This is a genomic window from Idiomarina solivarensis (genome assembly GCF_033052755.1).
GTDB lineage: Bacteria > Pseudomonadota > Gammaproteobacteria > Enterobacterales > Alteromonadaceae > Idiomarina.
This window is the reverse complement of sequence record NZ_JAVFHZ010000006.1, coordinates 1-115,343: the sequence shown is the minus strand read 5'-3', so window position 1 is coordinate 115,343 and position 115,343 is coordinate 1. Positions and strand designations below refer to the sequence as shown.

102 protein-coding genes and 4 tRNA genes (1 of these 106 running past the window's edge) are annotated in these 115,343 nt (G+C 47.0%); 76 read left to right on the top strand and 30 right to left on the bottom strand.

What is annotated here, in order from left to right:
- Nucleotides 1-1,363: the 5' portion of a flagellar hook-length control protein FliK gene (locus tag RBK99_RS11100; RefSeq protein ID WP_317504672.1), read on the bottom strand. The gene continues 299 nt to the left of window position 1, outside the view; 1,363 of the gene's 1,662 nt are visible here — the first part of the coding sequence; it begins with the start codon at nt 1,361-1,363; the stop codon falls past the left edge of the window.
- A gap of 78 nt (nt 1,364-1,441) precedes the next feature.
- On the opposite strand from RBK99_RS11100, the gene ccmA reads away from it, so the two are divergent.
- The 11 genes from ccmA to RBK99_RS11045 are packed head-to-tail and all read left to right on the top strand — an operon-like array spanning nt 1,442 to nt 10,156.
- Complete coding sequence (ccmA, locus tag RBK99_RS11095) at nt 1,442-2,098, top strand: cytochrome c biogenesis heme-transporting ATPase CcmA (RefSeq protein WP_317504671.1); 657 nt, start codon at nt 1,442-1,444, stop codon at nt 2,096-2,098.
- Nucleotides 2,095-2,778, top strand: a complete 684-nt coding sequence (gene ccmB, locus RBK99_RS11090) for a heme exporter protein CcmB (RefSeq protein WP_317504670.1) — start codon at nt 2,095-2,097, stop codon at nt 2,776-2,778. The genes ccmA and ccmB overlap by 4 nt, the downstream gene beginning before the upstream one ends.
- A gap of 1 nt (nt 2,779) precedes the next feature.
- A complete protein-coding gene (locus RBK99_RS11085) occupies nt 2,780-3,517 on the top strand; it encodes a heme ABC transporter permease (protein WP_317504669.1) in 738 nt (245 codons plus the stop codon).
- Nucleotides 3,517-3,747, top strand: a complete 231-nt coding sequence (ccmD, locus tag RBK99_RS11080; protein WP_317504668.1) for a heme exporter protein CcmD — start codon at nt 3,517-3,519, stop codon at nt 3,745-3,747. Before RBK99_RS11085 ends, ccmD begins: the two co-directional genes overlap by 1 nt.
- The gene (ccmE, locus tag RBK99_RS11075; RefSeq protein ID WP_317504667.1) at nt 3,731-4,213 is read left to right on the top strand and encodes a cytochrome c maturation protein CcmE; all 483 of its coding nucleotides are present in this window, start codon (nt 3,731-3,733) and stop codon (nt 4,211-4,213) included. Before ccmD ends, ccmE begins: the two co-directional genes overlap by 17 nt.
- On the top strand, nt 4,210-6,165 hold the full coding sequence (locus RBK99_RS11070; RefSeq protein ID WP_317504666.1) for a heme lyase CcmF/NrfE family subunit: 1,956 nt from the start codon (nt 4,210-4,212) through the stop codon (nt 6,163-6,165). The genes ccmE and RBK99_RS11070 overlap by 4 nt, the downstream gene beginning before the upstream one ends.
- Nucleotides 6,158-6,706, top strand: a complete 549-nt coding sequence (locus RBK99_RS11065) for a DsbE family thiol:disulfide interchange protein (RefSeq protein WP_317504665.1) — start codon at nt 6,158-6,160, stop codon at nt 6,704-6,706. Before RBK99_RS11070 ends, RBK99_RS11065 begins: the two co-directional genes overlap by 8 nt.
- Entirely contained in the window at nt 6,706-7,164 is a 459-nt protein-coding gene (locus tag RBK99_RS11060) for a cytochrome c-type biogenesis protein (RefSeq protein ID WP_317504664.1), read from the top strand. Before RBK99_RS11065 ends, RBK99_RS11060 begins: the two co-directional genes overlap by 1 nt.
- Complete coding sequence (ccmI, locus tag RBK99_RS11055) at nt 7,157-8,362, top strand: c-type cytochrome biogenesis protein CcmI (protein ID WP_317504663.1); 1,206 nt, start codon at nt 7,157-7,159, stop codon at nt 8,360-8,362. The genes RBK99_RS11060 and ccmI overlap by 8 nt, the downstream gene beginning before the upstream one ends.
- Complete coding sequence (locus tag RBK99_RS11050) at nt 8,359-9,111, top strand: MlaA family lipoprotein (protein ID WP_317504662.1); 753 nt, start codon at nt 8,359-8,361, stop codon at nt 9,109-9,111. Before ccmI ends, RBK99_RS11050 begins: the two co-directional genes overlap by 4 nt.
- Nucleotides 9,112-9,166: 55 nt before the next feature.
- The gene (locus RBK99_RS11045) at nt 9,167-10,156 is read left to right on the top strand and encodes a response regulator (RefSeq protein WP_317504661.1); all 990 of its coding nucleotides are present in this window, start codon (nt 9,167-9,169) and stop codon (nt 10,154-10,156) included.
- On the opposite strand, the gene RBK99_RS11040 is transcribed toward RBK99_RS11045, so the two are convergent.
- Entirely contained in the window at nt 10,125-10,436 is a 312-nt protein-coding gene (locus tag RBK99_RS11040; RefSeq protein ID WP_317504660.1) for a DUF6170 family protein, read from the bottom strand. The two genes, RBK99_RS11045 and RBK99_RS11040, sit on opposite strands and share 32 nt — an antisense overlap.
- 103 nt (nt 10,437-10,539) lie before the next feature.
- Between RBK99_RS11040 and galU the strand changes: the two genes are divergently transcribed.
- Nucleotides 10,540-11,424, top strand: a complete 885-nt coding sequence (gene galU / locus RBK99_RS11035; RefSeq protein WP_317504659.1) for a UTP--glucose-1-phosphate uridylyltransferase GalU — start codon at nt 10,540-10,542, stop codon at nt 11,422-11,424.
- 5 nt (nt 11,425-11,429) lie between these two features.
- Here the strand turns inward: galU and RBK99_RS11030 are convergent, their stop codons facing one another.
- The 3 genes from RBK99_RS11030 to cmoA are packed head-to-tail and all read right to left on the bottom strand — an operon-like array spanning nt 11,430 to nt 14,058.
- Nucleotides 11,430-12,323, bottom strand: coding sequence for a LysR family transcriptional regulator (locus tag RBK99_RS11030; protein WP_317504658.1), 894 nt, complete (start codon nt 12,321-12,323; stop codon nt 11,430-11,432).
- A gap of 23 nt (nt 12,324-12,346) precedes the next feature.
- Nucleotides 12,347-13,318 (bottom strand): tRNA 5-methoxyuridine(34)/uridine 5-oxyacetic acid(34) synthase CmoB, encoded by a 972-nt coding sequence (gene cmoB, locus RBK99_RS11025; RefSeq protein WP_317504657.1) that lies wholly within the window; start codon nt 13,316-13,318, stop codon nt 12,347-12,349.
- Between the two features lie 8 nt (nt 13,319-13,326).
- Nucleotides 13,327-14,058 (bottom strand): carboxy-S-adenosyl-L-methionine synthase CmoA, encoded by a 732-nt coding sequence (cmoA, locus tag RBK99_RS11020; protein ID WP_317504656.1) that lies wholly within the window; start codon nt 14,056-14,058, stop codon nt 13,327-13,329.
- 118 nt (nt 14,059-14,176) lie between these two features.
- On the opposite strand from cmoA, the gene RBK99_RS11015 reads away from it, so the two are divergent.
- From RBK99_RS11015 to RBK99_RS10930, 18 genes are all read left to right on the top strand, one after another.
- Nucleotides 14,177-15,613 (top strand): diguanylate cyclase domain-containing protein, encoded by a 1,437-nt coding sequence (locus tag RBK99_RS11015; RefSeq protein WP_317504655.1) that lies wholly within the window; start codon nt 14,177-14,179, stop codon nt 15,611-15,613.
- A 74-nt stretch (nt 15,614-15,687) separates the two neighbouring features.
- Nucleotides 15,688-17,457, top strand: a complete 1,770-nt coding sequence (aspS, locus tag RBK99_RS11010; RefSeq protein ID WP_317504654.1) for an aspartate--tRNA ligase — start codon at nt 15,688-15,690, stop codon at nt 17,455-17,457.
- 16 nt (nt 17,458-17,473) lie between these two features.
- Complete coding sequence (locus RBK99_RS11005; protein WP_317504653.1) at nt 17,474-18,223, top strand: YebC/PmpR family DNA-binding transcriptional regulator; 750 nt, start codon at nt 17,474-17,476, stop codon at nt 18,221-18,223.
- The gene (gene ruvC / locus RBK99_RS11000; RefSeq protein WP_317504652.1) at nt 18,224-18,760 is read left to right on the top strand and encodes a crossover junction endodeoxyribonuclease RuvC; all 537 of its coding nucleotides are present in this window, start codon (nt 18,224-18,226) and stop codon (nt 18,758-18,760) included. It begins immediately after the preceding gene.
- A 12-nt stretch (nt 18,761-18,772) separates the two neighbouring features.
- Nucleotides 18,773-19,390: a Holliday junction branch migration protein RuvA gene (ruvA, locus tag RBK99_RS10995; protein WP_317504651.1), complete on the top strand. Its 618-nt coding sequence runs from the start codon at nt 18,773-18,775 to the stop codon at nt 19,388-19,390.
- Nucleotides 19,391-19,399: 9 nt separating this feature from the next.
- A complete protein-coding gene (gene ruvB / locus RBK99_RS10990; RefSeq protein ID WP_317504650.1) occupies nt 19,400-20,419 on the top strand; it encodes a Holliday junction branch migration DNA helicase RuvB in 1,020 nt (339 codons plus the stop codon).
- 397 nt (nt 20,420-20,816) lie between these two features.
- On the top strand, nt 20,817-21,227 hold the full coding sequence (ybgC, locus tag RBK99_RS10985; protein WP_317504649.1) for a tol-pal system-associated acyl-CoA thioesterase: 411 nt from the start codon (nt 20,817-20,819) through the stop codon (nt 21,225-21,227).
- A 3-nt stretch (nt 21,228-21,230) separates the two neighbouring features.
- Nucleotides 21,231-21,941, top strand: a complete 711-nt coding sequence (gene tolQ / locus RBK99_RS10980) for a protein TolQ (RefSeq protein ID WP_317504648.1) — start codon at nt 21,231-21,233, stop codon at nt 21,939-21,941.
- A gap of 2 nt (nt 21,942-21,943) precedes the next feature.
- Nucleotides 21,944-22,366 carry a protein TolR gene (tolR, locus tag RBK99_RS10975; RefSeq protein WP_317504752.1) on the top strand — a complete coding sequence of 141 codons (423 nt, stop codon included), beginning with the start codon at nt 21,944-21,946 and terminating at the stop codon, nt 22,364-22,366.
- A 2-nt stretch (nt 22,367-22,368) separates the two neighbouring features.
- Entirely contained in the window at nt 22,369-23,286 is a 918-nt protein-coding gene (gene tolA, locus RBK99_RS10970) for a cell envelope integrity protein TolA (protein WP_317504647.1), read from the top strand.
- A gap of 11 nt (nt 23,287-23,297) precedes the next feature.
- Nucleotides 23,298-24,647 carry a Tol-Pal system beta propeller repeat protein TolB gene (gene tolB, locus RBK99_RS10965; protein ID WP_317504646.1) on the top strand — a complete coding sequence of 450 codons (1,350 nt, stop codon included), beginning with the start codon at nt 23,298-23,300 and terminating at the stop codon, nt 24,645-24,647.
- A 51-nt stretch (nt 24,648-24,698) separates the two neighbouring features.
- Nucleotides 24,699-25,235: a peptidoglycan-associated lipoprotein Pal gene (gene pal / locus RBK99_RS10960; protein WP_317504645.1), complete on the top strand. Its 537-nt coding sequence runs from the start codon at nt 24,699-24,701 to the stop codon at nt 25,233-25,235.
- A 73-nt stretch (nt 25,236-25,308) separates the two neighbouring features.
- A complete protein-coding gene (gene ybgF, locus RBK99_RS10955) occupies nt 25,309-26,022 on the top strand; it encodes a tol-pal system protein YbgF (protein ID WP_317504644.1) in 714 nt (237 codons plus the stop codon).
- A gap of 128 nt (nt 26,023-26,150) precedes the next feature.
- Nucleotides 26,151-26,226: transfer RNA gene (locus tag RBK99_RS10950), tRNA-Lys, on the top strand.
- Nucleotides 26,227-26,257: 31 nt separating this feature from the next.
- Nucleotides 26,258-26,333, top strand: a tRNA-Lys gene (locus tag RBK99_RS10945).
- A gap of 89 nt (nt 26,334-26,422) precedes the next feature.
- A complete protein-coding gene (gene nadA / locus RBK99_RS10940; RefSeq protein ID WP_317504643.1) occupies nt 26,423-27,463 on the top strand; it encodes a quinolinate synthase NadA in 1,041 nt (346 codons plus the stop codon).
- A 139-nt stretch (nt 27,464-27,602) separates the two neighbouring features.
- Complete coding sequence (gene gltB, locus RBK99_RS10935; RefSeq protein ID WP_317504642.1) at nt 27,603-32,069, top strand: glutamate synthase large subunit; 4,467 nt, start codon at nt 27,603-27,605, stop codon at nt 32,067-32,069.
- Nucleotides 32,069-33,490: an FAD-dependent oxidoreductase gene (locus tag RBK99_RS10930; protein ID WP_317504641.1), complete on the top strand. Its 1,422-nt coding sequence runs from the start codon at nt 32,069-32,071 to the stop codon at nt 33,488-33,490. Before gltB ends, RBK99_RS10930 begins: the two co-directional genes overlap by 1 nt.
- A 33-nt stretch (nt 33,491-33,523) precedes the next feature.
- Here RBK99_RS10930 and RBK99_RS10925 read toward each other — a convergent pair whose 3' ends face one another.
- Nucleotides 33,524-34,366 (bottom strand): SDR family oxidoreductase, encoded by an 843-nt coding sequence (locus RBK99_RS10925; RefSeq protein ID WP_317504640.1) that lies wholly within the window; start codon nt 34,364-34,366, stop codon nt 33,524-33,526.
- Between the two features lie 68 nt (nt 34,367-34,434).
- Between RBK99_RS10925 and RBK99_RS10920 the strand changes: the two genes are divergently transcribed.
- The 6 genes from RBK99_RS10920 to RBK99_RS10895 all read left to right on the top strand — a co-directional run bounded on the left by RBK99_RS10920 (nt 34,435) and on the right by RBK99_RS10895 (nt 41,314).
- A complete protein-coding gene (locus tag RBK99_RS10920; protein WP_317504639.1) occupies nt 34,435-36,348 on the top strand; it encodes a PilZ domain-containing protein in 1,914 nt (637 codons plus the stop codon).
- 93 nt (nt 36,349-36,441) lie between these two features.
- Nucleotides 36,442-37,827, top strand: coding sequence for a M28 family metallopeptidase (locus RBK99_RS10915; RefSeq protein WP_317504638.1), 1,386 nt, complete (start codon nt 36,442-36,444; stop codon nt 37,825-37,827).
- Entirely contained in the window at nt 37,820-38,797 is a 978-nt protein-coding gene (locus tag RBK99_RS10910; RefSeq protein WP_317504637.1) for an amidoligase family protein, read from the top strand. The genes RBK99_RS10915 and RBK99_RS10910 overlap by 8 nt, the downstream gene beginning before the upstream one ends.
- Nucleotides 38,770-39,429, top strand: a complete 660-nt coding sequence (locus tag RBK99_RS10905) for a gamma-glutamyl-gamma-aminobutyrate hydrolase family protein (protein ID WP_317504636.1) — start codon at nt 38,770-38,772, stop codon at nt 39,427-39,429. The genes RBK99_RS10910 and RBK99_RS10905 overlap by 28 nt, the downstream gene beginning before the upstream one ends.
- A gap of 119 nt (nt 39,430-39,548) precedes the next feature.
- Complete coding sequence (locus tag RBK99_RS10900) at nt 39,549-41,180, top strand: methyl-accepting chemotaxis protein (RefSeq protein ID WP_317504635.1); 1,632 nt, start codon at nt 39,549-39,551, stop codon at nt 41,178-41,180.
- A 46-nt stretch (nt 41,181-41,226) separates the two neighbouring features.
- Nucleotides 41,227-41,314, top strand: a tRNA-Ser gene (locus tag RBK99_RS10895).
- Nucleotides 41,315-41,374: 60 nt separating this feature from the next.
- Here the strand turns inward: RBK99_RS10895 and bfr (RBK99_RS10890) are convergent.
- The 9 genes from bfr (RBK99_RS10890) to RBK99_RS10850 all read right to left on the bottom strand — a co-directional run bounded on the left by bfr (RBK99_RS10890) (nt 41,375) and on the right by RBK99_RS10850 (nt 50,388).
- Nucleotides 41,375-41,842: a bacterioferritin gene (gene bfr / locus RBK99_RS10890; protein WP_317504634.1), complete on the bottom strand. Its 468-nt coding sequence runs from the start codon at nt 41,840-41,842 to the stop codon at nt 41,375-41,377.
- A complete protein-coding gene (bfr, locus tag RBK99_RS10885) occupies nt 41,842-42,318 on the bottom strand; it encodes a bacterioferritin (protein ID WP_317504633.1) in 477 nt (158 codons plus the stop codon). The genes bfr (RBK99_RS10890) and bfr (RBK99_RS10885) overlap by 1 nt, the downstream gene beginning before the upstream one ends.
- Before the next feature lie 33 nt (nt 42,319-42,351).
- Nucleotides 42,352-42,576 (bottom strand): (2Fe-2S)-binding protein, encoded by a 225-nt coding sequence (locus RBK99_RS10880; RefSeq protein ID WP_317504632.1) that lies wholly within the window; start codon nt 42,574-42,576, stop codon nt 42,352-42,354.
- A 77-nt stretch (nt 42,577-42,653) separates the two neighbouring features.
- Nucleotides 42,654-43,628, bottom strand: a complete 975-nt coding sequence (locus RBK99_RS10875; RefSeq protein ID WP_317504631.1) for a calcium/sodium antiporter — start codon at nt 43,626-43,628, stop codon at nt 42,654-42,656.
- 36 nt (nt 43,629-43,664) lie between these two features.
- Nucleotides 43,665-45,536 (bottom strand): acetate--CoA ligase, encoded by a 1,872-nt coding sequence (locus RBK99_RS10870; RefSeq protein ID WP_317504630.1) that lies wholly within the window; start codon nt 45,534-45,536, stop codon nt 43,665-43,667.
- A gap of 101 nt (nt 45,537-45,637) precedes the next feature.
- On the bottom strand, nt 45,638-46,579 hold the full coding sequence (locus tag RBK99_RS10865) for a CorA family divalent cation transporter (RefSeq protein WP_317504629.1): 942 nt from the start codon (nt 46,577-46,579) through the stop codon (nt 45,638-45,640).
- Between the two features lie 74 nt (nt 46,580-46,653).
- A complete protein-coding gene (locus RBK99_RS10860) occupies nt 46,654-47,712 on the bottom strand; it encodes an ABC transporter ATP-binding protein (RefSeq protein ID WP_317504628.1) in 1,059 nt (352 codons plus the stop codon).
- Complete coding sequence (locus RBK99_RS10855; RefSeq protein ID WP_317504627.1) at nt 47,713-49,341, bottom strand: ABC transporter permease; 1,629 nt, start codon at nt 49,339-49,341, stop codon at nt 47,713-47,715.
- A 21-nt stretch (nt 49,342-49,362) separates the two neighbouring features.
- A complete protein-coding gene (locus RBK99_RS10850; RefSeq protein ID WP_317504626.1) occupies nt 49,363-50,388 on the bottom strand; it encodes a Fe(3+) ABC transporter substrate-binding protein in 1,026 nt (341 codons plus the stop codon).
- Between the two features lie 173 nt (nt 50,389-50,561).
- On the opposite strand from RBK99_RS10850, the gene RBK99_RS10845 reads away from it, so the two are divergent.
- Genes RBK99_RS10845 through RBK99_RS10830 form a run of 4 tightly spaced genes read left to right on the top strand, consistent with a single transcriptional unit; the run spans nt 50,562 to nt 55,788 of the window.
- Nucleotides 50,562-52,391 (top strand): cation:proton antiporter, encoded by a 1,830-nt coding sequence (locus RBK99_RS10845; RefSeq protein WP_317504625.1) that lies wholly within the window; start codon nt 50,562-50,564, stop codon nt 52,389-52,391.
- A 40-nt stretch (nt 52,392-52,431) separates the two neighbouring features.
- Nucleotides 52,432-53,607: a paraquat-inducible protein A gene (locus tag RBK99_RS10840; protein WP_317504624.1), complete on the top strand. Its 1,176-nt coding sequence runs from the start codon at nt 52,432-52,434 to the stop codon at nt 53,605-53,607.
- The gene (gene pqiB, locus RBK99_RS10835; protein ID WP_317504623.1) at nt 53,604-55,244 is read left to right on the top strand and encodes an intermembrane transport protein PqiB; all 1,641 of its coding nucleotides are present in this window, start codon (nt 53,604-53,606) and stop codon (nt 55,242-55,244) included. The genes RBK99_RS10840 and pqiB overlap by 4 nt, the downstream gene beginning before the upstream one ends.
- The gene (locus RBK99_RS10830; RefSeq protein ID WP_317504622.1) at nt 55,237-55,788 is read left to right on the top strand and encodes a PqiC family protein; all 552 of its coding nucleotides are present in this window, start codon (nt 55,237-55,239) and stop codon (nt 55,786-55,788) included. Before pqiB ends, RBK99_RS10830 begins: the two co-directional genes overlap by 8 nt.
- Here RBK99_RS10830 and RBK99_RS10825 read toward each other — a convergent pair.
- Nucleotides 55,785-57,095 (bottom strand): capsule assembly Wzi family protein, encoded by a 1,311-nt coding sequence (locus tag RBK99_RS10825; protein WP_317504621.1) that lies wholly within the window; start codon nt 57,093-57,095, stop codon nt 55,785-55,787. The two genes, RBK99_RS10830 and RBK99_RS10825, sit on opposite strands and share 4 nt — an antisense overlap.
- A 115-nt stretch (nt 57,096-57,210) precedes the next feature.
- On the opposite strand from RBK99_RS10825, the gene RBK99_RS10820 reads away from it, so the two are divergent.
- The 12 genes from RBK99_RS10820 (at nt 57,211) to RBK99_RS10765 (ending at nt 68,808) form a co-directional block, all read left to right on the top strand.
- Nucleotides 57,211-57,684 (top strand): hypothetical protein, encoded by a 474-nt coding sequence (locus RBK99_RS10820; protein WP_317504620.1) that lies wholly within the window; start codon nt 57,211-57,213, stop codon nt 57,682-57,684.
- Nucleotides 57,685-57,802: 118 nt separating this feature from the next.
- Entirely contained in the window at nt 57,803-58,123 is a 321-nt protein-coding gene (locus RBK99_RS10815) for a BolA family protein (RefSeq protein ID WP_317504619.1), read from the top strand.
- A gap of 84 nt (nt 58,124-58,207) precedes the next feature.
- Nucleotides 58,208-59,386, top strand: a complete 1,179-nt coding sequence (fabV, locus tag RBK99_RS10810) for an enoyl-ACP reductase FabV (RefSeq protein ID WP_317504618.1) — start codon at nt 58,208-58,210, stop codon at nt 59,384-59,386.
- A 176-nt stretch (nt 59,387-59,562) separates the two neighbouring features.
- Nucleotides 59,563-60,903: a Na(+)-translocating NADH-quinone reductase subunit A gene (locus tag RBK99_RS10805; protein ID WP_317504617.1), complete on the top strand. Its 1,341-nt coding sequence runs from the start codon at nt 59,563-59,565 to the stop codon at nt 60,901-60,903.
- Between the two features lie 2 nt (nt 60,904-60,905).
- Nucleotides 60,906-62,108 (top strand): NADH:ubiquinone reductase (Na(+)-transporting) subunit B, encoded by a 1,203-nt coding sequence (locus RBK99_RS10800; protein WP_317504616.1) that lies wholly within the window; start codon nt 60,906-60,908, stop codon nt 62,106-62,108.
- The gene (locus RBK99_RS10795) at nt 62,101-62,877 is read left to right on the top strand and encodes a Na(+)-translocating NADH-quinone reductase subunit C (protein WP_317504615.1); all 777 of its coding nucleotides are present in this window, start codon (nt 62,101-62,103) and stop codon (nt 62,875-62,877) included. The genes RBK99_RS10800 and RBK99_RS10795 overlap by 8 nt, the downstream gene beginning before the upstream one ends.
- Nucleotides 62,870-63,502: an NADH:ubiquinone reductase (Na(+)-transporting) subunit D gene (locus RBK99_RS10790; protein ID WP_317504614.1), complete on the top strand. Its 633-nt coding sequence runs from the start codon at nt 62,870-62,872 to the stop codon at nt 63,500-63,502. The genes RBK99_RS10795 and RBK99_RS10790 overlap by 8 nt, the downstream gene beginning before the upstream one ends.
- Before the next feature lie 5 nt (nt 63,503-63,507).
- Nucleotides 63,508-64,116: an NADH:ubiquinone reductase (Na(+)-transporting) subunit E gene (nqrE, locus tag RBK99_RS10785; RefSeq protein WP_317504613.1), complete on the top strand. Its 609-nt coding sequence runs from the start codon at nt 63,508-63,510 to the stop codon at nt 64,114-64,116.
- Between the two features lie 38 nt (nt 64,117-64,154).
- The gene (gene nqrF / locus RBK99_RS10780; RefSeq protein ID WP_317504612.1) at nt 64,155-65,381 is read left to right on the top strand and encodes an NADH:ubiquinone reductase (Na(+)-transporting) subunit F; all 1,227 of its coding nucleotides are present in this window, start codon (nt 64,155-64,157) and stop codon (nt 65,379-65,381) included.
- A 3-nt stretch (nt 65,382-65,384) separates the two neighbouring features.
- Nucleotides 65,385-66,416 carry an FAD:protein FMN transferase gene (locus RBK99_RS10775; protein WP_317504611.1) on the top strand — a complete coding sequence of 344 codons (1,032 nt, stop codon included), beginning with the start codon at nt 65,385-65,387 and terminating at the stop codon, nt 66,414-66,416.
- Between the two features lie 8 nt (nt 66,417-66,424).
- Nucleotides 66,425-66,637: a (Na+)-NQR maturation NqrM gene (gene nqrM / locus RBK99_RS10770; protein ID WP_317504610.1), complete on the top strand. Its 213-nt coding sequence runs from the start codon at nt 66,425-66,427 to the stop codon at nt 66,635-66,637.
- 56 nt (nt 66,638-66,693) lie between these two features.
- Nucleotides 66,694-68,808, top strand: a complete 2,115-nt coding sequence (locus tag RBK99_RS10765; protein WP_317504609.1) for an aminotransferase class V-fold PLP-dependent enzyme — start codon at nt 66,694-66,696, stop codon at nt 68,806-68,808.
- A gap of 8 nt (nt 68,809-68,816) precedes the next feature.
- Here RBK99_RS10765 and RBK99_RS10760 read toward each other — a convergent pair whose 3' ends face one another.
- Nucleotides 68,817-69,887 (bottom strand): WD40/YVTN/BNR-like repeat-containing protein, encoded by a 1,071-nt coding sequence (locus tag RBK99_RS10760; RefSeq protein WP_317504608.1) that lies wholly within the window; start codon nt 69,885-69,887, stop codon nt 68,817-68,819.
- A gap of 81 nt (nt 69,888-69,968) precedes the next feature.
- The gene (locus RBK99_RS10755; protein ID WP_317504607.1) at nt 69,969-70,721 is read right to left on the bottom strand and encodes a YciK family oxidoreductase; all 753 of its coding nucleotides are present in this window, start codon (nt 70,719-70,721) and stop codon (nt 69,969-69,971) included.
- 186 nt (nt 70,722-70,907) lie between these two features.
- On the opposite strand from RBK99_RS10755, the gene RBK99_RS10750 reads away from it, so the two are divergent.
- The 3 genes from RBK99_RS10750 (at nt 70,908) to RBK99_RS10740 (ending at nt 75,762) form a co-directional block, all read left to right on the top strand.
- Nucleotides 70,908-73,304 carry a VolA/Pla-1 family phospholipase gene (locus tag RBK99_RS10750; protein ID WP_317504606.1) on the top strand — a complete coding sequence of 799 codons (2,397 nt, stop codon included), beginning with the start codon at nt 70,908-70,910 and terminating at the stop codon, nt 73,302-73,304.
- Nucleotides 73,305-73,382: 78 nt separating this feature from the next.
- Entirely contained in the window at nt 73,383-74,381 is a 999-nt protein-coding gene (gene sohB / locus RBK99_RS10745) for a protease SohB (RefSeq protein ID WP_317504605.1), read from the top strand.
- Nucleotides 74,382-74,478: 97 nt separating this feature from the next.
- Nucleotides 74,479-75,762, top strand: a complete 1,284-nt coding sequence (locus RBK99_RS10740) for a dicarboxylate/amino acid:cation symporter (RefSeq protein ID WP_317504604.1) — start codon at nt 74,479-74,481, stop codon at nt 75,760-75,762.
- A 41-nt stretch (nt 75,763-75,803) separates the two neighbouring features.
- Here the strand turns inward: RBK99_RS10740 and miaE are convergent, their stop codons facing one another.
- Genes miaE through RBK99_RS10725 form a run of 3 tightly spaced genes read right to left on the bottom strand, consistent with a single transcriptional unit; the run spans nt 75,804 to nt 78,020 of the window.
- A complete protein-coding gene (gene miaE, locus RBK99_RS10735) occupies nt 75,804-76,589 on the bottom strand; it encodes a tRNA isopentenyl-2-thiomethyl-A-37 hydroxylase MiaE (protein WP_317504603.1) in 786 nt (261 codons plus the stop codon).
- An 18-nt stretch (nt 76,590-76,607) separates the two neighbouring features.
- Nucleotides 76,608-77,285 carry a TVP38/TMEM64 family protein gene (locus RBK99_RS10730; RefSeq protein WP_317504602.1) on the bottom strand — a complete coding sequence of 226 codons (678 nt, stop codon included), beginning with the start codon at nt 77,283-77,285 and terminating at the stop codon, nt 76,608-76,610.
- A 3-nt stretch (nt 77,286-77,288) separates the two neighbouring features.
- Entirely contained in the window at nt 77,289-78,020 is a 732-nt protein-coding gene (locus tag RBK99_RS10725) for an SDR family oxidoreductase (protein WP_317504601.1), read from the bottom strand.
- 127 nt (nt 78,021-78,147) lie between these two features.
- On the opposite strand from RBK99_RS10725, the gene RBK99_RS10720 reads away from it, so the two are divergent.
- Nucleotides 78,148-78,681, top strand: coding sequence for a Crp/Fnr family transcriptional regulator (locus RBK99_RS10720; protein WP_317504600.1), 534 nt, complete (start codon nt 78,148-78,150; stop codon nt 78,679-78,681).
- 122 nt (nt 78,682-78,803) lie between these two features.
- Complete coding sequence (locus tag RBK99_RS10715; RefSeq protein ID WP_317504599.1) at nt 78,804-79,403, top strand: Yip1 family protein; 600 nt, start codon at nt 78,804-78,806, stop codon at nt 79,401-79,403.
- Between the two features lie 82 nt (nt 79,404-79,485).
- On the opposite strand, the gene RBK99_RS10710 is transcribed toward RBK99_RS10715, so the two are convergent.
- Together RBK99_RS10710 and cysS are read right to left on the bottom strand one after the other, a co-directional pair.
- Nucleotides 79,486-81,030, bottom strand: a complete 1,545-nt coding sequence (locus tag RBK99_RS10710) for a M17 family metallopeptidase (RefSeq protein WP_317504598.1) — start codon at nt 81,028-81,030, stop codon at nt 79,486-79,488.
- A 27-nt stretch (nt 81,031-81,057) separates the two neighbouring features.
- Nucleotides 81,058-82,437 (bottom strand): cysteine--tRNA ligase, encoded by a 1,380-nt coding sequence (cysS, locus tag RBK99_RS10705; protein WP_317504597.1) that lies wholly within the window; start codon nt 82,435-82,437, stop codon nt 81,058-81,060.
- A gap of 117 nt (nt 82,438-82,554) precedes the next feature.
- Here cysS and RBK99_RS10700 point away from each other — a divergent pair, with 117 nt between their 5' ends.
- Nucleotides 82,555-83,052, top strand: a complete 498-nt coding sequence (locus tag RBK99_RS10700) for a peptidylprolyl isomerase (RefSeq protein ID WP_317504596.1) — start codon at nt 82,555-82,557, stop codon at nt 83,050-83,052.
- 4 nt (nt 83,053-83,056) lie between these two features.
- On the top strand, nt 83,057-83,758 hold the full coding sequence (locus RBK99_RS10695) for a UDP-2,3-diacylglucosamine diphosphatase (RefSeq protein ID WP_317504595.1): 702 nt from the start codon (nt 83,057-83,059) through the stop codon (nt 83,756-83,758).
- On the opposite strand, the gene olsF is transcribed toward RBK99_RS10695, so the two are convergent.
- Together olsF and RBK99_RS10685 are read right to left on the bottom strand one after the other, a co-directional pair.
- The gene (gene olsF, locus RBK99_RS10690) at nt 83,740-85,443 is read right to left on the bottom strand and encodes a bifunctional ornithine lipid synthase OlsF (protein WP_317504594.1); all 1,704 of its coding nucleotides are present in this window, start codon (nt 85,441-85,443) and stop codon (nt 83,740-83,742) included. The genes RBK99_RS10695 and olsF overlap by 19 nt on opposite strands.
- A 123-nt stretch (nt 85,444-85,566) precedes the next feature.
- Nucleotides 85,567-87,213: a M28 family metallopeptidase gene (locus RBK99_RS10685; RefSeq protein WP_317504593.1), complete on the bottom strand. Its 1,647-nt coding sequence runs from the start codon at nt 87,211-87,213 to the stop codon at nt 85,567-85,569.
- A 159-nt stretch (nt 87,214-87,372) separates the two neighbouring features.
- On the opposite strand from RBK99_RS10685, the gene RBK99_RS10680 reads away from it, so the two are divergent.
- The 3 genes from RBK99_RS10680 to RBK99_RS10670 all read left to right on the top strand — a co-directional run bounded on the left by RBK99_RS10680 (nt 87,373) and on the right by RBK99_RS10670 (nt 92,313).
- Nucleotides 87,373-89,517: a TonB-dependent receptor gene (locus tag RBK99_RS10680; protein ID WP_317504592.1), complete on the top strand. Its 2,145-nt coding sequence runs from the start codon at nt 87,373-87,375 to the stop codon at nt 89,515-89,517.
- Nucleotides 89,518-89,648: 131 nt separating this feature from the next.
- Nucleotides 89,649-91,880, top strand: coding sequence for a S9 family peptidase (locus RBK99_RS10675; protein ID WP_317504591.1), 2,232 nt, complete (start codon nt 89,649-89,651; stop codon nt 91,878-91,880).
- 40 nt (nt 91,881-91,920) lie between these two features.
- Nucleotides 91,921-92,313, top strand: a complete 393-nt coding sequence (locus tag RBK99_RS10670; protein ID WP_317504590.1) for an acyl-CoA thioesterase — start codon at nt 91,921-91,923, stop codon at nt 92,311-92,313.
- Between the two features lie 18 nt (nt 92,314-92,331).
- Here RBK99_RS10670 and RBK99_RS10665 read toward each other — a convergent pair whose 3' ends face one another.
- Both RBK99_RS10665 and fldB read right to left on the bottom strand, forming a co-directional pair.
- Entirely contained in the window at nt 92,332-94,734 is a 2,403-nt protein-coding gene (locus RBK99_RS10665) for a zinc-dependent metalloprotease (RefSeq protein WP_317504589.1), read from the bottom strand.
- A 5-nt stretch (nt 94,735-94,739) separates the two neighbouring features.
- The gene (fldB, locus tag RBK99_RS10660; protein ID WP_317504751.1) at nt 94,740-95,261 is read right to left on the bottom strand and encodes a flavodoxin FldB; all 522 of its coding nucleotides are present in this window, start codon (nt 95,259-95,261) and stop codon (nt 94,740-94,742) included.
- Nucleotides 95,262-95,364: 103 nt separating this feature from the next.
- Between fldB and RBK99_RS10655 the strand changes: the two genes are divergently transcribed.
- Complete coding sequence (locus tag RBK99_RS10655; protein ID WP_317504588.1) at nt 95,365-95,649, top strand: YfcL family protein; 285 nt, start codon at nt 95,365-95,367, stop codon at nt 95,647-95,649.
- Here RBK99_RS10655 and mnmC read toward each other — a convergent pair.
- Nucleotides 95,614-97,434: a bifunctional tRNA (5-methylaminomethyl-2-thiouridine)(34)-methyltransferase MnmC2/FAD-dependent 5-carboxymethylaminomethyl-2-thiouridine(34) oxidoreductase MnmC1 gene (mnmC, locus tag RBK99_RS10650; protein ID WP_317504587.1), complete on the bottom strand. Its 1,821-nt coding sequence runs from the start codon at nt 97,432-97,434 to the stop codon at nt 95,614-95,616. The genes RBK99_RS10655 and mnmC overlap by 36 nt on opposite strands.
- 134 nt (nt 97,435-97,568) lie before the next feature.
- Between mnmC and fabB the strand changes: the two genes are divergently transcribed.
- From fabB to purF, 10 genes are all read left to right on the top strand, one after another.
- A complete protein-coding gene (gene fabB / locus RBK99_RS10645; protein ID WP_317504586.1) occupies nt 97,569-98,783 on the top strand; it encodes a beta-ketoacyl-ACP synthase I in 1,215 nt (404 codons plus the stop codon).
- A 21-nt stretch (nt 98,784-98,804) separates the two neighbouring features.
- Complete coding sequence (locus tag RBK99_RS10640) at nt 98,805-99,950, top strand: 4-phosphoerythronate dehydrogenase (protein WP_317504585.1); 1,146 nt, start codon at nt 98,805-98,807, stop codon at nt 99,948-99,950.
- A gap of 9 nt (nt 99,951-99,959) precedes the next feature.
- The gene (locus RBK99_RS10635) at nt 99,960-100,976 is read left to right on the top strand and encodes an aspartate-semialdehyde dehydrogenase (protein ID WP_317504584.1); all 1,017 of its coding nucleotides are present in this window, start codon (nt 99,960-99,962) and stop codon (nt 100,974-100,976) included.
- Between the two features lie 79 nt (nt 100,977-101,055).
- Nucleotides 101,056-103,281, top strand: coding sequence for a FimV/HubP family polar landmark protein (locus RBK99_RS10630; protein WP_317504583.1), 2,226 nt, complete (start codon nt 101,056-101,058; stop codon nt 103,279-103,281).
- 11 nt (nt 103,282-103,292) lie between these two features.
- On the top strand, nt 103,293-104,078 hold the full coding sequence (truA, locus tag RBK99_RS10625) for a tRNA pseudouridine(38-40) synthase TruA (protein ID WP_317504582.1): 786 nt from the start codon (nt 103,293-103,295) through the stop codon (nt 104,076-104,078).
- Between the two features lie 91 nt (nt 104,079-104,169).
- The gene (accD, locus tag RBK99_RS10620; protein ID WP_317504581.1) at nt 104,170-105,048 is read left to right on the top strand and encodes an acetyl-CoA carboxylase, carboxyltransferase subunit beta; all 879 of its coding nucleotides are present in this window, start codon (nt 104,170-104,172) and stop codon (nt 105,046-105,048) included.
- Complete coding sequence (folC, locus tag RBK99_RS10615) at nt 105,048-106,340, top strand: bifunctional tetrahydrofolate synthase/dihydrofolate synthase (RefSeq protein WP_317504580.1); 1,293 nt, start codon at nt 105,048-105,050, stop codon at nt 106,338-106,340. Before accD ends, folC begins: the two co-directional genes overlap by 1 nt.
- 1 nt (nt 106,341) lies before the next feature.
- Nucleotides 106,342-106,890 carry an SPOR domain-containing protein gene (locus RBK99_RS10610; protein WP_317504579.1) on the top strand — a complete coding sequence of 183 codons (549 nt, stop codon included), beginning with the start codon at nt 106,342-106,344 and terminating at the stop codon, nt 106,888-106,890.
- Nucleotides 106,891-106,978: 88 nt separating this feature from the next.
- Nucleotides 106,979-107,473, top strand: a complete 495-nt coding sequence (locus RBK99_RS10605; RefSeq protein ID WP_317504578.1) for a CvpA family protein — start codon at nt 106,979-106,981, stop codon at nt 107,471-107,473.
- 14 nt (nt 107,474-107,487) lie between these two features.
- Nucleotides 107,488-109,005: an amidophosphoribosyltransferase gene (purF, locus tag RBK99_RS10600; protein ID WP_317504577.1), complete on the top strand. Its 1,518-nt coding sequence runs from the start codon at nt 107,488-107,490 to the stop codon at nt 109,003-109,005.
- A 54-nt stretch (nt 109,006-109,059) separates the two neighbouring features.
- Here purF and astB read toward each other — a convergent pair whose 3' ends face one another.
- Nucleotides 109,060-110,403, bottom strand: coding sequence for an N-succinylarginine dihydrolase (gene astB, locus RBK99_RS10595; RefSeq protein WP_317504750.1), 1,344 nt, complete (start codon nt 110,401-110,403; stop codon nt 109,060-109,062).
- Between the two features lie 296 nt (nt 110,404-110,699).
- On the opposite strand from astB, the gene topA reads away from it, so the two are divergent.
- Both topA and RBK99_RS10585 read left to right on the top strand, forming a co-directional pair.
- Nucleotides 110,700-113,318, top strand: coding sequence for a type I DNA topoisomerase (gene topA, locus RBK99_RS10590; protein WP_317504576.1), 2,619 nt, complete (start codon nt 110,700-110,702; stop codon nt 113,316-113,318).
- 110 nt (nt 113,319-113,428) lie between these two features.
- The gene (locus RBK99_RS10585; protein ID WP_317504575.1) at nt 113,429-114,160 is read left to right on the top strand and encodes a pilus assembly protein; all 732 of its coding nucleotides are present in this window, start codon (nt 113,429-113,431) and stop codon (nt 114,158-114,160) included.
- Nucleotides 114,161-114,166: 6 nt separating this feature from the next.
- On the opposite strand, the gene folD is transcribed toward RBK99_RS10585, so the two are convergent.
- Nucleotides 114,167-115,027, bottom strand: a complete 861-nt coding sequence (folD, locus tag RBK99_RS10580; RefSeq protein WP_317504574.1) for a bifunctional methylenetetrahydrofolate dehydrogenase/methenyltetrahydrofolate cyclohydrolase FolD — start codon at nt 115,025-115,027, stop codon at nt 114,167-114,169.
- A 239-nt stretch (nt 115,028-115,266) separates the two neighbouring features.
- On the opposite strand from folD, the gene RBK99_RS10575 reads away from it, so the two are divergent.
- Nucleotides 115,267-115,343, top strand: a tRNA-Pro gene (locus tag RBK99_RS10575).

The window sequence follows — 115,343 nt, the reverse complement described above, 5'->3', positions numbered from 1 at the left end:
CACTACGAATAAGCAGTTCGTGTTGCTGCGGCTTTTGGGCGTCTGAGGGCAACAGGATATAGTATTCTGGTTGCTGAGGAGGAGAGTCTTGTAGACGCGCCTGACTGCTTTGCGCCGAATTAAGAATGCCGGTAAAAAGCTGCAATAGCCGTTGTAACTGCTGCTGTGGCAATTGCTGCAATAAAGCGTTTATGCGCTCTCTGACCTCTCCGGCGTTTTCTGGTGCCGGGTTAAGCACTTGTTGGATCAACGCTTGTGTGAGCTGATTAGGCGATGTGCGGGCAGTTGAGCTACTGGCTGCTGTATCGGGTTGCTGTTGCATTGCTAAGCCTAATAGCGTCATTAGCATTTGCCCTAAGCCGCCCATTTGTTGGCCAGGATGGGCACTGACCGGACGCGCGGCAAACCAATCGCTGACCCAACTCTGTAACGCCTGTGGACGCTGCATAGACTCCGCCGTCGGCATCTGCTGCAATACCCGAAGTAAAACCTGTTGCAGGGCCTTAGGTGTCGACTGAAGCGCCTCGCGTGCTGCATCCGCTGAAAGGCGGATCGGTGCTTGCTGTTGCCCATCTGTTTGTGCTGTTGAAAGGGGTTTAGGGCGGATGTTTTCCGGAATCAGGCTATGCAAGGTTTGTTGAAATTGTTTCGGCGTTACCTGCTGAGCTTGCTTTATTGCCAGCCCACTGACTGCCGGAATGGATACTCTTTGCGCTTCCTTGGGGGCTGAGTTTGCGCCAGGCAAAGGCGACAGTCCAGGTTTAACCGCTGTCGAAGAGGTTAAGGACGATGGCGAGGCTAGTGATTGACGAGACACTGCTGCAGTTGCCACCTGTCCTTGCTCGACTAAGGCTTTCACTAGCTTTGCCGGTAATTGTGTCACCGGCAGATCCGTAACTGCAATTGACTTTGAATTACTTCCCGGGCTACTCAGAGTTAAACGAACTACCGGCAGCTTAGGGTCTGGCTGGGTAACCGTCAGCTGCAGTTTGGTTGGTGTTGTTAACTGAGGCAGCATGCCTTTGGGAGGATTTGGCCACTGCCAATTGTTACCTTGTATTCGCGGCGGCTGCTGGCCTTTAGCCGGTTCGTAAGTTACCGGCAAGCGGATTTGCACCAACAATGCTGACAGCAGCTTTGCCGTGTTTGGCTTAGTTATTGGGACGGAGTTCCCGGTACCACTGGTCGCCAGGGGCTGTTGGTTCGTTTGTTGAGTTCCAGTCAGCGTGCTATTGGTTTGGGATGGAGTAACCGAGCTATTAAAAATGCGCATGAGGCTGGACAATTGCTGTTGCTCGGCACGAGCTAACGTTCGTTCCGGTGACGCCATCATTTGTTGTAATAGTTGCTTAATATCAGCCATGCGCTTTACCTAAGTTTTATGGTAGAATCTTCGGCATTTGCGTCAGCTTACCAGTAAGGTTCCGGTTGTAAAATCCGCATGACACAGCTTGCTTCCACCAACAGCCCACTATTGCACGCAGAGCAGCTAAGCTCAATCCGTGGCGGGCGGGTATTGTTTGAAAATCTCAATTTTTCGGTTAGCGCTGGTCAGCTATGGCAAGTTAGTGGACCGAACGGGGCTGGTAAATCGTCATTGCTGCGCATTCTGACCGGGTTGCTGGAGCCGTCAAACGGAATTGTTTCTTTTAATAATCAGCCGTTAAAGCATAATTGGTCCGACTATTGTCAGCAACTCCTGTTTATTGGACACAAAGCCGCGGTAAAAGGCGAGTTAAGTGCTCTGGAAAATTTTCACTGGCAGCAAAAATTATCCGCTGTTGAAAATGTGAATGCCTGGGACTTATTGGAAAAACTCGGTTTGCTGGGTTTAGAAGATGAACTGACCGTAAAACTCTCAGCGGGGCAGCAGCGCCGAGTGGCATTGACTCGGCTGTGGGCGACCAGGGCCTCCCTTTGGATTCTGGATGAACCTTTTACTGCATTGGATGCTCAGGGCGTTGCTTTGTTACAGCAGCGGTTTGTTGAACATTTGCGAAGCGGTGGCACCATCATTTTCACCTCGCACCAGTCACTCACTCTGTCTGAATTAGCACCGGAGAAGCTGTCTCTTGAGTATCAGGGAGAGGTGTTATGAGTGTGGTATCCGGTCGTCAAATTTGGACCACGTTACTCAAGCGCGAGCTTCGCATCGCTGCCCGTCGTCGCAGTGATGCTTTAAACCCTTTACTTTTTCTGCTTATGGTCGTGACGTTATTTCCTTTAGGCATAGGCCCTGGTCCCGATATCCTCGCTCGCATTGCCCCGGGCATTATTTGGGTGACAGCGTTGTTAGCCGGCTTACTGGGCCTGGAACGACTGTTCCGCGATGATTTTCAGGACGGTACTCTGGAGCAGTTGTGTTTATTACCGCAGCCACTGGCGTTCACGGTAACGGCAAAAATGTTGGCCCACTGGTTGTTAACGGGGCTGCCGCTGGTTATTTTGTCACCTTTGCTGGCGCTACTATTGAGTTTACCCCTACAAGGCTGGTGGGCGCTGGCATTAACATTATTGTTAGGGACTCCTGCCTTAAGCGCATTGGGCGCTATTGGCGCGGCACTGACTTTGCAGGTGCAGCGCGGCAGCTCTTTAGTAAGCTTAATCCTTATTCCGCTGTTTATTCCGTTGCTAATATTTGCTACGGCTGCGGTGGAAAATGCGTCGATTGGGCTTGCAGTTCATGGTCAGTTAGCGATACTGGCGGCAATTTCTGTTTTAACTGTAACATTGGCTCCGCTTGCCGTGGCAGCTGGTATCAGAATGAGTGTAAATTAATATGTGGCAATGGTTACACCCTTACGCGAAACCCGAAGCAACTTATAACCTGTTGCAAAGACTTCTGCCCTGGTTTGTGGCTCTAACGCTAGTCACCTTGGTAACCGGCGTTATTTGGGGGCTGGCATTTGCGCCTGGCGACTACCAGCAAGGCGACAGCTATCGGATTATTTTTCTGCATGTGCCGGCGGCTATTTTTTCTATGGGCGCCTATATGGGCATGGCGATAATGGGCGCTATTGCGCTTGTCTGGCAAATTAAGACGGCAGAGTGGACCATTCCTGCTATAGCGCCGGTGGGGGCTGCGTTAACTGTGGTGGCTCTGTTAACCGGTGCTATCTGGGGTAAACCCATGTGGGGTACTTGGTGGGTCTGGGATGCACGGCTAACGTCAGAATTGATTCTGTTGTTCCTGTATGTTGGGGTGATGGCGCTGTACTTTGCTTTTGACAACGCCAGAACCGGAGCGAAAGCCGCGGCTATTTTGTCGCTGGTAGGCGTTATTAACTTACCTATTATCCACTTTTCGGTAGAGTGGTGGAACACTCTTCACCAAGGCGCAACAATTACCAAATTTGAGCGGCCATCAATTGCTACCAGTATGCTCATTCCATTATTAATTTGTTTGGCAGGCTTCGCCTTTTTGACGGTATCGCTAGTGATGATGCGACTAAAAAATGAGATAATCAGGCATGAATTACACCGCCCCTGGGCGCAGCAACGACTGGAGCAAGACTAATGGCTTTTGACAGTTTCACTGATTTCGTCGCTATGGGTGGTTATGGATTGTATGTTTGGTTGTCGTTCTTTTTGAGCTTTGTGGTTCTGGCCGGAGTGGCTCTGGAAACCTTAATAGCTAAACGACAACTGGTGAAGAAAAGCAGGCAATTACAAAAGCGTCAGCAGCGCTTAGCCCGACGCACCGAAAACCGTGCAGCAGTAGGAGACGGTAATGAATCCACGACGTAAACAACGCTTAACCTGGGTTGCTATATTAGTTATCGGGGTATCTGTTGCCACCGGGCTGATGCTGTACGCATTAAGTCAAAATATCGATTTATTCTATACGCCAAGCGAACTGGTAGAGGGCAAGGGTGAAGATAAGCAAAAGCCTGAAGTAGGGCAGCGCCTCAGAATTGGCGGAATGGTGGTTGAAGGCTCCGTTGAGCGTAACCCGAAAACCTTAGAAGTGTCGTTTAAAATTACTGACACCGGGCCGGAAGTGACTGTGCTTTATCAAGGCATTTTACCGGACTTATTCCGCGAAGGTCAGGGAATTGTCGCGCAGGGCGAGTTGATTGAGCCTACTGTTCTGCAGGCCAGTGAGGTATTGGCTAAGCATGACGAAGAATACATGCCGCCGGAACTGGCAGAACAAATGAAGGGTATTAAACACGTTAACCCAAATAAAGTTGAAAAGGATAGTGAGCAATGATTGCAGAAGCTGGTCACATTGCCATCACTATTGCGCTTGCCTTCTCGGTATTATTAGCGGTTTATCCCTTATGGGGAGCCTCAAAAGGTCATGGTGGCATGATGGCCTTAGCGCGGCCTTTCGCCTATGGTCAGTTTTTCTTTACGGCTATTGCGTTCGGTTTGTTAGTTTGGGGGTTTGTCGCCAATGACTTTAGCATTGCGTATGTTGCTGCTAACTCAAACAGTCAGTTACCTGTCGCTTATAGGGTGACGGCAGTTTGGGGTTCTCATGAAGGCTCTTTCTTATTATGGATGCTGATGCAAGCGGGTTGGATAGCGGCGGTAGCTTTGTTCTCCCGCTCAATGCCTTTACCTATGATAGCCAGAGTACTTGCCATTCTGGGTTTGGTGAGCATCGGTTTTTACTTATTTATGCTCACCGTCTCGAATCCATTTGATCGCAGCCTGCCGTTCATTCCGGTCGATGGTCAGGATTTAAACCCTCTCTTACAAGACCCCGGCATGATCATTCATCCGCCGTTGTTGTATATGGGCTATGTTGGCTTTTCCGTTGCCTTTGCTTTCGCTATTGCCGCTTTATTATCAGGTAAGCTTGATGCCGCCTGGGCCCGTTGGTCCCGCCCATGGACGTTGGCGGCGTGGATTTTCCTTACGCTGGGAATCGCTATCGGTAGTTGGTGGGCTTATTATGAGCTTGGCTGGGGCGGCTGGTGGTTCTGGGATCCGGTCGAGAATGCGAGCTTTATGCCTTGGCTGGTGGGAACCGCATTATTGCACTCTCTGGCGGTCACCGAAAAACGCGGTAGCTTTAAATCCTGGACCGTGTTGCTGGCGATCACCGCATTCAGTCTAAGCTTACTGGGCACTTTCCTGGTCCGTTCGGGCGTCTTGATATCTGTGCATGCTTTTGCAACCGATCCTACCCGTGGCTTGTTTATTCTGGTGTTATTGGGGCTGGTTGTGGGCGGCTCGCTGATTCTTTATGGTCTCCGGGCCGGCCAGATGCAAAGCTACAGTCGCTACGAACTGTTGTCCCGAGAAGTCATGTTACTTGGGAATAACGTCTTATTGATGGCGGCTATGGTGGTGGTATTCCTCGGCACCATGTTGCCTTTGGTGCATAAGGAAATTGGTCTGGGCACTATTTCCATTGGAGAACCATTCTTTAATCAGATTTATAGTTGGTTAGTTATTCCTTTTGCTTTGATGCTTGGTTTAGGGCCATTAATGCGTTGGCGCAGACAGGTAATGAAACCGCTTTTAAAACCCGTCGCACTGGCTTTGTCCCTGGCGATTATTCTAGCCTATGCGCTGCCGAAGATATGGGCTGAAGAGTTACCCGCTATGGTCGTTGCTGGCTTGTTCCTTGCGTTTTGGGTTGGCCTTGCAACTCTGACCGAAGTTCAGCAAACCGTTAAGCAGCGTAAACAGGGGTGGTCAGGACTGAGTAAAATTTCGGGCAGCCACTGGGGCATGGTTCTTGGCCATTTAGGCTTTGCGGTAACACTCATTGGTATTACGTTAGTGTCCCATTATGAGCAAGAGCGCGACGTGGCATTGATGCCCGGCCAGTCTGTCGAGGTATTGGACTATAACCTGGTATTTGAAAGCCTTAAGCATCGCGAAGGCCCTAATTATGATGCCGATGAAGGACTATTTACCGTTTATAAAGACGGAGAAAAAGTGGTTCAGTTAACCAGTGAAAAACGGTTCTACAAAGTTCAGAGAACCAGCATGACAGAAGTTGGGCTGGATGCGTCGCTACTACGCGATCTCTATATTGCTATGGGCGAACCGCTGGACAGCGGCGCCTGGGCTATCCGTTTTTATGTTAAGCCGTTTGTCCGCTGGATATGGCTGGGCGCCATTATTATGGCAATAGGCGGTGTATTGGCACTAGCTGACAAGCGTTACCGAAAAAGCGGTGGAAAGGAGGCAGTCAATGACTAAATTTCGTTGGCTAATTCTATTTGGGCCACTTGTTTTGTTCGCGGCGTTGGTGTTCTTCTTATTGAAAGGGCTGGGCAGTGATCCCTCCCGACTGGACTCCGCTTTGATTAATGACCCTGTGCCGGAGTTTGAAGTCAGTGACCTCTATAATACTGAAGTGACGTACGATGAGTCCGTATTGCATAACGGGCCGTTGCTGTTAAACGTATGGGCAACCTGGTGTCCTACCTGTCGTGCCGAACATGAGTTTCTAAACACTCTGGCCTCAAAGGGTGTTCCTATTGTTGGTCTTAATTATAAAGATGACTCTAGACAAAAAGCAGTCAATTGGCTGAATACACTGGGCGACCCCTACACAGTTAACTTATTTGATCCCAAAGGGGAAGTTGCTTTTGAGTTTGGTGTATACGGTGCGCCTGAAACCTATTTTATTGACCATAACGGCATTGTCCGGTACCGGCATGTTGGCGATGTTAACGCACGTAACTGGGACAATAATTTACAAGGCATCTATCAGCAAATGGTAGAGGAAGCGAAATAATGCGTACTGTGCTACTGGCTTTGGCAACCGTCTTGGTTATGGTCTCGGCGGTGTCAGCGAAAAATGAAAATAGTTATGAGTTTGACAGTGAACAACAGCGCGAAACTTACCAACAATTGGTTAAGGAACTGCGTTGTCCTAAGTGTCAGAATCAAAATATTGCGGATTCAAATGCACCTTTAGCTGAGGATATGCGTGACCGAACATATGAGATGCTAAGAGAAGGCCAGTCACGGGAAGACATTATTCGTTACATGGTCGCGCGCTATGGCAACTTTGTGCATTACCGTCCCCCAATAACGGCGGCTACCAGTATTTTGTGGTGGGCGCCCTTACTGGTCTTGTTTATGGGGATTGCAGTCGCCGTAATTTTAACGCGCAAAAAGAAAGCAGCGGTTGAATTAACTCAAGAAGAGCGTGCTCGTCTTGAGCAACTGAGGAAGTCGGGCGATGAGTAGTTTGTGGTTAATCATGTTGTTGATGCTGTTGGTTGCTGTGGTGTTTGTGCTGTTAGCTACAGGGCGGCAGCGTCGTTATCGAAAACGTCAGGACGAGAACCAACGCTGGTACGAACAACGCCTGGCTGAGTTAGAAGAAGAGCGGTCGCAATATGCTCTGCCGGAAGAAGAGTACCGGCATGCGAAACAAGAACTGGATAAAACCTTTTTGAAAGACAGCGAGAATGTGGAAGAGAGTATTCATTGGCATCGTACGCCGATTGTTACGCCTATTCTGCTGCTGGTGATTATTTCTTCGGTACTGTATTGGGCCTTTGGCAGTTGGCAGCTGCAGTTACAGGCAGAGAACGCACGTGAGCGGCTTCCGGAGTTGGGGAAAAGCTTATTGCAACAGAATCAGCAGGGCAGTCCAGAGGAGATCAATACCTTTGCTTTGGGGCTGCGTCAAAAATTGATGAATAATCCTGATGACCCTATTGCCTGGTGGATTTATGCCGGACTAATGGTTGATCTGGGGGCTGTAGACGATGCCAATGAAGCCTTTCAGAAATCATTGCAATTGGCACCTGACTCGGTAAATACCTTGGTCAGTTACAGCCGCTTTTTACTGATGTCCGGCGTAGAAAACGGACAATCGAAGGCAGCGCAACTGCTGGCTCGGGCGCTGCAACAGGAGCCGGGTAATATTGAGGCTTTGTCCCTGCTCGGATTTGTTGCTTTTGAGCGTCAGGACTGGGATCAGGCAATCAGCGCCTGGCAGCTGTTAAAAGAGCGTCTGGCCGATGGTTCTGAGCGATACCAGGCGGTTGCTAATGCATTGGAACGAGCCAAAGAACAAAAAAGAGAGGCTCAGATCCAGCTTCAGGTAACGGTTAAGTTGAGTGAAGATCTAAGAAATCAGTTACCTGCTAATGCCGTACTTTTTGTCTATGTAACCGGTAAAGAAAAGCCCATGCCAGCAGCCGTGGTTAGGCAGCCGGCAGGTGAGTTTCCGGTCACGATAACCTTGTCTAACCAAAATGCGATGTTGCCGGATTACCAAATGAGTGACTTGGATTATTGGCAGATACATGCGCGTGTTTCGCAAGATGAAAAAATTGAGCGCCAAGCCGGTGATCTTGAAGCCGACACTGTCACTATAAAAGCTGATAGTTCAACCGATTTAACCTTGACTTTATCAACTCGGATCGACGAATGAAAAAATATGGATTGTTACTGCTAGTTTCTCTTTTTATGGTTGGGTGTTCTTCGACTCCAGAAGACCCTTATGCCGATCCTCGCGACCCGTTCGAAGATTTTAACCGGGATATGTGGGAGTTTAACCGCGATGTTGATGAGGCGGTTATAGAGCCTGCAGCTGAAACCTATGAACATATACCGCAACCCATCCGAACCTCTTTATATCAGGCGGTAGAGAATCTCGAAGAACCGTCTTCTGTTGTGAATAATTTGCTGCAGTGGAAGATAGCGGACGCTGGTATTTCCTTAGGCCGTTTTGTGGTTAATTCGACGGTCGGCCTGGTGGGCTTATTTGACGTAGCAACACCTATGGGTTTGACGAAGCGTGAAGAGAGTTTTGGACAGACGTTGGCGGTATGGGGTGTACCAGAAGGTCCATATTTAATGTTGCCGTTGATGGGGCCAACGGTTGTGGTTGACCGTGGTGGCGACTATGCCGATGGCCAATACTTCCCATACCCATCGCTCAGTTGGCCTGTCGACATAGCCCGATACGTCATTAAAGGTCTGGAGTTACGCCTGCGCTTGCAAGATCAGGAACGCGTACTGGAGAACTCTCTCGATCCGTACTCGTTTGTGAAAAATGTTTATTATCAGCGCTGGCAAGACCAGGTATATGATGGTAATCCGCCTTTAGAAGAAGAAAACTTCGAGCAGTGGGATGACACCATCGATGATACGGACAATTCCGGCGACGAGTCTCATTGACGATTAGCCATTCCTGAACAATGCTTAGGGCATGAGTCATAGATAAGAACCGACCATGCCCAGAGCGCACATTACATTAATCGAAGATGACCCGGTATTCCAGTCTGTAGTTAATCAGTTTCTGGTCAACAGCGGGTACGATGTGCAGTGTGCGAGTAACGGTGGGCAAGGCATCGATATCTGCCGTCGGGAACGTCCTGATATTGTGCTTTGCGACCTGAAATTACCTGATATCGATGGTTTGCAGGTTATAGAAAAATTGCTGAAAGTTTGCACCAGCACCCCAATTATTGTTATTTCTGCATCTGAGAAAATGTCTGATATACGAGAGGCTGTTCGTCTCGGGGCCTGGGATTACCTGGTTAAACCCATTCAAAGTCTTAACGTGATTGAAAATGCGATAGAGCACTGTCTAAAACGCTATCAGCTTGAAGAAACTTATCTGCACGACGTATGGGAACTCGACGCACATCTTGACCTTTTATACCAGGATGATGTCATTGTTGGTCGGCTGGTGGAAGAGCTACTACCGGAGGGAGCCTTAAGTCTTAATGACTACCATTTTGGTTGTCGTGTAACTGATTTTGGACAGGCACCGGTCTGGGTTGATTACCGGCCTTTAACCCAAGGTAAAGTGCTGGTGGTTATGGCTGTAGCGCAAAATGCAACAGAACAGAACCTGCTTCCGTTATTAGTGTTAAAAACGCTTATTGATCCACTCATTCGACAGTATTTGTCTGGGCACGACAACACATTACTTTCCCCGGCAGCATTACTCAGCCACTTGAATCACGAACTTTGCCATTCACAGGTTAGAACCGCGTTTGATACCTTGGTTGGTGTGGTTGATACAAAAGAGCACAGTTGGCTTTGGGCTCAGGCTGGAGATAAGTTCCAACCAGAACCGGGGGCGAAACCTGATCTTGCCCTGGGAATTTGGCAACACGCGAACTTCCGCGAACATAAGATTGAGCACCTGCACCGCTTTTATTGTGCTTTTCAGGGCACCGAGCTTAGCGTGACCGCTGCGCCTCAAACTGCTTAATTGCTTTATCGAGGTAAGGCAGTGACATATTGAGGTTAATAGGCTGAGTGAACAATGGGTAACCAATACCTGCAGCCAGCAAAGCGGGAACTTTCCACCATCCTTCAACCTCTACAATGAAGAAGAAAATAAGACAGATAGGTACCAGTTTAGCCATATTACAAATGAGGCGGCGGGGTACCGGCATTCTTTCCTGTGCGATAGACAAAATCATAGCGCGTTCAGTAAAGCTATAATTGGATAACTGCGGAATGTGACGCGAAGAAAAATACAAAGCCATAGTGAGTCTTTCATTTGAATTTTGTTAATTGGGTTGCATTATAACATGGGAAAAGGTTATAAACTTGCGCTTCTGAAGTGAACAGAATTTAAGGACAGCTGTTATGGTCAAAAAAGTCGTTATTCCAGTAGCCGGGCTAGGAACTCGGATGTTACCCGCTACCAAAGCCATTCCAAAGGAAATGTTGCCGTTGGTGGATCGCCCTCTTATTCAGTACATTGTTGAAGAATGCGCCGCAGCGGGTTTGACCGATGTCATTCTGGTAACTCACTCAAGTAAAAACTCGATAGAAAATCACTTTGATACGAGCTTTGAGCTGGAAACGACTCTGGAACAGCGGGTAAAGCGCCAACTTTTGGCTGAAGTAAAAGCTATCTGTCCTGAAAAAACGACCATTATGCATGTTCGTCAAGGCGTTGCTAAAGGTCTTGGGCATGCGGTTTTATGTGCACGTCCTTTAATTGGCGATGAACCTTTTGCCGTGGTGTTACCTGACGTTCTGGTGGATGAGGCCAGCTGCCAATTAAATAGAGATAATTTGGCAGAAATGGTCAGAAATTTTGACGAGAGCGGCCATTCTCAGGTTATGGTTGAGAAAGTACCACAGCAAGATGTGAGTAGTTACGGTATTGCTGACATTAACGGCGTGGACTTGAGCCCCGGCGAGCAAGCCGGTATCACTCAGTTAGTTGAAAAGCCTTCAGTTAAAGACGCGCCGTCAGATTTGGCTGTGGTTGGGCGCTATGTGTTCTCAGCTGATTTATGGCCGCTTCTTGAAAAAACACCTGTTGGCGCTGGTAATGAGATCCAGCTGACAGACGCAATGGCTATGCTATTGGAAAAACAGCCGGTAAAAGCTTATTACATGAAAGGAAAAAGCCACGACTGCGGCAATAAGCTGGGGTATGCTCAGGCTTTTGTTGAGCATGCTTTGCGTCACCCGGACCTGGGCGCTGATATGAAAGCTTATATACAGTCGATTAAGTGACGCATTTAGTGGGGCTGGTGTTTCAGTATCAGCTCCGCTAAAGTTTTCGCGCAGGGGCCGGTTTGTTCTGCTTTAGGCAGAACCATGTACAGGCTACCTTTACGTGAGCTACTTCCCTCAACGGCTATGCGACTCAGCCGACCCGAACTTAAGTCGTCCTGAGCGATGTAGCCGGGCAGCCAGCTAAAACCTAACCCATTACGGATTAGCCGGAGAGCTTCGTCGAAGTGACTGACCGTCCAGCGTTGTTCTGCTTTTAGCCAACCTTCATCCTCGACAGGGCGACTGCCGGTATCCTGAATAACAATTTGTAAATGTTGAGAGAGTTCATTCTGGTCAATGGGTTGCTCTAATTGCGTTAACGGATGCTCTGGATGACAGACTAAGTCCATACTGTATTGGCTTATCGGTTCTCCGATAAAGCCCCGGGGAAGATGATGAGTAATGACAACATCGGCTGTTTGCTGCTGAATTTGTTCAACCGTGCCTGTTAATACGGTGTCATTGATAACTAAGCGGTTGCCACGACTCAGCTGTTGAAACTCATCTAAAACGGGAATTAACTGGCTGCGGTCAAAAACCATTTCCAGAGCGAGCTTTATTTCAGGCTCCCAACCTTGTTCTAAATTATCAGCCAATTGTTCAATTTCTTTGGTTAAATTGGTCAGTTGCCGGGAGCGACGAAGCAACACTTCACCGGCGGTCGTTAGGTGGGCTTTTCGTCCTCTAACTTCTAGTAATTGAACGCCAACTACCTGCTGAAGCTTAGCCACTGCATGGTTGAGCGACGATTGGCTTTTATTCAGGGCCTCAGCCGCGTGTGCGTAGCCACCACAGTCAACGACCGCTTGCAGGATACGCCATTGCTCAATGGTCGACTTGGGGCGATAAACGCTCATGTTGTTTCCACTCCGGTGGGTAATTAAACCCGAGCGGTGATAACAGCTCGAATTGGTGTTTGATAACCTTCAATAGTCTTTTTAGCGTCGTTTGGATCAAGAAAATCTGCGAGGGATTCTCCGGTCATCCACTCGGTTCGTCTTTGCTCTTTAGTCGATGTGGTATTGTGGTCAACAATAGAGATGTCCTTAAACCCGAGTCGCTCTAGCCAAACCGACAAGGCTTTGGCGCTTGGCAGGAACCAGACATTCCTCATTTGTGCGTAGCGTTCGCCGGGCATCATCACGGTGGTTTCGTCGCCGTCGACAACAATAGTTTCCAGTACCAGCTGGCCGCCAGGACGAATGAGTGATTTCAGCTGCTGTAAAAAATCGACCGGCGATCGCCGATGATAAAGCACTCCCATACTAAAAACGGTATCGAAGCTTTTAAGCTCCGGCATATGTTCAATTCCTACTGGGAAGAAGTGGGCCCGCTGTTGCCATGTTGTCGGCATTAGCTGGCGAACCGCTCGGAATTGCATGAGAAAAAGCTCGCCCGGATCAATCCCCCAAACCTTGTCAGCACCGGCTTCTAGCATACGCCACAAGTGGTATCCGCTGCCGCAACCAACATCAAGGACCTGTCGACCATTCAAATCATCTAGGTGTGGCGCGACACGCTGCCATTTCCAGTCTGAACGCCACTCGGTATCAATAGAAACACCAAATAAATTAAACGGGCCTTTACGCCAAGGCTGAAGCTGTTGTAACAGACCGGTTAAGCGAGCCCTGTCAGAGTCAGAGGCTTCGCCTGAATGGCCCACCTGAATAGTGTCTGATAACTCAAGATGCTCCGCGGTTAACCCTGGCAGTTGTTGTAAAACTCGCTGCCAGCGTTTTAAATTACCATGAGGATTGTTTTTAAATGCGGTAAGTTGAGGTGCCAAAGTATCCAGCCACTGCGCGTGAGGGCTGTCTAATAAAGCGGCGAGTTCTTTGCTGAAATCAACCATAATATCGCTCACTTAACGGCCAGCATGGCGGCAAAGTTAAAGCACTGAAACCATGTCGTGCTATGCTTAAAGCCCGCTTTTTGAAAACGGTGTTGATGGGCTTGCAAGGTATCAATTTTCATCACGTTCTCTATCGCTGCGCGTTTCTGGCTTATCTCAAGTTCACTGTAGCCATTAGCGCGTTTGAAGTTGTGGTGTAAGTCGATGAGTACATCATTCATCTGTTCATCGGGGTGGCGAATTTTTTCAGCAACGAGTAGGACAGCGTTATCATTCATACCATCAAATAGGCGTTGAATGACCGCATCTCGTTTTTCTTCTGGAATGAACTGCAGGGTAAAGTTTAGGACCACAACGGAGGCGTTCATTATCGGAACTTCCGTTAAGTCCTGACAGAGTAGCTGAACCGGGACTTGGCTTTTATAGCCGTCCAGGTGCAATTGAGCCCGTTCTATCATGGCTTGAGAGTTATCTACCCCGATAATCTTACAGTTGCTTGTTTGCTCGCAACCTTTACGCATTGCCAGAGTTGCTGCACCTAAAGAGCACCCCAAATCATACAAATGGGTGTCGGGTTGAACGTATCGGCTAACAAGCTGAGGCAGGGTCTGCAAAATACTCGAATACCCAGGAACCGAACGGTTGATCATGTCGGGGAAAACCTCCACCACTTGCTGATCAAAACAAAAGTCAGAAATACTGGGTAAAGGCTTTGAAAATATCGTGTCGTGTTGCGTCATAAAAGTTAACTTTGTTTAATAAACGACTCATCATTATTTGTATTTTACCGATAAATGGTACTGACGCACAGGCTATATTAGACTAATATCCGCATAACATAACTTGGAGGATAAAATATTGAACCGAGTTTTGGGCATCGTTAGCGCAACACTAGTCATTTTGACTGTTTTTTTTTCGAGCAGCCCTGCTGGCGCCGGCCAGTCAGAGGGGTGGCTGAAAGATTATGAAAATATTCGTGTTGGTGTGCCTGCGCAACTGGCACCTTTGGTTTCTATCGAAAACGGCCAGGCGGAAGGTCTCGATGTCGATTTAATGAAAAAGTTTACTCGTGGGTTGCCTGCAGAGATTGTATGGAAGCCTTGCGGGAGCTGGCTTAATTGCCTGCAAGCCATAAAAGATAAAGAAATTGACGTGCTGAGCAGTGTGTCCTATTCGGTTGAACGCAACCAGTTCATGGATTTCACTCAAAGTTACTGGTCAATGCCCTGGGCGGCAATTTCGCTTTCGAGCCCACAATCGAACAGTGGCAGCATCGGTTTAGCTCAATTAAAAAATAGTAAAGTTGGTGTCGTAAAAGGGTACAGCATTACATCGCAGCTCTCCCAGCTTAGCGGCATTCAGCTTGTTCAGGTCGATGGTATTCGCGAAGGGATGAGTCTGTTGCGCAGCAGTACGGTGGATTACTACGTCGATAGTTTACCTATGCTGGTTCACCAACTGCAGGAAAGGCCACTACCGGGGTCTGAACTTTCGGTTATCGATGACGCGAAAGGTGAAAAGCTCTATTTAGCGATAAGGGACGACTGGCAACCGCTGGTTATGGCGTTAAATCGCGGTATTGATTCGGTGACGGAGAATGAGCGTAGACAGCTCAGACAAAAGTGGTACGGTTTTCAGTTAGAGCAAGGCTGGAGCAACGAAGAGTTGCTTGATATTGCTATGAAGGTCGGTTCCATTGTGCTGTTGGTTATTGTCGGCTTTGTTATTTGGAATAGTCGTTTACGTAAAGAGATTAAGTTACGCAAAGCGGCAGAACGCAGAATTAGACATATAGCGACTCATGATGAGCTCACCGGTTTACCCAATCGTAATTTAATGCAGGATAGGCTAGAGCAAACGCTGAATCAAAATGAAAGAACGGGCAAACCCTTTGCTGTTTTGTTTCTGGATCTCGATGGCTTTAAAAAAATTAATGATGACTTTGGGCATAATTATGGTGATGAACTCCTGATTCATGCGGCACAAAGAATGAGCACGCTTTTACGGCGTTCTGATACGGTCTGTCGTCATGGTGGTGATGAGTTTGTCATTATTCTTCCTACCGCAAATACGACGGGGTCAGCTTTGGCGGTTTCGCGGAAATTAGTGGTTCAGCTCGCTAAACCTTACAAAGTGAAGAAAAAAACACTGGAAATCAGTGTGTCCATTGGCGTTGCTGTCTACCCTAAGCACGGTAAAAGCACTGACGACCTGCTCCGCTCTGCTGATAAAGCCATGTACCGGGCAAAAGCGGCGGGTAAAAATGATGTGCGTTTGGCCGGTGACGACGGATGACATTCGGCGTCAGTCCGCTATAATGTTGCGCTTCGTGAAAACATTCATTGCAACAGCTAGCAGGATAAACGCGCATGCGAACTCATTACTGTGGACAAGTTAATGCTGAACTGGCGGGACAAGAAGTCTCGCTGTGTGGTTGGGTTAATAAACGCCGGGATTTAGGCGGCTTAATTTTTATCGATTTGCGAGACCGAGAAGGGTTATTGCAAGTTGTTTTTGACCCGGACCAGAAAGCGTTATTTGAAACAGCAAACAGCCTGCGCCAGGAATTCTGCGTGCGCTTAAGTGGCAAAGTTAACCGTCGTCCGGAAAGCCAGGTCAACAAAAATATGGCGACTGGCGAAGTTGAACTAGTGGCAACGGACTTAGAGATTTTGAGCCGTTCTGAGCCTCTTCCTATCGACTTTAATCAGCAAGTGAGCGAAGAAGCCCGTCTGCGTTATCGTTACCTTGATTTACGTCGCCCTGAAATGAATGAAAAACTGCAGTTTCGCGCAAAAGTCACGAGTGCTGTACGTCGTTTCTTCGATGACAACGGGTTTCTTGATATCGAAACGCCTATGCTGACGCGGGCGACCCCGGAAGGAGCACGTGATTATCTGGTGCCAAGCCGAACTCACAAAGGCCGCTTCTTCGCATTGCCGCAAAGCCCTCAGTTGTTTAAGCAGCTGCTGATGATGTCCGGCTTTGACCGTTACTATCAAATTGTGAAGTGTTTCCGCGATGAAGACTTGCGCGCTGACCGCCAGCCTGAATTTACGCAAATAGATATTGAGACTTCATTCATGACCGCAGAACAGGTTATGGAAATTACCGAGCAAATGGCGCGCGATTTATTTAAGCAGCTGCTTGGTGTCGATTTGGGGCAATTTCCAAGCATGACCTGGCATGAGGCGATGCGTCGTTTTGGTAGTGACAAACCAGACCTACGTAACCCGTTAGAACTGGTTGATGTTGCGGATGTTTTAAAAGACGTTGAATTCAAAGTCTTCTCTGGTCCGGCTAACGACGACGATGGCCGTGTCGCTGCTATTCGTTTACCAGGGCAAGCGGAGAATGTTTCGCGAAAAATGATCGATGAATACACGCAGTTTGTCGGCATCTATGGTGCTAAAGGTTTAGCCTGGATTAAAGTGAATGACCGCAGTGCGGGTCGTGATGGGCTGCAGTCGCCGATCCTTAAGTTTCTGCCGGATGACGTTATTGAACCTTTACTGGAACGCCTGCAGGTAGAAACCGGCGATGTGTTGTTCTTTGGTTCAGACAAATCGCATGTTGTTGCCGAGGCTTTGGGCGCTTTACGACTGAAACTGGGTAAAGATTTTGAGCTGGTTAGCAATGAGTGGAAGCCATTGTGGGTTGTTGACTTTCCTATGTTTGAAGTTGCCGATGACGGTAGCCTGGCCGCATTACACCATCCGTTCACCGCGCCGGTTAATGTGACCCCGGAAGAGTTAAAAGCTAACCCCGCAGCCGCAATTTCTAATGCTTATGACATGGTTTTAAACGGTGTTGAACTTGGCGGTGGTTCGGTTCGTATCCACGAAAATGCCATGCAGCAAGCGGTGTTCGAGGTGTTGGGTATTGAAAAAGATGAAGCTCAGGAAAAATTTGGTTTCTTGCTGGAAGCTTTGAAGTATGGCACACCACCGCATGCCGGCCTGGCTTTTGGTTTAGACCGCCTGGTTATGTTAATGGTTGGGGCAAGCTCAATTCGTGACGTGATTGCCTTCCCGAAAACAACCACTGCAGCCTGCGTTCTTACCGATGCTCCTGGCGCAGCAAACCCTGCTGCATTGCAAGAACTGGGCGTAAAAAGTATTGTTAAGGAAGACGAGTAATCAACAGAGGTGAGATATGGCTGGTCATTCTAAATGGTCTAATATTAAGCACCGAAAAGCCGCGCAAGACGCTAAGCGCGGCAAGATTTTCACCAAATTAATTCGTGAAATTACGGTCTCTGCCCGCGAAGGCGGCGGAGACCCTGAAACGAATCCGCGTTTGCGCGCAGCGATTGATAAAGCCTTATCGAATAATATGAAACGAGACACCATCGACACTGCGGTTAAACGCGGCTCAGGTGATCTTGAAGGCGACAACGTTGATGAGCTGACCTACGAAGGTTATGGCCCTAATGGCGTAGCGGTGCTGCTGGAATGTATGACAGATAACCGAAACCGAACGGTTTCAGATGTTCGTCATGCTTTCAGTAAAATGGGCGGTAATCTGGGGACGGACGGTTCGGTTGCCTACTTATTTAATAAAAGAGGGGTTATCAGTTACCCGCAGAGCGTAACCGAAGAGCAGATTATGGAACCCGCTCTAGAAGCCGGAGCCGAAGACATCATCACTTACGAAGACGGCAGTATTGATGTGATGACATCGCCGGAAAACTTTGGTGCTGTTAAAGACGCTCTGGATGCCAAAGAATTAGAGGCTAGTAATGCTGAGGTGACTCAAGTGCCTGATACGCGGGTGGATTTGGATGAAGAATCTGCGCGGACTTTCTTAAAGTTACTGGATGCACTGGAAGATTTAGATGATGTGCAGAACGTCTACCATAATGCCGATATCTCTGATGAGATTATTGCGCGACTGGACGATTAAGTGGCGATTATTCTGGGTATTGATCCGGGCTCAAGAATAACCGGTTATGGCGTTATCGAGCAACGAGGGCGGCAAATCAATTACCTGGGCAGTGGTTGTATAAAGGCAATTGGTACAGCTAAAGAGCCTTTAACACTGGCTGAAAAACTGCGGCGCATACACGACAGCGTTAGCGAATTAATTACTCAGTTCAAACCCAATGAGTTTGCGATAGAGCAGGTTTTTATAGCGAAAAACCCTGATTCAGCGTTGAAGCTGGGACAGGCTCGGGGGGCTGCAATTGTCGCTGCTGCTTGTGCAGAGCTTCCAGTTGCTGAATACTCGGCGCGGCAAATTAAGCAGGCTGTGGTGGGAAATGGTGGTGCGGAAAAGTCGCAGGTACAACATATGGTGATGTCCTTACTGAGTTTACAGCGCTGCCCGCAAGAAGACGCGGCCGATGCGTTGGCCGTTGCTTTATGCCACGCTCATAGTTCACAGAATCTAATTAAAATGGCAGGCGCTGCGCGTAAAACTGTTCGCGGACGCTTGCGTTAACGGAGTATAAAAGTGATAGGTCATATTCAGGGAGTTCTCACCAGTAAACAGCCGCCCGAAGTCGTACTCGATGTGCAAGGCGTTGGTTATGAAATTCAGTTGCCAATGACGTGCTTCTATCAGTTGCCAGCGGTAGGTGAAACCATAAAACTGATCACCCATTTTGTGGTGCGTGAAGATGCCCAGCTACTGTACGGTTTTATCTCCTCGTCTGAGCGTTCACTGTTCCGGTTGTTGATTAAAACTCAGGGCGTTGGGCCTAAGCTGGCTCTGGCTATTTTATCTGGTATGTCAGCCGACGAATTCGTTGTTGCGGTGAACCAAAATGACGTGACCCGTCTGGTAAAATTACCCGGCGTAGGTAAAAAGACGGCTGAGCGACTGGTAATTGAAATGCGCGATCGCCTAAAAGATTGGCAACCAGCAACGCCATTTACCGATCGTACCCCTGTCGACAACCAGGGGACGGACGCAAGAGAACATCCAGCTGATGCACGAGCCGACGCTATTAGCGCTTTACAATCACTTGGGTATAAAGAAAATCAAGCTGAAAAAGCTCTGCAAAAAGTGTACTCTGCAGAGCATAACAGTGAGACTTTGATTCGACTGGCGCTTAAGCAGCTGTCGTAAGGAAGCCCGATGATTGAAGCCGATCAAATAGCAACGCAGCGACTTATTGAGCCCGAAGTACAGGGAGAAGATGAAGCTGTTGATCGCGCGATACGACCCAAGACCCTGAAAGATTATACCGGTCAGAAGCACGTTGTAGAGCAAATGGGGATTTTCATTGAGGCGGCACGGAAACGACAAGAGGCACTGGATCACCTGTTAATATTTGGTCCTCCCGGGTTGGGTAAAACCACTCTGGCGAACATTGTCGCTAACGAACTGGACGTTAGTATTAAGACGACCTCAGGACCGGTTCTAGAAAAAGCCGGGGACCTGGCTGCTTTGTTGACCAACCTCGAAGCACACGACGTGTTGTTCATTGATGAAATTCACCGTTTAAGCCCGGTTGTCGAAGAAATTCTATACCCGGCAATGGAAGATTATCAGTTGGATATTATGATAGGTGAGGGGCCGGCCGCTCGCTCTATTAAGCTCGATTTACCCCCTTTCACATTAATTGGTGCAACCACCAGGGCCGGAGCACTGACGTCACCGCTTCGCGATCGTTTTGGCATTGTTCAGCGGCTTGAGTTCTACGACGTTAATGAATTGACCGATATTGTGGCGCGTTCCGCGCATTTCATGAATGTCAAAATGCTTGACGGTGGGGCTCGGGAAATAGCGCGTCGATCACGAGGTACGCCCCGTATTGCTAACCGTTTATTACGTCGTGTCCGGGATTACGCTGAAGTTAGAGGTAATGGTGACGTTGATGAAGCAATTGCGAATGCGGCGCTGACAATGGTCGATGTCGATCAGGCGGGTTTTGATTATATGGATAGGAAGTTGCTGCTGGCCATAATGGAAAAATTTATGGGCGGTCCCGTTGGTCTGGATAACCTTGCAGCTGCAATTGGTGAAGAAAAAGATACGATAGAAGACGTGCTTGAGCCTTATCTTATTCAGCAAGGTTTCTTACAACGTACGCCTCGTGGGCGAATTGCCACACCTCGAGCCTATCAGCACTTTGGCCTAACACCGGAAAAGTAAAAAAAAGCCCGCACAATGTGCGGGCAAACAGAACAACAAGAAGGAAGTTAAATCCAGGGAACAATCTATTCATAAACAATCTAAGAAGAAGTGACAACCAATCTCTTCGCCTCTGATATGCTGGGTATTATAAGGCCAAACTGATTCTGATCAAACAAGAAAAATTAGATGTTCGCATTACTAAAACTAATCCGCAAGATTGATGATTCGATTAAAAAAAGCACAACATATTTATAACAAAACAAAAAAGCATTTAAAAAACAGAATGTTAATATTTTAGCTACTTAATTCTGACATAAAAAAAATTCTGCTGATAAAGTAACCAGTAACAGTTTTAAAGGCTTCTTTACAAAATATTACACAAAGGTAACTTTTCGGAACTTTACTTGAGGTGCTAATGTCTCATTGTGACTTTGAATGGCCGATCCGGGTTTATTACGAGGATACGGATGCAGGTGGTATTGTTTATTATGCGAACTATCTCAAGTTTATTGAAAGAGCCCGAACAGAATGGTTACGATCGTTAGGGATTGAACAGGATACTTGGTTGGCTCACAATAGAGCCTTTGTCGTTCGCAAAGTAGAATTGGACTTACGGCAGGCCGCTAAGTTTAACGCTGAGTTAACGGTAACGGTCAAAGTGATAAAAATAAAGAAAGCGTCATTAGTTTTTGAACAACAAGTTTTGGCGAAGGATGGCAGTGTGCACTGTCGGGCGATAGTTTTAGCCGCTTGCGTAGATAATAAGGCTATGCGGGCTGTCGCAATTCCAGAACCAATAATTTTGCGTATTCAGTCAGGGGTTTAAAGCGTGCAAGCAGAATTATCGTTTATTGATTTATTCATGCAAGCCAGCTTATTGGTTAAGCTGGTTATGGTAATGTTACTGGCGATGTCGGTATGGGGCTGGGTGCTGATTTTCCAACGCAGGAAAGTGCTGAAACAGGCACAAACCGATGCGTTTAAGTTTGAAGACCGTTTTTGGTCTGGTGTCGATCTTGCTCGGCTTTACCAGGAAATTTCGGCTCGGGCAAAGAATGCCCGGGGTATGGAGCTGCTGTTTCATGCTGGTTTTAAAGAGTATGCGCGACTTCGGAACCATTCTGCGGCAAATACCGAGGTTATGCTCGAAGGTGCTTTTAGGGCGATGCGCGTGGCTCACGCCAGAGAAACTGAAAAGCTGGATAATCATTTAGGCATTCTTGCGACTATTGGCTCGATAAGCCCCTACATAGGGTTATTCGGGACGGTGTGGGGAATAATGAATGCCTTTATTGCCTTAGGGGCCGTTCAACAGGCTACTTTAGCTATGGTCGCCCCAGGTATTGCAGAAGCGCTTATCGCAACGGCAATGGGCTTGTTCGCTGCAATACCCGCAGTTATTGCTTACAACCGTTTTACAACGAAAGTTGAAAAAGTAGATAATCAATACATGAACTTTATTGATGAATTCATTTCAATTTTGCAAAGACAGTCTGCAGCTCAGGCGAGTAAAAATAAAGCAGAGGGTGAAACGGTATGATGGTGATGCCACGCAAACGTCGTAAGCCGGTTGCGGAAATCAATGTCGTTCCGTACATCGATGTGATGTTGGTTCTGTTAATTATTTTTATGGTGACAGCACCGTTAATCACGCAAGGTGTAAAAGTTGACCTGCCGAAAGCTTCAGCAGAACCGCTTTCTGAAGAGAGTAAACCGCCTTTAATCGCATCCGTTGATGCGGAAGGGCGTTATTATTTGAACCAAGGCGATAGCAAGGATACGCCAATGAAGGCGGATGAGTTAGCGACATTGGTTGCTGCCCACTTGCAAGTTGAACCCGGTACTCCCGTAATGGTCAACGGCGACGGTTCGGTATCTTATAATCAAATTGTCCAGTTGATGGTGCTACTACAAAAAGCCGGTGTGCCATCAGTTGGTTTAATGACAGACTCTTCGGATAATTAGTTGTGGCAAAAACAGAGAGCTTAACTTTACCGCTGATATATTCGATTGCAATACACGCTGTAATAGCGGTGGTATTGTTAATCAGCTTTGAGTTTACACCTTCAACACCCGAAGCCGTAGAAATCAACTTAGAACAAAGTGATCTCGACGTGTCCGAGGAAGTCGTCAGTGCGGTAACCGTCGACAAAGCGAAAATTCAGCAGCAAGCCGAAAAAATCCGCGAAAGGAAAGCGGAAGAAAAAGCAGCGGAGCAGCGCCGGATGCAAGCGTTGGAAAAGCGTGCTGCAGAAGTTCGCAGGGCACGTGAGCGTGAGGAGCAACGCTTAGCGGAAATTGAGCGTCAACAAGAACTGGAAAAAAAGGAAGCCGCAGAAGCGCGCAAACAGGCGGCCCAAGAAAAGAAAGAAGCGGAACGTTTGGCTCAGGAGCGAGCAGAGGCCGAAGCGGCTGCGAAAGCTGCGGAAAAACGCAAACGTGAAGCTGAAGAAGCTGAGCGTAAAGCGGCAGAAGAGCGGCGCAAACGTGAGGAAGAGAGACGTAAAAGAGAACAGCAACAGAGAGAAGCGGCTGAGCGCGAGGCGCAGTTACAAGAAGAAATGGAAGCCGAAAGAGCCCGTCGGCAAGCCGCGCGGCAGCGACAGATATTAACAGAATTAGAAAAGTATCAAGCACTCATTCAACAGACGATTCAGAGAAACTGGAACGTTGACGAGTCAATGAAAGGTAAATCCTGTGAATTGACTATTCAAGTTGCGGCTAGCGGATTCGTGAAGTCGGTAACGACCGGTAATGGCGATCCTAATGTCTGTCGCTCAGCACAGAATGCGGTGTTAAAAGCGACAACATTACCCGTTTCTGATAATCCTGAAGTTTATGAACAGATGAGTACCATTAAATTGACTGTAAAACCCCAGTTGTAACAAGGTGACCGATGAAAAAAATATTAATTAACAGCATATTACTCTTTATCGCGCTCAGCTCTTTTGCTCGAGCGGGGGTACTCGAAATCGTCATCACGGAAGGTATTGATACAGCACGCCCGATTGCGGTAGTTCCTTTTCAATGGAAGGGTGAAGGAGAAGCCCCAGGCGGACTGACTGACGTTATCTCGGCGGACCTGATGCGTAGTGGTAAGTTTAATCCTATTCCTTTAAGCGCCATGCCACAGCGTCCTGTAAAAGGTGCGGATATTGATTATTCGACTTGGGCAAAACTGGGTGTTGAAGCAATTTTGGTGGGTTCGATAGAGCCTTATTCGGTCGATCGATACATGGTCAAATTTGAGCTTATCGATGTACTGAGAGGTCAGATTACCGGCGGTGACTCACAAATGTTACGCAATGGTGATCTTGTGCAAAGTAATGATCATATTTTAGATTCGCGCTCCAGCGTAATTGATGGCGATCAATTTCGTACGTACGCCCACCGAATTTCCGATGTGGTTTATGAAGCGTTGACCGGCGAGCCGGGCGCTTTCATGACCAAAATTGCCTATGTCACGGTTAATTATGATGACCGTTATCCTTATAAATTAGCGGTAGCTGATTACGACGGGGCCAATGAGAAAATTCTGCTTCGTAGTCCCGAGCCTTTGATGTCACCATCGTGGTCTCCGGATGGGACTCAGCTTGCGTACGTTAGTTTTGAAAATAAAACGGCAGAAATTTTTCTACAAAACATTTACACCACTGAGCGTGAAAAGCTCACCTCGTATCCAGGCATTAACGGCAACCCGGTTTTCTCGCCTAATGGTGATAAATTAGCTATGGTGCTATCAAAAGATGGTAATCCTGAACTTTATGTAATGGATATTAATACTAAGGACTTGCAACGTATTACTCGGAGTCGTACGATTGATACAGAACCTAATTGGACACCTGATGGTGAATCTTTGGTATTTACCTCAGAAAGAGGTGGCAGACCACAACTATATAGCGTAAATTTATCTTCGGGTCAGGTTCGACGGTTAACGTTTGAAGGTGAACAAAACTTAGGTGGTACAGTATCGCCATCAGGCAATGATATGATTTTGGTTAACCGCACGAGGGGCAACTATCATATTGCTAAGCAAGAGTTCCCGCGTGGACCGATGCAAGTTTTGACAAAGACGTCGCTGGATGAGTCACCGAGTATGGCGCCAAATGGCAGTATGGTCATTTACAGTACAACGCATAACAATAAGCAAGTACTGGCGTTGGTTTCTACCGATGGACGCTTTAAAGCACGATTACCGGCAACCGACGGTGAGGTTAAATCACCGGCTTGGTCGCCATTTATGTAAAACAAAGCCTGAATGGTTGAATTGTTCGATAAAACGATAAGGACGAAAAGGATGCAGCTTACTAAACTTTTTAAAGCTCTGGCAATCGTTGTACCAATGGCGACTCTGGCCGCTTGTAGCTCAAACCAAGAAACCGATTCAGGTGCGGGCACAAGCCAAGAGACAAATCAACAAGCAGAGCAAGACTCTGGTGTTGAAGTTGGTGCAGCAGAACGAGCAGAAAAACTTGAAGAACAGCGTCAGGAAAAAATGGAAGCGTTGCGTAAAGAGCACATGATCTTCTTCGCTTTCGACAAGTCTAATATTCAATCTGAATACACTGACCTGTTAGCCGCGCATGCTGACTACTTAGTTAAAAACCCATCAGTGAAAGTTGTTATCGAAGGACACACCGATGAACGCGGTACTCCAGAGTACAACATTGCACTGGGTGAGCGTCGTGCTCAGGCCGTTGAAGACTACCTGCAAAACTTAGGTGTTCAGGATTCTCAAACCTCTACGGTTTCATATGGTGAAGAGAAGCCGTTGATTAACGAATCGAATCCAAGCGCATACGCGAAAAACCGTCGCGCTGTATTAGTTTATTAATCTAAGATAAACGAACGGGTAGTTCATGAGAAAAACGCTGTTAGCTGTATGTTTCTGTGTGCCTGGGGCTGTTATGGCCCAGGCACCTGTTTCTGGATTGTCATCGTCGAGTGGTGTTGAGCAACGACTATCGCAAATTGAGCGCATGCTCGAAGCGCGTTCAGGTGCTCAGCTAGAGATGCTTAATCAGTTAAACTCTTTGCAGCAAGATGTTGCTGAGTTAAGAGGAATAACTGAAGAACATGAGTACCGTCTCGAGCAGTTATTACAACGTCAGCGCGAGCTGTATCAGGAAATTGATCGTCGTTTTAGTAATTTAAAAGACACCAATAGCCAAGTTGATAATGCTGGTAGTAATTACAATAACCTTAAGCAGGTTCCAACAGAAACTGACGGCAGCGGCTATTCTCAGAACTTGAGTGAGAATGACGCTTATGATGAAGCTATCGCTTTAGTGCTTGAAGATAAGCGCTACGATGCTGCGATACCTGCATTTGAATCCTTTCTGAAGAACTTTCCAAATTCGACCTATGTTCCTAATGCTCACTATTGGCTAGGGCAATTGTTTTTTGCCGAACGCCAATATGATAAAGCAAAACAGCATTTCGAAACTGTGGTTAATAAATACCCCGACAGTAATAAACGAGGCGACTGCTTATTGAAGCTGGGAGCAATTGCTAGTGAGCAGGGTAAAACGGCAGATGCGAAGGCGTATTACAAGCAAGTGATTGAACAATACCCAGATAGCACTGAAGCAAATTTAGCCAAACAACGACTAAATAAATAACAAGTCTGCAACATGTGTTCGTGAATTAAGCAGTTGCACGGTTTTTTTCAATTTTCAGTTGCATAACCGCACTATTTCAGTAAACTATGCCGCCGTTGCCAAGCAGAATTGGTAACATTATTGGCGTTGGGTTGTTAGCTCAGTTGGTAGAGCAGTTGACTTTTAATCAATTGGTCGCAGGTTCGAATCCTGCACAACCCACCACGTCGCCAATAAAAAATATCTATCCAAGTACGGGTTGTTAGCTCAGTTGGTAGAGCAGTTGACTTTTAATCAATTGGTCGCAGGTTCGAATCCTGCACAACCCACCACTTCCAATGACATAGCTACAAGCCTCTCTTGAATTCAGTTATAATAATCCCAATATATCAAGAACACTTGGAAATTAAGCCGTAGTATCATGACCGAAATTCAAACACTGGACAGCCTCGACTATACTTTCCCGCCAAAGCCTAAACCGCTAAGCGCAGAAGATAAGTCAAAAACAATCAGTCGTATTAAGCAGCTTTTGATTGAAGAAGATGCTGTGTTGGTAGCTCATTACTATACCGACCCCGATATTCAAGCGTTAGCTGAAGAAACTGGCGGTTGTGTTGCTGACTCGCTAGAGATGGCGCGATTCGGTCGTGACCACTCTGCTCAGAAGTTGATTGTGGCTGGTGTTCGCTTTATGGGGGAAACCGCAAAAATATTAACACCTCATAAGCAAGTGCTCATGCCGACGTTAAAAGCGGAATGCTCGCTCGATCTGGGCTGTCCTCCGGAAAAATTCGCTGAATTTTGTGACCAGCACCCTGATAGAACTGTTGTGGTTTACGCTAATACTTCTGCAGCGGTTAAAGCGCGGGCCGATTGGGTTGTAACCTCGAGCATGGCGCTTGAGCTTGTTGACTATCTGGATGCCAAAGGTGAGAAAATACTGTGGGCTCCCGATCGCCACTTAGGCGGCTATATTGCGCGTGAGACAGGCGCAGACATGCTGTTATGGCAAGGCGCCTGCGTGGTGCACGACGAGTTTAAAGCAAAAGCTCTGCTGGACATGAAGAAACTTCATCCGGAAGCCGCTGTTCTTGTTCACCCTGAATCACCTGAAAATATTGTAGCGCTTGCGGACGCTGTGGGTTCCACCTCCCAATTGATAAAAGCCAGTCAGGAACTGCCTAACGAGACGTTTATTGTGGCGACGGACAAAGGCATTTTTTACAAAATGCAGCAGCTGCAACCGAACAAGACGTTTATCGAAGCCCCGACCGCTGGAAATGGCGCAACCTGTCGTAGTTGTGCACACTGTCCATGGATGGCAATGAATGGTCTGAAAGCGATAGAAGAAGCTCTGGCAGAAGGTGGTGAGGCTCACGAAATACAGGTGGACGAAGCCTTAGGCAAAAAGGCCATGGTGCCACTGGATCGAATGCTCGAATTTGCGGCAAGCTTAAAATAATGAAACAGGCTCCTTCGGGAGCCTTTTTAATTCCTGCCTTATACAAGGTATTTATAATCGGCATAAATACATCACCTACCGAAGTAAACAAGTGCATGCTAATCTAAGTTTATTGAATAATTATTCGGACGGTGTAGGCATGGGACTTTATGATCCAGCTGAAGTGCGCGACAACTGCGGTTTTGGCCTTATTGTTAATATTAATGGGCAAGCGCAACAAGGGTTAATTTCTACCGCTGTTAAGGCGTTGGACCGTATGCAGCATCGGGGTGGCATTGGTGCCGATGGAAAAACCGGTGATGGCTGCGGTTTGCTGTTACAGATGCCGGAGCAATTTTTCCGTCAGTTTGCAGAAAAGCAAGGCCTGCAGCTGAGCAAGAAATTTGCCGTTGGTATGGTTTTTTTCAGCCGCGATAAAGACAAACGAGAGGCGGCACGTCAGCTGATTGAACAAGAACTCCAACAAGAGACCTTAGCCGTGACTGGCTGGCGTAAAGTGCCGGTGAACAATGATGTATTAGGGGAGGGAGCAAAGTCCTCTGAGCCGATGATAGAGCAAGTGTTGGTCTCCGCGCCTCCGGGCTGGCGAAAGAAAGATTTAGAAAGACGCTTGTACATGGCAAGACGACGTATTGAAAAGCACATTCCCAATCAGGATGAACTGTATATATCCTCGTTGTCGAGCTTGGTGCTGGTCTATAAAGGGTTGATGATGGCGGCGGATTTACCAGCCTATTATGCCGATTTAGCAGATTCTGAGATGAAAACCTCTATTTGTGTTTTCCATCAACGGTTTTCGACCAATACTGAGCCTCGGTGGCCTCTGGCCCAGCCTTTTCGTTTTCTCGCACATAACGGGGAAATAAATACCATACGGGGAAACCGGCAATGGGCTCAGGCCAGGGCTTACAAATTTCAGACTCCTTTACTGCCTGATCTGCAAGAAGCTAAACCGTTAGTGGGTTTGTCGGGCTCAGACTCTGCATCGCTGGATAATATGCTGGAGCTTTTATTAGCCGGAGGGATGGACTTATTTCGGGCTATGCGATTGTTAATTCCTCCAGCCTGGCAGGGTGACGCAACCATGTCAGATGAAATGCGTGCTTTTTACGAATTTAATTCTCTGCATATGGAACCCTGGGACGGACCTGCTGGTGTTGTGATGAGCAACGGGCGTCACGTAGCTTGCAGTCTGGACCGAAATGGTTTGCGTCCGGCTCGGTATATTTTGACTCGTTCCGGCATTTTGACGGTAGCCTCCGAAGTTGGAATCTGGGACTACGATGAGCAGGAAGTGATTGAAAAAGGGCGCTTAGGTCCGGGTCAAATGATGGCGGTAGATACCTACACCGGAAAGATTTGGTACAACGATCAGATTGAAGAGGAGTTGAAGCAACGTCACCCTTATAAGCAATGGTTGGAGCAACATCGCCGTCATTTGATACCCTTTGAGCGGAGTCATGCCGATAAGCTGGGTAAGCGTTTGTATGACGATGAAACTATGCTGATTCTTCACAAAGCTTATTTGTATTCTGAAGAAGAATTACAGCAAATTATCAGTGTGTTGGCTAAAGATGGTCAGGAAGCGGTCGGATCAATGGGAGACGATACGCCAACCGCTGTGCTGTCAAAGCAGCCTCGTTTGCTGTACGACTATTTCCGACAGCAGTTTGCACAAGTAACAAACCCGGCCATTGACCCGATACGTGAGCGTCACGTGATGTCGCTTTCCACTATTATTGGCCGGGAGCACAACGTGTTTAATGAGGCTTCCGGTGACGCTGACCGAGTCGTGTTCGAGTCTCCAATTTTAATGTACACCGATTTAAAGCAGCTGCGCGAACTGGATGCACAACACTACCGGGCAACAACCTTGTCGCTGGCCTTTAGACCTGAACAGTGCAATTTAAAACAAGCGATTGAGAACCTGGTTGAACGCGCGAAAAGTGCGGTTAAGGATGAGCAAACGGTCATTCTGATACTGAGTGACAGAAATTTGCAGCCGGAAGAATTGATGATACCTGCAGCGATGGCTGTGGGGGCAACTCAGCAGGCTTTAATTGCAGATGATTTACGCTGTGATTCGAACATTATTATTGAAACAGCGTCAGCACGCGACCCCCATCATATCGCGGTCCTGATTGGTCTGGGAGCCACGGCAGTATACCCTTACCTGGCTTATGAATCAGTCGAGCAACTTGTTGCCCGAGGAAAAATCGAATTGGCTATTAGGGAAGCGCTGTTAAATTACCGGCAAGGTCTCAATAAAGGCCTCCTGAAAATTCTGTCAAAAATGGGCATCGCTACCGTGTCAGGTTATCGAGGTTCCTCATTATTTGAGGCGGTAGGGTTGAATGAAGACGTTCGCCGCTGTTGTTTTGCTAACGTGCCGGCACGGATAGACGGCACGGGCTTCGAGGATATTCAGCAGGATCTGCAACAAAGCTTCCATAAAGCCTGGTTAAAACGTAAACCTCTCGCCCAGGGTGGACTACTAAAATACGTACACGGGGGCGAGTATCACGCTTATAACCCAGATGTTGTCACCGCGTTGCAGCGAGCCGTCATTAGCGGAGAACAGCGAGACTACAATGTCTATGCGAAGTTTGTAAATCAGCGACCGGTCACTCACCTGCGTGATTTACTCAATATTAGGCTACCTGAGACGCCTAACATTGAAAAACACGACGTTGAATCCAAAGAACGTTTGTACCAGCGGTTTGATACGGCGGCTATGTCCATCGGTGCATTGAGCGCGGAGGCACACGAAGCACTTGCTATCGCGATGAACCAAATAGGCGGCCACTCTAACTCGGGAGAGGGGGGAGAAGATCCCAAGCGGTTCAACAGCCCGAAAAATTCCCGTATTAAGCAGGTGGCATCTGGTCGCTTCGGTGTGACGCCACATTATCTGGTGAATGCCGATGTTATTCAGATAAAAGTTGCTCAAGGCGCTAAACCCGGCGAGGGTGGACAGTTGCCCGGTGAGAAAGTCACGGCTGAAATCGCTCAGTTGCGCTATGCCGTGGCAGGCACTACTTTGATATCGCCGCCACCGCATCATGATATTTATTCGATTGAAGATTTAGCCCAGCTGATCTTTGATTTAAAACAAGTCAATCCAAAAGCAGTGGTTTCGGTGAAGCTAGTTTCGACCCCCGGAATTGGCACCATTGCCACCGGTGTCGCTAAAGCTTATGCGGATTTAATTACCGTATCCGGCTACGACGGCGGAACCGGTGCAAGCCCAATGACGTCGGTAAAATACGCGGGCTCTCCGTGGGAACTGGGATTGGTCGAAGTGCATGAAGCCCTGGTGGCAAATAATTTACGTCACAAGATTCGGCTGCAGGTGGATGGTGGATTGAAAACCGGCATGGATATTGTAAAAGCGGCAATTTTAGGTGCTGAGAGCTTTGGTTTTGGCACCGCACCGATGATTGCGCTGGGCTGTAAATATTTACGTATTTGCCACCTGAATAACTGTGCGACTGGTGTGGCGACACAGGATGAAACGCTGCGCCGCGAACATTTTTCGGGTTTACCGGCGCGTGTGGTTAAGCTGTTTGAATTTATGGCTGAAGAGGTCCGTGATATTTTGGCGACTCTGGGTTTGACTCAGCTGACCGATGCTATCGGACGGGTCGATCTGCTGGAGCGTCTGGTAGGTGAAACCAAACGTCAGCAACAGTTGCAGTTGAACGCTCTGTTGGATTCAGCCGGAGTTCGCTCGAATCACGCGCTATATTGCACGCACAAAAATTCACCTTTTGATGAAGGTAAATTGAATCAGCGTTTACTCGCGCTGTGCAAAGGTTCCATTGATACGCGCAGCGGGGGGCACTGGTCTCTCACTATTCGCAATGATGACCGTTCGGTCGGCGCAAGTGTATCTGGCTACATCGCAAGCCAGCATGGAAACCAGGGAATGGCGGTTGCACCCATTACGTTAGGTTTTATTGGTACCGCCGGACAAAGTTTTGGTGCCTGGAATGCGGGGGGATTAAAGCTGCACCTGACAGGGGACGCAAACGACTATGTGGGCAAAGGTATGGCCGGTGGAGAGCTCACCATTAAACCTCCTGCAGGTTGTCGTTATAAGACTCATGAGTCCGTGATTATGGGGAATACCTGTTTGTATGGCGCCACAGGCGGAAAACTTTATGCGGCAGGTTGCACTGGCGAGCGCTTTGCCGTGCGAAATTCCGGCGCTACCGCTGTGGTAGAGGGTATTGGTGATCACGGTTGCGAATACATGACCGGCGGGATTGTGGTGGTATTAGGTGACTGCGGCATTAACTTTGGTGCCGGCATGACCGGTGGTTTTGCGTATTTAAGAGACAACGATGGTGATTTACATCGCCGGCTTAACCACGAACTGGTTGAGGCGGTTCCACTGGACACTCCAATTATTCAAGAGCATCTACGCGGTCTAATCAATGAGCATCACGAAGCGACAGGTAGCGAGTACTCCCGTGAGCTATTGCGTGATTTTGAGCAGGTTGTCGGTAGCTTTTATATCGTGAAACCGAAATCCGCAGATGTCAAAGAGCTGCTTGGGCATAGAGCGCGGTCGACCGCAGAATTACGAGTGCAGGTGATGTAATGAACAAAAATATCTATCAGTTTTTAGACGTGCAACGCATTGACCCGCCGAAACGCTCGGTTGAAGAACGCCGCATTGAATTTAAAGAAGTTTACGACCCTATGCCGGATGTGCAGTTACAAGGTCAGGCTGATCGGTGCCTGGATTGCGGCAACCCCTATTGTGAGTGGCAGTGCCCAGTGCATAATTACATTCCCCAGTGGTTGGAATTGGCAAACGAAGGGCGGGTTATAGAAGCGGCTGAGCTGATGCATAAAACCAACAGTTTGCCTGAAATCTGCGGCAGGGTATGCCCTCAGGATCGCCTGTGTGAGGGGGCTTGCACGCTCAATGACGGCTTTGGCGCAGTGACCATTGGCAGTATTGAAAAGCAAATGGTCGACGAAGCCTTTAAGCAGGGCTGGCGTCCGGACTTAAGCGGAGTCACTCAGCGCCAGGAGCGAGTTGCCGTCATTGGTGCCGGACCTGCTGGCCTGGCATGTGCTGATGTATTAGCGCGTAACGGTGTCAAAGCTGTGGTTTATGATCGCTACCCGGAGATTGGTGGACTGCTGACCTACGGAATTCCGCCATTTAAACTGGATAAAGCGGTAATGACGTTACGCCGTGAAATATTTACCGACATGGGTATTGAGTTTAAATTGGGTGTTGAAGTGGGTAACGACATCAGCTTTGCTGAGCTGGAAGCAGAATACGACGCAGTATTTCTAGCTTTGGGAACTTATAAAGCACTGGATGGGAAACTGAAAGGGTTGAATGCAAAAGGAGTTTATCCTGCCTTGCCATTTCTGATTGGCAATACACAGAAACTCATGGCGCACGAACCCATGTCTCAATATCCACTTATTGACGTTAAAGACGAGACTGTTGTTGTACTTGGTGGTGGCGATACTGCTATGGATTGCGTCAGAACTTCAATAAGGCAAGGGGCTAAGTCAGTTGTTTGCGCTTATCGCCGCGACGAAGGGAATATGCCGGGGTCACGCAAAGAAGTTCAAAACGCTCGCGAAGAGGGTGTATCTTTTGAATTTAATCTGCAGCCATTAGAAGTCGTAACCGACGGTGAAGGTAAAGTCAGCGGTGTGAAAATGGTCCGAACGGAGCTTGGCCCGGCTGACGAAGATGGTCGACGCAGACCGCAGCAGGTGCCTGAATCAGAATTTTTGATGCCCGCCACTGCGGTGATTATTGCTTTTGGTTACCAGCCCAACCCACCAGAATGGTTACAACAACACAAAGTGGAATTGAGTGACTGGGGTACGGTGCTCGCCACCGGCGATACCGAATTTGCGATGCAAACCAGTAATCCGAAAGTTTTTGCCGGCGGCGATATGGTGCGTGGCGCCGATTTAGTTGTCACCGCCATTGCGGAAGGACGCAATGCGGCAGAGGGAATGCTTGACTACTTTGACACACTGTAACTGAACCGTAACGGGTAAGCAGCGGCAGCGCTATTAGCGCCGCCACTGGTCAATAACAGGTGCGTAACCGTCACGAAAACTAGGGTACTGAAGCTGATAACCACTTTCCTTAAATCGGGTATTGAGGCAGCGCTTCGATCCCCTGGGCCCAACATTAGTATCAATCTCGCTGGGGAGCGTCAGGTTCATTTGTTGGGCTAACCACTGATAAACTTCATATTGTTTCACTGGCTCATCGTCATTGACTAAGTATAGAGGATGGGGTTGGCTGACCTGAGTCAGTAAATGGGCAATAAAGCCAGCGACATCATCCTGGTGTATCCGGTTTGTCCAGCTATCTCTTAGTTGCACTTTACCCTCACAAAGCTGGCGCAATAAAAAGTCACGTCCCTCTCCGTAAATACCGCTGCAACGAAGAACGGTTGTCTGGCCGGGTAATGATTGAATAAGAGACTCAGCCTGCAGTAACGCCTTACCTGAGTCGGCAGTGGGAGCTGTTTCGCTGTCTTCATCAATCCATTCGCCGTTACGTTGTGCGTAAACTCCAGTACTGGAAACGTAAATAATATGAGGTTGATGAGTTTGTTGTGATAACACTTGCTGTAGGTGGCGGCAGGGAACCACATAGCCTTGATGATAACGGTCCTCCGCGTTATTTGCCGGAGTGAGGGTAATAATAACGTTATCCCAGTGTTGCTCAAACAGTTGGTAAAGTTCCTGTTCGTTGTTTACGTCAGCCGCCTGTAATTTAACACCATCACGAACTGGCTTATTAGCCGGATTTCGACACACTCCGGTAATTTGACTTGTCGTTGTGCGAAGCCGTTGTGCAACACGGTCTGCAATATCACCGTAACCAAGTAAAAGCGTTTGCATGAAGATCCTAATAGCGTTAATGTAAATAAAATGTTGAGTTAAATAATAAGACTTACCGATAGCCCATTATGAGCAGTGATGCCTCCGTAGAAACCCTGATTGATGAGCTTAAAACAGATTACCATCGCTCTCAATTCGAGTCTCTTTTTAAACGCAAAACAAAGCACCTTTCCGGGCCGGAAAAGCTTCAGGCCCGTATGAGAATCAATGAGCTAGCGAAGCCTGCTTTGGGTGTTGTCGATTTGCGCAAAAAAATCCCCGCTGAGGTTAAGCCCTATTCCTTCCAGGGGCGAACGCACTACTTCGATTTAGCTGCCAGGCGGCTATTTGAAGAAGGGCTCCGTCTTTATAAAGGCGTTTTTACAAACGATACCAAGCAAAAAATATTGGCATTAAAAGAACACCATCAGCAGTTGGCCGAAAGTATGGCCCTGGCTCAAGAAAAACAGGATAAAGCATTAGACAGTTTTGTTGCCGGTCGTTCATACGTTCGGAATGAGGAACGTATGAACATGGTGACATCGGTTAAAATGAAACTGGCAGATAATCAGCAGTTTAAAGCAATGACTGTGGATGTTTCAATCGATGGCTTACAGCTTAAACTGAGTCCTGAACCTCAATTAAGTGGCTTAAAACATGGACGTATTAAAGTTTGCTTTTCCGGGCTTGCTGACGATTTTGTATTTGACGGAGACCAAGAATACGAATACCGAGTGGTTGGGGTCAAAGAAAACGATGTGTGTGTGTATTTACGTTTAAAGCGTTTGAATGAATCGAGTGACGATGCTCTCAGTCAATTTCTTTCATCAATGCTGGCCAAATTCAGACGACGATATAAGGTGAATGTCGATCACATCGCTCAGCGTGTTATAGCGCGTGGACATGAACGATGTTGGCTTGAAGCCATTCAGGCGCTACCAATACTACTCAGTGATAAGTCATCAAGCTGTGTTGTGGTTAAAACAAATGGCAATCAAGCGTTGCTGAACAGCTGGCAACAGCATCAAAACGATTTGATTGCAGAACTTATTGAACAGCCCTGGGTGCAATCTGTAATTCATGAGTTACGTAATTTACGGGAAGTGACGCGTAAGCAAGTGCTTTTCTTTCGTATTAGCCTGCCGGTGAATAAAATTTGGCGCGAGTACTTACTGCCTTTTCAAGCCCTGAAAAAGGAAACGAGCCTGTTAGCAACACTTAATGAGTTACGGGCGGCTGGCTATGGAGTGCGTTGGTACCAGCTTACATTAACTTATTGTAGAGAGAAACAATGGACTTATGCTGAATTAAACGCCATAAGAACACCGCTTTGGTGTGAGCGTTCTGCAGGCAAAACCCAACTGCCAGTATTGCAAGATTACCGTACCAAAGGGGCGAATGAACTTGCTTGCAAAGTACTGAGCAATGAAGGTTCCGTAACGCAAGAAATTTTTCGGCAGGTTCTATCGAATGCTGTTTTTTTGTACAGAGACACCGTCGACTGGGAGCCGAAGCTTGCCGGTTTGATGCCCGTAGCTGACGGTATTTCAAAGGTGCTCAGCGAAACGGATTTTTGGTTGGCTAATGGCGACAGAATCATGGGCGGCTCTCGTCTCAGTTCCGAATTAAGAAAGGCGCTGCGACGCCTGCCGCCGAATGAGAAGCTGTCATGTCGTATACTATTGTTAAGGGTCACTAAAACCTCACAAAGAGAGGGCGTTATAGGTCGCTATCTTCATGATTATGAGAGTTTTGAGGAGGCTGCCGAATACATTCGTTTTCTTAATGAGGACCATAACTTTCTCGCAATACTGGTGTCTGGCCAGCCCTGCAAAGGTGAACTCTCAGAAGAGTTAATGGCTGACTTGTCGTATATTCAACGCTATTTACCGCATCGTGCACGGGAGCTTGAAAATAGCTTCAGGCAGTTACAAGCAGTGATAACCTTAACTGACGTGACGCAGGCGTTAACTGAGTTGGCGGAGTTAACTGCAAAATCTTGAAAACACCTTGTTGCCGATAGTTGGCGTGTCTTTCCATCGCCGGCTATTTGTCGCATAATCGAAAAACGTTCATTTATTAACAGGTATTCAATTATGTTGAAATCATGGGCAAATCCGTTGCTTGCGGTGAGTTTTGGTTTAGCACTGCCATTGAGCGCAATCGCTCAGGACGGTATTGATTATAAGGAACAAGAAAAGCTACATGAAATAGCGAATGCGACGCAGGCCGATCGAATTGAAAGTGACATTCGGACCTTAGTGGATTTTGGAACGCGCCATACGCTGTCGGAAACAGAATCAGACACACGGGGTATTGGTGCTGCGAGACGCTGGATTTTTGCTGAATTTGAACGAATATCTGAAGCTTGTGGTGGTTGTCTGGAAGTGATGTACGTGAGCGACACTATTTCGGGGGAAGAGCGCATACCAAACCCGGTTGAGGTAAAAAGTGTCATTGCTATCCAGCGAGGAAAAACAGACCCTAATCGTTATGTGATGATGTCCGGTGATATCGACTCACGCGTCAGTGACGTTATGGATTACACCTCGGATGCTCCTGGTGCAAACGACAACGCCTCTGGTGTTGCCGGCGCGTTGGAAGCTGCGCGAGTGTTAACTCAGTACGAGTTTGACGGCTCTATCGTTTATGCTGCTTTGGCTGGCGAAGAACAAGGCTTGTTTGGCGGGAAAATCCTGGCGGAGAAAATAAAAAAGGAAGGCTGGTTTCTTACCGGCGTTTTGAATAATGACATGATAGGTAATATTGAAGGTGTTAACGGGGTCATTAATAACAGCACCGCTCGTATTTTCGCGGAAGGCACCCGTATGAACGAATCGGATCGTGAAGCAACCATGCGTCGTTTTTACGGCGGCGAAAACGATTCACCTTCACGTAATTTAGCACGTTACATTGATACTGTAGCTGATCGTTATATTACCAATCTAGATACTATGGTGATTTATCGCTTAGACCGGTTCGGTCGTGGTGGACACCATCGACCTTTTAACGATTTAGGTTATGCTGGTATTCGTATTATGGAAACTAACGAAAACTACAATCGTCAACATCAGGATTTACGTGTCGAGGATGGCATTAAGTATGGTGACACCATCGATGGTGTTAATTTTGATTATGCGGCGAAGCTGACTGCACTAAATGCGGTTGCTATGGCTGGTATGTCCTGGGCTCCAAGACCGCCCGCAGAAGTGGAAATAGAAGGTGCGGTTCAACCCGACACGACACTACGCTGGACAGCACAACCCGAAGACAAAGCGAATATAGCGGGCTATAAAATTTACTGGCGTTTAACCAGCGCCCCGCAATGGCAGTTCAGCCGTTACGTTGGTAATGTAACCGAATACACACTGGAAAATATCGTGATCGATAATTACATTTTTGGTGTAGCTAGTGTAAGTAACGATGGTTTTGAGAGTCCGGTTGTATTTCCGGGACCAGCGGGGACATTCTCTATTGAGTAGTACGTCATTTAAAGTATTAACTGAGCCACTAAATTATGAGGGAGAAGACCGGAGGGTTGGTTTTGAACTCGAATTTAGTGGTTTAACTTTGGAGCAGACCGTTCATATTCTGCAACAAGAGTTGCCGGGTAGGGTGGTTTCTGCTTCCAAAGCAGAGCAAGAAATTGAAGTGGATGGGCTTGGTTCATTTAAAGTTGAAATTGACTGGGACTATTTAAAACGAAAAGCAAAAGCGGAAGGTGGAGATAAGTCGGCCTGGGTGCGAGAGCTGGGCAACTTGGCGGAGAATCTGGTACCTATCGAAATTGTTTGTCCGCCCCTGACACTTAAACAATGTGAGCAATTACTTCCGTTGATTGATGCATTGCGAGAAGCTGGAGCAAAGGGCACTGACGAATCCTGGATAGCCGCTTATGGTGTTCACATTAACCCTGAAGTGCCATCTTTAGATGCCAACGTCGTATTACGTTACTTGCAAGCATTTTCCTTATTGCAGTGGTGGTTGGTTGAAGCACACTGTGTCGATACCACGCGCAAGCTCAGCCCCTATATTGATAAATACCCTGAAGCTTACACTCGACTGTTAGCCAAGCAGCACAGTGTGAACCAAGAGCAACTTATCAGCGATTATTTAAAGCACAATGCTACCCGGAACCGGGCGTTGGATATGTTGCCCCTGTTCGCCTTTTTAGATGAAGAAAAGGTGATGTCGACTGTCGATGATAATAAAATAAAAGCGCGTCCTACATTCCATTATCGATTGCCCAATTGCCAACTGGAACATCCTGACTGGCAATTAACAGAGCCCTGGAAAATGTGGTGGGTGGTCGATGCTCTGGCGAATGATCAGCAGGCACTGGATTATTGGAAGCAAGCGTTTATTGATGCCGAACGCCCTTTGATAGGCGTCTCTGAAAAAGACTGGAAAGAAAGGTTGGAGCAATGGCTCAAAGACCGCGAGTGGTTGTAACGGGAACGGCCAGACGCTGGTCTCCCTCTTGGTGGTGTACTTGGCTCATTCTTCATTGTCTTGGAGCCAAGCCTTTGCGTGCTAGCGTCAGGCACAGCTGTGAGCAAAAAAATATTGATGCGGTGATTATTGGAGGAGGTGACGACATCAGCCCTTCGCAATATAACCAGCCACCGGAGCGTGATGGCGAATACGACCCGGATAGGGATGCACTGGAGGTCGACTGGATACGTTGGGCTCTGGAAAATAGTAAGCCGCTATTAGGAATTTGTCGCGGCTCACAATTGATCAATGTTGTATTGGGCGGTGAGCTTGACCAAAATATTCGAAAGCTGCGACAGCTAACCTATAATCGCCCCGGATTATTGCCAACCAAGCAAGTGTTTCTAGAGCCGAAAAGCTTACTGGCGAAAGTCTGTAAAAAGAAAAAACTGAGAGTTAATAGCCTACACTCACAAATTGTAAAACAAACCGGAGTTGGCATGGTCGCTGTGGGCTGGGACCTTGACGGTTTTCTACAGGCCTCCGAAGGCCAAGGTGAGCAGTGCATTATCGGCGTGCAATGGCACCCCGAATATTTATTTTACGTCCCCAGTCAAATTCGAATTTTTCGGTGGTTGATTAAGCAATAATTGAACAATTCGATTATATCTATCTTAATTCATCTGTTTTTTGATCCTTCCTAAAGCGTAACCTGTATAATCGTTCAATAACTTAAAAATGAATTATCATTATCTTTTGGAGCTCTTTAATGACCATCGCAAATCGTTTGTATGCAGGGTTTGCTTTTATTCTGCTGTTACTCGTTATAACGACTATCGTCGGCACCTACCAGGTGGGTGAAATTGACAAAACTCTGGTAAGAGTTAATGAAGTGGGAAGTGAAAAGCAGCGGTTTGCAATTAACTTCCGTGGCAGTGTCCACGACCGGGCCATTGCGCTTCGAGATTTAGTTTTGGTCGAAAAGGCGGGAGAAAGAACCCCGTTACGCCAACTGATTGCCGATCTAAAGTCTAACTATAGCCAGGCAAGTAGCGGTATGAGTGGCATATTCTCTAATGATGAGCTGGTTAACCGTAAAGAGCGCGAATTATTAAGTGAGATAGAGGATATACAAACCGCGGGTCTTGCCGCTGCCGATGAAACCGAGCGGTTGCTAAAGTCCGGCCAGCGTCAGCAAGCTCAGGAATATGTCCTTAATGAATTGTCGCCCGTTTATGCCGAGTGGTTAAATCGGATAAATGCTTTTATCGACTATCAAGAACAAAGTATTTCTGCAGGCACTGAAGATGTGATGAGTCGCAGTGAAAACTTTGCCACGTTAATGTGGTGGGTGACTGCGTTTGCGATTTTGAGTGGTGCATTAGTAGCATGGCAAATAGTGGTTAAATTGACGCACACTATAGGTGGTGAGCCGGAAGAGGCCGCCCATGTTTTGCAGAAAATTGCGGATGGTGATTTAACGGTATCCACTCATACTCGCTATGAGGACAGTATGATGGCCGACGTGAACCGTATGGTTCGCCAGCTTCGGACTATTTTACAAGACGTGAATGAATCCGCCGATACGATTTTAAACTCATCTAATGAGCTTTCAGAAACGGCAAATAATAATCAGCAGTTAGTGGTGCAGCAGCAGGAACAAACCACTCAGGGAGCTACTGCGATACACCAAATGTCGCAAACGGTCCGTGAAGTTGCACAACATACAGAAGAGGCAGCACAATTAGCCGATGATACCGATAAAGAAACGGTAGAGGGCAGCCGCGAGGTTGAAGCTACGGTTCGCTCTATTGAAGAACTGGCCAACCAGGTTGAGGGTGCAGCAAAGGTCATTGGTGAGTTGTCGGACAATACAGCCGAAATTCATAAGGTGCTGGAAGTTATTGAAGGCATTGCTGACCAGACTAACCTATTGGCATTAAATGCGGCCATTGAGGCTGCTCGTGCCGGTGAGCACGGGCGTGGCTTCTCAGTGGTTGCTGATGAAGTCAGAGCGTTGGCCAATCGTACTCAGGACTCAACTCGCAGCATTCAGAGTTTAATTGAAACCATGCGAGGCAGTGCCAGCGATGCGGTTCTGGTAATGGACAAAGGGCGTGAGAAAGCAGCAGAGAGTGTCCACCAAGCACGTTCTGCAGGAAAGTCTTTACATGCGGTGAACAGCTCAGTCGCTAAAATGAGTGATATGAACGCACAGATAGCGACAGCCGCAGAAGAGCAGACTGCCGTAGCGGAAGAGATCAATCAAAACTTTACGTCAATTACTGAGGCTGCCGAACAAACCGCCGCAGGCTCAGAGCAAATCAGCGAAGCCAGCCGAGAGCTCAACGAACTGGCAAAACGATTAAATAATGGCATGAAGCGCTTTAAAATTGCTTAAACCCCTTGATTAGAACGGCCAAAACCCCTACCATAGCGGCCGTTCTGGAGAGGTGTCCGAGTGGCTGAAGGAGCACGCCTGGAAAGTGTGTATACGGCAACGTATCGAGGGTTCGAATCCCTCTCTCTCCGCCAGATATAAAGAAACCGCCCTTGAGGCGGTTTCTTGTTTTTGGGAGATAAAGAAGCTTAGGTTTACATCATGCCTTGTAAGTAAAGCTTTTCACCCAAGCGATCCATTAAGTTCAGCTGTATCTGCAACCAGTAAGCATGGTCTTCTTCAGTGTCTTTTAGAATACCGACCAGCATTTCACGGGTAACGTAATCATCAACTTCTTCGCAGTACTCAATCACTTCACGCAATGTTTTTGCGTTATTGTGTTCAAGCTGTAGGTCATTAGTGAGCATTTCCCGTACATCGGAACCAATAGTATGTGGTTCACGGTTACTCATATTGGGCTTACCTTCCAGGAACAGGATTCGACGAATAAGTAAGTCAGCGTGACCTCGCTCATCATCAATCTCATGATTAATGCGCTCATACAACTTCATTAAACCCATATCTTCGTACTGGCGGGAATGCGAGGTGTACTGGTCAATAGACGTTAACTCAAAAGCCAGAAGACGGTTGAGCTGCTCAACAACTTTGTTATCTCTTTGCATTACTCAGCTCCTTGAATTTTGGTCTGCAAGTAGACTTCATTGCCCAGACGGGATATGAGATCAATTTGGGTTTCAAGCCAGTCTAAATGCTCTTCCTGAGAATCTAAAATGTCTCGCAGGGCGTTGCGACTGACATAATCTTGATGTTGCTCGCAGTCCTTGATGGCTTCGCGAATTGCACTGACGTCATTAAACTGAACTTTGTGATCCAGTTCCAGCATCTCTCTCGGGTCTTCACCTACGTATAATTTCCCGAGTTCCTGCAAATTGGGAATACCTTCCAGAAATAAAATACGCTCAATAAGAACATCAGCGTGTTTCATTTCATTGATTGAGGCGGTATAGACGGGTTTGTTTAAGCTTTCGAAACCCCAATTACGGTACATGCGGGCGTGAAGAAAGTACTGATTAATGGCGGTAAGTTTGAGCGTCAGTATTTTATTCAGTTGCTGAATGACTTTGGCATCACCTTTCATAGCCGTATTACTCCTTAATTCATTAAGTATGAATTAAGTGTAGCATACGGAAACCGGAAGTTGAGCCTCTTTACCTGCTTGATTTGATCGTTGTTCTAATGCTTCATGGAGAACGTCTTTGGCACAGCTTTTACAGCAGCCACACTGAGAGGCGACACCGTATTGCTGGCGCAAGTCACGCATAGAGTTGACCTCACCAGAAATTACGGCCTGATGAATGGCTTTATCATTGATACCTTTACAAAGACACACATACATAGACTATCACCTCAGTTAGTGAAGATAGTCTATGTTAAATGCGAACGATTTGCAATAGTGTCTTTTGATTGTTGTTTCTAGGCTGCAATAAAGCCCGTTTTGAGCAAATAAAGGGTATAAAGCAGGTACAGACAGATGAAAATAAAGCCATGCACTCGGTTAATACGCCCTTGTTTGGCTTTGCGGATACCAAATGCCATTAATAGTACAGTTAATATCGCCATTGCGACCCAGTCACGGCTTAAAACTAAAGGTTCAAGTGTCACTGGTTGAATAACTCCGGCGATACCGACCACTGCCAGGGTATTAAACATGTTAGAGCCAATAACATTACCCAGCGCTAAATCGTGCTCATTTTTGCGAGTTGCCGCAATGGCTGAAGCCAACTCAGGTAGGGAAGTACCAATGGCTACTACGGTCAGGCCTATGACTAAATCGCTGACCCCCAGTGATACGGCGATGTTTACCGCGCCCCAAACTAATGCACGAGAACTGATAATCAACAAGACCAACCCAATAACCAGCCAGGTAATAGCCGGTTTCATGGGAAGAGGGTGTGAATCCAGTTCTTCGGCATATTCCACTGCCAAATTATCGCCACTATTTTTTGAGCCGATCCAGACTGACCAGGCCATGTAGGCAAAGAAAACGACGAGTAGGAGAATGGCTTCAAAACGCGTGATTTGGTAGTCGAGAAGAAACAATGCACTCATTAACGTAATGGCGATTAAAACTGGCATTTCCCGACGAATAACCACCGACTGAACCGCGATAGGCGCTAACATGGCGGTTATGCCCAACACTAAGGCGATATTGGTAATATTGGAGCCGTACGCATTACCAAGCGCCAATGCAGGATTACCTTGCATAGAGGCTAAAGCTGACACCACCATTTCGGGGGCTGATGTACCAAAGCCAATAATGACCATGCCAATGACTAATGGCGCCATGCCCAAATGTCTTGCTACTGCGGCTGCGCCTTCGACAAAGCGGTCAGCACTCCAGACTAAAACCGCTAACCCCAGAATGACCGCAACAATCGATAATGTCATAACACCCTGTTCCCGTTAAAAAGAAAGGGCGCTAGTTTAACGCAGAGTTTCCTTAATAGCATCAATACTTGTTGGATCGTCAATGGTTGAAGGTACGGCCACGTCATCGCCTTGCAGCACTTGGCGGATAAGCCTACGTAGTATTTTCCCCGAGCGAGTTTTAGGCAGCCTGGGAACAATATGTAGGGTTTTCAAACAGGCTATAGCCCCAATCTCGTTACGGATAGACTGAATGAGTTCTTGCTGTAATTGTTCATGGCTGATGATGGCTGAATTTTTTAGAATAACAAAGCCAACGGGCAACTCTCCTTTGAGTTCATCGGGTTGGGCAACCACGGCACACTCAGCCACGTCTTTGTGACTGGCAAGAATTTCTTCCATTTCGCCGGTGGATAACCGGTGACCGGCAACGTTAATGACATCGTCCGTGCGGCCCATAATAAAAACATAGCCATCTTCATCAATATAGCCGCCGTCGCCACTGCAGTAGTAACCTGGAAAGGCATTTAGATAACTGCTTTGCAGGCGCTGTTCATCGCCCCAGACTGTCGTTAAGCAGCCGGGAGGTAAGGGTAAGCGGACACAGATAGCGCCTTCCTCTTTGCTGCCTAAACTTTTGCCCAGAGGGTCCAGTACACTGATTTCGTAACCCGGAACAGGAAATGTAGAGGAGCCCGGCTTTACCTTAGCGGCTTCAACCCCCACAGGGTTGGCGCACATTGGCCAACCGCTTTCGGTTTGCCACCAATGGTCATAAACGGGTAAATCAGTGAGTTCTGTTGTCCATTCATAAGTAGCAGGATCTAGACGTTCTCCGGCCATATAAATGCGTTGTAATGAACTTAAATCGTATTGTTGAATAAACTTGCCTTCAGGGTCTTCTTTTTTTATTGCCCGGAACGCGGTGGGTGCAGAGAAAATGGCGCTAACCTTATACTCCTGAACGATTCGCCAGAAGGCACCGGCATCAGGTGTATTAACGGGTTTACCCTCATAAAGAACACTGCTGCAACCGAAAATAAGTGGACCATAAACAATATAGGAATGACCGACAACCCAGCCGACATCCGATGCGGTGAAAAAGACTTCTCCAGGAGTTAATCCATACACATAGTTCATTGAGAAGTTCAGAGCGACGGCATAGCCACCGTGATCACGCACCACCCCTTTGGGCTTACCTGTTGTGCCTGAAGTATACAGAATATATAGAGGGTGGTTTGCCGGTAAAGGTACCGCTTCCGCGGAACGGGCTGTTGTGAGGGCGTGTTCCCAATCGGTGTCCTGACCCTCTTGCATCTCAGCCTGGCATTGTTCCCGTTGATAAACAATAGTGCGGGGTTTGTGCTGAGCTTCCGCCAGTGCTTTATCGACAATGGGTTTGTAAGGTAAAACTTTCGTACCTTCAATGCCGCAAGAGGCAGTGATGATAAGTTTAGGTGCAGCATCGTCAATACGAACCGCAAGTTCGTGTGCAGCAAAACCGCCAAAAACCACAGAATGGATCGCTCCAATTCGTGCACAGGCGAGCATTGCAATAGCAGCTTGAGGAATCATGGGTAGATAGATAATAACCCGATCACCTTTTTCTACACCCTGCTGCTTTAAAACGTCGGCAAAGCAGGAAACCTGCTTGTGCAGCTCATTAAAGGTATAGCTTGCTTTACTTTGAGTAACCGGGGAGTCGTAATAAAGTGCTACCTGCTCTCCGCGTCCTGCGTTTATTTGGGCATCAAGAGCTAAATAACTAACGTTGAGAGCGCCGTCAGGGAACCAGTCCGCCATGCCGTTTTTTCTGACGTTAGCTGCTACTTTGGGCTGGGTGAACCAATCTAAACGACGCGCTTGCTCAAGCCAAAAACCTTCAGGATCCTGTTGAGCTTCTGAGTAAATTTTTTTATAGGGTTGCATCGCACTACCTCAAATCCTTTTATGCAGAGCCCTTAAGCATATTCGTTTGACTTAAATTTCCTATTCGACTTAGGTCTAAGCGCTGGTGGTACAGCTCAGTATTACCAAAATCTCAGGCGTCTTAATAGCAAGAACTCAACCACGGCAATAATGACCAAAGCGCCGGAAAAAATCATGAATGCGTTATCGTTGTCGACACCCGGCATGCCACCGATATTTATTCCGAACACCCCGGTTAAGAAACTCAGTGGTAAAAAGACACCGGCAATAACGGACAGCCAGTACGTGTTCCGGTTCATTTTTTCTGCTATCGCCTGCTGCAATTGTTCGCGCTGCATCCAGACTTGCTCAAGCATTAAGTCTATTTGCTCAAAAAGGCGTTGAGTAGTATCGCGTTCGTTGACTAACCATTGATGCAGTTCTGGCGTCATAACGCGTTCAGTTTCGGTGCTGAGCTTTTCCAACGCTGCTAGCTGCGGACGAATAAAGCGATTGAGGCGCAACAAGCGACGATGCAATGCTGTGAGCTTTAACTGGACCGATGCGGTGTTATCGAATCCTTCCGCTTCAATGGCTCCAAGTTGGTCTTCTGCGGAAGAGACAACGTCTTCGATGCGAAGGTTAATTTGTTCAATAAGTGCGACGATGAAATCATGCAACGACTCGGGACCCGCGTGTTGCTGTAGTTGCTCGCGTAACTTCGCTATCGATAGAAAAGGGCGTTTACGAAAACTGTATAGTGCGCCTTTGTAATACAAGATACGCAAGCTGAGCATATCTTCCGGGGACTCTCCAGTGTGTAAATTGACGCCTCGCAATAGCAGCATAAAACCATCGGGCAGGCGTTGGAATCTTGGGCGGGTATCCTCTTCAAGTACCGCATCAATCAGTGGCTCGGGTATGCCCGCTTGAGTTAACCATTCAGTCAGACCTTCTGCGTCGCGCTGAAAGTGAAACCAGGTATTTTCTGAAGCCGTTGTTGGTGACAGAATCTGCTGAGCGGGATGCTGACTGAAATCCCAGGCGTCAATTAAAAAGTCCATAAAACCCTCGCACTTAAAACAATTACTCAAAGTTTATAGTCAGGCGCTTAAGTTGTCATTGTTTTAAGTGACTATCAGTCGGGAAGCTCGCACAGCGATGAGTCAAAAACCACAAGATGATCAAAGTCGATATCAATACCAATTCTTTCATTTGTTTTTAGTGGTTGATGAGAGGGCCCAACGGCCAAGACCTGACTTCCGTCTGTCAGCTCTAAACTGTATAAATAATGAGAGCCGCGGAAACCACAGCCGACAACCGTTGCTTTCATGTTACTGTCGTTGTTAATGAGCACATCGTCCGGACGAACCAAAAAATTCACACTCATATTGGGTTTATTGATTAATTGCCGGTGTTCAATCACCCCAAAGCTGCAGTGCAGTTTTTGTTCTTTTATTTCACCGTTGAGCAGTACTCCTCTTCCAATAAAATCCGCGACCAATTGATGAGTGGGTTGGTGATAAAGTGCGTATGGGGTTTCCCATTGGAGTAGCTGACCCGAGTACATTACTCCCGCTTTGTCCGCCATAGCAAAAGCTTCTTGTTGATCGTGAGTGACCAGTAAAGTGGTAATGCCTTCTTCCTTAAGCAACCGCCTGACATCATGAGTCAGTACTTCCCGTAGTTCGGCATCAAGGCTGGAAAAGGGCTCGTCCAGTAACATCAATTTAGGCTTCGGTGCTAAGGCTCTCGCCAGAGCGACGCGCTGTTGTTGCCCTCCCGAAAGCTCATGTGGATAGCGGTTTTGATACCCATTGAGGTCAATTCGGGCTAATAACTCATCCACTCGGCTATCTTGTTGTTTCTTGCCAAGGCGGTTAATGCCAAACCGAATATTATCAGCCACGGTCAGATGAGGAAACAATGAGAAATCCTGAAACATCATACCCACATGACGCTGTTCAGTCGGCTTTTGAGTCCGGCTGGATGACACGGTTTTCCCATGTAGCTGAATCTTTCCTTCTGACACCGGAGTAAAGCCGGCGATAGCGCGCAGCAATGTTGTTTTACCGCAACCACTTGGGCCGAGCAGGCAACCAATATCACCGGGCTCTAAGGATAAGCTTAGGTTGTCGACGATGACATTTCCGGACAATTGGATGCTGACTGCGTCAATATTCAGTAAGGTACTCATTTACTCTCCTGTTTTGACTGAATGGTTGCGTAACGCCCGCGACAGCATAATAACCGGAATGATGCCGACTGCGACAATCATGAGCGCGGGCGGTCCGGCGTCAGATAACCTCTCATCCGATGCCATTTCGAATGCGCGCACCGCTAGAGTATTAAAATCAAAAGGACGTAAAACTAAAGTGGCAGGCAGTTCTTTCATAACATCCACTAACACTAAAATCAGTGCTGCCAGCAATGGGCTGCGCAGCAAAGGCAGGTGCACTCGCCAAAGAATGCGTTTGCCACTGGCTCCCAGAGTCCGCGCGCTGTCATCCATTTGCGGTGTGATTTGTTCCAACCCCGAGTTAACGGTTTGCAGGGACACAGACAAAAAGCGAACACTGTAAGCAAAGAGAAGGGCAACAACCGTGCCCGAGAAGAGTAGTCCCGGATTAAACTCAAATAACCACTGGCTGATACTGATGATTTGCTTATCAAGCCAGGATAAAGGGGACAATAAGCCTACCGCAATGACGATTCCGGGAATAGCGTACCCCATACCGGCCAGGCTAATTGCTGCCCGTAGTGGTCTGGTCGGGTGTCTGCGGCGTCCGTAGGCAAGCCAGAGCGCCAGAGCAACGGTAATTAACGCTGCCAGTAACCCAAGCCAGAGCGTATTAAAAGTTAGTATCCAGAACGAACTTTGCTGCCATATTTCTGATTTTTGAACAGACCACCAAAGAAGCTGTGTTGCCGGTATAACAAACCCTAAAATGACCGGCACGGCGCACACACAAACAGCAACTGCTGCTCGCCAGCCGCTTAATGGCCTGCGCTGAGGTGGGGTTGTTGTAGCATGTTGCTGATAGAACCGAGCTCGGTGACGAGAGTAACGCTCTACCATGATGAGAACCATGACAAAAACCAACAGGATAGCGGACAGTTGCAGTGCTCCCTGAGCATTCCCTATCCCGTACCAGGTGCGGAAGATCCCAGTGGTAAATACCGTGACCCCAAAATATTCCATGGTACCGTAATCTGCTAGTGTTTCCATTAAAGCCAGTGTTACCCCGGTTGCTATTGCTGGACGGGCAAGCGGCAACGCCACTCGCCAAAAGCTTCGGAACGAGCTGGCGCCGAGTGTCCTGGCACTTTCAAAGGCGGTTGTCGACTGTTGCATGAAAGCAGCACGAGTGATGAGGTAGACGTACGGATAAAGCACAACGCATAGAACAAATATGGCGCCGCCCAGACTGCGAATTTGTGGAAACCAATAGTCGCCGATGTTGACCGAAAAAACGGTCCGAATCAGTTCTTGAACCGGACCGGCGTAATCGAGTAAGCCTGTGTAGGTATAAGCGGTAATATAGGCCGGCATGGCAAGTGGGAGTAAAAGTGCCCAGCCAAACAGGCGCCAGCCGGGGAAATCGTACTGGCTGATACACCACGCGGTACTAACGCCTAAAAGCGTGACCCCGGTTCCTACAGCCACTAGCAGGATCATCGAATGAGCTATGTATTCGGGAATCACGGTTTGCCACAGGTGATGTAACACTTCCCACTGAGGGCTCAGCAAAGACAAAGCTACCACAATGAGTGGTAGCCCTATCAAAACCGCGACGGCAAACAGCAACAGTGTGCCACGGCTCATTTAGATAACTCCTGAGACAAATTAACGCCAGCCAGCGCGATTCATCAAGCGGACGGCTTCGTCGTTATTTTCGCCGAGTACGTCCATGGGGATATCGTCTTGTTTGAAGTCACCCCATTTTTGCAGTGTATTGCTCCATTCCACGCCTTCACGGACTGGATATTCATAATTGACCTGGGCGTACCACTCTTGAGCCTCTTTAGAAACCAGAAACTGAATAAGTTTTTGGGCTTCTTCAACGTTTTTGGCGTGTTTGGTAATACCAATGCCAGAAACATTCACGTGCGTACCTTGCTTATCCTGAGCTGGCCAGAATATATCGACTTTTTCTGCAGCCGCGCGTTCATCTGCGTTATCGGAATTTAACATGTGACCGAAGTAGTAAGTGTTTGCAATGGCAACGTCACAAATACCGAAAGCAATGCCTTTAATCTGGTCACGATCGCCTCCAACTGGGCTGCGGGCAAAATTCTCGACAAAGCCTTCTGCCCATTTCTCTGTCTTTTCAATACCGTGATGCTCAATCAGTGCAGCAACCAACGATTGGTTATAAAGATTATTGGAAGAACGAATGCAAATGCGATCATTCCATTTTTCATCCGCCAGACTGAGGTAAGACTCGAGTTCTTCTGGGTCAACTCGCTCTGGCGAATAGAAGATAGGACGAGCGCGCAGACTTAAACCAACCCATAAATTGTCAGAGGAACGAAAATGGGAGGGCACCGCTTCGCTGATAATGTCGGAGGTAACCGGTTGAAATGCGCCAGCCTCGACCGCTCGGTGTAACGCGCCTGCGTCAACGGTCAGGAACAGATCCGCTGGCGTGTTTTTGCCTTCGGAATTAAGACGAGCAAGCAGCGCGTCAGCATTACCGGTCAATAAGTTAACTTCAATACCGGTTTGCTGTGTGAACTTTTCCAAAACCGGTTTAATCAGGGCTTCTTTTCGCGCTGAGTAAATATTAACTTCAGCGGCGGCGCTAGTGAAAGACACCAGTGTCGCAGAAGTCGCAGCAAGTATTGCAAGTAACGAGGTAAACTTACGCATTCTAAATGACTCCTTAACGAACGCTTTTGCTAGAAACGAGAAGATTATATCAAACAAAACAAATAATGATAGCCATTCTCATTTAAAAAATAGTCATCTAAATTCTCAATTTGAGGGTAGTCAAGGTGTTCGCTTCTGCTATTCTAAAATGACTTGTTTTCAGTGGAGAATTTATGTCTGACTTATCTATGCTTGCCCTGATTGGTGTGCTGTCCATTTCTTGTCAGTGGTTAGCGTGGCGCATAAAGTTGCCTGCGATATTACCGTTATTAATCTGTGGTTTATTGCTAGGACCCACTCTTGGGTTACTCGAGCCCGATGCGTTATTTGAAGACTTATTGTTCCCTTTTGTTTCGCTGGCTGTTGCGGTCATCCTGTTTGAGGGAAGTTTGACCCTGAAATTTGAAGAAATTCGTGGTCATGGACGTATGGTAACGAACTTGGTCAGCATTGGTATGTTGGTCACCTTTGTCGTTATCGCAATTTTGACACACTTTATTATGGGGTACGGGTGGGAAATTTCAGCGTTGTTCGGTGCCTTAGTCGTGGTGACCGGACCCACGGTTATTCAACCGATGATACGCTCTATCAGACCCATTAATAAACTCGCTAATATTTTGCGCTGGGAAGGCATTATAATTGATCCGCTGGGTGCCTTGTTAGCCGTTTTAGTTTACGAATTCATTATTGCCAGTCAGGATGCCGCGTTTCTGCACGCACTGCAGGCTTTTGCAACAACCGTCGCTATTGGTTTTGCGTTAGGCTGGGGAGCCGCTCGCTTATTAGGCTTGGCTTTGGGTAGAGGCTGGTTTCCTCACTACCTGCAAAATGTCGCGACCCTAACGATTGTACTTGGCGTCTTTGCGCTATCAAATGCCATTCAGCATGAATCAGGCCTACTGACAGTCACGGTTATGGGCATGGTCATGGCGAACACGCGAAACCTCAATATGGAAGAAATCCTGGAGTTCAAGGAAACTCTGAGCGTATTGCTTATTTCCGCTTTGTTTATCATTTTGGCAGCGCGACTCAACTTTGCCGAGTTTGATGCCTTGGGAATGCCTGCTGTTATCCTATTAGCCATTATTTTATTCGCGGTACGTCCGCTGGCGGTTTGGCTATCAGCAATTGGCACAGAGTTGAAGTTTAAAGACAAGCTGCTGTTATCCTGGATTGCACCACGCGGTATCGTTGCAGCGGCCGTTTCAGCCTTATTCGCTTTAAAAATGGAAGAGTCAGGATGGGCAGAGGCTTCGGCTGTTGTTCCTCTGGTTTTTCTCGTCATCATGACGACGGTGGTACTGCAAAGCTTGACCGCGAAGCCACTTGCCAGATTGCTCGGATTATTGGAGCCCTCAGCAAACGGTTTTCTAATTTTTGGAGCGAACCAAATGGCGAGAGCGGTTGCCAAGAGTTTGCAGGAAAGCGGTATTCCGGTGCGTCTTGCGGACACGAACTGGGAGAATATTAAGCTTGCGCGTATGGATAACCTACCGGTGTATTTTGGTAATCCGGCATCGGAACATGCGGCCAATAATATCGATCTAACGGGTCTGGGCAGACTCTTGGTAATGTCGCCTTATAAGCAGCTTAATCCTTTAGTTTCCATGTATTATCAGGATTGGTTTGGCTCCAGTAAGGTGCATGGATTGAACGGCGGTGAGCAAGATTACCGTGCCAGTCACCAATTAACGGAAAGCTACCGAAAAACCTTAAACTTGTTTGGCGAAAGTGTTACTTACTCAAAACTTGCGAGTTTGCACTTTAAAGGGGCTAAAATTAAATCGACACCGATTACAGACAGTTTTAGTTTTGCCGATTACCAGCAAAAATACGGAACTCGCGCGTTACCAATGTTTGCACTGGATGACACCGAAAAACTTCACATTTTTACCACTGAACGGGAATTAATACCCCAGCCTGGTTGGGTCGTAGTGGCAATGATTTCTGCGGAGCCTGAAGAAAATGAGACTGAGCAGGGCAACTCACGAAAAAAGGAGTGAAGTCACTGTTTGCCCCCAATGTGACTGGGTAAGCAAGCGAGTGGACCTTTCTGAAAATGAGATAGCAGAGTGCCCTCGGTGTGGGCACTTTTTAGAAAGTGGTAGTGAAACTCGCTACGCCAAATTAGTGGCTATTGCAACGGCCGCTCTGATGTTACTTTTGGCGAGTCTTTCCGTTGACTTTATTCGGTACTCAGCGGCAGGAGTCGAACAGTCAATGACGTTAATGGATGCAGCCTGGCAGCTATCGTATTTTCACGAGAAAGTGCTGGCAGTTTTGGTTCTTCTAACCGTTATACTTATTCCTGTCCTTTATCTTATCAGCATTATTTGGCTATACGGCATTGCCCAAAATACGGGGGTAAACGCCGTTAATCGGTATGTCCTGCGTATGGTCACACACCTGAGACCTTGGTTAATGGCGGATGTTTTTCTGCTTGGTACGCTGGTTGCATTGGTGAAAATATCCGGTTTGGCAGATGTTCGTTTGTTAGCGGGCTTTTGGAGCTTCAGTGGTTTTGTGGTGTTATTACTTTTCGTTTATGAACGAGCAAGAAACACGCCGATGTGGCGACATTTTGCTGCAACTAAAGAGCCAGAGCATTCAGCAAAGGCCGGCATGACAGCACATGAACAAGGGTTACATACCTGTCCACTGTGCCACGCCCCGAATTTAGAGGACGCAAGCATTTGTTATCAATGTTCGGAGCCTCAACGAACAGCCTGGTGGCGTAAGCCGGGAACAACGGTGGCATTAATTCTTGCTGGCGCTATTATGTTAATTCCGGCTCATTGGCTGCCGGTTATGGAAACCGTACGATTTGGTGATAGTCATGCTGCCACAATTATTGGTGGGGTAACTGAACTGTGGCAAAGTGGTGATAAACCAATAGCTATTATTGTTTTTGTTGCAAGTCTGATGATTCCTGTTGCGAAAATTTTGGCTCTGGCAACACTGCTGTTATTGGCCAGCTGGCAAACCCCGAGGGTCGTACGGCACCGTTTATTGTTGTTTAAAGTGACTGACTGGATAGGGCGTTGGTCAATGATCGATATTTTTGTCGTTGCGATACTAGTGGCTTTGGTTAGAAGTGGAGAGGTTATGTCGGTTTATCCGGGCAGTGCCGCAATTTCGTTTGCTGTCGCTGTTATTCTGACGATGCTCGCAGCAATGAGTTTTGATACGCGCTTATTTTGGCGAGAGGCAAATAAATGACTGATGGTTCAACGAGTAACATTCGCAGGGCTTCAAGTATTTCCGCTGTTTGGATAGTGCCTTTACTTGCCCTAATTGTAGCACTTTGGATGATTTGGCAGGATACGCGGGGCACAGGGCCTACCATTACGGTTGCAGTGGCGGATGCCGAGGGTATCGACCCTGGAAAGACCCAGGTAAAAGTTCGTAATGTGGATGTTGGTCAGGTCACTGCTGTGCGTTTATCGGAAGACTTTTCTTTAGCGGTTGTTGAAATTGCAATGAACGATGGAACAGCGCGAATGCTGAATACGGACACACGCGTCTGGGTGGTTAAACCAAGAATAGGCAGGCAAGGTGTCAGCGGACTCAGTACCCTATTATCCGGCGCTTATATTCGTTTGCAGCCGGGTGGTTCAGAGGAAAGCCAATCGCATTTTGAAGCATTAGAACAGCCCCCGGTTACACCACAGGAAACGCCTGGTTATCGTTTAACCTTGACGAGCGAGGGCCAAACGGCCGTAGCGGTTGGGGACGCTGTACAATATCAAGGGTTTACCGTTGGCCAGGTTGAAAAGTCTGAATTCCTGGTTGATAAGCGACAAACGCGTTATCAAATTTTTGTAAAAGCCCCCTACGATGAGCTGCTGACGAAGAATACCCGTTTTTGGTTACAGCGTGGTGTTTCTATTCAGTGGAGCTCACAAGGACTGGATCTGGCGTTAGGTTCATTGGAGTCTCTGTTGGGAGCCAGCGTTACGTTTGGTGTGCCGGAGGGCCAGCCGAGAGGGGAGGAGCTTGAAGGAGAAGAAAAGTTCGTTCTATTTCAAAGTCTAGAGGAGGCCAGGCAGCAAGGCTACACCTACGGTATTGATTATGTGGTTTTGCTGGATGAGTCAGTTTCTGGACTTGATAAAGGAGCACCTGTTCAGTTTAAAGGTGTTCGGGTGGGTACGGTCACAGAAGTGCCATTGCGTTGGTTCCCGGATGAAAGCGATGAAGCTCCGTTGAAGCGTATTCCTATTCTTATTCGGTTTGAACCTGAGCGTTTAAGAGGGCTGGTTGCCGATGTTGAGATTGAAAGCTGGAGAAAACGGTTACCAGAATTATTTGAGCAGGGGTTGAGAGCTAATATTCGCGCGTCAAACTTGCTGACCAACACACTATTTGTCGACGTCCGTTTTTACCCAAATGCAGATAAAGCGAAGACAGAAGAACGCTTTGCCGGATATCCGGTGATGCCTTCAATGGCAAGTGACTTTGCACGGTTAGAAGAAAAACTCACCGCGCTGATGGATAAATTTAATCAATTACCACTTGAGCAAGGGTTGAATGATTTCTCGACGGCAATGAAGTCAGTTGATAGCACGGCACAAAAGCTGGAGAACGTGTCGGATAGCCTCAGCGAGATACTTCAACAACCGCAAATGCGGCAGTTACCTGAGCTTTTAAAGAAAAACCTAATTCAACTGGAAAAGCTAACCGGCAGCTTGAGTGAAGGCTCTCCAACCAGACAGCAGTTAAATCAAACTTTGGCTGAGATTGAACAACTTTCACGACAGTTGCAACCTGTCATTAAATTATTACAGGAACAACCAAACTCGCTTATTTTCAGCCCCTCTGTAGAGCCCGATCCGGAGCCAAAAGCTTATGAGTAAACAATATTTTATGATGACAATGCTGAAATTCTTTTGCTTTGCAGCTGCTCTATTATTGGCTGGCTGCGCGTCGAAAACGTATGAGGTAACAGAATATCGCTTACCTCATTTGAGCACATCGGTTGAAGCGGTGTGTGGCGTCAATCAGCGCCCTGTATTTGTGGGCAGCTCAGCGTCTAAACCTGGCTTAGTGTTGCAGTTGGGCGAAACCCGCTGGAATAGCGCGCGACAACATCGCTGGAGCACGCCCCTGAACCACCAGTTGCAGCGCAGTGCACAACGCTTACTATTAGCCGATAATTGCGAAGGAAAGCTAACTATTTGGGTCGATGATTTCTACGGAAGCAACGATTCGAGAGCTGTTGTTGCGGGCCATTGGGAATATCAGAGTGAGGTTAAGCAAATTGTGATTGAAGGAACTTTTACCGAGAGAGTGCCTCTGAAAAGCGATGGCTATCCAGCACTGGTAAATGCCTTAGATAAGGCATGGCTTAATGTAATGGATATTATTAGTCTGGGTGTTAGTCAGAAACTGGCGCGTTAAAAGCGCCACTCTCCGCTTAACTGCACTCCAACCTCGTTATCGTAACGATGACCATCAAGATATTGCAGCGAAATTTTAATAAGTCCCGAAAATGCGGGCTCTGTACGTCGAAATAACGCCCGTGAAAATGTGTTGTCACCTTCAGCTTTGCTGTGACTTAGCAAAGCCGTCCAGGCTGAGCCATCCGCAGAAAACTGACGATAACTGGCAGATAAGGTCTGGCTCTCTCGGGGAAAAGGTGACCCGGGGTTGCGCTGATGATTGAGGAAGTAGGGGCGGTTATTTTCATCAAGCGTATAGAAGTTGTGCTCATCGCCACCATCCAGCTGGCTGTACTCAACAGTCACGCTATGACGGCGCTCTTTTGAGCCCGTCATCCACTGAGTTCCTATTGTGTAAGCGGGTTTGTCGTCAGCTTCTAGTTTACGGTCAATGCCTACTTCAAGGTAGCCGGAGAACTGGTGAACTCCCCAGGCAAAGCCGGAGCGTGCATCTGCCGTCAACATACGGTTGTCAGGGCGCTCATCAGCGTTTTGCTGGATAGCGCTCACGCCAAACCACAGGTGTTGAAGCAACTGGCTGGAAAAGCGAATGCCGTCAATACGATAGTAGTGGCTGTAGCCGTCATCTTGATAAGCACTGAAAAAACTGAGCTTAAACGGGTTCATGCCCGCCGGCGGGTAGTCAGGCGCGTAATCAATTCGAATTTTAGGCATAGGGCGGGCATTGTTGGAGAAAAGTAGACTGCTGTGCTCAGCTGGCCCCCAACGCAACGGCAGCGAGTCGAGGCTAAAACTCCAATCATTAAGGTTATAGGCTAAGTAACTGCCATCGAGCGTTTTGTTGTTATCGTCCTCGAAGGGATCTTGTCGGTAATTAACCTGAATCCTTGCCGCCCAATGAGTACCGTGCAGGGTACGGCTTAAACTAATTTTCCCTTCTTCATAGGTGTCGTCACCATAGTCCTTAACCACTTGCTCACTGTCTGTAGCCGCTATATACCAACGGGTCTTGGGCCCATTTTGAGCTTGCGCCAGTTGATGACGAACGTGGCGTAAAGCAAGTTGTTGAGGGGCACTTAACTTACGAAGTTCAAGCGCGTCCAACTCAGGCAATAAGCTTTTCCAGGTAATCGGGAACTGTTGAATTGGTGTTTTAATGAGTCCCGATTCAGCTAAAACAATCAGACTATTCCGCAACTCTACATCATTCGCTTCAATCCATACGGAGCCTACCGCAGTGGGGGTAATAAGCAAGCTAAAGCCGCCTGCGAGCAGTGCGTTACGAAAAAGTGAAATGGGTGACATGAAACTGATTTAAATCCCTATGACAAATTGCATTATATACTGCCAGAAATTTTAACACTAAGACAACGGTTTCTCGGAGCTTTTCAGTTATAATTGAAAACTCTGGAGGTATTATATGACGTTTAAAAGATGTTTTTTATCAGCCCTTTTTCTTGTGGTTATTAGTGGCTGTGAACAGCCGCCAGCCGGAGAGTTAGTCAGTGCTGAAATTAAAAACCTGGATGAGCAATTGTTGCCTAACGAAAACTGGCAGCTAAGCAAGGCAAGTATTGAACTCAGCTTTTGTCGTGACCGCATTAACGAAGCGTTAATGGGGTCTGAAAGAGAGTTGAGAGGTTGGCGTTTAACCGGAGAGAGCACAGCATTTCCTCCTTACAGAACGGAAGGCTTAAATGCGTTAGCGAAAATTCTGGACGAAACCGGTGTTTTGCTCTGGCAGAGAGAAGGCAACGTCAGCGCCCAGCGCTACTATTTGGTCAAGCCGGCTTCTGCGACGGAAGGCGAAGTAGCAGACGCCGTATTCCCGGCTGTCGTGAAGCTTTCGTCACTTGCCCGGGTTTGTCATGCGGCAGTGGATGACTCTAAGTAACAAGCAAACTTTATTTGTCGAAAATTCGTAGAGTTAGATTATTCTTTGTAAAAAATTTCTGTCGCTTTACAGAAATAAACTAAGCTTATTATCAAGGCGAGCGCAGAAGGAGTCAGTCATGTCTATTGGGTTAACTATTGAAAATAAATTACGGGAAGCGTTTACGCCAATCCACCTGGTAGTAGAAGATGAAAGCTATATGCATTCAGGCGGTCCCAATGCAGAATCTCATTTTAAAGTGGTATTGGTAACACCGAAATTTACGGGTGAAAGACTCATTAATCGACATCGAGCGGTTAATAAAATCTTAGCTGACGAATTGATGAATCACATTCACGCTTTGGCATTACATACGTATACCCAAGGTGAGTGGGAGCAGTTGGGAGAGTCGAGACGTTCACCTAATTGCCTTGGTGGTTCAAAAATAGCGGCAAATTAAGAAAAATTACGCATGTCTGATGTGTTCCTGCGTTCGCATTGGTTACAATAGCCAAAATAATGCGAACAACAGGGATACAATACTATGATCATTAAACCAAAAATTCGCGGTTTTATTTGTACCAATGCCCACCCGGTGGGCTGTGCTGAAAACGTAAAACGGCAAATCGAATTTATCCGAAATAAGCCTGCCGTTAACGATGGCCCCAAAAATGTTTTGGTAATAGGCTGTTCCACCGGTTACGGGCTGGCTTCAAGAATTACAGCTGCTTTTGGCAGTCAGGCTCATACGTTAGGTGTGTGCTTTGAAAAAGAACCTACCGAGAAAAAAACGGCAACTGCTGGTTGGTACAATACGGCAGCCTTTCATAAAGAAGCGGCTAACGCCGATTTAGCTTTCCATTCTATTAATGGCGATGCTTTTTCTGATGAAATTAAGCAGGAGAGTATCGAGTACATTAAACAGAATATGGGGAAAATTGACCTCGTTGTTTACAGTCTGGCATCACCTAAACGTAAAGATCCGGAAAACGGTGAAATATACAGCTCAGTGTTAAAGCCAATAGGCAAACAATACACCACTAAAACTTACAATACCGATAAGGATCAGGTGCACGAAATAACACTGGATCCGGCCACAGATGAAGATATCGCTAATACTGTGAAAGTGATGGGTGGTGAAGACTGGGAGCGCTGGATTAACGCGTTACACGATGCCGGGGTGTTGGCTAACAATTGCCAGACTACTGCTTATACCTACATAGGTAAGAAGCTCACTCTTCCTATTTATGGGCACGCCACCATAGGCCGAGCGAAAGAAGATCTTGATCGCGCGGCATCACAACTAGCAACGGATTGTGATGACCTTAATCTGAAAGCTTATGTTTCTTCATTAAAAGCGTTGGTAACGCAGGCAAGCTCGGCGATTCCAGTGATGCCTCTTTATATTTCACTTATTTATAAAGTGATGAAAGAAGAAGGAACGCACGAAGGCTGTATCGAGCAAATCTATCGACTGTTCACCGAAGGGCTTTATGCAAGCAACCCTGAGTTGGATGAAGCGGGCCGCCTGCATATGGATGGCTATGAGACCAATGATGAAACACAGGCTAAGGTCGAAGCGCTTTGGGATAAGGTCACCCAGGATAATTTCCATCAGGTTGCTGATTACGAAGGGTATCATCAGGACTTCCTGCATTTATTCGGTTTTGGCTTCGATAATGTTGATTATGATGCTGATATTGATCCAAAAGTAAACTGGTAAGCGTTGTGGGAAAAATGCTAAAATCCCCCCGATAAGTGTGGAAAATGTTTCAGGTTGCCGATGGCAAGCCCGCCCTATGGTGGTTGCTTGTGTCGGTAACTATATGATTATTCAGGTTTCCAGCCCCTGGCGGCTGGTTGTGATGAATCTTCCCTTAACGAGTAGTGCAAACGCATATGATTACGATCAAGAAAGGGCTGGACATCCCTATCAAAGGGGCGCCTCAGCAAAAACTATCCGACGGTAAGGCTGTAACAACGGTCGCTACCCTAGGTGAAGAGTACGTGGGTATGCGCCCAACCATGCACGTGAAAGTTGATGATCAGGTTAAAAAAGGTCAATTAATTTTCGAGGACAAGAAAAACCCTGGTGTCAAATACACAGCCCCCGGTGCTGGTGTAGTTAAAGACATCTTGCGTGGTGAGCGCCGAGTATTGCAGGCCGTTGTGATTGAATTGAAAGGTGACGAACAAGTCACTTTCGAAAAATTTGAGAGCAATAAGCTAAATTCAATAGGTCGTGAGAAAGTTCAGGAGCTTTTGGTTGAGTCTGGTCAGTGGACTGCGCTGCGCACCCGTCCCTACAGCAAGACTCCGGCACTAGATGCCGAAGCTAGTGCAATTTTTGTGAATGCGATGGACACTAATCCATTAGCTGGCGATCCGACGTTGTTTATCAATGAACAGAAGCAAGCCTTTATTGACGGTTTGAAAGTGTTGTCGAACCTGACTGAAGGCAAGCTGTTTGTTTGTAAAGCCGCTGATGCGGAAGTGGATACTGGTGACGCGGATGTCACGCTAGAATCTTTTTCTGGTCCTCATCCGGCAGGTTTGGTTGGGACGCATATACACTTCTTGCAGCCAGCGAGCATAAAACGTCCGGTATGGCATATTGGCTATCAGGACGTTATTGCTTACGGTAAATTATTCACAACAGGTGAAATTTTTACTGATCGGGTTGTTGCGGTTGCGGGCGAAGGTGTCAATGAACCTCGCTTAGTTCGTACCCGTTTGGGTGCTAACCTGCAGGAATTAACTGACGGTGAGTTAAGTGGTGATAATCAACGAATCATCTCCGGTTCTGTCCTACATGGTCACACCGCAGATGATGAACACGCTTGGTTAGGTCGCTTCCATAATCAGGTGAGTGTTATTCCTGAAGGCAACTATAAAGAATTCCTGGGCTGGATTCGTCCGGGGTCTGATTTGCATTCGGTTACTCGTGCTTATGCCGGACACTTTAATCCGAAAAAACGTTTCAGCATGACAACGTCGATGAATGGTTCGCCACGTTCTATGGTGCCAATTGGTAACTATGAACGTGTTATGCCGTTAGATATTCTGCCGACATTACTGTTGAGAGACCTTCTGTCAGGCGATACGGATGAAGGCCAGCAACTCGGTTGTCTGGAATTGGACGAAGAAGATCTCGCATTGTGCACTTATGTTTGCCCTGGGAAATATGAATATGGCCCGGTGCTGCGTGACTGTCTCACTAAGATTGAGAAAGAAGGCTAACCATGAGCTTGAAAGACACACTCGAGCGTATTGAACCGCAGTTCGAAGAAGGCGGTAAATACGAGAAGTGGTACGCGCTTTACGAAGCCGTAGCCACTATATTGTACACACCAGGTACTGTGACTAAGTCGGCTACGCATGTTCGTGACCGTATCGACCTTAAGCGCATTATGATTTTGGTGTGGATGATGACCTTCCCGGCCATGTTCTGGGGGATGTATAATGTTGGTAACCAGGCTGCCATGGCATTAATGGACGGTTATCAGCTGTCTAACATCTGGCAGGTTGATTTATTCCATCTACTGGGTGGTGAACTGGGGGCCGACGCTGGTTGGGGCGCGAAGATGTGGTATGGCGCATGCTTCTACCTGCCTATTTACGCGGTAACCTTCTTCGTTGGTGGTTTCTGGGAAGTCTTATTTGCGTCTATTCGCAAACACGAAGTGAATGAAGGCTTTTTCGTTACCTCGGTTCTATTCTCATTAATTTTACCGGCAACAACACCTTTATGGCAGGTTGCTTTAGGTATCACCTTTGGTGTTGTCATTGGTAAGGAAATTTTCGGTGGTACTGGCCGTAACTTCCTTAACCCTGCGCTTACGGGCCGTGCCTTCTTATATTTTGCTTATCCGGCCAGCATGTCTGGTGACTCTATCTGGACTGCGGTTGATGGTTTCTCCGGTGCGACCAGCTTGGGTAAAGCTGCTCTGGGTAACCTCGATTACGCTAACACAGAGCTATGGTGGGACGCATTTCTTGGTAACATCCAGGGGTCGATTGGTGAAGTCTCAACCTTGTTGATTCTCATTGGCGGTTTAGCATTAATTTATTTCCGCATAGCCTCTTGGCGAATTGTACTCGGTACCTTTGTCGGCATGGTTCTGTTCTCGGGGTTATTAAACCTGATTGGCAGCGAAGCGAACCCAATGTTCGCGATGCCTTGGTACTGGCACCTAGTCTTAGGTGGGTTTGCCTTTGCGATGATGTTTATGGCAACAGACCCAGTCTCCGCGTCCTTTACGAATAAAGGGAAGTTCGCGTACGGCTTGTTAATTGGTTTTATGACGGTCATGATTCGTGTCATTAACCCGGCATTTCCGGAAGGCATCATGTTAGCCATCTTGTTTGCTAACGTCTTCGCACCGTTATTTGACCACTTTGTAGCACAGGCAAATATCAAACGGAGGTTAGCGCGCAATGGCTAAGAAAAATGAGAGTTTAGGCAAGACCGTTGGTGTCGTGCTAGCGCTTTGCCTGGTGTGTTCAATCATTGTTTCAGGCGCGGCTATTGGCTTGAAGCCTTTGCAGGAAAAAAATGCCGCACTTGCTATGCAGGAAAACATTCTTGATGCAGCGGGTATTTTAGAGCCCGGAATGGATATACCGGCCGTATACGACAAGCGCATAAAGCCTTTAGTCGTTAGTTTGGAAGACTACGAAGTGTTGAAGGACGTTAACCCTGCTAACTTTAGTAATCGTAAAGCTGCTGGCGATCCGGAAACCAGTGTCCAGCTTAAGAGAAGTGAAGATATCGCTGGCTTAGGCACCATGGAAACCAGAACTGAAGCCTATTTGGTGATGGATGAACAAGGCAACAGGAACGGTGTTGTGCTGCATATCCGTGGACAGGGCTTGTGGGGAACCATGTATGGGCTAATCGCATTGAAAAGTGATTACGATACTGTGCGCGGCGTTTTATTCTATGAACACTCAGAAACACCGGGGCTTGGTGGCGAAATCACTAACCCTGCCTGGGTTAAAACTTGGGAAGGTAAAGAGCTCTTCGGTGAAAACGGCAAAGTGAAGTTTGACGTGGTTAAAGGCGGTGCAAGTTCAGAGCACGAAGTTGATGCGCTCTCAGGTGCAACCTTGACCAGTAATGGTGTTGATGCGCTGATTGATTTCTGGATGAGTGATAAAGCGTATGGACCGTTACTTGAAAAACTTCGCAAAGGAGAACTGACCAATGGCTAGTGTAAAAGAAATGAAGTCCGTACTATTCGGTCCGATCTTCGCGAACAACCCCATTGCGCTGCAGATATTAGGTATCTGTTCGGCATTGGCGGTCACCTCGAAAATGAGCAATACGCTGGTTATGTGTATAGCACTGACCGCGGTAGTGGCGTCTTCGAACTTTTTCATTTCGATTATTCGCAACCATATTCCATCGAGCGTTCGTATCATTGTGCAAATGACGATAATAGCCAGTTTGGTTATTGTTGTTGATCAGATATTAAAAGCTTATGCCTACTCAATTTCGAAAGAACTTTCGGTATTCGTAGGACTGATCATCACTAACTGTATCGTGATGGGGCGTGCTGAAGCCTATGCAATGAAGAGTACGCCATTCATGTCCTTACTGGACGGCCTTGGTAATGGCTTAGGCTATTCGGTCGTGTTGTTAGTGGTTGGCTTTGTCCGTGAACTGTTCGGCTCAGGAAGCTTGTTTGATGTACAGATTTTACCTCTGGCATCTCAGGGCGGTTGGTACGAACCTGTTGGCTTATTGCTTATGCCACCAAGCGCCTTCTTCATTATTGGCGGCTTCATTTGGGTGCTGCGTACTTTCCGCACTGAACAAGTCGAACCTAAGGAGTAATGGTCATGGAACAATACATTAATTTATTTGTTCGCGCGGTTTTCATTGAAAACTTAGCGTTGTCCTTCTTTTTAGGTATGTGCACCTTCTTGGCGGTATCTAAAAAGGTAAAAACAGCCTTTGGTCTGGGTGTTGCTGTTATTGTTGTACTGGGTATATCAGTACCGGTTAACAATCTTATTTACCACAACATTCTTGCGCCAGGCGCTTTAGACTGGGCAGGTTTTCCTGATGCAAACCTGAGTTTCCTGAAATTCTTGACCTTCATTGGCGTCATAGCCGCTATCGTACAGATACTGGAAATGGCGTTGGATAAATACGTGCCGGCACTTTACAACGCCTTAGGTATTTTCCTGCCGCTAATTACGGTTAACTGCGCTATCTTTGGTGGCGTTGCTTTCATGGTTGAGCGTGACTACAACTTTGGCGAGTCAGTGGTCTACGGTATCGGTAGTGGTGTTGGCTGGGCATTAGCAATTGTCGCTTTGGCTGCTGTACGTGAGAAACTGAAATACGCGGATGTACCCGATGGTTTAAGAGGTTTGGGTATTACATTTATTTCAGTGGGTCTGATTGGTTTGGGCTTTATGTCGTTTTCCGGCGTATCCTTATAACCAGTGTGTTGAATCGGTAAAAGTAAAGGTACGAATCGATGCAAGAGATATATCTCGGTGTAGGGATGTTTACCATCATCGTACTGGCTTTGGTGGCGATTATTATGTTCGCCAAATCAAAGTTGGTACCTCAGGGTGATGTTGAAATCCTGATTAATGACGACGAAGACAAAAAAATCGTGACCCAACCAGGTACGAAACTTCTGGGAGCCTTGGCTAACGCAGGTATTTTCGTATCGTCAGCTTGTGGTGGCGGTGGTTCGTGTGGTCAGTGTCGCGTCACAGTTAAAGAGGGCGGTGGTGATATTCTGCCGACTGAACTCGATCATATTACCAAACGTGAAGCTCGTGAAGGGTGCCGCCTCTCGTGTCAGGTTAACGTTAAACAGGACATGGAAATAGAATTACCAGAAGAGGTTTTTGGTATTCGTAAGTGGGACTGTACCGTTAAGTCTAACGACAACGTTGCAACTTTCATTAAAGAGTTCATCGTACAATTGCCAGAAGGTGAGGAAGTGCCTTTCCGTGCGGGTGGCTTTATTCAGATTGAAGCTCCACCCCATCATGTGAAGTACAAAGACTTTGATATCGCAGAAGAGTATCACTCAGACTGGGATCGCTTCGGGTTCTTTGATGTTGAATCTAAAGTGGACGAGGAAGTTGTACGTGCCTACTCAATGGCGAACTATCCGGAAGAGAAAGGCATTATTATGCTGAACGTCCGTATAGCGACCCCGCCACCGAATGACTTAAGCTTGCCTGCAGGTAAAATGTCATCTTACATTTTCAGCCTGAAGCCAGGCGATAAAGTGACTATTTCCGGTCCGTTTGGTGAGTTCTACGCTAAAGAAACCGAAGCTGAAATGGTCTTTGTTGGCGGTGGTGCCGGTATGGCGCCAATGCGTTCTCATATTTTTGACCAGCTGCGTCGTTTGAACACCAATCGTAAAATTTCATTTTGGTATGGTGCACGTTCTAAGCGCGAAATGTTCTACGTTGAGGACTTTGATATGTTGGCCGAAGAAAATGAAAACTTCGATTGGCATGTCGCACTGTCTGATCCGCAGCCAGAAGATGATTGGGAAGGCGATACAGGTTTTATTCATAATGTTCTTTATGAGCGTTACCTTAAAGACCATGAAGCGCCTGAAGACTGTGAGTTCTACATGTGTGGACCGCCAGTCATGAATGCGGCAGTTATTAACTTGTTGAAAGATTTAGGCGTCGAAGACGACAACATCATGTTGGATGACTTTGGCGGTTAATCCATGAAGTTATTAAAACTGTCTATCGCAAAAAGCTGGCTGGCCCTTTTGGGGCTGGCCTTTTTAGTTTCTTGCTCAGATGCTCCGAAGAAAATAGCTTTCAGCGGCAGCACGATGGGTACGACCTACAGCGTGACGCTTTTTACTAAAGATCCGCGATACAATGAAAGCGAAATTAAGAGAAAAGTTGATATTGTTTTAGAGCGTGTTAATGCGCAAATGTCGACGTATGATCCAGACTCAGAACTTTCTAAATTTAATCAATTTGAAAGTACAGAACCTGTCGTTATCAGTCGGGATTTAGAACGGGTTATTAAAAGAGCGCTTGAAATTGCAGAGCAAACGGATGGTGCTTTAGATGTGACGGTTGGGCCGCTTGTTAACTTATGGGGTTTTGGCCCAAAAGCAAAGCCAAACAACCAACCTTCAGGATCAGAACTAGAAGCAGCGCAGCAACGAACAGGTTATGAAAAGCTACGAGTTAAAAACCATCAGTTAATAAAAGATGTGCCTAATATGTACATCGATTTATCAACAATTGCTAAAGGGTATGGCGTCGATCGCGTAGCGCATTTATTAGATCAATTAAAAATACAGCAGTATCTGGTTGAAATTGGTGGAGAAGTTATTGCTAAAGGTGGTAAACCAAACGAGTTGCCATGGCGATTAGCAGTAGAAAGACCGGTTTCTACGGAACGTGCAGTGCAACGTGTTGTCGAATTTAAAGACGGTGCCTTAGCCACCTCAGGTGATTATCGGAACTTTTTTGAAGAGAATGGACGGCGATATTCACATATTATTGATCCGGCAACGGGTTTTCCGATAACACATAATCTGGTCTCGGCGTCGGTGTATACAGAGGACACGATGTCCGCTGATGCATACGCAACAGCATTGTTGGTTATGGGAACAGATAAGGCACGGTCATTTGCGCAGAAGCATAATTTGGCAGTCATGCTCATCTACAAAACAGAAGACGGTTTTGATGAGTATATCAGCGACGCTTTTAAGCCGTTGCTGACCGAGCAGGAGTAGGAGTTTTAATGCAAACCTTTATAATGGTATTCGCCTTGTTTGTTATTGTTGTACTGGCGATGGCCGTAGGTTACATAGTACAACGTAAGACAATTTCCGGAAGTTGCGGTGGTATCAGCGCGCTCGGTATGGATAAAGCGTGCGATTGCGATGAACCATGTGAAAAACGCAAAGAACGGATGAAAAAAGAAGAAGCGTGGAAAGAAAACCAGATTCATTGACCCTTTTAGTGATAAAGGTTATAAACATATAACTTTTTGTTTAGTAGGAGGGGTGCATGAAACCAGTGAATATTCAGGCTAACGCGAATGAGCTTTATCTGGACTGTAACGCGACCACTCCGGTACTCCCCGAAATTATAAAAGCCGTTTCTCACACTATGGAAACGGTTTTTGGTAACCCCTCAAGCAGCCATATTACGGGCTTAAGAGCTCGATATATTCTGGATACAACGCGTCAATTAGCCAGAAAAGTCATTGGTTTACAATCCGGGCGCCTCATTTTTACCAGTGGTGCAACTGAAGGAATACAAACGGCCGTCGTTTCTGCTATCTATGCAGCGATGCAAGTTGAACCAACGGAGCGGAAAAGTTGCTTGCTGTATGGTGCGACAGAACACAAAGCAGTTCCACAGGCGCTGGCACACTGGAATCAACTTTTAGGGTTGAACGCTGAACTCGTGGCTATACCAGTCGATAAAGACGGTCTGCTGGATACTCAGTTTATCTCGGAGCATGTAAAAGATGCGGCCATGATATGCACCATGGCGGTGAATAACGAAACGGGTGTTGTTCAGGATCTAAAGGAACTTGAACATGTGATCCGTCAACATAACGCCGATGTCCCCTGGATGGTTGATTGTGTTCAGGTTTTAGGAAAAAAATCTCTGAATTTAGATGAAACCACGATTGATTATGCTCCGTTTAGTGGTCATAAATTGTATGGACCTAAAGGCATTGGCTTCATGGCGGTGCGGGACTCTGCTCCTTATACGCCGCTTATCATCGGGGGCGGCCAGGAGTCAGGACAGCGTTCCGGAACTGAGAATTTACCCGGAATTGCCGCGTTAAATGCCTTGTTTGAATTGTTGCTGGATGAAAATAGCACTCGCTTTCAGAGTGAAGCCACGCTCCAGAGTTATCGTTCGCAACTGGTTGATTCATTGACTTGTGCTTTCCCGTCAATCGTGTTTAATCACGACTTGAAACGGTCTGTGCCGACCACTCTGAACTTCTCTGTGGGAGGTGTAGCCTCACGCGACATTATGGATGTTTTCGATGCCTGCCAGATAAGAGTTAGTTCGGGCTCAGCCTGCAGTTCAAAAGTGACAAAAAGCTTTGTATTGGATGCAATGGGACTAGAAGAGTGGCGTAGCGGATCAGCTATCCGGTTGTCTTTTGGCCCCGCGACTCAGCAGAGTGAAATAAATGAAGCTTGTGTCAGAATTAAACAAGCGTCGGATGCGCTAAGAGACTCGTGCTTAATCGTTGCTGATACAAATAATGATAACGACTTTCAGCTAGATGGCGTGGTTCAGCTTAAGTACGATGATCACTGTTGCTATCTGGTGATTGATCGTAAAGCGAAAGAAATTGCTGTGATTGATCCGCACCCGGCTTTGGCTGGCAGAATTGAGAACATTGTTAATTGCCAGGGCTATCGAGTTAAAGCTGTTGTTTCTACGGTTGCTGAATCAGCCATGAGTGAATCAGTTGAATTGCTGGCCCCGATACTTATCCCGTTGCGCTCAAATGACGAGTACGATGTGTTTGGCTGGTCCAGAGAAATTGAGCAATGCGACGTTGTGCCGGTTAAGTGTGAAGGCAGTGTTAGTGGTTGTATTAGTATTGGTGAGCGGTGTTTGTTCCGAATTGGTTCTCGTAACCCCTTTTATATTCTAAGTGAATCAGCGGCATTTAAAAGTCGCGTTCATTCAGACTTTTTGTTTACCGGCACCGAGGTATCGAAACAAGCCTATGAGTGTTTTGTGAGTGAAGAAACACTGATATGCCCCGGACGAGATCCCGAGCACCACATTGCTTATACCTCTTGTGAATTAAGGGGAGACTGTGGTGTTGATGATGAAGTAAATATTCCTATCGGAGACACTGATGAGTTTTGGCATCGTGAGGATTTGCTGATTATTGATGTGCGAGAGCGTCAGGAACATGTATTGTCAGACATCCCGTGTTGCGCAGAAGTCATCAATGTCCCTCTTACCGAAGTTATTCAGTTCATTCAAACCAACAGACACCTGCGTGGAAGGGATATTATTTGCTTATGCCGTTCGGGCAACAGGAGTCAAGTGGTTGCCAACGTCTTGAAACGTCATGGATTTAATAGCCGCCACTTACTGGGCGGCCTTGCCTTATTGCAGTCACCCGCCGCTTAATTAAGCTTTTAAAGCTTGTTTTGCTTTTGCGGTGACTGCCATTGTAAGCGGGCAACGTAACCGTCTTTCCCAACCAGCCAACAGCTAATATCATCATGACATTGGATGTTCCAGATATTGGCGTTGGATAACTGTGCCCATTGACGAGTTTTCAAATTGAGAACTGCGGCACCCTGTGGGTTAGACGTTAATAGCCAGGAACCGTTGTGTTCGACGAGGCTTAAGCTGTAGAGCGCGCCTGTCATAGGGGGTTCCGGAAGTGCCTCGAAAGTTTCATCAGCATAGTGCCAAAGGCGCTGAACGCTGTCAGAGTTTTCGCCTAAATCACCACCAGCAATATAAAACGATTCTTCATTAATCGGCCAGATACTGGTAATTCCCGCCATCGGCCCTGCTGGCATAGGTGTCTCAAGCACACGAAAACGGATACCGAATGAACCTTTTATAAGTACTCTGGCTGTATCAGCGTTTCCGGTCGCTATCATCCAGGTTTTATTATTAAAGCGAGCGCAACTGCCACTGGAAGCAAAGCCACCCTCATTTGACAGGGGAGGCTCAGCCACAGCACTTCTTACCTGTAGCCAGTTGCGTCCATCGGTACTGTGTATCATTCGCCACTCATCACCCACACTGTCGCCATGGATCCAGGCTTCACCATCCGGGGAGAGTGCCATACAATTAAAAAAGCTGTTCGGCTCGCCGCGAAAACGTAAACGCCAACTGCTACCACCATTGTCGGTATAATAAATTCGAGACTGCCCATTGTTGCCTACGCTGACAGCGTAGGCGCGACGGTCGTCGATTGCTTCAATATCACGAAACTCAAGGTCGTCCGGACCGGGTTGGAAATATTCCCAGCTTTTACCCGCGTCTGTGGTTCTTGCAACTGTTCCGTTTTCGCCGGACAGCCATACTGTATTACGGTTAACAGGGCTAACGCCTATCCAGTGTTGTTGACGAACATTCTCAAATAGCTCTATCTGCGGGAGCTCAGCTGCCGCTGAAAAACCCATTAATAGGGTGAAGGGCAAAGCGAGCCTAATCGTCTTGATGGCTCGCTTTAGTGGCTTCGGTGTCATAGACGCAACCTAATTAGTTATTCATGTTACTGAGTGTAACACGTTTATCTTCTTCTAATACGCCCGTTCAGAGTCATCGGTTTACTGTGCATCGAAGCATAACCCGTTATCAGAGAGACTGTCTTCACTCATGAGATAAAGGTAAGTTGGCATGAGATCCGCCGGTGTTTTTAATGTGCTTTGATCTTCTGCAGGATAGGCCTTGGAACGCATGGAGGTGCGAGTGGCTCCAGGGTTAATGACATTGGTACGTAGCGTTGTGCCTTCGTATTCGTCGGCAATGATTTGAGCCATCCCTTCGGTGGCAAATTTACTGACCGAATAAGGGCCCCAAAATGCCCGACCTTTTCGCCCGACACCAGAAGAAGTGAAAACTAAAGAGGCATTGGGTGATTTTTCCATAACTGGGATAAGCGCCTGAGTCATAGCGAACTGTCCGGTGACGTTAACCTGCATGACGTCGTCCCAGCTATCCTTTTCTATATGAGTAAAAGGGGAGAGAATACCTAACAGACCTGCGTTATGCAGCACACCGTCTAATTTGCCGAACTGATCAGCTATTGTTGCGGCCATATCACGATAATGATTTTGGGTTGCACCTTTTATGTCTAATGGAATGATTGCCGGTTGGGGGCTTTGCTGGCCAATAATTTCATCGTAAACAGATTCTAACTTGCTGACAGTGCGCCCTAATAAAATGACCGTAGCCCCGTGTTTAGCGTAGCTTAAAGCTGCCTGACGGCCAATGCCGTCGCCAGCACCTGTCACTAGAATGACTTTATTTTTCAGTAGTTCAGGACTGGCCTGATAATTATGTACAGTTTTAATTTCCATAACAGTTTCTTAATACCATTGGACTGTGGTCGGGTGAGTAGGCTATTGTAACGATATTCGAATAACTTCTCAGCAAACGAACGAAAAATCGGTAAAAATCCTTTCATCTTAATTCATACAGGTGTATAAAAATCGTTAAGAGAAAGCATAGAATAACAAATCATAAAAAAGGATTGGGGATACCTCATGAAGAAATTATTACTCCCATTAGCAATTGGTTCTGCTCTTAGTCTGGTCGGCTGTGGCAGTGGCGACGAAGCACCAGTTACAGAGAGTGAAGTGAATGTAGCGGCCACCCGAGTGGTTTTTGACCCATCAAATGGTGCTTTGCCTGTTCCGACGAATATACTGTTGAGCGGCTCCGTAGACGGCACTTTAAATATTCCTGTAGAAGACCCAACCGCTATAAGCGATCCGCAAGTTGCGATTAACGCACTTGATGGTTGGGGTACACATTCAACATTGGCTTTTAACTTCTCGCTACCGGTTAATCAAGACGGCGAGCAAGTTACTGTCGAAGCGGCAAGCCTGGAAGCGCAAGGTTCAATACGCGTATTTGAAACGATTCAGGGCGGCAACGATATTTCAGCCGATTGTGCTGCTCTCAATCCGGCAGCTGTGTGCGCAGTAACTGACGAACTTCAGCATGGAACCGATTTTACGGTTAAGGCGACAGGTGAAGGCAGCGTTGCGATTGTTCCGTTACGTCCATTTAAACCGGCAACCGGTTATTTGGTGGTATTAACCGATAATATTCAGGACTCACTGGGGCGCGATGTTAAGCCATCTCAGACTTATACATTGATGAAACGAAGTGTCTCTGAAAATCCAGTGTCTGGTGACCCAAGCGCTTTGGCACTACAAGGTCTGATTAATAGTTATGAAGGTGCATTAGCACAGTACGGTGTTGATCCTGAAGGTGTTATTTATAGCTCGAACTTTACGACGCAATCTGTAGGTGATGTTCTTGGCGTGACGAAAAGCTTATTAGGTCAGCAGACAGCAGCCTCTAACCCTCCAGTGCTGCAAGCCGCTCCTCAGGGCTACACACTGGATGTTGTCTTATCGGGTGCAGGTATTACCGACCCTAATGCACTTGCCGCTGCAAGTGCTGCAAGAGTGTATGGTGGTCAAGTCGACTTACCTTATTACTCTCCATTACCGAGTGCAGAAAATCCAACCGCTCCGTTGACGGGTCGCTGGATGGCGCAGTGTGATAGTCCTGCCGCTATTCTTAATGGCTTGCAAGCCGGTGAAATTGACCCTGCGGCTGAAGGTATCAGTGCGGCGATGATTGATGATCCATCCTTAATGCTGCCGCCTAATGCGTGTTTTGATATTGAAGGAGTGGACGAGGCTCGCCATTTAACGAAATATAACCCCGTGCCAGAAGCTCAGGGGACTCAGACGGTTGATGCGTTTATTACGATTCCTGAACTGGCAACGGCAAACGGTGTTCGTGCTCAAATGGGACTTGACCCGTTAACCGCTCCGGCTAACGGTTGGCCTGTTATCATCTTCCAGCACGGTATTACCGGTGAAAAAGAAAACGCCGCAGCCATTGCGGGTACTTTTGCGGTAGCTGGTTTTGCGACAGTGGCAATTGATCACCCGTTACACGGTGCGCGTGCATTTGACGTGGACGGTGATGGCACTGATGATATTGATGCATCCAGTTCATCGGGCGTTACAGCGTATATGAATTTAAGCAGCCTGCTGACAACGCGTGACAATTTACGTCAGTCAATTACGGACTTGCTGGGATTGCGTCTAAGCCTTAATTACTTCCAGTCGGCCGATGGGGCTGCTCTAAACGGACAGGACGTGCACTTTGTAGGGCACTCTCTGGGCGCTATTTCAGGCACTGGTTTCACGGCATTGACGAACACGTCGTTTGGCGAAGGCAACCCATTAGCAGCATTGGATGGGCAGTTTTCTGTACAGGCTTCAAGTTTAGGAATGCCAGGTGGCAGTTTAGCTAACTTCTTACTGGCATCAGAGCAGTTTGGGCCTGTTATTAAGAGTCAACTGCTGTATGCCGCAAATGAAGAGTTTGCCGCAGCGGTTAACGCTCAGGCTGAAGCGGCCGGTGCTGCGCCAGGTTCGGCTGCTTTCCAACAAGTATTAGTGCAAACTTATGCCGCTTTTGTTGAGGGTGCATCGGCTGAGCAAGTTGCGCAAATTAACGCCACATTTGAGCAGTTCGCGTTTGCGGCTCAGACTGTTGTAGATTCTGGCGACCCGGTTAACTACGCTGCGCCAGTCGTGGCTTCAGAAACACCAATCCATATGATTGAAGCCATTGGCGATACGGTCATTCCAAACTCAGTGGAAAATAAACCACTAGCAGGCACTGAGCCTTTAGCTGCGTTACTTGGTCTTGAGGGGATTTCTACCACGACAACGTCAGAAGATGGCACGCCGGTTTCAGGCATCGTGCGCTTTATCGAAGGCGGGCATGGTTCATTGGTTGATGCATCGGCATCGCCGGCGGCTACTGCTGAAATGCAGCGTCAAATTGCGTTTTGGTTCGGTGCAGATATGTTGCAACTTACCGTGAGCAATGAAGCCGTGGTACAATAAACTCATCGTTCGGTAATAAAGAACATTGGTTAATAAAGGCCGGCAATTATGCTGGCCTTTTTCGTATTGGGGGAATGCATGGAATTTTTAGCCGACATTGGCGGTTTTGTTATAAAAGCCGCGATTATTGTCATTGCGGTTGTTTTTATTGTGGGTGTTATCGCTCAGGCGGCACAGAAGCAAAAGAAGAATAAAGGTGACTTACAGGTCACGCATTTATCCAAAGAGCTGAACGAGCTGAGTGAACAGTTAAAAATTGAGCTGATGGACAAAAAGGCGCAGAAAAAAGCCTTGAAAGCGCTTAAGAAAAAGAAACCTCAGACGAGTAAAGAAAAACGCCTCTTCGTGGTTGATTTTAAGGGCAGTATGGATGCAAAAGAGGTGGATAGTCTGCGCCATGAAGTGGACGCTATTTTAAACTTAGCTACCGAAAAGGACGAAGTGTTGGTACGCCTGGAAAGCGGTGGTGGTGTTGTCAACGGTTATGGCCTGGCAGCCGCTCAATTATTGCGCTTGAAAGATCACAAGTTAACAGTGAACATCGCTATTGATAAGGTGGCTGCAAGTGGTGGTTACATGATGGCGTGTGTGGGTCATAAACTGTTGGCGGCCCCTTTTGCTTTTATTGGGTCTATTGGCGTTGTGGCGCAAATACCTAACTTTCATCGCTTGTTGAAAAAACACAATGTTGATTTTGAACAACTGACCGCAGGTGAATACAAGCGTACCTTAACCCTCTTTGGTGAAAACACGGACGAGGGACGCCGTAAGTTTAAGCAGGATTTAGAAGCCATTCATCGTCAGTTTAAAACGTTTGTGCAGGAAAACCGCGAGGAACTGGATATTGATAAGGTTGCGACCGGCGAAGTCTGGTCCGGGCAGGAAGCCAAGGAACTGGGGCTGATTGACGAAGTGACAACCAGTGATGCCTGGTTGATGAGTCAGCATAATGCCTTTGAGGTCTTACAGCTACAGTATGTGGTTCGAAAGCCTCTCAGTGAACGCTTTGCTAAAGGGATGTCGGTTATTATTCATGCCGTTAAGTCTTCGTTAACTCGGTCAGATGTTGCACAATGAAAGGTGTTCGGCGTAGCCTCAACGTTTTATAGCTGCTTATTAAAAGGCTTTCTGATAGGCTATTGCAGTTTTTAAGAATGAATAATAAAGGACTCTTATGAGCGAAAAGAAAAAACTCAGCCTGACTAGCCGTATTGTCATCGGCATGGTCGCTGGGATCATTCTCGGTACCCTTATTCGTTACGTAGTTGGTGACAATGCCTGGGTTTCATTGTATTTAACCAATGGACTGTTTGACGTTGTTGGTCAAATATTCATTACTTCATTAAAAATGCTGGTTGTACCGCTGGTGTTTGTTTCACTGGTGGTTGGTACTTGCTCATTAAGTGACCCAAGTAAACTCGGGCGCTTAGGCGGAAAGGCCGTGGGCATGTACATGATAACGACCGCAATTGCGATTAGCTTTGCTATTTTTTCGGCCGTTTTGGTTCAGCCCGGTGAAGGTATTGAACGCGCTTCTGACGCGACTTTCGAACCTAGTCAGGCACCGTCAATAAGTGAAGTTATCGTTAACCTATTCCCGGATAATCCAATTAATGCCATGGCTGAAGGCAATATGCTGCAAATTATTGTGTTTGCGTTGCTGTTTGGTATTTCTATGGCGTTAGCAGGTAAACCAGGTGAGCGGTTAAAGAGCTTTTTCGATGATTTGAATTCAGTCATAATGAAGTTAGTTGTCATTTTAATGAACCTGGCGCCTTACGGTGTGTTCGCCCTTATGGCAAAGCTTTTTGCGGAAACCGGCGTAGAGATGATAGGCAGCTTAGCTAAATACTTCCTGTTGGTTCTGTTCGTGCTTATTGCTCATGGACTTATTGTTTATCCACTATTTTTGCGCGTTCTGGCAAGGGTTAAGCCTGGCATTTTCTTACGGAAAATGCGCGATGCTCAGTTGTTTGCTTTTAGTACTGCAAGCAGTAATGCGACCATACCTATTACTCTGGAAACGGTCACTCGTCGCTTAGGGGTTAAGAACAGTGTCGGTTCCTTTACTGTACCTCTTGGCGCCACTATTAACATGGATGGCACCGCGATTATGCAGGGTGTGGCCACTGTATTTATCGCTCAGGTTTATGGACTCGATTTGAATATTGGTCAATACCTGATGGTGATTCTGACCGCAACACTGGCATCTGTTGGTACTGCTGGCGTCCCTGGAGTTGGCTTGATAATGCTGGCTATGGTACTGCAACAGGTCGGCTTGCCGGTTGAAGGCATCGGTCTCATTATTGGCGTGGATCGTTTACTGGATATGACCCGAACCGCAGTCAATGTCACTGGTGATGCCATGGTCAGTTGTGTGGTTGCGCGCTCAGAAAACGATTTTGACGAAGAGGTGTTTTACGACAAAGAAGCCGGCAAAAAGCTGGAAGAACTTTAGTTTTTCAAAATGGCGCATGCTATAGGCATGCGCCAGAACAATCAGCAGGGCAAGCCGCTGTGAAACTTGAAGTCGTCGTCAGAGGATTGAATCAACTCTTTTTCAATTTCCCCAAAGTATGCAATACGTTCTGAAATATCATTATCGCTGATCTCTCTGGCTAGAGCTAGATAATCCTGATAGTGGCGAGCTTCTGAGCGAAGTAGTGAATAATAAAACGTGCTGAGCTTGGCAGTTAAGTGCGGAGCGACCGCAGCGAAACGCTCGCAGGAGCGAGCTTCAATATAGGCTCCGCAAATAAGTTTATCAATGAGCGCGGCTGGTTCATATGTGCGAACATGGCTTAATAAGCTTCGTGCGTAGCGACTAGATGTGATCTTATCGTATTTAATTCCTAATTCTTCAGCTATCTCAAGTACTTGATAAAAATGGTGCAACTCTTCTTTTATAAGGAGAACCATTTTGTCGATTAAAGGTTGGCTGTAAGGTCTTCTGGATTTAGGAACCATGCGCTTATTGAAGGAACTGTAATCGGCGAGTTTGCGCCAATCGCCGACAAGACGGTAAGTAAAGTCTTCATAAGGTTTTAGCCAGTTTAATAACGCTTTTCCGCTTTCTTCATCAACGGCGTAACGGCGAATGAGCAGCATTGCACTTTGCGCTGCTTTTAGCTCGCAAATGAGATGATCTCTTAACAAAGTTGGTAGATTTTTTTCTTTTTTAGCTTCTTCGACCCATTCTTTTGGAGTAGAACACTTTAAAAAGGAGCGTAAAGGAGAGAGTAAGCTCTCCACCTCAGATTCTTCCTGAAAAACGGTTTCTGTCATAATCTAAAATAACTTCCTCTACTTTTTGGTCTCTATTGTACGGAATGCCGAGTCTATTTTGTATTTTTTTAATAAAAACCAAGCAACACCAAAGAAAGCGGTAAAGCTAATGGCTGTAATAATAGCGGGACTTGGATCTTGAACGGTAGAAATTGAGCCAGCATAGCTGGCAATAACAGAGTAGGGGACAATGCTTATTAACCAACAGGTAATAAACTTCCAGAAAGGCAGTTTAGTGAGACCAGACAAACAGGCGGAAACTTCTGGCAATATAGGAACGGCTCTTGATAATAGGATAATATAATAACCGTGTTTATTAAATGCACTGATAGCTTCATTTCTTTGCGTTTGGCTTTTTATGAGCCATTTAAAAAGATAGCTACCGTAGCTTCGGTTGAGAACGTACCCCACTACTCCAGCAAAAAGAAGTCCGGTGATTGCAGAAAGTGAAGCAGTTACTGGTCCCAGAAAAAACCCTCCCAACAAAATTACAGACAAAGTGGGAATAGCGACAAACAAATCGGCAAAAAGTATGAGAATCAATATGAGTGCGATCCATTCTGGAGATGATCGGTTCATTGTTATAAAAAAGTTGTTAATTTTTTCTAACGAGAGTACACCTGCCATGTTAGCTAGTATGAAAGTGCTCGCGAATATCAGCCCAAATAGAAGCACGATTTTAATTAATCCACTCATTTCCTAACTCCTCTTCATCATGCTGCGAGCCAACCCTGGAGCAATAGTTAGCAGTAGCGGAAGAAATCGAGTTTTCCCTATATAGTTTTTTTGTCTTTCTTTTTCTAGCCCTTTAATAATCGCTATTGCGGCTTTTTCGGCTGAAATTTTATTCGCCCCTCTCCCAGTGGTCATAGGGGTATCAACAATTGGTAGGTATGCTTCCAGAATACCAATATTTGTTTCAATAACCTGATATCTCAAACTTTGAGAAAAACTCCTGAGGGCAGCTTTGGTGGCACAGTAAATGGCGGAAGATTTCTTTGGTGTTAGGGCTAGACCAGAGTTGATATTGAGAATATAAGATGATTCTTCTTGCTTAAGAGCAGGCAATAACAAGAAGCAAAGGGAGCAGATTGCAGTTAGATTCGTATTGATTTCACGGGCAACATTTTCGTAGACAAAGGTATTATCGATAAAAGTCGTTGGGTATTGAACTGCTGCGTTATTGATAAGAATATCTATTTTTGGCGTTGAGCTGATAATTTTCTCTGCTAAATTAGGATACGTACAAGCGTTGGATAGGTCGGCTTGAAATGTTTGTAGGTGGGGGAATGCGTGTTTTAACTTATTTAAACGTTCTGCTGAGCGAGCGACTACACTGACCTGATTGTTCCGGCTTAAAAGCTTTACTAATTCAAGACCCACTCCCGAAGTTCCACCCGTTATCACAATCGTTTTGTTGAAAAGCTGCATAGCATTTTCCTGATTTCAGTTTTTGTTGGAAATCTACTATAGAATTAGAAATGGATAGCTTCATTAACCCAGGTTAACGGTTTTGAGAAGTTTTAACCGTAGATAATAGAGAGATGCGGTGGTCGAAATGGAATTGGAAACTGTGATTAAAAGAAATTCAGAACTCGTTACTATCGAAAAGAACCAGCATGTTTTTTTTCAGGGTGAAAGAAATGGATATTTATATTTTATCGAGGAGGGCCTTTTAAGAGCTTATTATTTATTAGATAACGGTGATGAGAGAGTTAAGTCATTTGTATCGGCAGGAGCTCTCGTCGGCAGCTTGACCGCAGCTTATAAGAAGCAAGAGTGCTCCTTTAATCTGCAAAGTATCTTGAGAAGCAAGCTATGGAGAATTTCAGTTGAAAAGTTACTTTCACTGGCGGAAGAGTCTCACGAAGTTGCTTCTGATCTCATTTTTAGATTGCTGGATTTATCTATGAAAAAAGAGCAAAGAGAGTATGAGCTTTTATCTCTTTCAGCTCAGGAGAGATATATTTCTTTACGCGAAAACATGCCTGAAGTTATGCAGAGTGTAAGTCAAAATAATATTGCTCGATACCTTGGAATTACTCCGGTTGCGTTAAGCCGTATAAAAAAACGAGTGAAAAGAGAAGCTTGACAGGATGAAGTGAGTGCTGAATATTAGACACATGGGGTGAATTTTTCAGCAGTACCCGCATCAAAATTATAACGTATTTAAGAATTTCGCGGTATGGCCGCGTGCTATGGGGAAGTGAAGTTATGATACTGAATCATATATGGGGTTTATATGCCCATCCAGCTCAGGAATGGAAGTCTATAGACAGTAAGCGGGAGAGTTTTCTCTATTCGTGTTCCCACATTCTGTTAATTGCAATATTGCCGTGTTTAGCCGCCTATTACGCTTCTGCGCATGTAGGCTGGAGCATTGGCACTCGCGAATCCATCTATTTGACGCAAAACAGTGCTGTCATGATGGGCGTTGCCATGTACATCGGCATACTCGGTGCGACCTTTGCGCTAGCCTATCTCATTTACTGGATGGCAAAAACCTTCGGTGCTGATCCAAGTTATACAAAATCTCTTGAGTTAGCAGCCTATGCCGCAACACCGGTGATTATGTCGGGAATTGCTTCGCTTTATCCTGAACTTTGGTTCGTTGCTGTTGTTTTCCTCGGTGGGGTAGCTTATTCCGTTTACCTGCTCTACTCAGGACTTCCCGTTATTATGCACATTCCTGAAGAGCGGGGCTTTCTTTATGCTAGCTCGGTTGTGACCGCCGGCCTCATCGCTATGGTTGTGCTAATGGCAACAACCGCTATTTTATGGACCAACGGTTTTGGACCTGATTTTATTTCATAAAAATAAAATCAGCTCTTAACCAATAAAAATGCCCGGCTCTGGTGATAAGAGTCGGGCATTTTTTATTCGCAGTTAAAAGTGCTTACTTTTTCAAATAATGCCCAGCCAGACAGGTAACCGGAGCTGCAGTTGGTTTACCATGTTGCCAGTCACCGCCTTCAACGCCACTGCCGGCAATATCAATATGAACATAGCTGATGGGATGATCGCTATCGATACTGTGGCTGTCCAGTCCGGATGCTCCTGTCAGAAAAGCCATAGGGAACTGGTGTCCGCGAGGTGTTGATGCTGACGATCCGTTGTTAGATGACAGCAAATCATCGCACAGGGTACGACCTTTAACGAAATCAAAGTCTTCACGACGCGACCATGAAATTTCAGTTGGGTCACCATAAACTTCACCGGCCTCAAATAACGCCTGAGCAAGATTCTGACGACGGGCAGGGCCATTAGGCACCAACGCACTGTAAGGTCCCTTAGCTAAGGCTGCGTGGCCTGTCAGAGTAGCTACGGTATACAGCTCGTAATCACCTTCACCTTTGGCCGCTTCTTCACGTAAATGTGACAGTAGGTCAGCCATCACAAGACGACCCTCAGCATCAGTATTACCGATGCGGACACGTTTTCCGCTGTGGCCGGTAATGATTTCGTCCGCAACAAACGCATCGGAGCCAATGCTGTTACGTACAGCTCCTATCTCTGCCACAACATTAAGATGTTCAGGCTGTAATTCTGCGACGGTTTTTATGAAGCCGGCAACGCCTGCCGCCCCGCCTTTGTCCCGGCTCATGCCGGCCATATGACCACCAACTTTTAGGTCAGCGCCACCGGTGTCGTAGACAATACCTTTACCCGCAAACATAACGGTACGCTCAGGTTTACTGCCATGATATTCGAGTCGGATGACGCAAGGACGGTGGCGTTCGACCGCGACTGAAGCACGGCCCACGGCCGCTAATAAAGGGTATTCATGCTGCAGTTGTTGATAGTCATCGATAACCGTAACTTTAACCGCTGTGTGGGCGAATGCCTGGCGGCAGTACTCAGCGAACCGCGGTGGCGCCATGCGCTCAGGCTCAGTACCCGCAAGGTCACGAGCGACTCGTTTGCCAGCTTCAACAGCCATCGCCCATTCAGCATCAAGCTCACCGACCATAATCACGTTTTGGGTGGGTTCAATAGCGTCTTCGCCATGAGCCTCGCGAGCTTCGAGTGGTTGGTAAAGTGCCTGAGAGAGGCCAAGGTAAGCGGCTAAAAATGCTTGTTGGTAGCGTTCGTCATTTAAGTTTACATTATTTAATGCAATAACAGGGTGGCGGGCTCCCGCGTCTTGTGCGATTTTTGCTGCCGCATGTGCCGCATCAAACACCTGTCGAACATCGTCAAAGTCACGGTTTAGAGGCCCCGTTGGAGCTGCAATCAGCCGCTGGCCAGGCACGCCGTTAGCTTGTAACAGTAAAGGTTGTTGACCCACTCGTTGGTCAGTAATTTGGGCTTGCTGAATGGTTTCAGCTAACGCCGAGTCATCGACCGAGTTAAAATTTCCAATTAAGATAAGTGCATCAGCACCATCTTTTGAGTATGCGTCAGCCAGTGAGCTGACAATTTGCAGTTGTGCAAATGCCATAGAGTAAACCTCTTAATTAGTGGTCAGTTAAGCGCGACGCCAGCGGGTGCCCTCGGCACCGTCTTCTAAAACAATACCCATGTTGGTTAATGCGTCACGAGCATCGTCGGCTGCAGCCCAGTCTTTATCAGCCCGTGCCTGATTACGTTTGGCAATCAACGCTTCGATTTTGGCAACATCATCTGCGTTACCTTGTAAAAATTCTTTGGGGGACTGTTGTAGCAGTCCCATCACTTCTGCAAGCTCAATCAAAATATGCGCTAACTGAGCCGCTGTGTCCGGAGCGCTGTCACGGTTACGGTTGATATCACGGGCAACCTCAAATAACACACTCATGGCTTCCGGAGCGTTCAGGTCATCATCCATAGCCTCTTGAAAACTTTGCCAGTATTTACTCCGCAATTCTTCAGGCGCAGTTTGTGGAGTCACATCACGCAGCGCTGTGTATAAACGTTCTAAAGCAGAGTGTGCCTGATCCAAGTTTTCCTGAGTATAGTTCAGTTGTGACCGATAATGACTCGACAACAAGAAGTATCGAACCGTTTCAGCATCGTATTGTTCCAGTACGCTGCGAATGGTGAAAAAGTTGCCCAGAGACTTCGACATTTTTTCGTTGTCTACCTGCACCATTCCGCTATGCATCCAGTATTTTACGTACTCAGAGTGGTTTGAGCAGCAGCTTTGCGCAATTTCATTTTCATGGTGCGGGAAGGCTAAGTCGGAACCGCCACCATGTATATCAAAGGTGGTGCCCAGGTGCTTTTTGTTCATTGCAGAACATTCAATGTGCCAACCCGGGCGGCCTTCTCCCCAGGGCGAAGACCAACTTGGCTCACCGGCTTTTGCCGCTTTCCATAAGACGAAGTCCAGTGGGTCCTGTTTGGCCGAATCAACATCAACGCGAGCACCTGACTGCAACTGTTCTAAATCCTGACGGCTGAGTTTGCCGTAATCATTAAAGGTCGAGACATCAAATAAAACATCTCCATTGCCAGCTTCATAAGCATTGCCGTTATCAATAAGACTTTTAATCATCTCAATGATGTCGTCCATGTGGCTGGTTACCCGAGGCTCTATGTCAGGACGAAGCAAGTTCAGTGCATCAAAATCCTGGTGCATCTCGGCAATAAAACGTTCAGTGACTTGATGAAAATCTTCATCATTTTCTGCTGCGCGTTTAATAATTTTGTCGTCTAAATCGGTAATGTTGCGTACGTATTTCACGTCGTACCCAAGCTTGCGCAGATAGCGTACCACAACGTCAAACGCGACGTAGGTTCTGGCGTGACCAATATGGCAGTAGTCGTAGGTGGTAACGCCGCACACATAAATACCCACGTGACCGGGGTTCAAAGGTTCAAATGACTGTTTGTTGCGGGTCAGGGTATTAAAGACGCTTAATGCCATAATAGGTTCTCTTACTTATCGAACGGTTAACGATGAAAACTGGGGGCTTATGATACCACCGATGGCGCTGCTCTGGTACACTATCAGCTGGTTTAGTCAATGAAACAGGTACATTCAATGCAAGTCGTTTTACATACCAATTATGGTGATATTACTTTAGAAATGCACAACGAAACCGCGCCTAAGACGGTAGAAAACTTTTTACAGTATGCCCGCGAGGGGTTTTATGACGGTACAATTTTCCATCGTATCATCAGCAATTTCATGGTGCAGGGTGGTGGCTTTGAGCCCGGTATGAAGCAAAAAGAAACACGCGATAACATCGAAAATGAAGCACCAACGGCAAAACCTAATGTGGTGGGTTCCGTGGCTATGGCGCGCACGCCCGATCCGCATTCCGCATCGTCACAGTTTTTTATTAACGTGAATGACAATGCCTTTTTAAACTTTCAGAATGAAACACCGAATGGCTATGGCTATTGTGCTTTTGCCGAAGTGGTTGATGGCATGGATGTAGTGAACGCCATGAAAGAAGTAAAAACAGGTTCTGCCGGCTTCCATCAGGACGTTCCGGTTGAAGACGTGGTTATTGAACGCGTATCGGTAAACGATTAATCTTATGACCACTGGCTTTATTGCTGATTTGCATTTAAGCCCGGGGCGGCCAGACATTCTGGCTGCCTTTGGTGATTTTTGTCAGCAACATAAGCAGCTTGACGCACTTTATATTCTGGGTGATTTGTTCGACGCCTGGCTGGGTGATGACGACACCAGTGAGTTTGCGGCACAAGTTAAAGCGCATCTTAAGCAACTGAGCGACAATGGCGTACGCCTGTATTTTATGGCGGGTAATCGTGATTTTATGGTGGGCGAGCGCTTTGCCATAGAGGTGGGCTTAACTGTGTTGCCCGATGAAACCGTTATTGATTTATATGGTGAGCGAGTGTTGCTCATGCACGGCGATACTTTATGCACTTTAGATAAGGGGTATTTGCGTTATCGTTCATTTATTCAAAATGGCTTGGTTAAGGTAATTATGCGTAATTTGCCTTTATCCTGGCGCATGCGGATAGCGAATCGTTTAAGACAAAAGTCCAGCAGCCAACAACCGGAATTGACCCCGGCGCAACTTTATAAAATGGACGCTCAGCACCCGGAAGTTTTACGGGTGATGCAAAAGCATAACGTTAAGCAGTTAATTCATGGTCATACACACCGTCCGGCAGTGCATTGCTTTACACTACCTGATGGGACTTCCGCCAAACGCATTGTGTTAGGTGACTGGTATCAGCAAGCCAGTGCTTATCTTATTTCCAGATAGCGTTTGCGCTTCTTCGCGCTCAGTTTCGTTATATCCACCAGCACCAGCCCGTCAATCGAATGATTAAAGTCGGGATCAACACCAAACTCCAGAAATTGAACACCGCCGGGCTCGCATAACTCAGAGTATTGTTTGTAAAGTGTCGGAATGGCAGATCCTATATTGGCCATATAACTTTTTAGCAGAGCAAACTCCTCAGCGTAATGGTGACCGCTAAAGTCAGGCACGGTTGAGTCGGTGTTTAAACTGTAAGGAATTTTGGCTTTGGCCATTGGGCTCTGAGGCGGGAAGTGAGTACTATAAAATTTGACTAAAGCGCCCTGGGCGTCTTTTGGCAGGGCATTGCTAATACTGACAGAACCAAACAGGTACCGGTAACGAGGATGTTTTCGTAGTAAAGCACCAATGCCCACCCACAGATAATCGAGGCTACGTTTGCCCCAGTATTTGGGTTGTACGAATGAACGGCCTAGTTCAAGGCTTTGCGGGAGAATTGCGGTCATTGCATTGGTAAACTCGTAGAAACCGTCGCTGTATAGCCCGTTTTGTCCGTGAGACTTAATGATTTTTTTACAGTCGCCCAGGCGGTAGGCCCCGGCAATTTCCAGGTCATCCGGATCCCAGAGTATCAGGTGCATGTACCAGGTGTCGTATTCGTCCAGGTCGCGTTTACGCCAGGTTCCCTCGCCGACCGTACGAAAAGCAATTTCTCTCAAGCGACCAATTTCCCGGAGAATAGGGGAGCTGCCGGTGAATTCATACAAATAAATGCTTTTTCCGCAGGGAGTTTGACCGAGTAATTCACAGGCTTCAACCGCAGCTTTTAATGGTTGCCGCGGTTCGGGACGAGCAATGGCAGTTTGGGTGGGGAAAATGGGTTTCCTATGAGTTCCTAGTCGGTACAAGTGCTTTTTAAAAAGTTTGACTTGCTGGTGAGTATTGAGACTTTGTTGAAAAAATGCTTCAAGCGGTATTCTCTGGCCGATATGACACTTAACTTGTTTGCATTGTTGGCGGAACATTTCTTTAACCAAGAGCATTGTTGCTAAGGGCTTGTAGACCATAGAGGCGGTATAGAACCAAGCCGAATTGTGGGCCTCCAGCCTTATCGGAAGTATGTCACTCTGAGTGGCTTTGGCGAGTTTTAGAAAGCCGCTTTGCCAGTGGGTATCGCGTACGCCGTTAGGCCTTAAGCGCGAGACTTCACCGGCTGGAAAGAGAATAATGCATCCATCATTGTGTAGGTGAGCGTGTATGTTACGAATATCTTTTCGGCTAGGTTTGCCGCCGAACACATTAACGGGTAACAGCAGTGAGTCTAAAGCTTCCAGTGTACTGAGCCATTCGTTCGCAACAATTTTCACATCGCTTCGTACTTCGCTCACTAATTTAAGTAAAGCCAAACCGTCCAGAGAGCCAATAGGGTGATTGGCAATGATAATTAAACGTCCGCTGACTGGAATATTATCCAGTTCTTGCGATGAATACGCATAGGTGAACCTAAAGTAATCCAGAGCGTGTTCTACGAAGTCGATACCCTCTAAAGACGGAACACTCTTTCCGAACGCTTGTATGTCCTCTTCATGTAAAAGGTTACGTAACACCCAGGTCGTTGGCTTTTCCAACCAGGGTTTCCCTTTAATGCGGGGAAGGTTGTCATTAACGACTTTCTCGACAGATAACATCAAGTGCTCCGGCAGCTATTGATAGTAAAAGCGTAGAGGGAGTTAATGACAGTTTAATGACGGTAAGAAATAAAAAAGGGACCCTGAGGTCCCTTAGAAATTAAGTAATGTGGTTATTATAATTTAGTCTTTAAACTGTTTACCAAAGAATGAGTCTTCCAGCCATTGTGGACGTTGCTCAGCATTTGCAATCGACTTACCGATAGCGAAGTTAATATTGGTAAAGCGCGCTCCGGCTTCATAGTTAATACCCAGGCTTACTTCGTCGCTTGGCTTATGGTAATGCTCGGCAAAGAATTTACCCCAAACTTCACCACCATCTTCACCTTCTGTACGAGAATTAAAGCCGGTCATTAAGAAGACCGCTGGAATTCCTTTTTTCACTAAGGTGTAGTGATCTGAGCGCGTAAAAATAGCTTGCTCAGGCATTGGATCCGGGCTCAGAGTTGTATCAAAATTTTGTGCTGCTTCACTCACCGTTTCGCCTAAGGTCGAATGTGAAGCACCAAACGCAATCACGTCAGCAAAATCATAAATCAATACTGGCATATCCAGATTGACGTTGGCAACGATGCTGTTGAGTGGAACCGTAGGGTTATTAGCAAAGTAGTCCGCACCTAATAATCCCTTTTCCTCGGCGGTAACCGATAAAAACATGATTGAACGGTCAAATTCTTTTTCTGACTCAACGAACAAGCGAGCGGTTTCCAGCATAACAGACACGCCACTAGCGTTATCCAAAGCGCCGTTATTAATATTATCTTCACGGCTCATATCTTTAATAACACCAATATGGTCCGAGTGAGCGGTGTAAAGTACGTATTCGTCTTTTAACGTTTCGTCAGAGCCAGGGAGAACGGCTGCAACATTTGGACTGGTGATTTCTTCATGGCGCGATTCACGAGCCAGAGTGACTGTACCGTCAAGTGCGAAACCTTCAGGGGAAAAGTCGGGATCTTCCTGAATTCTTTCAAAAATTTTGTCAAGGGAGGTTGGCGCATCAGCGAATAACTTTTTAGCTGGCTCATCGTCAAGATAAGCAGAGCCCATTAGCTGCTGTTCTTCACCTTTTGGTAAGCCATTTGGGCCTAGCCATGTCATACGAGGTGTTTTTGTGTAATAGATACTGGTTTCGTACTTCCGGGTTTCTTCACGCACTGGCGTATGTAGCGTAATAATACCCACAGCGCCTTTTTCACGCGCAATGTCGCCTTTAATATTGGCTAAGTGTGCGCCTTCTTCGCTGGGTAAGAAACCTGGGCGGCCCGTTAACATGACGACAATTTTTCCGTCAACGTTAAGCCCTTCGTAGTCATTAAGGCCAAATTCAGGGGCTTCCATACCGTAACCAACAAACACTAAAGGTGCCGTTACTTCGTCTTTTTCGCTGTAATGACTTGGGCCCGTAATAAACTGCTTGGGAAATTCAAACTCGATAACTTTTCCGTCGCTTTTGTAGCTCATGCTGGCACTATTTTCTTTCAGCGTACTTTTGCGAAAAGGAACTCGTTGATAATAACTGCCATCGTCGCCCGCAGGCTCAAGACCCAGCTCGATAAATTCAGAAACAATGTAGTTGGAGGCGATTTCGTGACCTTCGCTTCCGGTTTGGCGACCTTTTAACGCATCGTCAGCAAGAAACTCCAGGTGAGCACGGATATTAGATTCTTCAGCACGAACCTCGACGGGTTGTGATTTTGTTTCTGGCGCACCGCAAGCTGCAACCAGCAGGCTTAACGTGGCGGGCAGAAGAATATGGGATGGCTTCATGTTATATCCTTTCATTTTATTTTTATCGTAAATACTAACCTAGTGTACCGCAGCAGTTAACAGACAACCAGAGCGGATAATTGAAAGAGTGTTGCAAAACGTATCAATGTTTTGTAATGTTATATTATCACAATAAAGGTCGTTATACTGGAGTACCTTATGAAACTGAATGCGTTAACTTTAGCTTTACTAGCAACGAGTGCTGCTGCGCAAGCACAGCAGCAAAAGAATGAGGAACATGAGCATATTAATGACCATGAGGTCATTGTTATTAACGCAAGTCCGTTGGATAAGACCGCACTTGAGTCGGCACAGCCAATTAACATTATCTCCGGGGATGCACTCAAACAATTGCATGCGCATAGCCTGGGTGAGACTCTGGCGATGGAGCCAGGAATTAACAATACGCACTTCGCTAACGTCGCGGGTAGCCCGATTATTCGTGGATTAGGTGGACCAAGAGTAAAAATTACTCAAAATGGCCTGGATACTGGTGATGTGTCACGCGGTAGTCCGGATCACGCAGTAACAACAGAAACCAGCACGGCTCAACAAATAGAGGTGCTGCGAGGGCCTGCAACCTTGCTGTATGGCAGTGGTGCGATTGGCGGAGTGATCAATGTAGTCGACAATAGAATTCCGTCAGAACCAATTTATGGACTGCAGGGCAACGCTAACATTTCCGGTTCGACCAACAACGAAAGTAAAGAGGGCTCCTATGACCTGCAAATAGGGAATGGTCGCTGGGCTCTTTATACGGATGCCTTTATTCGTTCGGCTAATGATTATGAAACCCCCACCTTTATTAATGACGAAGGTGAAAAAGTTGATCATGTTGAGAATACTTTTATTGACGCACAGGGCGGAACAGTTGGCGCAAGTTATCAATTTGACGACGGTTTTTTCGGTGTTTCATATCAGGGTATTTACCAGGAATATGGTATTCCTGGCCATGAACATGGGCATGAAGAAGATGAGCATGCTGATAAACCAGCCCTTGAGGAGGTCGCTCATAGTGAGGAGGCCGGTCCATATGCCGATTTAGAGCAAGAACGTATTCAGTTTGCAGGGCAATGGCGCAATCCGTTTAGTGGTTTTAACCGAATTGATTTTCGTGGCGCCTTAACGGACTATCAGCATCAGGAAATAGAAGCAGGCCTCGTTGGTACGCAGTTTGAAAATGAACAAAAAGAAATACGGCTGGTTGCTCAACACGAAGCGATTGCTGGCTGGAAAGGTGCTGTTGGCTGGCAATGGGATATCAGTGACAAATCTGCGGTGGGTGATGAAGCCTTTACACCAAATACATCACGCCGAACTCAGGGGCTGTTCTGGGTGGTTGAGCGTGAGTTTGGTGCGCATCACGTTGATTTAGGTATTCGTCACGAGAATACCAAGCTTTCTGCTGAAGAGCTCGGGACGAAGACTTATGATGCGACTTCCGCTTCTGCCGGATACCTATATCATTTCAGTGACCATACCTCAGTTTCGTTTAATTTAAGTCATGCGGAAAGAGCCCCGACAGGTAATGAAGTGTTTGCTAATGGTAACCACTTTGCTACTCGTACTTATGAGCTAGGGCTTGCTTATGCGCTCCATGAAGAAAGCAACGGCGAATATCATATTGAATCAAACGATGTTTCGGTAGAGACAGAAACATCAAACAATATTGATGCTGGATTTCATTATGAAAACGAACGTTTCCATGCAAACGTGAACCTGTTCTACAACCGGGTTGATGATTTTATTTACGATGACTTTCTCGGAATCGACAGCGGGCAAATTCACAGTGATGATGCTCACTCTGCTAACGAAGAGCCTCATGAAGATGAGCACTTGCATGGCAGCGAATTACAAGTTGTTAAGTTTTCTCAGGTTGATGCTGAACTCTATGGTTATGAAATTGAATTAGACTGGGAATTGACGGATAACTGGTCCTTGCATGGCTTTAGTGACTATACGCGGGCTAAACAGCGCGATGGTGACAATTTACCGAGAATTCCTGCACAGAGAATTGGTACTGAAGTGCGTTACCAGGCGGTTAGTTGGGACGGTTCTATTGGTTATACTCGCTTTCTTGAGCAGGACAAAATCACTCAGAACGAGACCGTAACGGATGCTTATGGTTTATTGAACGCCCGTATCAACTTGTACCCTGACTGGCTAGCCAATTATGGTGCGACTCTTTATCTCGAGGGTGAGAATCTAACTGATCAATTAGGTTTTGTGCACAGCTCTTTCTTAAAAGATGATGCGCCTGTTACCGGACGTCGCTTTCAGGTTGGTGTTTCTATCACGTTTTAATTCCGCCTTAAATAACGCTGTCGTCGTAATTCGGCGATAGCGTTTTCGTGTTATTTCACCGCAGCCAACCGATTTTCATCCACAACTTTGTTAGTATAAGCAGTAATAGACTCACAGTTGGATCGAAAATTATGCCTTTCATGCTTAACCGTGGAATTAAGACGGTTACTGTTTTCATTTTTTGTGCTTTAAGCTTTTCTGTTTATTCCGCAGAGCTCACCATTGAGCGACTATTTAGTGCGCCCAGCCTGACCGGGGAAACGCCCCGGGCACTCGAGTTTGCTCCTGGCGGGAAGTACCTCTCCTATTTGCAGGGTAGCGAACAAAGCCCGCAGCGTTACGACCTTTGGGTATATAATATTCAAACGGGTGAACACAAACAGTTGGTGTCAGTTGACCAGTTGGCGGTTGGCGACGTTGAGTTGTCCGATGAAGAGAAAGCCCGTCGGGAAAGGCAGCGCATAAGCGGCAGTGGCATTATTGATTACACGTGGTCTGCAACAGGGGAGGCGTTACTGTTTCCTTATAATGGCGATGTTTTTTATTACCGACCAGGTGAAGAGAAAGCGCGTCAACTGACTAAAACAGAAGCGTTTGAAACAGACGTTAAGTTATCTCCTCAGGGCAACTATGTGTCTTTTATTCGTGAGCAAAACCTGTACTTTGTTGATATTGCCAGTGGTCAGGAAACGGCTGTCACAACAGAGGGCCACGGAAACATCAAATTTGGTATGGCCGAGTTTGTTGCTCAGGAAGAAATGGATCGCATGACGGGCTACTGGTGGGCACCGGATGAGTCTTCAATTGCATTGACAAAAGTAGATGAAACACCGGTCCCTCTGGCCACTCGCAGCGAAATATACGCAGACAGAATTGAGACTGTACAGCAACGTTACCCTTTTGCCGGCAGTGAGAATGTCAAAATAGACCTGGGTATTTACCAGCTTGCTGACGAGAAAATGGATTGGTTAGAGTTGGGTAAACTTGATGATGGTTACTTAGCACGCGTTAAATGGGTTGGTGACAGCAATCGCCTTAGTTACCAGTGGCAGAGCCGTGATCAACAGCGGCTCACGCTTTGGCTTTATAACCACCAGAATAAAACTCGAAAAAAGCTACTGACCGAAACCGCGGACACTTGGCTAAACTTGCACAATGATCTGTATTTTTTAGACGATAACAAACATTTTATTTGGGCCTCAGAACGCAGTGGGTTTAAACATCTTTATCTTTACCGCTTAGACGGGTCTTTAATTCGTCAACTCAGTTCCGGAGACTGGCAAGTTGATGAACTGGAAGCTGTTGATGAAAGTACCGGCACTATTTACTTTACGGCTCGGAAAAAGTCGCCACTTGAGTCTCATCTTTATCGTACGCAGCTCAATGCCAACTCTGCGGCGAACCCAACGCGAATTACCTCGCGAGAGGGAATGCATGATATTCAGTTTGCGGCGAACGAACGGTCGTACATTGATACTTTTTCTTCTCCTGAGCAACCAAAACAGGTCAGTTTGCATGGGCCAACCGGGAATCACCTGGCGTGGTTGGCCGAAAATAGGCTAAATGAGAGTCACCCGTTATCTCCTTATTTGAAGCAGTGGCGTTATCCTGAGTTTGGAACACTGGAGGCCGAAGATGGACAAACGCTTTACTACAAGATAACCAAACCGACAGACTTCGATGCAGAAAAAACGTACCCAGTGCTGGTTTACGTTTATGGGGGGCCCGGGGCTCAGAGAGTGACCAAAAGCTGGGGCAGTGAGTTTGTTCAGTATATGGCGCAACAGGGCTTCATTGTCTTCACACTGGATAACCGTGGCTCGGCGAATCGGGGAAAACAGTTTGAAGCACCTATTTATAAAAATATGGGTACGCCGGAAATAGCCGATCAGGTGGCTGGAGTTAATTATTTGAAAAGCCTGCCTTATGTCGACAAAGATCGTATAGGAATTTATGGTCACAGCTATGGCGGCTACATGGCGTTATTGGCAATGTTCAAAGCGCCGGATCATTTTCAGGCTGGCGTTGCTGGCGCACCAGTAACAGACTGGCGCTTATACGATACGCATTATACTGAACGATTTATGGGGATGCCCGGAGAGGGCAGTGCTTATGAAATGTCGTCGGTTTTTCCTTACAGTAAAAACTTAAAAGGCGATTTGCTGATTTATCATGGCATGGCGGATGACAACGTCCTGTTCACTCACAGCACGAAATTGTATAAGCAGCTGCAGGATAATGCTCAGCCTTTTGAGATGATGAATTATCCAGGTAAAAAGCATTCTATTAACGGGCGTAATACAAAAATTCATTTGTATTCAATGATTGCTCAATTTTTTCAACAAACCATTGGCGAACAATAGGTTATAATATGTACATACCTTCCACTAACAAGGAGTGACTATGCGCTTTTTATCCCGCCGACTGGTTATGCCAAATGACTTGAACTTTGCCGGTTCGTTGTTTGGTGGTCGTATTTTAGAATGGATTGATGAGGAAGCTTATATTTTTGCCAGCTGTCAATTAGAAGCGAAAAGCTTGGTAACCAAGCACATTGGTGCTATTACGTTTGAAACGTCAGCATTTCAGGGCGACGTGGTCGAATTTGGCCTACAAGTGAAGTCAGTAGGGCGCACGTCATTAGCCATTACCTGCTTGGTACGTAACAAACACACTAAGCAGAATATTTGTACCGCTGATGACATTGTTTTTGTTCATATTGATCCGGAGACCCGTCAACCAACACCGCATGGTAAAACCAAAGAGCAGTTAGACGATATGCCAGAGCCGCTGTAAGCGGCCCTGGAATATTTGTTAGATTGGCGAACCTGGGGGTAATGGCTCGGGTTCGTACTGTTCTGGCCACTCTCCATCGGTCAAAAACGTATTGATGTCGTTGGCGAGCTGCTGAACTAATAAAGAGTCGGATTCGGCAAGCTGGCGTTGTTGCTTAACCAGTTCGGCTTGCATTATCAACCGGGCTTCTACCGCCAGAGCTGAATTCTCTATTGCTCTGATTTCCGCATTGATAACGGTTGCCAATAAACGTTGTTGAAGCGGCTCGCCTTTTGCCTGTTTCCAGTCGATAAAGACGGTAGTGAACAGTTCAGACATCAGCTGACTGGCTGATGGCACCCGTTCATTATTTGCGTGTTGCTGAATTAACCGGTTCAGGCGTTGAGGGTTGAGCATTAATTGTAAGCTATGGTCCGCTGCACTGGCTGCCATGCTGACCGTATCGGGTATTACCCCGGTTTTGCCATCGAAGTACTCACGTGACGAACTCTGGCCGTAGGCCATTGGCACCAGCCACTGTTTAATGTGGGCTGGCACTCGTAAGGTTTCTGCCTGGATAGTTTTTAACAGCTGTTTAAGTGCCGCCTGTTGTCTGGCGGCGCTAACCGGCTGGTAGTCATCGGTTGCGTCTTGTGCCATGTAGTAGCGATAATTAACACCTCCCAGCCATTTTACTGCAGCTTCGGTTTGATACCGGTGCAGCAAATAGATTGGTACGAAAATAGCCTGTAACTGACTGAGCGGCTGTTGAGGTTCTAACATGTCTTTACTGAAGTTCTCCAGCACCTGCTGGCGAACCGACAGCAATCGCTCAAGCTCGGTAACCGGATCACTGCCGTTGTCCCATAAATGGGCGAAAGGGTGAGCGCCACCGGCAGGACGTGCATCCTGGTCTGAAATAAAACTAAGATTAAGAGATTTATTTTTCGCTAATATTCGGTTGAGCTGATCGGCCGACGATGGCATCCCCCCAAAGTCACTGTAACCATAGGCTAATACTTGTTTGTCCCACAGGCCTAAACCTTCTGTGTAGGCGTTGGTTAAATTAAGCGAGCCATCGGTGGTCAAACTGACTAATGGATGCGGGTAGTCCATGACAGAAGCTCTGCCGGAAGTGCTGGCAGCGAAGTTGTGAGCAATACCGAGTGTATGGCCTACTTCGTGAGCACTTAACTGACGGATACGGGCCAATGCCATTGCCTTTACGGCTTCCTTTCTTTCGCTGGCGTCTTCAATAAATGGGGTCAGTAGTCCCTCAGCAATTTTCATATCCTGACGAACGCGCAGTGAGCCTAAGGTTACATGGCCTTTGATTATCTCACCACTACGCGGGTCAATGACAGAAGAGCCATATGACCAGCCTCGGGTGGCCCGGTGGACCCATTGAATTACGTTGTAGCGTACATCCATAGGGTCGGCATTTTCTGGTAATACTTTGACCTGAAATGCATTTTCATAGCCCAATGCTTCAAAGCCTTCGGACCACCAGCGAGCGCCCTCAAGTAGCGCCGTCTTTACCGGTTCAGGTGCACCCGGGTCAAGGTAGTAAACGATTGGTTCACGCGCTTGGCTTAACGAGGCTATTGGATCTTTCTTATTCAATCGATGGCGGGGAATATATTGTACGAGCATCGATTCGCCAAGCGGCGCGGCATAGTCTTTAAAACTGTGTGCCCAGAAACCGCTGTTTGGGTGAAAGTCACGTGGCTGATAATCGGTGTCAGGTAATTTGATAAAGGAATGGTGCAGATGGAGAGAAAGAGCATCGGCATTGGCAGCCACCTGATTAACCCACTGTCCTTCTCCATTTCCGACAAAAGTCACTTTTGCTTCGAGCTCAGTGTTGTTGATAAAAGCTTTGCTGCGTTCAGGGTAGATAATGGAGCGACTGGTATCGGCCTTAAACTGCCCCTGGCTCGTTTGCTGTAAGCGCTCACTCACACCATGTACGTCACTTAGCAGATAGGGGGTGTAGTCAATTAAAACAAACTCTTCGTTGCTGGCAACGACATCAAACCCGTACAGCACGGCATCGGCAAATGCTTGATCAACGCTGTTTTTTTCCGCGGGGTTACTGGTTTGTGCACGAAACTGGGTGTTGTGCTGCAACAGTAGCGCTTTATCACCTTCAATAAGGAATGAGGCGAGGCGGGTTTCGCCAAGCTGCCCTCGGTCGAGGCCGATGTCATTCGAACCTAGACCCCAGGGAAGACTGGTTTGAAAGATAAACGGGTGACCTTTCTTAGGTATTTGGAGGTAAAACTGGGCGTCAGCCTTATCGTGGTAAAACGTGAAGAACCCTTGTTTTTTCTCAAAGGATGAGGTGAATGCTTCTATGGTGTTTTTCTCTGTTTGTGCTACCGCAGTTACTGAGACAAGCAACATGAATAGCAGCAAGGTTTTTGATAGAAAGCGTTGCATTATTGTTATCCTAATTGTTCAGCAATTTCTTCTAAAATTTGCGTGGTCCATTGTTCGATACGTTCATCTGATAGCTCATATTGTGAGTCTTCATCCAGTGATAAACCGACGAACTGAGTATTATCTGCGGTCAATGCTTTGGAAGCCGCAAATTCGTAGCCTTGATTAGGCCAGAAGCCGATGCGTTTACATCCGTGACCAGCTATAGCATCGTGCAGCATTCCAAGTGCATCCTGGAACCAATCGGTGTAGCCTTCCTGATCTCCCATACCATAGAGTGCGACCACTTTTCCTTGTAAGTCAATATGGTTGATGTCTTCCCAGTGGCTTTCCCAGTCTTCCTGAAGTTCGCCGAAGTCCCAAGTGGAAATACCAAAAATGAGAATGTCGAACTGTTCAGCTTTTTTTAGAGGGGTGTCCTTAATATCAAATAATTGAACAATGTCCTCGCCTATGGCTTGCTGAATTTTTTCCGCGGCAATTTCGGTATAGCAGGTGGTAGAGCCATAAAACAAGCCAATTTCCAGGGACATAATTGATACCTCTGTCATGCGTTGAGTCTGTGATGCGGATGCATTGTAACAAAAAGACCGTTAGAATGAGCGCCTTTGTTGTTGGACGGGGAGTAGTATGGGCTTTGATCAATTAGTGGAGCAACTTGAAACGGTATTTGATGACGCCGTGGTTTCAGGTACAGACGATGAACTGTTTGCTTGTGGTTATTTACGCGGGCATTTTGATCTTGTTGTTGCTCAGCTGGAAATGTCGGGCGATACGCAGCCCGAAAATATTATGCCAGCCTTGCGCGAAGCAGTGTATAAGACTCGTCATGAGCTATCTCCCGCGGATCAAGCTCATATTAATAATGTGCTTGATAAATTAGCGCTGAAAGCGACTAACGGAAATGCGGCGTAGCGCATCCTGGCCTAAAGGCACCAACTCTCCGGTTAATTGGCAGGCAATGACTTCAGCTAGAATAGGGGCTGAAGTAAAGCCTCGCGAGCCAAGCCCGGTCAAAACGTGTAAGTTTTCGGCGATAGGTCCGATAATCGGTTGATGATCGGGAGTCGTAGCCCGAATGGACACCCTTTGTGTCGTCACTTCAAGAGATTCGGCCCAGGATTCTTTCGCGTTGGCGGCAAGCTGTTGTAGGTTTTCCCTGTTGTCTTCAGGTGTTGACTTTAATTCGTCGTTATCGCGATTAAAAGTAGCGCCGACACAATGGCTACTGCCGTCCGCAGGAACTAAATACCCTTTAAAGCACAAAACTGTTTTAAGTGAAGAGAGCTCGGGCGTTGTGTTTACTACGCTCACTTGACCACGAACAGGCTGTATGGGCAATGGGTCTATATTTGCTGGTAGCAGTGAATTGATGTGATGACCGGTGGCAAGGACGACGCGTTCGGCGTGTAATGAGTCTCCATCGCCCAAGGTTATCTGCCAATTGCCGTTGTCAGTCTGTTTCAACGTTTGAGCGGGTGCTTCAATGAGTTCAACGTCCGCCGCCTTTAGAAGGGCTTTGACCACCGCTGCCGGTCTTAACCAGCCCGCTTTGGGATAATGAAGTGCTGGCATGGCCAACGGTAACCCTGCGATTATCTCTGCGTCGGCTGGCTGCAAATATCGAACGGTGTCTTTAGCATAAAGTTCATTTGCGATGCGCTCATAGCGCTTTACTTTATCCTCGTTGAACGCGGGTTGCATCACTCCGGTCGGGAACCAATTGTCACTGCAAAAGTTACTATAGAGGCTTCTGGCTGTTGAAAACGCTTGCCAGTAAAAGCGGCTGAGCGGTGTATGCTCGGCATGCAGTAGCGGGTATACCGCACCCTGAGAGTTACCTGACGCGCCATCGGCAATACCCGTACTAATGACTCTGACACTGACGCCTCTTTGTTTAAGCGACAAAGCAGAGCAAGCAGCGCTTATACCCCCGCCAATAATGGTGACACTGCGCCGGTCATTGTATTTATGCTGACTTTCAATGTCGTTGTAGTGACCACGGAGCATCTCTCGTTTACGGCCGAAGCCAGCTGCTTTAGTGGCTGTAAATCCATTTTGTTGCAGCGCTCTTCTAACGCTGCCTGCTGCGGTAAACGTAGCGAAAGTTGTCGCGCTATGCGCAGTCTGCTTCATTGCCTGGTAAAGTGATGATTGCCACATTTCTGGATTCTTTGCCGGGGCAAAGCCATCGAGAAACCAAGCGTCGATTTTTTGTTGTGCCTGCGGAAGCCACTCCGGTAGTAGCTCATTCACGTCACCAATCCAAAGATCCAGTATCACGCGGCCTTGTGATAAGATGATTCGATGGCAGCCTGGATTAGTTGATGGGTAATGATTCAGAAACTCGGAACTAAGAGGCGCAACAGCAACTAATAGCTGATAAGCTTGCTCAAGCTGCTGGCGCGATAACGGAAACTTTTCGAAACTGACAAAGTGAAGTCGTGCGCTAGTTGGAGCATGCTCTAAAAAATGTTGCCAGGCGAGAAGAAAATTTAATCCAGTACCAAAACCGGTCTCAGCAATAGTAAAGCAATAGTGAGCCGGGAGAGATTGCCAGCGTTCAGGTAATCCATTTTGAGCGAGAAATACGTACTGACTTTCGTCAACACCACTCTCGACAGAGAAATAAATATCGTCGAAAGTAGTGGAAACGGGTACGCCTTGCTCGTTAAACTGGACAAACGAATTCGAATTCAAGTGGCTATCCCATGATTTATTGGTTGATGACCGCTATAATAACAACTTTACGAACAACAGTGGACAAAGCAGACCACATTCATACACGACGTTGGTTAATATATCGACGTAGAAATGTCAGACAGGATTAAAGAATGAGAAGAGCTGTTATCACCGGACTTGGTATTGTATCAAGCATCGGGAACAATCAAGAAGAAGTGCTAGAGTCGTTACGTATCGGCAAATCAGGCATTAGCCGTTCAGAATCCTTTGCAGAAATGGGATTGCGCTGTCAGGTTTGGGGCGAGGTTAAGCTCGATCCAAAAGATCACATCGACCGCAAAGCGTTACGCTTTATGGGCGACTCAGCGGCTTATGCTTACATTGCGATGGCTCAGGCTATTGAAGATTCAGGCTTAACTGAAGAACAGGTCTCGCATCCTCGCACGGGTCTGGTCGTTGGTTCGGGCGGAGCTTCTGGAGAGCACCAAGTGGCTGCAGCCGATATTTTACGTGAACGCGGCGTTAAAAAAGTAGGGCCTTATATGGTTCCTCGCTGCATGGCGTCAACCACTTCAGCTTGTCTGGCGACCCCTTTTAAAATTAAGGGTGTGAATTACTCTATCAGCTCTGCATGTGCGACTTCTGCTCACTGCATTGGCCATGCTCTGGAGCTTATCCAGTTTGGTAAGCAAGACCGCGTATTTGCCGGTGGCGGCGAAGAGCTTCACTGGACTTTAGGTATGGAGTTCGACGCAATGGGCGCGTTAAGTACTAAGTACAACGACACCCCTGAAAAAGCGTCACGTACATATGACCAGGGCCGTGATGGTTTTGTACCTGCCGGTGGCGGCGGTATTCTGGTTATCGAAGAACTGGAAGCAGCCAAAGCACGTGGTGCAAAAATTTACGGTGAAATTGTCGGGTATGGTGCCACTTCTGATGGTTACGACATGGTCGCGCCGTCGGGTGAAGGTGCCGTTCGTTGTATGAAGATGGCAATGGAGACCGTGGACACGCCAGTGGATTATTTAAACACCCACGGTACCAGTACACCGGTTGGTGATGTGAAAGAGTTAGAAGCTATTCGTGAGGTGTTCCCTGAAAAAACACCGATGATCAGTGCGACTAAAGCAATGACAGGACACGCGTTAGGTGCCGCTGGCGTTCACGAAGCGATTTACTCATTACTTATGCTCAAACACGGCTTTGTCACCCCTTCAATCAATATTGAGACGCTGGACGAAAAAGCGGATGGCATGAATATCGTTCGCCAAACAACTGAAGCCCCGTTAAAAACGGTAATGTCTAATAGCTTTGGCTTTGGTGGTACGAATGCATCGTTAGTGATGCGCCAATACTCTGAATAAGAGATTAAGTCGGTTACCGCGATGAAAATCGTTGCCGACCAGAATATTCCCGCACTGTCAGACTTATTGTCGGGTGCGGGAACACTGTCTTACTTTTCTGAAAGAACTCCCCCGAAAAGCCTGCTTGAGAACGCTGACGCTTTGTTAGTGCGCTCTGTTACCGATGTTGATGACGCGTTGTTGCGACAAGCACCAAAGCTCAAGTTTGTTGCCTCGGCGACCATTGGTATTGAACATATCGACACTCATGCTCTCCAGTCTCGGGAGATTGGATTTGCTCACGCTCCCGGCGCCAATGCTGAGTCGGTTGGCGAGTATGTGTTGTGTGCTGTACTGGATTGGCTGCAGCGGAAGACCAGGGAGCCTATCGAGGAAATCGATGTTGCTATTGTTGGTGCAGGACACACCGGTCAGGCTGCCGGAAAAAAGCTACAAGCCCTTGGTCTGAACGTCCACTATTATGACCCCCCATTGTGTAAAAAAGGCGTTAAGTTTGTTCATGACCATTGGCAGCGGGTGCTGACCGCGGATATCATTTCTTGCCATGTTCCGTTAACCCGTGATGGTGACTTTCCTACTCGACATCTATTTGAAAGCACGGCATTGCAGTCATTGCACTCGCAACAGTTATTAATTAATGCCAGTCGTGGCGCGGTAATCGATAATGGCTCTTTGCTTGAACGCGTCGAGCAGGGACAACGACCGTCATTAGTTTTGGACGTATGGGAAAATGAACCAGAAATATTGACGGCTTTGGTACCGTATATTGATATAGCGACTCCCCACATTGCCGGGCATAGCCTGGAAGGAAAAGTGGGTGGAGCTGTTATGATAGTCAATGCGCTACTGGAATATTTTGGAATAAATGCCAATAAAGAGTTATCTAAAGTGTTGCCCGCTGTGACCTGGCCTCAGCGCGAAGCCGCTCAATTTAACTCAATTGAAGCCCTTCAAGCTTGGGCAAAAAATCATTTTGATTTGTATTCCGATGACTGGCTTTTTCGTCAACACGGGTTAACACCTGACGGGTTTGACAGTCTGCGGCGCAATTATCGCAAAGAAAGCCCGCGCAGAGAGTTCATTAATCAGGTGATTACATGCCATAATAGCGCCCAATACATCCAGTTTTTACAGTTGGGTTTTAACGCCCGGCAGTTGTCTAAGTAAGGAGTTAGCATGTCACATGGGTTTCGCGTTGCGGTTTTAGGTGCGACAGGTTTAGTGGGTCAGCAGATGATTGAGATTTTAGCTGAGCGAAAATTCCCGGTGGCAGAACTTTTTCCTTTGGCTAGCGCTCGTTCGATAGGTTCAACAGTCGATTTTAATGGTGAAGAAATTGAAGTCTCTGATGCCAGTGAATTTGATTGGTCTAACGCGGATATTGCGTTTTTTTCGGCTGGGGGCGATATTTCTCGGGAGTTTGCGCCGAAAGCGGCTGAAGCTGGCTGCGTTGTTATTGATAATACGTCAGAATTTCGTTACGAACCTGATATCCCTCTGGTGGTACCCGAAGTGAATGCCTGGGCACTGGCTGACTTTAGAAATCGCAATATTATCGCTAACCCCAACTGTTCGACCATTCAAATGATGGTTGCACTGAAACCGATTCACGATGAAGTTGGCATTGAGCGTATTAATGTAAGCACTTACCAGTCTGTTTCAGGAGCGGGTAAAGAAGCCATGGAAGAGTTGGCGAAACAAACGGCAGAGCTTTTGAATGGAAAACAGCCAACGGTGGCTAATTTTAGTCGCCAGATTGCCTTTAACTGTATTCCTCAAATCGACGTTTTTCAGGAAAATGACTACACCAAAGAAGAAATGAAAATGGTTTGGGAAACTCAGAAAATATTCAATGATCCCAGTATCCGGGTGAATCCGACAGCGGTGAGGGTGCCGGTATTCTTTGGACATGCGGAAGCTATCCATATCGAGACACGTCAGCCAATCACTGCAGAACATGCAAAACAGCTGTTAAGTGAAGCTGCAGGTGTTACGTTAATGGAGCAAAGAGAAGAGTTCCCCACTCAGGTCGGCAATGCAGCGGGTTACGATGATGTCTTCGTAGGCCGGGTACGGGAAGATATCAGCCATCCTAATGGGCTTAACCTATGGGTTGTCTCTGATAATATTCGCAAAGGTGCAGCAACGAACAGCATACAAATTGCGGAAACTTTAATTCGCGATTACTGGTAATTTAAACGACTGTATGTCATAAAGTTTTTTTAACTAACGCCGTTAAAGATAAGAGCAAAGCGCGGGCAGAGACGAAGGAATGAGAAAAACCATAAGAGTGCAGGTACTAAGATACTTTTCGCTGGCAGCCTTTGCGTTGTCCGGCAGCATGATGGTCGCTGCAGCAAGCGGACAGGATGGTGTGGTTATAAAGGGGGCGAAAGGCTCAGAGGCTACCGATGTACGCATTGGTCAGGAGCGTTATGGGCCTATTACCCGTAATGATACCTTATGGGATATCGCCCGCCGTTATAAACCGCACTCCAGTGTTACTCAATACCAAACCATGGTTGCCATTGTTCAGGCTAATGACGATGCGTTTGTTAATGGCAATATGAACCGTATGCTTGATGGTTTCTATCTGCGTATTCCGTCTTTGCAAGAAATCCAAATGGTCAATCCTGAAGCGGCTCGTCGTCAGGTGGTGGTTGATGGTCAGTTAAAAAGTAAATCACAGCAGCTATCGCAAGTAGAGCAGGAAACTCAAGAGACCCGTCAACAACGACAGCAATTACTTGAAGAAGCCCGCGAAAAAGCTCAACAAACCATTCAGGCAGTAGAACAACGCCAAGAGCAAAATTTCAACCAACTACGCGCTGATATTCAGGAATCAATGCAAGCTGTAGAGAAAATGTACGGTGAGAACCAGTCTCTGCAAGAGCGTATTGATCAAATTGCTAAGCGTTTAGACAAGCTCGCTGAAAGCGTCAGTAAAACCGATGAGCTGGAAGCTCAGTTCCAGCAAGTTCTTGCTCAACAGAGGCAGTTACTTGAGCAGCAAGCGAGAGAAAAGGCGGAACAGAGCTCGGGTCTAACCGATTGGTTGCAGAGTCCCATAAATATGCTGCTCGTCTCCGTGTTGCCGGCATTACTCATTATTGGATTAATCGTTTTCTTATTTTTACGTCGTTCGGCGAAGTCAAAACCCGATGAAGTTGAGCAGGAAAATAAGAATCAGGAACTGACCGAGGAAGAAGCGGCCGCTCAGCTTGATAAAGAATTACTTGGGGAAACGCCGAAAGACAGCACCGACGGCTTGTTTGATATTGATGGTGATGACAATTCAGAAGATGAGGGCGACGACCTGAGTGCTCTGGAAGCGGAATTAACCGGACGTTCAGGGGACGCTGAGAAGAGTGATCTGAGCGTACGTCTGGATGACGGTGACGACGACGCTGAACAATCTGACGTTAAGAAAAATCTGGATGAGGATCTGGACGACGACGATCAGGTGGTATTGCCCGATGATGACGAAGATGAGGCTGGAGAATTATCTCAGGATGAATTAGATCGCCTATTCGGTGAAGCCGATGATGACGATGAGCAGGCGATAGACCTTTCCGTTGACGAAGCGGAGGATGAGCCGGTTGCTGCTGACTCTGAGGGAACAGAAGAGACAGAAGAGAGCCCGGAAAAGGCTGAAGATGAATCGGATTTAACCGAAGCTGATGATATAGACGATATTCTTTCAGACAATGCTCCTACGGAAGAAGAAGCAACGAGTAGTGATTCAGTCGAAGATGAAGCGCCGGAAGAAGACAAAGCAAATAATGAGAGTGACGACTTATTGCCGGATGACTTTGATGACAGTGAAGTCGATGACGTTCTGGCTGAACTAGGATTAACTGAGTCCGGAGATGCTGACCAGGAAAGACAGGAAAGTGAGGAAGAACCAGAAGAAGATGCTTCGGATGGCGTATCAACAGACGACGCTCGGCCAGAAGAAAGCGTTGAGCCGGCGGAACAGGATAGTGAATCCGAAGAGGACGACTTAGAGAAGTTACTTCAGGAATCTGACGAACTGACTCAATCACTGGATGACCTGGAAGAAGAGGTTCCGGAAGATGACGCTGAACTTGAACAAGCTGAAGATGAAGCCGATAAAGATTTAGAGTCACTCTTTGGCGGGGCTAATGAGGCAGACGAGAAAGCGGATGAAAAAGAAGACGTTGATTCGTTTAGTGCTAAGGAAGAAGATGATTTCGTCGATATTGATTCGTTAATGGCAGAAGCTGACGAAGACGAAGAAGACAGTGATCGTTACCAGTCTTCGGCGGTAAAAGATGCGCTGCCGGACGATGAATCGGGTGATGCGGAAGGTGCGCCAGAAGACGATGATCCGGCAGGCCAACTTGATTTGGCCAGGGCCTATATTGAAATGGGTGAAGAAGACGAAGCGCGGGAAATTCTTCAGCAATTAGCAGAAGGTGATGATGAGGCGCTGGCAAAAGAAGCTCAGAAGCTGCAACAAAAATTAGATTCGTAGGATAAAGTAGTATGCGAATGGCCCTATGTCTGGAATACGACGGAAGTCGCTATTACGGCTGGCAACGTCAACGTGAAGTGACCAGTGTTCAACAATGTCTTGAAAAGGCGCTAAGCAAAATTGCGGACGCGCCGATAGAAGTGACCTGTGCCGGGCGCACCGATGCCGGAGTTCATGCAACTGCGCAGATAGTTCATTTCGATGTTCCAATACCAAGACAGGGCCCGGCCTGGACGCTTGGTACAAATAGCAATTTGCCTGCAGGTATTGCGGTACGTTGGGCACAGCAAGTCGACAGTGATTTCAGTGCTCGTTTTAGTGCAACTTCAAGGCGCTACCGCTACATTATCGCTAATACTCGGTTTCGGCCAGGAATCCACTCGACTGGGGTCAGTCACTATCACCAGCCTCTGGACGCAGAAGTAATGCAGCAAGCCACTACCCACATTATTGGTGAGCATGACTTCAGTGCATTTCGAGCGTCTCATTGTCAATCGCACACGCCGTTTCGAAAGGTCTCTGACTTAACTGTCGAACGCAGAGGCGATTACATTATTATCGATATTACGGCGAATGCGTTTTTGCACCATATGGTTCGAAATATTGTCGGAAGCCTTATTGTTGTTGGCCAGCATTTGCAGCCACCGAAGTGGATCGGAGAGCTGTTGCGTGAAGGCGATAGAACGAAAGCTGCGGCAACGGCTAAACCTGGTGGGCTTTATCTTGTGGCAGTAACGTATCCTGAGCATTATAATATACCGGTAGTATCTCCCGGTCCCTTATGGTTACCAGACTAAGAGCGACTGTTATGACCTCTTTGCTTGATCCATTTGTGGTACCATGTAAGCTACATCACATTGATTAATAATAGCCTTTGGGCGGAATAGTATGAGCTGGATAGAAAGAATTCTTGCGAAGCCAAAAATTAATAAGCGACGCGGCGTCCCTGAGGGCGTCTGGAGTAAGTGTACGGCTTGCGACAATATTATTTATAAAGCGGACTTAGAGCGCAGTCTGAATGTCTGCCCTAAGTGCGATCACCATATGCGGGTGACTGGGCGCAGTCGTTTAGATCTCTTTCTGGATAAAGACAACCGGGAAGAAATCGGTACCGACTTAGAACCAAAAGATGTTTTGCGTTTTAAAGACTCGAAGAAATATAAGGATCGCATTGCGGCGGCACAGAAAAGTACTGGTGAAAACGATGCACTCATTGCGGAAAAAGGGACTGTAAAAGGGGTTCCTTTAGTTGCGGTCGCTTTTGACTTTAACTTTATGGGTGGTTCCATGGCCTCCGTTGTGGGCGCTAAATTTGTTCTGGCCGCTGAAGAATGCCTGAAGCACCGCATTCCACTGGTTTGTTTTTCGGCTTCAGGTGGTGCCCGGATGCAGGAAGCTCTGATGTCGTTGATGCAAATGGCAAAAACGTCAGCCGCGCTAGCGCGTATGAGTGAAGAGGGGTTGCCTTTCATTTCGGTACTGACAGACCCGACTATGGGCGGGGTTTCTGCTAGTTTGGCTATGCTGGGTGATATCCACATTGCTGAGCCTAAAGCACTGATCGGTTTTGCTGGCCCCCGTGTTATAGAACAAACGGTTCGTCAGACATTACCGGAAGGTTTTCAACGAGCTGAGTTTTTACTCGAGCATGGGGCTATTGACATGATTGTTGATCGCCGCGAAATGCGCAATACAGTCGCTCGTTTATTAGCAAAAATGCAAAATCTGCCGTCTACCGAAACTGCGGAAATAAGTGTAAGCGAGTAATGACAGCGATACCAACACCAGCTCCTGCAGATAATGCTACGCTGCAGGAGTGGCTGACCTACCTGGAAAGTATTCATCCTAAAAATATTGATATGGGTCTGGAGCGAGTCGCTGAAGTTGCGGTAAAAGCAGAGGTATTAGAGCCGGCCTCTTTGGTTATTACGGTCAGTGGTACTAACGGTAAAGGTTCTACAGTACGTTACCTCGAAAGCATTCTACAGGCGGCTGGCTACAGCACCGGTGTTTATACCTCACCGCACATTACTGAATATAGAGAGCGAGTTCGTATTAATGCCCAAGAGCTCACCGACGCTGAGCATGTTGAAGCGTTTTCTGCCATTGAGAATGTCCGCCACAAAACGTCTTTAACTTATTTTGAGTTTGGTACTCTGGCTGCGCTATGGTTAATTAACCGGAAAAAGCCGGACGTTGCTATTCTGGAGGTGGGCCTTGGAGGTCGGTTGGACGCGGTCAACTGTGTTGACGCGGATGTTGCTGTGGTGACTAGTATTGGTATTGATCACATAGCTTTTCTTGGCAATGACCGTGAACAAATTGGTCGCGAAAAGGTGGGTATTGCGAGAGCTGGAAAGCCTTTAATTTGTGGTGAAATAAATCCAACAGCCAGTATTGATGAAAGCGCTGAACGCATTGGTGCCAAGCTGTGGCAGGTTGGGCGAGACTTTCATCGTAATGAAAAAAATAGCAGTTGGAGTTACCGTAGCCAGCATACACAGCTTAATGATCTGCCTTTGCCGAAACTGCCGCTGATTAATGCATCAACAGCGATAGCAGCAATTGAACAATTACCGCTACCTGTGACTCTGACTGCCATTCGGGAAGGAATCGCACAGGCGAGTCTGCCGGGCAGAATGCAGCAGTACTCTCATAATGGCTGTGATGTTTTATTGGACGTTGCCCATAATCCTCAAGCGGCAGCGTACGCGAATCAATATCTACAGAAGTTTTATCCGGACTATAAGATTTTTGCGGTTGTCGGAATGTTGTCCGACAAGGATCATGCGGGTGTTATAAAAGCGCTTACGTCTACGGTGGACTCATGGTATCTGGGCTCATTGTATGAGCCTCGGGGTCAGACATCATTACAACTTCAGGACAATATCCATTTATCTGGGCAATCGTGCTCTCGGTTTGACTCTGTGGAGCAGGCATTTTCTGCAGCCATTGAAGACGCATCGCGAAGTAAAATGAATGAGAGGGAAGCTCTGGTCTTCGGCTTCGGCTCGTTTTACACTGTAGCCCAAATTGATGCTTACATGAAAGGAGCTTAGTTTGTCCAGTTCTCTGCAAAATCGTCTCGTCGGCACTTTTATACTTGCTGCATTAGCAGTCATTATCATTCCAGATGTATTAGACGGTGAAAAGAAAGGGCCGGTTGAGCCAATGGAAACTATTCCGTTGAAACCGAATGTAGAAGAAACTCTGGAGAAACCGAAAGCGTTGTCAGAATCAACGGTAGCTGAACCTGTAACAGTGGATGCAGAGAAGAAAGCCAGCATTGAAAAGACGGCAGACTCGGCCGCTCCGATAGAAAAAGATGAAACAGTAAAAGCTCCTTCGAGAGAACCGCAAGAATATGCAGTGGACGGCAAAGCCTGGGTGATTCAACTAGGGGCCTTCAGTCAGGAAGACAGTGTTAACAGACTGATTTCACAATTGCAGGATCGCGGATTTGCCGCCTACTCAGAAAAAGTGCCGGGCAGTTCATTGATTCGTGTGTTAGTTGGTCCGGATACATCACAAGTGCAACTAGAACAACAGTTAGAACCGTTAAAAGAGCTGACAGGTCTAAACGGTAAGGTAATGACTTATCAGCCGTAATTTTTGCAATATGTGTGAAAAGAAATCACATTATTGTCGACATTCTGTTAAAATCCCCGCGTCTTTTGCGCAGCAATTGTGAGTTACTATGCTCTGGATTGACTATGCCATTATAATTGTTATTGGCCTTTCTACGGTGATTAGCCTGGTAAGGGGCTTTGTTAAAGAAGCCGTGTCTTTGGCCGTCTGGATTTCAGCCTTTTTTATTGCCAGCCAGTTCTATCAGGATCTTGCTGTCTATTTTACTCAAATCGATGATCCTCTGGTCAGAAATGCCGCTGCTATTGCCGCACTATTTGTAGCGACACTCATTCTGGGCGCTATTCTCAACTATATTCTTTCGCAATTGGTTCACCATACTGGCTTGTCCGGGACCGATCGGGTGCTTGGGTTGGTGTTTGGTGCATTGCGGGGTGTGCTCATTGTCAGCGCGTTATTATTCTTTATTGATTCCTTTACTGCTTTATCCTCTAGTGACTGGTGGCAAGGGTCTCTATTAATTCCTCACTTCGGTGTATTTATTCAGTGGTTTTTCAGTTATCTGGAAAACAGCTCCAGTTTTTTAGTCCCTCAACCTGTATAGAAAGGTGAAAAGACATGTGTGGTATTGTTGGTATTGTTGGTAAGCAGCCTGTTAACCAAGCACTTTATGATGGTTTAACGATGCTTCAACATCGTGGTCAGGACGCCGCTGGTATTATGACAGTTGATGAGCATTGTACTTTGCGTTTAAGAAAGGCCAACGGTTTGGTGCGGGATGTGTTCCACACACGGCACATGCATCGCTTGTCTGGAAATGTCGGTATCGGGCATGTGCGTTATCCTACCGCGGGAAGCTCAAGTTCTGCAGAAGCACAGCCATTTTATGTTAATTCGCCTTTCGGCATTGCTATGGCGCACAACGGTAACTTGACTAACGCATCTGACGTTCAGGAGCATTTGTTTCAAACGGCCCGCCGGCATATCAATACCACATCAGATTCAGAAATTTTGCTTAACGTTTTTGCCAACGAACTGGATAAAAACGAGAGCTTAACCCTGACCGAAGAAGATGTATTTCGCACCATGACGGCGGTTCACCGCCAGGTACGAGGGGCTTACGCAGTGGTCGCCATGATTTTGGGCCATGGCATGGTCGCTTTTCGTGACCCTTGGGGGATACGTCCTCTGGCACTTGGTAAACGCGACACAAAAGACGGCGAAGAATATATTATCGCGTCGGAGAGCGTTGCTATTGATGGTACTGGGTTTAAATATGTACGTGACGTAGAGCCTGGTGAAGCCATTTATATTACCAATGACGGCCAGCTGTATTCACGTCAGTGTGCAGACAAGCCAATGCATTGCCCTTGTATTTTTGAATACGTTTATTTTGCTCGTCCTGATTCATTTATTGATGGTATTTCGGTGTATGCGTCGCGCGTGAATATGGGTCGGAAACTGGGCGAGAAAATTAAACGAGATTACGCTGATCTCGACATCGATGTGGTTATCCCTATTCCTGAAACAAGCTGTGACATTGCATTAGAAATAGCCAATGTCATGGACCTTCCTTACCGTCAGGGATTTGTGAAAAACCGTTATATTGGCCGTACCTTTATAATGCCAGGGCAAACTCAGCGGCGTAAGTCGGTTCGCCGTAAGCTCAACGCGATAAGCGCTGAATTTCGCGGTAAGAATGTTTTATTGGTTGATGATTCTATTGTGCGTGGAACAACGTCGGAGCAGATTATCGAGATGGCTCGTGAAGCCGGCGCCAAAAAAGTCTACTTTGCATCAGCTGCACCGGAGATTCGCTTCCCGAACGTTTATGGCATTGATATGCCAAGTGCAAATGAGCTTATTGGTCATGGACGTGAAGCGGTAGAAATTCGCGATATGATTAAAGCCGATGGACTTATTTACCAGGAGCTTGATGACTTGATTGATGCTGTTGGTTCAGAAAACCCTTCAATTAAATGTTTTGAGACATCGGTCTTTAGTGGCGAATATGTCACTGGAGATGTGAGTCAGGAATACCTAGACCGTCTGCATGCTGCGCGTAACGACGTTGCTATGTCGGATCGTGACGGCTCTGAAGACGCCAATCTTGAACTTCACAACGATAACGATTAGTGCACTTGAAACCATAAGACTGAGCGCGAGCCGCTCAGTCTTATTAGGAATCGCTCAGTCTTGTTGGAAAGGATAGACCGAACCCAGTTTCATTATCTGAGTGAGTTCATCTAAAGCTGTGCGTGATTCTTCCAATAATGCAGGGTCACGTAAATCATCTACAGCGAGTTCGTCGCGATAATGTTTTTCTACCCACTGATTCAAACGCTTAAATAGTCCATCGGACATTAAACAGTTCTGGTTTGCCCCGGCTATCTCTTCATCGTTTAAAGCTACCCGTAGACGCAAGCAGGCCGGTCCGCCGCCATTTCGCATGCTCTGTTTTACGTCAAAGAATTCAACCCGCTTAATGGGGCTGTCGTTGCTCTGAGTCAATTGCTCCAGGTAAGCCCTGACATTCTCGTTATCCTGACACTCTGTTGGCGCGATAATCGTCATTTGGCCATCGGGTGGGGTAATTAACTGCGTGTTAAATAAATAAGTACTGACCGCATCCTGAATACTGACTTGTTCGGTTTTAACTTTAATAAAGTGAACCGGATGATCGCCGAACTTACTCTGAATTTCGGCGAGTTTCGCTTCAGTATCGGCGAAAGCTTGCTCATGATAAAAAAGAACGTTTTGGTTGCCCACAGCAATAACATCGTTATGGAAAACGCCTTGGTCAATAACGTCCGGATTCTGTTGAATGTACACGGTGTTGTCTTCACTCAAGCCATGTAAGCGAGCAATGGCCTGAGACGCTTCCAGCGTTTGTCGTGCCGGGAAGCGCTTTGGTGCTGGTTTGGAGCTGTCGAAGGCGTAGCGACCGTAGACAAAAACTTCAACACCTGCATGACCGTACTCACGACAGAGTCGAGTGTGGTTAGCGGCACCTTCGTCACCGAAATGTTCGTTATCCGGCAAGTGTGTGTGATGCTCAAAATAACGTCCGTTGTTGAACATTGCCTGCAAGATACGACCGCTGGTCTGTGGCTCGAGAGAACGGTGAAATTTATTGGTCAGGTTAGCTGGCGTAAAATGGACTTTGCCGTTAGCGGTATCGGCGCTGGGAGAAACGGTTGCAGCATTGGCTGTCCACATGCTTGAAGCTGAGCAAACGGCTTGAAAAATAGCCGGAGCTTCAGTTGCCGCGCGATGCAAAATTTCTGCATCTGTGCCGGTGAAGCCTAAGCGACGTAAAGCAAACACATCGGGACGTTCTTGTGGTGCTAATACGCCTTGCTTCATTCCCATGTCGTGCAGCGCTTTCATTTTTTTCAGGCCTTGCAGGGCAGCATGCTTTGGACTGGAACTGGCTTTAGCGTTAGCCAAAGACGCAACGTTACCGAACGACAGTCCAGCGTAATTATGAGTAGGGCCTACTAAGCCGTCGTAGTTGACTTCGAAGTGTTGCATGCTCACGTTTCGATACTCCCTGCACGTTTTGTGCACCTGACAATGTAAACTAAGAAACTATTATACTGTTTTAAAACCGCCTTGAAAGCCTTTATTTTTCTGGACTTAGAGCTTATCAGTGTAAACCTGACTGTTTATTTAGCTTGTGCGAATTTTTATCAAATAATCGAGTTATGGTTGTTTCTGCAGACGATAACCGATATACCTAAAAAAGGCCGCTAAAGAGCAATTGCACTTGTAATTGTTACTGTTAGCACGTATATACACGGCATCTACAACAAGAGAACGATTATTCTATGGCTAAATCGCTCGTCATTGTCGAGTCTCCGGCAAAAGCCAAAACCATTAATAAATATCTAGGCAAGGATTTTATTGTTAAGTCCAGCGTTGGTCATGTTCGTGATCTGCCTACTCGTGCAACTGAGACAATCAAAAGTAAGCCGGCAGCTGAAGTACGCAAAATGTCGCCGGACGCCAAAGCAAAGTACCAGAAAGAACGCGATTACAAGCGGCTAATTGCCAGAATGGGAATAGACCCTGAGAACGACTGGGAAGCGCACTACGAAGTTCTGCAGGGAAAAGAAAAAGTCGTTAAAGAATTGAAACAGTTAGCCAAAAAGTCAGATGAAATTATTCTGGCAACGGATTTGGACCGTGAGGGTGAGGCAATCGCCTGGCACTTGCGCGAACTTATCGGTGGTGATGACTCACGTTATAAACGCGTGGTGTTTAATGAAATAACGAAAAAGGCCATTAAGGAAGCGTTTGAGCATCCGGCCGAACTGAATACTGACAGGGTTAACGCTCAACAAACTCGGCGCTTTCTTGATCGCGTTGTGGGTTTCATGGTGTCTCCGTTGTTATGGAAAAAAATCGCCCGTGGATTATCCGCTGGTCGTGTTCAGTCAGTAGCGGTAAGGCTTGTGGTTGAGCGCGAGCGCGAAATTAAAGCCTTTGTTCCTGAAGAATACTGGGATGTTCATGCCGACTTGAATACGCCGGCTGAAGAATCTCTGCGCATGCAGGTGATGAAGCAGGCGGGTAAAAACTTTCGTCCCACCAATAAAAAAGAAACCGATACTGCTGTCGCTTCGTTGAAAACAGCTGGTTACGAAATTACTGGTCGTGAAGATAAGCCCACATCAAGTAAACCCAGTGCGCCTTTCATTACATCAACGTTACAGCAGGCAGCCAGTACACGGCTTGGCTTCGGTGTTAAAAAAACCATGATGATGGCACAGCGGCTGTATGAAGCGGGTTATATTACCTACATGCGTACTGACTCAACTAACTTGAGTGCAGAAGCCGTCGATGCTTGTCGCGATCTAATTGCTAACGATTTCGGCAAAGATTACTTGCCGGAAAATCCTAACCGCTATGGTGCGAAAAGTAACGCACAAGAAGCGCACGAGGCGATACGGCCGTCAGATGTTAGAGTTAAGTCTGAGTCCTTAGCTACAGTAGAACGTGACGCTCAGCGGCTTTATGAGCTCATTTGGCGCCAGTTTGTTGCCTGCCAAATGGTACCGGCGCGCTATGACAGTACAACTCTAACGGCCACCGCAGGTGAATTTGAATTAAAAGCCCGTGGTAGAGTCATGCGTTTTGCTGGTTGGACGAAGGTGATGCCGCCAGCCAGTAGTAAGAAAGACGGCGATGCTACCTTACCTGATGTCAAAAAAGGCGATGCGCTTACGCTGGAACAGCTGTTGCCTGAACAACACTTCACTAAGCCACCGGCTCGGTACGGCGAAGCGTCGCTGGTCAAAGAGTTGGAAAAGCGTGGAATTGGTCGTCCATCCACTTACGCATCGATTATCTCGACAATTCAGGATCGTGGTTATGTCAGGGTTGAAAGCCGTCGTTTCTTTGCCGAGAAAATGGGTGAGATTGTTAACGATCGCTTAATTGAAAACTTTGCTGAGTTGATGAATTACAACTTTACGGCCGAAATGGAACAAGCGCTGGATGATATTGCCGAAGGGAAGCGCAACTGGAAAGAGACGCTCGATAAGTTTTATGCTGACTTTAAAGAGCGGTTGGAAAAAGCGGAATTAGAACCTGCTCAGGGAGGGATGCGCGAAAACAGCCTGGTCTTAACCGATATTGACTGCCCCGAGTGTGGGCGCAAGATGGGGATACGGACGGCGTCGACAGGCGTATTCCTGGGCTGCTCGGGCTATAACTTACCGCCGAAGGAACGTTGTACTAAGACGCTTAACCTGACACCAGGCGAAGAAGCCATAGAAGTGACCGATGAAGATGAGCGTGAAACCGAAGCGTTGCGCGCGAAAAAACGTTGCCCTAAATGCGGCACCGCTATGGACAGTTATCTTATCGATGAAAAGCGGCGGTTACATGTTTGCGGTAATAATCCAACCTGCGATGGCCAACTGGTTGAAGAAGGTACGTTCCGTATTAAGGGATATGACGGACCAACAATCGAATGCGATAAGTGCGGCTCAGAGATGCAGCTGAAGAACGGTCGTTTTGGTAAATACTTTGGCTGCACTAACAGCGAGTGTAAAAATACCCGTAAGCTTTTGCGTAGCGGGGAACCTGCGCCGCCCAAAGAGGATCCGGTTCCATTACCCGAGCTACCTTGTGAAGAATCGGATGCTTATTTCGTATTAAGAGATGGGGCTTCGGGTATTTTCCTTTCGGCCAATACGTTTCCGAAGTCTAGAGAAACCCGCGCTGTGACGGTAAAAGAATTGGCACAGTTTAAAGATCGTTTGCCGGAGAAGTTTAAGTATCTTGCCGAAGCGCCGAAGGAAGACGACGACGGTAATGACGCAATTGTTCGCTTTTCACGAAAAAACAAAGAGCAATACGTCGTGACTGAAATTAAGAAAAAGCAAACGGGATGGAAAGCATTTTATCGGAATGGTAAATGGAAAGTAGAGGACAAGTAGCTGAAGGCTTACGACGATACTGTCCTTTTTCCAATAGTTAAACGGCGAGGGCTCGACTAACATAGTGCCGTGTCTATTGAAAGACACGGCACACCGGACATGGAGGTCCTATGTTATTGCCTCGTTTGAGCATAACACTTCCCGCTGCTTTCCAGGCAGCGGGCTTTTCATTTTTAAGCACCTTCAAATTTTCAAAGAAGCAGAGCGGCCAGGCGAGTCTCGAGCTGCTGATTGTGTGGCCCATTATTGTTGTCAGTATTTTTACTTTTGTGCAGGCCTTATTTATTTGGTGGGCTCAACAAACACTGACCATGGCGAATCAATACGCGGTAAGAGCGGGAAGCCTTAATCACGGGCGTAATAGTGCAATGGTGAATACTCTGGTTTCAGGAATGGCTGCTTTAAAGCCACAGCTAGACACCGATAATAAAATACTGGCGGCTGCAGAGTCGATTGCTGAACAGCGGCTTCATTTTGCCCAATTTGGGCGGTTAAAAATTCTATCACCAACCGCGGAGGATTTTCGGCAATTTGCGGCCTGGCGCTGGGATGAAGACAAACAAACCGACGTGCTCGAAATCTCGGTTGATCACTACCATGCCAGAGCGGCTGAAAATACAGCCAGGCAATGGCATAAGGCGCGCATATTAGTTATTGAGACCTATTGGTGTTTGCCATTAGACATACCAGTAGCAGCAGAGTTATTGGCTGCAACCCAACGATTGGTGTCAGGATCCGGGGCCGCAAACTATTGTGCAAGCCGAGGTGTTTTGTACGATAGACCTTTGTGGGGATTATCGAACACCGCTCAGCATGCCATGCTAAGCGGATACAGAAATTGACGGGGCTCAGCGCACATCGTGATAATCGACGCAGGCTTGCAAGGTATTCTCAATTAAAGAAGCTACCGTCATCGGCCCAACTCCGCCCGGTACAGGTGTTATCCAGCCAGCGCGTTCCGCGGCTGTTTGAAATTCAACGTCTCCGGTTAACCGACCATCGGGCAGGCGGTTCATACCAACATCAATAACAATAGCGCCCGGTTTTACCCATTCGCCAGGAATAAACTCGGCTTTACCAACAGCAACGACTAAAATATCGGCGCGTTTAACATGGTCAGATAAGTCATTAGTAAAGCGGTGACAAACCGTAGTTGTCGCGCCGGCTAAAAGCAATTCAAGACTCATAGGCCGGCCGACAATGTTTGATGCACCGACCACCACAGCATTTAATCCGTGCAAGTCGACTTTGGTGTGCTCAAGCAGCGTTATAATGCCCTTTGGCGTACAGGGGCGCAAAGCTGGAATACGTTGTGATAAACGACCGATATTAAAAGGGTGAAAGCCATCGACATCTTTATCGGGACGAATACTTTCGAGTATTGGCGTTGCGTCCAGGCCCGCAGGTAGCGGGAGCTGAACCAAAATTCCGTCGATTGAGTCGTCATTATTTAATTGTTCAATAAGTTCTTCAAGTTCCTGCTGAGTGGTGCTGGCAGGTAAGTCGTAGTCAAATGAACGAAAGCCAACCTCTTCACAGGCGCGGCGCTTATTTCCTACATAGACTTCAGAAGCCGCATCGCTTCCAACTAACACAACGGCTAACCCCGGCGCCCTAAGCCCGGAATCAATGCGTTCTTTTACTTGTTGTTTAACAGCTTGCCGGACAGTGGCTGCAATGGTTTTACCATCAATTATTTGAGCTGGCATAATGACGTTCCCAAAGGTGAGAGAATTCAAGGTGATATATGATTAGCATTGTAACTTTTTTCTGTCCTTAATGTCACCGGTTGCTGGTTTAGTCGTCAGGTTGTTGTAAAAGTAGTCATTCGGTACCAATAACCGAAAAAAAGTTTGACGGGTCAGTCTTCAAGAGGTAATATTCGCCCCCGTTGTCAGCCAGCATTTGTTTTTTAAAAGCTGCGTCTGATACGGCTTTCGGAGATATTCGGCGATTAGCGCAGTTTGGTAGCGCACTTGGTTTGGGTCCAAGGGGTCGCAGGTTCAAATCCTGCATCGCCGACCA

Bases quoted from the DNA above. Each gene is read 5' to 3' on its own strand.
- ccmA (WP_317504671.1), top strand. From the start codon at position 1,442: ATGACACAGCTTGCTTCCACCAACAGCCCACTATTGCACGCAGAGCAG.
- ccmB (WP_317504670.1), top strand. From the start codon at position 2,095: ATGAGTGTGGTATCCGGTCGTCAAATTTGGACCACGTTACTCAAGCGC.
- RBK99_RS11085 (WP_317504669.1), top strand. From the start codon at position 2,780: ATGTGGCAATGGTTACACCCTTACGCGAAACCCGAAGCAACTTATAAC.
- ccmD (WP_317504668.1), top strand. From the start codon at position 3,517: ATGGCTTTTGACAGTTTCACTGATTTCGTCGCTATGGGTGGTTATGGA.
- ccmE (WP_317504667.1), top strand. From the start codon at position 3,731: ATGAATCCACGACGTAAACAACGCTTAACCTGGGTTGCTATATTAGTT.
- RBK99_RS11070 (WP_317504666.1), top strand. From the start codon at position 4,210: ATGATTGCAGAAGCTGGTCACATTGCCATCACTATTGCGCTTGCCTTC.
- RBK99_RS11065 (WP_317504665.1), top strand. From the start codon at position 6,158: ATGACTAAATTTCGTTGGCTAATTCTATTTGGGCCACTTGTTTTGTTC.
- RBK99_RS11060 (WP_317504664.1), top strand. From the start codon at position 6,706: ATGCGTACTGTGCTACTGGCTTTGGCAACCGTCTTGGTTATGGTCTCG.
- ccmI (WP_317504663.1), top strand. From the start codon at position 7,157: ATGAGTAGTTTGTGGTTAATCATGTTGTTGATGCTGTTGGTTGCTGTG.
- RBK99_RS11050 (WP_317504662.1), top strand. From the start codon at position 8,359: ATGAAAAAATATGGATTGTTACTGCTAGTTTCTCTTTTTATGGTTGGG.
- RBK99_RS11045 (WP_317504661.1), top strand. From the start codon at position 9,167: ATGCCCAGAGCGCACATTACATTAATCGAAGATGACCCGGTATTCCAG.
- RBK99_RS11040 (WP_317504660.1), bottom strand. From the start codon at position 10,436: ATGGCTTTGTATTTTTCTTCGCGTCACATTCCGCAGTTATCCAATTAT.
- galU (WP_317504659.1), top strand. From the start codon at position 10,540: ATGGTCAAAAAAGTCGTTATTCCAGTAGCCGGGCTAGGAACTCGGATG.
- RBK99_RS11030 (WP_317504658.1), bottom strand. From the start codon at position 12,323: ATGAGCGTTTATCGCCCCAAGTCGACCATTGAGCAATGGCGTATCCTG.
- cmoB (WP_317504657.1), bottom strand. From the start codon at position 13,318: ATGGTTGATTTCAGCAAAGAACTCGCCGCTTTATTAGACAGCCCTCAC.
- cmoA (WP_317504656.1), bottom strand. From the start codon at position 14,058: ATGACGCAACACGACACGATATTTTCAAAGCCTTTACCCAGTATTTCT.
- aspS (WP_317504654.1), top strand. From the start codon at position 15,688: ATGCGAACTCATTACTGTGGACAAGTTAATGCTGAACTGGCGGGACAA.
- RBK99_RS11005 (WP_317504653.1), top strand. From the start codon at position 17,474: ATGGCTGGTCATTCTAAATGGTCTAATATTAAGCACCGAAAAGCCGCG.
- ruvB (WP_317504650.1), top strand. From the start codon at position 19,400: ATGATTGAAGCCGATCAAATAGCAACGCAGCGACTTATTGAGCCCGAA.
- ybgC (WP_317504649.1), top strand. From the start codon at position 20,817: ATGTCTCATTGTGACTTTGAATGGCCGATCCGGGTTTATTACGAGGAT.
- tolB (WP_317504646.1), top strand. From the start codon at position 23,298: ATGAAAAAAATATTAATTAACAGCATATTACTCTTTATCGCGCTCAGC.
- pal (WP_317504645.1), top strand. From the start codon at position 24,699: ATGCAGCTTACTAAACTTTTTAAAGCTCTGGCAATCGTTGTACCAATG.
- ybgF (WP_317504644.1), top strand. From the start codon at position 25,309: ATGGCCCAGGCACCTGTTTCTGGATTGTCATCGTCGAGTGGTGTTGAG.
- nadA (WP_317504643.1), top strand. From the start codon at position 26,423: ATGACCGAAATTCAAACACTGGACAGCCTCGACTATACTTTCCCGCCA.
- gltB (WP_317504642.1), top strand. From the start codon at position 27,603: ATGGGACTTTATGATCCAGCTGAAGTGCGCGACAACTGCGGTTTTGGC.
- RBK99_RS10930 (WP_317504641.1), top strand. From the start codon at position 32,069: ATGAACAAAAATATCTATCAGTTTTTAGACGTGCAACGCATTGACCCG.
- RBK99_RS10925 (WP_317504640.1), bottom strand. From the start codon at position 34,366: ATGCAAACGCTTTTACTTGGTTACGGTGATATTGCAGACCGTGTTGCA.
- RBK99_RS10920 (WP_317504639.1), top strand. From the start codon at position 34,435: ATGAGCAGTGATGCCTCCGTAGAAACCCTGATTGATGAGCTTAAAACA.
- RBK99_RS10915 (WP_317504638.1), top strand. From the start codon at position 36,442: ATGTTGAAATCATGGGCAAATCCGTTGCTTGCGGTGAGTTTTGGTTTA.
- RBK99_RS10905 (WP_317504636.1), top strand. From the start codon at position 38,770: ATGGCTCAAAGACCGCGAGTGGTTGTAACGGGAACGGCCAGACGCTGG.
- RBK99_RS10900 (WP_317504635.1), top strand. From the start codon at position 39,549: ATGACCATCGCAAATCGTTTGTATGCAGGGTTTGCTTTTATTCTGCTG.
- bfr (WP_317504634.1), bottom strand. From the start codon at position 41,842: ATGCAAAGAGATAACAAAGTTGTTGAGCAGCTCAACCGTCTTCTGGCT.
- bfr (WP_317504633.1), bottom strand. From the start codon at position 42,318: ATGAAAGGTGATGCCAAAGTCATTCAGCAACTGAATAAAATACTGACG.
- RBK99_RS10880 (WP_317504632.1), bottom strand. From the start codon at position 42,576: ATGTATGTGTGTCTTTGTAAAGGTATCAATGATAAAGCCATTCATCAG.
- RBK99_RS10875 (WP_317504631.1), bottom strand. From the start codon at position 43,628: ATGACATTATCGATTGTTGCGGTCATTCTGGGGTTAGCGGTTTTAGTC.
- RBK99_RS10870 (WP_317504630.1), bottom strand. From the start codon at position 45,536: ATGCAACCCTATAAAAAAATTTACTCAGAAGCTCAACAGGATCCTGAA.
- RBK99_RS10865 (WP_317504629.1), bottom strand. From the start codon at position 46,579: ATGGACTTTTTAATTGACGCCTGGGATTTCAGTCAGCATCCCGCTCAG.
- RBK99_RS10860 (WP_317504628.1), bottom strand. From the start codon at position 47,712: ATGAGTACCTTACTGAATATTGACGCAGTCAGCATCCAATTGTCCGGA.
- RBK99_RS10855 (WP_317504627.1), bottom strand. From the start codon at position 49,341: ATGAGCCGTGGCACACTGTTGCTGTTTGCCGTCGCGGTTTTGATAGGG.
- RBK99_RS10850 (WP_317504626.1), bottom strand. From the start codon at position 50,388: ATGCGTAAGTTTACCTCGTTACTTGCAATACTTGCTGCGACTTCTGCG.
- RBK99_RS10845 (WP_317504625.1), top strand. From the start codon at position 50,562: ATGTCTGACTTATCTATGCTTGCCCTGATTGGTGTGCTGTCCATTTCT.
- pqiB (WP_317504623.1), top strand. From the start codon at position 53,604: ATGACTGATGGTTCAACGAGTAACATTCGCAGGGCTTCAAGTATTTCC.
- RBK99_RS10830 (WP_317504622.1), top strand. From the start codon at position 55,237: ATGAGTAAACAATATTTTATGATGACAATGCTGAAATTCTTTTGCTTT.
- RBK99_RS10825 (WP_317504621.1), bottom strand. From the start codon at position 57,095: ATGTCACCCATTTCACTTTTTCGTAACGCACTGCTCGCAGGCGGCTTT.
- RBK99_RS10820 (WP_317504620.1), top strand. From the start codon at position 57,211: ATGACGTTTAAAAGATGTTTTTTATCAGCCCTTTTTCTTGTGGTTATT.
- RBK99_RS10815 (WP_317504619.1), top strand. From the start codon at position 57,803: ATGTCTATTGGGTTAACTATTGAAAATAAATTACGGGAAGCGTTTACG.
- fabV (WP_317504618.1), top strand. From the start codon at position 58,208: ATGATCATTAAACCAAAAATTCGCGGTTTTATTTGTACCAATGCCCAC.
- RBK99_RS10805 (WP_317504617.1), top strand. From the start codon at position 59,563: ATGATTACGATCAAGAAAGGGCTGGACATCCCTATCAAAGGGGCGCCT.
- RBK99_RS10800 (WP_317504616.1), top strand. From the start codon at position 60,906: ATGAGCTTGAAAGACACACTCGAGCGTATTGAACCGCAGTTCGAAGAA.
- RBK99_RS10795 (WP_317504615.1), top strand. From the start codon at position 62,101: ATGGCTAAGAAAAATGAGAGTTTAGGCAAGACCGTTGGTGTCGTGCTA.
- RBK99_RS10790 (WP_317504614.1), top strand. From the start codon at position 62,870: ATGGCTAGTGTAAAAGAAATGAAGTCCGTACTATTCGGTCCGATCTTC.
- nqrE (WP_317504613.1), top strand. From the start codon at position 63,508: ATGGAACAATACATTAATTTATTTGTTCGCGCGGTTTTCATTGAAAAC.
- nqrF (WP_317504612.1), top strand. From the start codon at position 64,155: ATGCAAGAGATATATCTCGGTGTAGGGATGTTTACCATCATCGTACTG.
- RBK99_RS10775 (WP_317504611.1), top strand. From the start codon at position 65,385: ATGAAGTTATTAAAACTGTCTATCGCAAAAAGCTGGCTGGCCCTTTTG.
- nqrM (WP_317504610.1), top strand. From the start codon at position 66,425: ATGCAAACCTTTATAATGGTATTCGCCTTGTTTGTTATTGTTGTACTG.
- RBK99_RS10765 (WP_317504609.1), top strand. From the start codon at position 66,694: ATGAAACCAGTGAATATTCAGGCTAACGCGAATGAGCTTTATCTGGAC.
- RBK99_RS10760 (WP_317504608.1), bottom strand. From the start codon at position 69,887: ATGACACCGAAGCCACTAAAGCGAGCCATCAAGACGATTAGGCTCGCT.
- RBK99_RS10755 (WP_317504607.1), bottom strand. From the start codon at position 70,721: ATGGAAATTAAAACTGTACATAATTATCAGGCCAGTCCTGAACTACTG.
- RBK99_RS10750 (WP_317504606.1), top strand. From the start codon at position 70,908: ATGAAGAAATTATTACTCCCATTAGCAATTGGTTCTGCTCTTAGTCTG.
- sohB (WP_317504605.1), top strand. From the start codon at position 73,383: ATGGAATTTTTAGCCGACATTGGCGGTTTTGTTATAAAAGCCGCGATT.
- RBK99_RS10740 (WP_317504604.1), top strand. From the start codon at position 74,479: ATGAGCGAAAAGAAAAAACTCAGCCTGACTAGCCGTATTGTCATCGGC.
- miaE (WP_317504603.1), bottom strand. From the start codon at position 76,589: ATGACAGAAACCGTTTTTCAGGAAGAATCTGAGGTGGAGAGCTTACTC.
- RBK99_RS10730 (WP_317504602.1), bottom strand. From the start codon at position 77,285: ATGAGTGGATTAATTAAAATCGTGCTTCTATTTGGGCTGATATTCGCG.
- RBK99_RS10725 (WP_317504601.1), bottom strand. From the start codon at position 78,020: ATGCAGCTTTTCAACAAAACGATTGTGATAACGGGTGGAACTTCGGGA.
- RBK99_RS10720 (WP_317504600.1), top strand. From the start codon at position 78,148: ATGGAATTGGAAACTGTGATTAAAAGAAATTCAGAACTCGTTACTATC.
- RBK99_RS10715 (WP_317504599.1), top strand. From the start codon at position 78,804: ATGATACTGAATCATATATGGGGTTTATATGCCCATCCAGCTCAGGAA.
- RBK99_RS10710 (WP_317504598.1), bottom strand. From the start codon at position 81,030: ATGGCATTTGCACAACTGCAAATTGTCAGCTCACTGGCTGACGCATAC.
- cysS (WP_317504597.1), bottom strand. From the start codon at position 82,437: ATGGCATTAAGCGTCTTTAATACCCTGACCCGCAACAAACAGTCATTT.
- RBK99_RS10700 (WP_317504596.1), top strand. From the start codon at position 82,555: ATGCAAGTCGTTTTACATACCAATTATGGTGATATTACTTTAGAAATG.
- RBK99_RS10695 (WP_317504595.1), top strand. From the start codon at position 83,057: ATGACCACTGGCTTTATTGCTGATTTGCATTTAAGCCCGGGGCGGCCA.
- olsF (WP_317504594.1), bottom strand. From the start codon at position 85,443: ATGTTATCTGTCGAGAAAGTCGTTAATGACAACCTTCCCCGCATTAAA.
- RBK99_RS10685 (WP_317504593.1), bottom strand. From the start codon at position 87,213: ATGAAGCCATCCCATATTCTTCTGCCCGCCACGTTAAGCCTGCTGGTT.
- RBK99_RS10680 (WP_317504592.1), top strand. From the start codon at position 87,373: ATGAAACTGAATGCGTTAACTTTAGCTTTACTAGCAACGAGTGCTGCT.
- RBK99_RS10675 (WP_317504591.1), top strand. From the start codon at position 89,649: ATGCCTTTCATGCTTAACCGTGGAATTAAGACGGTTACTGTTTTCATT.
- RBK99_RS10670 (WP_317504590.1), top strand. From the start codon at position 91,921: ATGCGCTTTTTATCCCGCCGACTGGTTATGCCAAATGACTTGAACTTT.
- RBK99_RS10665 (WP_317504589.1), bottom strand. From the start codon at position 94,734: ATGCAACGCTTTCTATCAAAAACCTTGCTGCTATTCATGTTGCTTGTC.
- RBK99_RS10655 (WP_317504588.1), top strand. From the start codon at position 95,365: ATGGGCTTTGATCAATTAGTGGAGCAACTTGAAACGGTATTTGATGAC.
- fabB (WP_317504586.1), top strand. From the start codon at position 97,569: ATGAGAAGAGCTGTTATCACCGGACTTGGTATTGTATCAAGCATCGGG.
- RBK99_RS10640 (WP_317504585.1), top strand. From the start codon at position 98,805: ATGAAAATCGTTGCCGACCAGAATATTCCCGCACTGTCAGACTTATTG.
- RBK99_RS10635 (WP_317504584.1), top strand. From the start codon at position 99,960: ATGTCACATGGGTTTCGCGTTGCGGTTTTAGGTGCGACAGGTTTAGTG.
- RBK99_RS10630 (WP_317504583.1), top strand. From the start codon at position 101,056: ATGAGAAAAACCATAAGAGTGCAGGTACTAAGATACTTTTCGCTGGCA.
- truA (WP_317504582.1), top strand. From the start codon at position 103,293: ATGCGAATGGCCCTATGTCTGGAATACGACGGAAGTCGCTATTACGGC.
- accD (WP_317504581.1), top strand. From the start codon at position 104,170: ATGAGCTGGATAGAAAGAATTCTTGCGAAGCCAAAAATTAATAAGCGA.
- folC (WP_317504580.1), top strand. From the start codon at position 105,048: ATGACAGCGATACCAACACCAGCTCCTGCAGATAATGCTACGCTGCAG.
- RBK99_RS10605 (WP_317504578.1), top strand. From the start codon at position 106,979: ATGCTCTGGATTGACTATGCCATTATAATTGTTATTGGCCTTTCTACG.
- purF (WP_317504577.1), top strand. From the start codon at position 107,488: ATGTGTGGTATTGTTGGTATTGTTGGTAAGCAGCCTGTTAACCAAGCA.
- astB (WP_317504750.1), bottom strand. From the start codon at position 110,403: ATGCAACACTTCGAAGTCAACTACGACGGCTTAGTAGGCCCTACTCAT.
- topA (WP_317504576.1), top strand. From the start codon at position 110,700: ATGGCTAAATCGCTCGTCATTGTCGAGTCTCCGGCAAAAGCCAAAACC.
- RBK99_RS10585 (WP_317504575.1), top strand. From the start codon at position 113,429: ATGTTATTGCCTCGTTTGAGCATAACACTTCCCGCTGCTTTCCAGGCA.
- folD (WP_317504574.1), bottom strand. From the start codon at position 115,027: ATGCCAGCTCAAATAATTGATGGTAAAACCATTGCAGCCACTGTCCGG.